General features: G+C 72.0%; 107 protein-coding genes and 2 pseudogenes (1 of these 109 cut by a window edge). 66 read left to right on the top strand and 43 right to left on the bottom strand.

Annotated elements, in window-relative coordinates; genetic code table 11:
• Together DAE25_RS09805 and DAE25_RS09800 are read left to right on the top strand one after the other, a co-directional pair.
• Positions 1-326 carry the 3' end of a beta-ketoacyl-ACP synthase III gene (locus tag DAE25_RS09805; protein WP_107766034.1) on the top strand. It extends 676 nt beyond the left edge of the window, so 326 of the gene's 1002 nt are visible here — the last part of the coding sequence; its start codon lies beyond the left edge, outside the window; it ends in the stop codon at positions 324-326.
• Positions 327-447: 121 nt separating this feature from the next.
• Positions 448-1335: a S1 family peptidase gene (locus DAE25_RS09800; protein ID WP_107766033.1), complete on the top strand. Its 888-nt coding sequence runs from the start codon at positions 448-450 to the stop codon at positions 1333-1335.
• Here the strand turns inward: DAE25_RS09800 and DAE25_RS09795 are convergent.
• The 3 genes from DAE25_RS09795 to DAE25_RS09785 form a co-directional block, all read right to left on the bottom strand.
• Entirely contained in the window at positions 1332-1955 is a 624-nt protein-coding gene (locus DAE25_RS09795; protein WP_159083662.1) for a DUF998 domain-containing protein, read from the bottom strand. The genes DAE25_RS09800 and DAE25_RS09795 overlap by 4 nt on opposite strands.
• Positions 1952-2311: a DUF6907 domain-containing protein gene (locus DAE25_RS09790; protein ID WP_159083661.1), complete on the bottom strand. Its 360-nt coding sequence runs from the start codon at positions 2309-2311 to the stop codon at positions 1952-1954. The genes DAE25_RS09795 and DAE25_RS09790 overlap by 4 nt, the downstream gene beginning before the upstream one ends.
• A gap of 81 nt (positions 2312-2392) precedes the next feature.
• Complete coding sequence (locus DAE25_RS09785) at positions 2393-2986, bottom strand: dihydrofolate reductase family protein (RefSeq protein ID WP_107766030.1); 594 nt, start codon at positions 2984-2986, stop codon at positions 2393-2395.
• 109 nt (positions 2987-3095) lie between these two features.
• Between DAE25_RS09785 and DAE25_RS09780 the strand changes: the two genes are divergently transcribed.
• The 14 genes and pseudogenes from DAE25_RS09780 to DAE25_RS23850 form a co-directional block, all read left to right on the top strand.
• On the top strand, positions 3096-3353 hold the full coding sequence (locus DAE25_RS09780) for a PspC domain-containing protein (RefSeq protein ID WP_107766029.1): 258 nt from the start codon (positions 3096-3098) through the stop codon (positions 3351-3353).
• A gap of 31 nt (positions 3354-3384) precedes the next feature.
• Entirely contained in the window at positions 3385-3804 is a 420-nt protein-coding gene (locus DAE25_RS09775) for a DUF1810 domain-containing protein (protein WP_107766342.1), read from the top strand.
• Between the two features lie 119 nt (positions 3805-3923).
• Positions 3924-4961 carry a polyprenyl synthetase family protein gene (locus DAE25_RS09770; RefSeq protein ID WP_107766028.1) on the top strand — a complete coding sequence of 346 codons (1038 nt, stop codon included), beginning with the start codon at positions 3924-3926 and terminating at the stop codon, positions 4959-4961.
• Complete coding sequence (locus tag DAE25_RS09765) at positions 4958-5836, top strand: phytoene/squalene synthase family protein (RefSeq protein WP_199907518.1); 879 nt, start codon at positions 4958-4960, stop codon at positions 5834-5836. Before DAE25_RS09770 ends, DAE25_RS09765 begins: the two co-directional genes overlap by 4 nt.
• On the top strand, positions 5833-7437 hold the full coding sequence (gene crtI / locus DAE25_RS09760) for a phytoene desaturase family protein (RefSeq protein ID WP_107766027.1): 1605 nt from the start codon (positions 5833-5835) through the stop codon (positions 7435-7437). The genes DAE25_RS09765 and crtI overlap by 4 nt, the downstream gene beginning before the upstream one ends.
• Positions 7434-7799 carry a lycopene cyclase domain-containing protein gene (locus DAE25_RS09755; protein ID WP_199907517.1) on the top strand — a complete coding sequence of 122 codons (366 nt, stop codon included), beginning with the start codon at positions 7434-7436 and terminating at the stop codon, positions 7797-7799. Before crtI ends, DAE25_RS09755 begins: the two co-directional genes overlap by 4 nt.
• Complete coding sequence (locus tag DAE25_RS09750; RefSeq protein WP_107766026.1) at positions 7796-8152, top strand: lycopene cyclase domain-containing protein; 357 nt, start codon at positions 7796-7798, stop codon at positions 8150-8152. The genes DAE25_RS09755 and DAE25_RS09750 overlap by 4 nt, the downstream gene beginning before the upstream one ends.
• A complete protein-coding gene (locus DAE25_RS09745; protein WP_107766025.1) occupies positions 8149-9531 on the top strand; it encodes a cytochrome P450 in 1383 nt (460 codons plus the stop codon). Before DAE25_RS09750 ends, DAE25_RS09745 begins: the two co-directional genes overlap by 4 nt.
• Positions 9524-10705 (top strand): glycosyltransferase family 2 protein, encoded by a 1182-nt coding sequence (locus DAE25_RS09740; protein ID WP_107766024.1) that lies wholly within the window; start codon positions 9524-9526, stop codon positions 10703-10705. The genes DAE25_RS09745 and DAE25_RS09740 overlap by 8 nt, the downstream gene beginning before the upstream one ends.
• Positions 10705-11187 carry a glycosyl-4,4'-diaponeurosporenoate acyltransferase CrtO family protein gene (locus DAE25_RS09735; protein WP_107766023.1) on the top strand — a complete coding sequence of 161 codons (483 nt, stop codon included), beginning with the start codon at positions 10705-10707 and terminating at the stop codon, positions 11185-11187. The genes DAE25_RS09740 and DAE25_RS09735 overlap by 1 nt, the downstream gene beginning before the upstream one ends.
• Positions 11184-12029, top strand: coding sequence for a phosphatase PAP2 family protein (locus DAE25_RS09730; RefSeq protein ID WP_107766022.1), 846 nt, complete (start codon positions 11184-11186; stop codon positions 12027-12029). Before DAE25_RS09735 ends, DAE25_RS09730 begins: the two co-directional genes overlap by 4 nt.
• Positions 12030-12144: 115 nt before the next feature.
• Positions 12145-12942: a hypothetical protein gene (locus tag DAE25_RS23130; protein WP_159083660.1), complete on the top strand. Its 798-nt coding sequence runs from the start codon at positions 12145-12147 to the stop codon at positions 12940-12942.
• Positions 12943-13158: 216 nt separating this feature from the next.
• Entirely contained in the window at positions 13159-13683 is a 525-nt protein-coding gene (locus tag DAE25_RS09720; RefSeq protein ID WP_107766021.1) for a hypothetical protein, read from the top strand.
• Between the two features lie 49 nt (positions 13684-13732).
• A pseudogene (locus DAE25_RS23850) lies at positions 13733-14095 on the top strand (NUDIX hydrolase); the annotation flags it as partial.
• 38 nt (positions 14096-14133) lie between these two features.
• On the opposite strand, the gene DAE25_RS23845 reads toward DAE25_RS23850, so the two are convergent.
• Positions 14134-14592 carry a hypothetical protein gene (locus DAE25_RS23845; protein WP_234411000.1) on the bottom strand — a complete coding sequence of 153 codons (459 nt, stop codon included), beginning with the start codon at positions 14590-14592 and terminating at the stop codon, positions 14134-14136.
• Between the two features lie 166 nt (positions 14593-14758).
• On the opposite strand from DAE25_RS23845, the gene DAE25_RS09710 reads away from it, so the two are divergent.
• The 6 genes from DAE25_RS09710 to DAE25_RS09685 all read left to right on the top strand — a co-directional run bounded on the left by DAE25_RS09710 (position 14759) and on the right by DAE25_RS09685 (position 20071).
• Positions 14759-15202: a ferritin-like domain-containing protein gene (locus DAE25_RS09710; protein ID WP_107766019.1), complete on the top strand. Its 444-nt coding sequence runs from the start codon at positions 14759-14761 to the stop codon at positions 15200-15202.
• Positions 15203-15313: 111 nt separating this feature from the next.
• A complete protein-coding gene (locus DAE25_RS09705; RefSeq protein ID WP_107766018.1) occupies positions 15314-15970 on the top strand; it encodes a VOC family protein in 657 nt (218 codons plus the stop codon).
• Between the two features lie 42 nt (positions 15971-16012).
• Positions 16013-16756, top strand: coding sequence for a DsbA family protein (locus DAE25_RS09700; protein ID WP_107766017.1), 744 nt, complete (start codon positions 16013-16015; stop codon positions 16754-16756).
• Positions 16753-17229, top strand: coding sequence for an SRPBCC family protein (locus DAE25_RS09695; RefSeq protein WP_107766016.1), 477 nt, complete (start codon positions 16753-16755; stop codon positions 17227-17229). Before DAE25_RS09700 ends, DAE25_RS09695 begins: the two co-directional genes overlap by 4 nt.
• 128 nt (positions 17230-17357) lie before the next feature.
• Positions 17358-19070, top strand: coding sequence for a multicopper oxidase family protein (locus DAE25_RS09690; RefSeq protein ID WP_107766015.1), 1713 nt, complete (start codon positions 17358-17360; stop codon positions 19068-19070).
• A gap of 149 nt (positions 19071-19219) precedes the next feature.
• A complete protein-coding gene (locus DAE25_RS09685) occupies positions 19220-20071 on the top strand; it encodes an alpha/beta fold hydrolase (protein ID WP_234410962.1) in 852 nt (283 codons plus the stop codon).
• A 118-nt stretch (positions 20072-20189) separates the two neighbouring features.
• On the opposite strand, the gene DAE25_RS09680 is transcribed toward DAE25_RS09685, so the two are convergent.
• The 5 genes from DAE25_RS09680 to DAE25_RS09660 all read right to left on the bottom strand — a co-directional run bounded on the left by DAE25_RS09680 (position 20190) and on the right by DAE25_RS09660 (position 26071).
• Positions 20190-20708, bottom strand: a complete 519-nt coding sequence (locus DAE25_RS09680; RefSeq protein ID WP_107766014.1) for a winged helix-turn-helix transcriptional regulator — start codon at positions 20706-20708, stop codon at positions 20190-20192.
• Positions 20709-20718: 10 nt separating this feature from the next.
• A complete protein-coding gene (locus DAE25_RS09675) occupies positions 20719-21534 on the bottom strand; it encodes an MBL fold metallo-hydrolase (protein WP_107766013.1) in 816 nt (271 codons plus the stop codon).
• A 30-nt stretch (positions 21535-21564) separates the two neighbouring features.
• The gene (locus DAE25_RS09670) at positions 21565-22398 is read right to left on the bottom strand and encodes an alpha/beta hydrolase (RefSeq protein ID WP_107766012.1); all 834 of its coding nucleotides are present in this window, start codon (positions 22396-22398) and stop codon (positions 21565-21567) included.
• 22 nt (positions 22399-22420) lie between these two features.
• Positions 22421-23245 carry an alpha/beta fold hydrolase gene (locus DAE25_RS09665; RefSeq protein ID WP_107766011.1) on the bottom strand — a complete coding sequence of 275 codons (825 nt, stop codon included), beginning with the start codon at positions 23243-23245 and terminating at the stop codon, positions 22421-22423.
• A 99-nt stretch (positions 23246-23344) separates the two neighbouring features.
• Positions 23345-26071: a helix-turn-helix transcriptional regulator gene (locus DAE25_RS09660; protein WP_107766010.1), complete on the bottom strand. Its 2727-nt coding sequence runs from the start codon at positions 26069-26071 to the stop codon at positions 23345-23347.
• Positions 26072-26369: 298 nt separating this feature from the next.
• On the opposite strand from DAE25_RS09660, the gene DAE25_RS09655 reads away from it, so the two are divergent.
• Both DAE25_RS09655 and DAE25_RS24265 read left to right on the top strand, forming a co-directional pair.
• On the top strand, positions 26370-27902 hold the full coding sequence (locus DAE25_RS09655) for a CocE/NonD family hydrolase (RefSeq protein ID WP_234410961.1): 1533 nt from the start codon (positions 26370-26372) through the stop codon (positions 27900-27902).
• A gap of 395 nt (positions 27903-28297) precedes the next feature.
• Positions 28298-28567, top strand: a pseudogene (locus DAE25_RS24265) (GNAT family N-acetyltransferase); the annotation flags it as partial.
• A gap of 299 nt (positions 28568-28866) precedes the next feature.
• On the opposite strand, the gene DAE25_RS23835 reads toward DAE25_RS24265, so the two are convergent.
• Both DAE25_RS23835 and DAE25_RS09645 read right to left on the bottom strand, forming a co-directional pair.
• Positions 28867-29562: a hypothetical protein gene (locus DAE25_RS23835; protein ID WP_234410959.1), complete on the bottom strand. Its 696-nt coding sequence runs from the start codon at positions 29560-29562 to the stop codon at positions 28867-28869.
• A gap of 217 nt (positions 29563-29779) precedes the next feature.
• Positions 29780-31168 (bottom strand): hypothetical protein, encoded by a 1389-nt coding sequence (locus tag DAE25_RS09645; protein ID WP_199907514.1) that lies wholly within the window; start codon positions 31166-31168, stop codon positions 29780-29782.
• Between the two features lie 363 nt (positions 31169-31531).
• On the opposite strand from DAE25_RS09645, the gene DAE25_RS09640 reads away from it, so the two are divergent.
• From DAE25_RS09640 to DAE25_RS09625, 4 genes are all read left to right on the top strand, one after another.
• A complete protein-coding gene (locus tag DAE25_RS09640; RefSeq protein ID WP_107766007.1) occupies positions 31532-32065 on the top strand; it encodes a sugar dehydrogenase complex small subunit in 534 nt (177 codons plus the stop codon).
• Positions 32062-33711 (top strand): GMC family oxidoreductase, encoded by a 1650-nt coding sequence (locus DAE25_RS09635; protein ID WP_107766006.1) that lies wholly within the window; start codon positions 32062-32064, stop codon positions 33709-33711. The genes DAE25_RS09640 and DAE25_RS09635 overlap by 4 nt, the downstream gene beginning before the upstream one ends.
• 64 nt (positions 33712-33775) lie before the next feature.
• Positions 33776-34234 carry an NfeD family protein gene (locus DAE25_RS09630; RefSeq protein WP_107766005.1) on the top strand — a complete coding sequence of 153 codons (459 nt, stop codon included), beginning with the start codon at positions 33776-33778 and terminating at the stop codon, positions 34232-34234.
• A 5-nt stretch (positions 34235-34239) separates the two neighbouring features.
• Positions 34240-35202 carry an SPFH domain-containing protein gene (locus tag DAE25_RS09625; protein ID WP_107766004.1) on the top strand — a complete coding sequence of 321 codons (963 nt, stop codon included), beginning with the start codon at positions 34240-34242 and terminating at the stop codon, positions 35200-35202.
• A gap of 47 nt (positions 35203-35249) precedes the next feature.
• Here DAE25_RS09625 and DAE25_RS09620 read toward each other — a convergent pair whose 3' ends face one another.
• On the bottom strand, positions 35250-36173 hold the full coding sequence (locus DAE25_RS09620; protein ID WP_107766003.1) for a PAS domain S-box protein: 924 nt from the start codon (positions 36171-36173) through the stop codon (positions 35250-35252).
• 101 nt (positions 36174-36274) lie between these two features.
• On the bottom strand, positions 36275-36676 hold the full coding sequence (locus DAE25_RS09615; protein WP_107766002.1) for an ANTAR domain-containing protein: 402 nt from the start codon (positions 36674-36676) through the stop codon (positions 36275-36277).
• A 340-nt stretch (positions 36677-37016) separates the two neighbouring features.
• Here DAE25_RS09615 and DAE25_RS09610 point away from each other — a divergent pair, with 340 nt between their 5' ends.
• On the top strand, positions 37017-37346 hold the full coding sequence (locus tag DAE25_RS09610; protein ID WP_107766001.1) for a methyltransferase family protein: 330 nt from the start codon (positions 37017-37019) through the stop codon (positions 37344-37346).
• A 24-nt stretch (positions 37347-37370) separates the two neighbouring features.
• Here DAE25_RS09610 and DAE25_RS09605 read toward each other — a convergent pair whose 3' ends face one another.
• Both DAE25_RS09605 and heR read right to left on the bottom strand, forming a co-directional pair.
• A complete protein-coding gene (locus DAE25_RS09605) occupies positions 37371-38036 on the bottom strand; it encodes an AIM24 family protein (RefSeq protein WP_107766000.1) in 666 nt (221 codons plus the stop codon).
• Positions 38037-38100: 64 nt separating this feature from the next.
• Positions 38101-38877, bottom strand: a complete 777-nt coding sequence (gene heR / locus DAE25_RS09600) for a heliorhodopsin HeR (protein WP_107765999.1) — start codon at positions 38875-38877, stop codon at positions 38101-38103.
• A 99-nt stretch (positions 38878-38976) separates the two neighbouring features.
• Between heR and DAE25_RS09595 the strand changes: the two genes are divergently transcribed.
• A complete protein-coding gene (locus DAE25_RS09595; protein WP_107765998.1) occupies positions 38977-39501 on the top strand; it encodes an SOUL family heme-binding protein in 525 nt (174 codons plus the stop codon).
• 39 nt (positions 39502-39540) lie between these two features.
• Here DAE25_RS09595 and DAE25_RS09590 read toward each other — a convergent pair whose 3' ends face one another.
• Genes DAE25_RS09590 through DAE25_RS09580 form a run of 3 tightly spaced genes read right to left on the bottom strand, consistent with a single transcriptional unit; the run spans position 39541 to position 42978 of the window.
• Positions 39541-40320 carry an alpha/beta fold hydrolase gene (locus DAE25_RS09590; protein ID WP_107765997.1) on the bottom strand — a complete coding sequence of 260 codons (780 nt, stop codon included), beginning with the start codon at positions 40318-40320 and terminating at the stop codon, positions 39541-39543.
• A 37-nt stretch (positions 40321-40357) separates the two neighbouring features.
• Complete coding sequence (locus tag DAE25_RS09585; protein WP_107765996.1) at positions 40358-42358, bottom strand: NADPH-dependent 2,4-dienoyl-CoA reductase; 2001 nt, start codon at positions 42356-42358, stop codon at positions 40358-40360.
• Positions 42355-42978, bottom strand: a complete 624-nt coding sequence (locus tag DAE25_RS09580; protein ID WP_107765995.1) for a PadR family transcriptional regulator — start codon at positions 42976-42978, stop codon at positions 42355-42357. The genes DAE25_RS09585 and DAE25_RS09580 overlap by 4 nt, the downstream gene beginning before the upstream one ends.
• A gap of 85 nt (positions 42979-43063) precedes the next feature.
• Between DAE25_RS09580 and DAE25_RS09575 the strand changes: the two genes are divergently transcribed.
• The 3 genes from DAE25_RS09575 to DAE25_RS09565 are packed head-to-tail and all read left to right on the top strand — an operon-like array spanning position 43064 to position 46439.
• Positions 43064-44224, top strand: coding sequence for a CaiB/BaiF CoA transferase family protein (locus DAE25_RS09575; RefSeq protein ID WP_107765994.1), 1161 nt, complete (start codon positions 43064-43066; stop codon positions 44222-44224).
• A gap of 5 nt (positions 44225-44229) precedes the next feature.
• On the top strand, positions 44230-44964 hold the full coding sequence (locus DAE25_RS09570) for a glutamine amidotransferase (protein WP_107765993.1): 735 nt from the start codon (positions 44230-44232) through the stop codon (positions 44962-44964).
• Positions 44965-44993: 29 nt separating this feature from the next.
• Positions 44994-46439 carry a flavin-containing monooxygenase gene (locus DAE25_RS09565; protein ID WP_107765992.1) on the top strand — a complete coding sequence of 482 codons (1446 nt, stop codon included), beginning with the start codon at positions 44994-44996 and terminating at the stop codon, positions 46437-46439.
• A gap of 163 nt (positions 46440-46602) precedes the next feature.
• Here DAE25_RS09565 and DAE25_RS09560 read toward each other — a convergent pair whose 3' ends face one another.
• Complete coding sequence (locus tag DAE25_RS09560; RefSeq protein WP_107765991.1) at positions 46603-47697, bottom strand: ABC transporter ATP-binding protein; 1095 nt, start codon at positions 47695-47697, stop codon at positions 46603-46605.
• A 323-nt stretch (positions 47698-48020) separates the two neighbouring features.
• On the opposite strand from DAE25_RS09560, the gene DAE25_RS09555 reads away from it, so the two are divergent.
• From DAE25_RS09555 to DAE25_RS09525, 7 genes are all read left to right on the top strand, one after another.
• Complete coding sequence (locus DAE25_RS09555) at positions 48021-49235, top strand: ABC transporter substrate-binding protein (protein WP_234410958.1); 1215 nt, start codon at positions 48021-48023, stop codon at positions 49233-49235.
• A 30-nt stretch (positions 49236-49265) separates the two neighbouring features.
• Positions 49266-50264 (top strand): carbohydrate ABC transporter permease, encoded by a 999-nt coding sequence (locus tag DAE25_RS09550; protein ID WP_234410957.1) that lies wholly within the window; start codon positions 49266-49268, stop codon positions 50262-50264.
• Positions 50261-51079, top strand: coding sequence for a carbohydrate ABC transporter permease (locus DAE25_RS09545; protein WP_107765988.1), 819 nt, complete (start codon positions 50261-50263; stop codon positions 51077-51079). The genes DAE25_RS09550 and DAE25_RS09545 overlap by 4 nt, the downstream gene beginning before the upstream one ends.
• Positions 51076-52581 (top strand): GH1 family beta-glucosidase, encoded by a 1506-nt coding sequence (locus tag DAE25_RS09540; RefSeq protein WP_107765987.1) that lies wholly within the window; start codon positions 51076-51078, stop codon positions 52579-52581. The genes DAE25_RS09545 and DAE25_RS09540 overlap by 4 nt, the downstream gene beginning before the upstream one ends.
• Positions 52582-52586: 5 nt before the next feature.
• Entirely contained in the window at positions 52587-53621 is a 1035-nt protein-coding gene (locus tag DAE25_RS09535; RefSeq protein ID WP_107765986.1) for a LacI family DNA-binding transcriptional regulator, read from the top strand.
• A gap of 273 nt (positions 53622-53894) precedes the next feature.
• Complete coding sequence (locus DAE25_RS09530) at positions 53895-55394, top strand: DEAD/DEAH box helicase (protein ID WP_107765985.1); 1500 nt, start codon at positions 53895-53897, stop codon at positions 55392-55394.
• A gap of 35 nt (positions 55395-55429) precedes the next feature.
• Entirely contained in the window at positions 55430-56116 is a 687-nt protein-coding gene (locus tag DAE25_RS09525; RefSeq protein WP_107765984.1) for a CPBP family intramembrane glutamic endopeptidase, read from the top strand.
• A gap of 27 nt (positions 56117-56143) precedes the next feature.
• Here the strand turns inward: DAE25_RS09525 and DAE25_RS09520 are convergent, their stop codons facing one another.
• Positions 56144-57046, bottom strand: a complete 903-nt coding sequence (locus tag DAE25_RS09520; RefSeq protein ID WP_107766338.1) for an NAD(P)H-binding protein — start codon at positions 57044-57046, stop codon at positions 56144-56146.
• A gap of 92 nt (positions 57047-57138) precedes the next feature.
• Here DAE25_RS09520 and DAE25_RS09515 point away from each other — a divergent pair, with 92 nt between their 5' ends.
• Entirely contained in the window at positions 57139-57660 is a 522-nt protein-coding gene (locus DAE25_RS09515) for a VOC family protein (protein ID WP_107765983.1), read from the top strand.
• Positions 57657-58292: an alpha/beta hydrolase gene (locus DAE25_RS09510; protein ID WP_107765982.1), complete on the top strand. Its 636-nt coding sequence runs from the start codon at positions 57657-57659 to the stop codon at positions 58290-58292. Before DAE25_RS09515 ends, DAE25_RS09510 begins: the two co-directional genes overlap by 4 nt.
• Here the strand turns inward: DAE25_RS09510 and DAE25_RS09505 are convergent.
• Together DAE25_RS09505 and DAE25_RS09500 are read right to left on the bottom strand one after the other, a co-directional pair.
• Positions 58285-59601 carry a cation:proton antiporter gene (locus tag DAE25_RS09505; protein WP_107765981.1) on the bottom strand — a complete coding sequence of 439 codons (1317 nt, stop codon included), beginning with the start codon at positions 59599-59601 and terminating at the stop codon, positions 58285-58287. The two genes, DAE25_RS09510 and DAE25_RS09505, sit on opposite strands and share 8 nt — an antisense overlap.
• Positions 59602-59820: 219 nt before the next feature.
• Positions 59821-60447, bottom strand: a complete 627-nt coding sequence (locus DAE25_RS09500) for a helix-turn-helix domain-containing protein (RefSeq protein WP_107765980.1) — start codon at positions 60445-60447, stop codon at positions 59821-59823.
• A 110-nt stretch (positions 60448-60557) separates the two neighbouring features.
• On the opposite strand from DAE25_RS09500, the gene DAE25_RS09495 reads away from it, so the two are divergent.
• Positions 60558-61769: an acetyl-CoA C-acetyltransferase gene (locus DAE25_RS09495; protein ID WP_107765979.1), complete on the top strand. Its 1212-nt coding sequence runs from the start codon at positions 60558-60560 to the stop codon at positions 61767-61769.
• 21 nt (positions 61770-61790) lie between these two features.
• Complete coding sequence (locus DAE25_RS09490) at positions 61791-64013, top strand: 3-hydroxyacyl-CoA dehydrogenase NAD-binding domain-containing protein (RefSeq protein ID WP_107765978.1); 2223 nt, start codon at positions 61791-61793, stop codon at positions 64011-64013.
• 92 nt (positions 64014-64105) lie between these two features.
• Here DAE25_RS09490 and DAE25_RS09485 read toward each other — a convergent pair whose 3' ends face one another.
• The gene (locus tag DAE25_RS09485; RefSeq protein WP_107765977.1) at positions 64106-64948 is read right to left on the bottom strand and encodes a hypothetical protein; all 843 of its coding nucleotides are present in this window, start codon (positions 64946-64948) and stop codon (positions 64106-64108) included.
• Positions 64941-65474, bottom strand: a complete 534-nt coding sequence (locus DAE25_RS09480; RefSeq protein WP_107765976.1) for a SigE family RNA polymerase sigma factor — start codon at positions 65472-65474, stop codon at positions 64941-64943. The genes DAE25_RS09485 and DAE25_RS09480 overlap by 8 nt, the downstream gene beginning before the upstream one ends.
• A 168-nt stretch (positions 65475-65642) precedes the next feature.
• Between DAE25_RS09480 and DAE25_RS09475 the strand changes: the two genes are divergently transcribed.
• Both DAE25_RS09475 and DAE25_RS09470 read left to right on the top strand, forming a co-directional pair.
• Positions 65643-66350 (top strand): ABC transporter ATP-binding protein, encoded by a 708-nt coding sequence (locus DAE25_RS09475; protein WP_234410956.1) that lies wholly within the window; start codon positions 65643-65645, stop codon positions 66348-66350.
• Positions 66325-67845 carry a hypothetical protein gene (locus tag DAE25_RS09470; RefSeq protein WP_159083658.1) on the top strand — a complete coding sequence of 507 codons (1521 nt, stop codon included), beginning with the start codon at positions 66325-66327 and terminating at the stop codon, positions 67843-67845. The genes DAE25_RS09475 and DAE25_RS09470 overlap by 26 nt, the downstream gene beginning before the upstream one ends.
• Positions 67846-67861: 16 nt before the next feature.
• On the opposite strand, the gene DAE25_RS09465 is transcribed toward DAE25_RS09470, so the two are convergent.
• Positions 67862-68416 (bottom strand): hypothetical protein, encoded by a 555-nt coding sequence (locus DAE25_RS09465; RefSeq protein ID WP_107765973.1) that lies wholly within the window; start codon positions 68414-68416, stop codon positions 67862-67864.
• Between the two features lie 73 nt (positions 68417-68489).
• The gene (locus DAE25_RS09460) at positions 68490-69119 is read right to left on the bottom strand and encodes an RDD family protein (RefSeq protein ID WP_159083657.1); all 630 of its coding nucleotides are present in this window, start codon (positions 69117-69119) and stop codon (positions 68490-68492) included.
• Positions 69120-69324: 205 nt separating this feature from the next.
• On the opposite strand from DAE25_RS09460, the gene DAE25_RS09455 reads away from it, so the two are divergent.
• The 13 genes from DAE25_RS09455 (at position 69325) to DAE25_RS09395 (ending at position 87619) form a co-directional block, all read left to right on the top strand.
• On the top strand, positions 69325-69969 hold the full coding sequence (locus DAE25_RS09455) for a PadR family transcriptional regulator (RefSeq protein WP_107765971.1): 645 nt from the start codon (positions 69325-69327) through the stop codon (positions 69967-69969).
• Entirely contained in the window at positions 69966-70691 is a 726-nt protein-coding gene (locus DAE25_RS09450; protein WP_107765970.1) for an ABC transporter ATP-binding protein, read from the top strand. Before DAE25_RS09455 ends, DAE25_RS09450 begins: the two co-directional genes overlap by 4 nt.
• The gene (locus DAE25_RS09445; RefSeq protein WP_107765969.1) at positions 70688-73363 is read left to right on the top strand and encodes an FtsX-like permease family protein; all 2676 of its coding nucleotides are present in this window, start codon (positions 70688-70690) and stop codon (positions 73361-73363) included. The genes DAE25_RS09450 and DAE25_RS09445 overlap by 4 nt, the downstream gene beginning before the upstream one ends.
• Before the next feature lie 306 nt (positions 73364-73669).
• Positions 73670-74209 (top strand): hypothetical protein, encoded by a 540-nt coding sequence (locus tag DAE25_RS09440; protein ID WP_107765968.1) that lies wholly within the window; start codon positions 73670-73672, stop codon positions 74207-74209.
• Positions 74210-74254: 45 nt separating this feature from the next.
• Positions 74255-74869 (top strand): TetR/AcrR family transcriptional regulator, encoded by a 615-nt coding sequence (locus DAE25_RS09435; protein WP_325050368.1) that lies wholly within the window; start codon positions 74255-74257, stop codon positions 74867-74869.
• A gap of 130 nt (positions 74870-74999) precedes the next feature.
• On the top strand, positions 75000-75794 hold the full coding sequence (locus tag DAE25_RS09430; protein ID WP_107765967.1) for a TIGR03084 family metal-binding protein: 795 nt from the start codon (positions 75000-75002) through the stop codon (positions 75792-75794).
• Positions 75791-77509, top strand: coding sequence for an acyclic terpene utilization AtuA family protein (locus DAE25_RS09425; protein WP_199907513.1), 1719 nt, complete (start codon positions 75791-75793; stop codon positions 77507-77509). Before DAE25_RS09430 ends, DAE25_RS09425 begins: the two co-directional genes overlap by 4 nt.
• On the top strand, positions 77506-78759 hold the full coding sequence (locus DAE25_RS09420) for an acyl-CoA dehydrogenase family protein (protein WP_267895252.1): 1254 nt from the start codon (positions 77506-77508) through the stop codon (positions 78757-78759). The genes DAE25_RS09425 and DAE25_RS09420 overlap by 4 nt, the downstream gene beginning before the upstream one ends.
• Positions 78756-79241, top strand: coding sequence for an SRPBCC family protein (locus tag DAE25_RS09415; protein ID WP_199907512.1), 486 nt, complete (start codon positions 78756-78758; stop codon positions 79239-79241). The genes DAE25_RS09420 and DAE25_RS09415 overlap by 4 nt, the downstream gene beginning before the upstream one ends.
• Positions 79238-80905: an acyl-CoA carboxylase subunit beta gene (locus tag DAE25_RS09410; RefSeq protein ID WP_107765964.1), complete on the top strand. Its 1668-nt coding sequence runs from the start codon at positions 79238-79240 to the stop codon at positions 80903-80905. The genes DAE25_RS09415 and DAE25_RS09410 overlap by 4 nt, the downstream gene beginning before the upstream one ends.
• Positions 80902-82896: an ATP-binding protein gene (locus DAE25_RS09405; RefSeq protein WP_107765963.1), complete on the top strand. Its 1995-nt coding sequence runs from the start codon at positions 80902-80904 to the stop codon at positions 82894-82896. The genes DAE25_RS09410 and DAE25_RS09405 overlap by 4 nt, the downstream gene beginning before the upstream one ends.
• Complete coding sequence (locus DAE25_RS09400) at positions 82893-84068, top strand: acyl-CoA dehydrogenase family protein (RefSeq protein WP_199907511.1); 1176 nt, start codon at positions 82893-82895, stop codon at positions 84066-84068. The genes DAE25_RS09405 and DAE25_RS09400 overlap by 4 nt, the downstream gene beginning before the upstream one ends.
• 104 nt (positions 84069-84172) lie before the next feature.
• Entirely contained in the window at positions 84173-87619 is a 3447-nt protein-coding gene (locus DAE25_RS09395) for a M6 family metalloprotease domain-containing protein (protein WP_107765962.1), read from the top strand.
• 11 nt (positions 87620-87630) lie between these two features.
• Here DAE25_RS09395 and DAE25_RS09390 read toward each other — a convergent pair whose 3' ends face one another.
• Positions 87631-89031: an FAD-binding oxidoreductase gene (locus DAE25_RS09390; protein WP_107765961.1), complete on the bottom strand. Its 1401-nt coding sequence runs from the start codon at positions 89029-89031 to the stop codon at positions 87631-87633.
• Positions 89032-89146: 115 nt separating this feature from the next.
• Between DAE25_RS09390 and DAE25_RS09385 the strand changes: the two genes are divergently transcribed.
• From DAE25_RS09385 to DAE25_RS09375, 3 genes are read left to right on the top strand one after another with little or no spacing between them, the layout of a single operon-like run.
• Complete coding sequence (locus DAE25_RS09385) at positions 89147-89833, top strand: winged helix-turn-helix transcriptional regulator (protein WP_107765960.1); 687 nt, start codon at positions 89147-89149, stop codon at positions 89831-89833.
• Between the two features lie 9 nt (positions 89834-89842).
• Positions 89843-90217 carry an MmcQ/YjbR family DNA-binding protein gene (locus DAE25_RS09380; RefSeq protein ID WP_107765959.1) on the top strand — a complete coding sequence of 125 codons (375 nt, stop codon included), beginning with the start codon at positions 89843-89845 and terminating at the stop codon, positions 90215-90217.
• A 42-nt stretch (positions 90218-90259) separates the two neighbouring features.
• Positions 90260-90646 carry a PLD nuclease N-terminal domain-containing protein gene (locus tag DAE25_RS09375; RefSeq protein ID WP_234410955.1) on the top strand — a complete coding sequence of 129 codons (387 nt, stop codon included), beginning with the start codon at positions 90260-90262 and terminating at the stop codon, positions 90644-90646.
• 3 nt (positions 90647-90649) lie between these two features.
• On the opposite strand, the gene DAE25_RS09370 is transcribed toward DAE25_RS09375, so the two are convergent.
• The 15 genes from DAE25_RS09370 to DAE25_RS09300 all read right to left on the bottom strand — a co-directional run bounded on the left by DAE25_RS09370 (position 90650) and on the right by DAE25_RS09300 (position 106121).
• Positions 90650-91108: a VOC family protein gene (locus DAE25_RS09370; RefSeq protein ID WP_107765958.1), complete on the bottom strand. Its 459-nt coding sequence runs from the start codon at positions 91106-91108 to the stop codon at positions 90650-90652.
• A gap of 10 nt (positions 91109-91118) precedes the next feature.
• Positions 91119-91565: a helix-turn-helix domain-containing protein gene (locus DAE25_RS09365; protein WP_234410954.1), complete on the bottom strand. Its 447-nt coding sequence runs from the start codon at positions 91563-91565 to the stop codon at positions 91119-91121.
• A gap of 10 nt (positions 91566-91575) precedes the next feature.
• Positions 91576-92538, bottom strand: a complete 963-nt coding sequence (locus DAE25_RS09360; RefSeq protein ID WP_159083656.1) for a hypothetical protein — start codon at positions 92536-92538, stop codon at positions 91576-91578.
• Complete coding sequence (locus tag DAE25_RS09355) at positions 92535-93455, bottom strand: hypothetical protein (protein ID WP_107765956.1); 921 nt, start codon at positions 93453-93455, stop codon at positions 92535-92537. Before DAE25_RS09355 ends, DAE25_RS09360 begins: the two co-directional genes overlap by 4 nt.
• Positions 93452-94423, bottom strand: coding sequence for a hypothetical protein (locus tag DAE25_RS09350; protein ID WP_159083655.1), 972 nt, complete (start codon positions 94421-94423; stop codon positions 93452-93454). The genes DAE25_RS09355 and DAE25_RS09350 overlap by 4 nt, the downstream gene beginning before the upstream one ends.
• A gap of 176 nt (positions 94424-94599) precedes the next feature.
• The gene (locus DAE25_RS09345; RefSeq protein WP_107765954.1) at positions 94600-95880 is read right to left on the bottom strand and encodes a DUF2254 domain-containing protein; all 1281 of its coding nucleotides are present in this window, start codon (positions 95878-95880) and stop codon (positions 94600-94602) included.
• Between the two features lie 62 nt (positions 95881-95942).
• The gene (locus DAE25_RS09340; protein WP_267895251.1) at positions 95943-96728 is read right to left on the bottom strand and encodes a protein-L-isoaspartate O-methyltransferase family protein; all 786 of its coding nucleotides are present in this window, start codon (positions 96726-96728) and stop codon (positions 95943-95945) included.
• An 83-nt stretch (positions 96729-96811) separates the two neighbouring features.
• On the bottom strand, positions 96812-97576 hold the full coding sequence (locus DAE25_RS09335; protein ID WP_107765952.1) for a DUF1295 domain-containing protein: 765 nt from the start codon (positions 97574-97576) through the stop codon (positions 96812-96814).
• A complete protein-coding gene (locus DAE25_RS09330; RefSeq protein ID WP_107765951.1) occupies positions 97570-98880 on the bottom strand; it encodes an SAM-dependent methyltransferase in 1311 nt (436 codons plus the stop codon). The genes DAE25_RS09335 and DAE25_RS09330 overlap by 7 nt, the downstream gene beginning before the upstream one ends.
• A complete protein-coding gene (locus DAE25_RS09325) occupies positions 98880-100259 on the bottom strand; it encodes a class I SAM-dependent methyltransferase (RefSeq protein WP_107765950.1) in 1380 nt (459 codons plus the stop codon). The genes DAE25_RS09330 and DAE25_RS09325 overlap by 1 nt, the downstream gene beginning before the upstream one ends.
• The gene (locus tag DAE25_RS09320; RefSeq protein ID WP_107765949.1) at positions 100256-102283 is read right to left on the bottom strand and encodes an FAD-dependent oxidoreductase; all 2028 of its coding nucleotides are present in this window, start codon (positions 102281-102283) and stop codon (positions 100256-100258) included. The genes DAE25_RS09325 and DAE25_RS09320 overlap by 4 nt, the downstream gene beginning before the upstream one ends.
• Positions 102280-102984 (bottom strand): anti-sigma factor, encoded by a 705-nt coding sequence (locus DAE25_RS09315; RefSeq protein ID WP_107765948.1) that lies wholly within the window; start codon positions 102982-102984, stop codon positions 102280-102282. The genes DAE25_RS09320 and DAE25_RS09315 overlap by 4 nt, the downstream gene beginning before the upstream one ends.
• Positions 102981-103604 (bottom strand): ECF RNA polymerase sigma factor SigK, encoded by a 624-nt coding sequence (sigK, locus tag DAE25_RS09310; RefSeq protein WP_107765947.1) that lies wholly within the window; start codon positions 103602-103604, stop codon positions 102981-102983. The genes DAE25_RS09315 and sigK overlap by 4 nt, the downstream gene beginning before the upstream one ends.
• A gap of 37 nt (positions 103605-103641) precedes the next feature.
• A complete protein-coding gene (locus tag DAE25_RS09305; RefSeq protein ID WP_107765946.1) occupies positions 103642-104310 on the bottom strand; it encodes a fasciclin domain-containing protein in 669 nt (222 codons plus the stop codon).
• 233 nt (positions 104311-104543) lie between these two features.
• Complete coding sequence (locus DAE25_RS09300; protein WP_234410953.1) at positions 104544-106121, bottom strand: molybdopterin-dependent oxidoreductase; 1578 nt, start codon at positions 106119-106121, stop codon at positions 104544-104546.
• 54 nt (positions 106122-106175) lie between these two features.
• On the opposite strand from DAE25_RS09300, the gene DAE25_RS09295 reads away from it, so the two are divergent.
• The 4 genes from DAE25_RS09295 (at position 106176) to DAE25_RS09280 (ending at position 113080) form a co-directional block, all read left to right on the top strand.
• The gene (locus tag DAE25_RS09295; RefSeq protein ID WP_325050367.1) at positions 106176-106922 is read left to right on the top strand and encodes an enoyl-CoA hydratase-related protein; all 747 of its coding nucleotides are present in this window, start codon (positions 106176-106178) and stop codon (positions 106920-106922) included.
• 108 nt (positions 106923-107030) lie between these two features.
• Positions 107031-109223, top strand: coding sequence for a HelD family protein (locus DAE25_RS09290; RefSeq protein ID WP_107765944.1), 2193 nt, complete (start codon positions 107031-107033; stop codon positions 109221-109223).
• A 44-nt stretch (positions 109224-109267) separates the two neighbouring features.
• Complete coding sequence (locus DAE25_RS09285) at positions 109268-111169, top strand: anthranilate synthase family protein (RefSeq protein ID WP_107765943.1); 1902 nt, start codon at positions 109268-109270, stop codon at positions 111167-111169.
• A 27-nt stretch (positions 111170-111196) separates the two neighbouring features.
• The gene (locus DAE25_RS09280) at positions 111197-113080 is read left to right on the top strand and encodes a sulfatase-like hydrolase/transferase (protein WP_159083654.1); all 1884 of its coding nucleotides are present in this window, start codon (positions 111197-111199) and stop codon (positions 113078-113080) included.
• Positions 113081-113153: 73 nt separating this feature from the next.
• On the opposite strand, the gene DAE25_RS09275 is transcribed toward DAE25_RS09280, so the two are convergent.
• Positions 113154-113710 (bottom strand): IS30 family transposase (locus DAE25_RS09275; protein WP_107765941.1); only part of this gene is annotated, 557 nt, incomplete at its 5' end.

The raw sequence follows: 113710 nt of genomic DNA, 5'->3' as shown, positions 1-113710 counted from the left end.
GGGCACCCTTCGCGATGGCCGACGTGGCCCACGAGGCGCTGCGCGCGGCCGGGATCTCGGTCGACGACCTCGACGCCTTCATCCCGCACCAGGCCAACCTGCGCATCACCCAGACGCTGTCGCGCAACATCAAGCTCCCCGAGTCGGTGGCCGTGGCCACCGACATCGTCGACTCCGGCAACACCTCGGCGGCCTCAGTGCCCCTGGCGATGGAGGCGATGCTGCGCTCGGGTGAGGCGGAGGCCGGGGACGTCGCGCTGCTCATCGCCTTCGGCGCCGGACTGTCCTACGCCGGGCAGGTCGTGACGCTCCCGCCCCACGAGTAGGCGTCACTCGCTACCCCGAGTCTTTGCTTTCGCCTGATCCGGGGCCGCTCCTGTGGCAGGCTCGTCCGCGGTATTCGGATGAGTCGTGTGCAGTGGGCGCCCGGCTCGGGAGGAGCAACGCATGCGCAAGGTCTTGGTTCTGCTGGCAGGCCTGCTGATGGCCATCACCGTCGCCTCACCGCCGGCGGGCGCCATCACCGGCGACTACGTCGAGGACAACGAGCACCCGTTCGTCGGGCTCGTCGCCTTCTACGACGTGGACGGCGTCTACCTCCAGCGCTGCACCGGGTCGCTGCTGTCACCGACCGTCTTCCTCACCGCCGGCCACTGCACGTCGGACGAGACCGGCGCCCACAGCGCCCGCGTCTACTTCCAGCAGGACGCCGGGGCCAACTACGACGAGACCCTCCAGGTGGACCCCACCACCGGCTACCCGGAGTACTGCGCCGAGGGGACCCTCGGCAAGCTCTGCGCCACCTCGGACGAGATCTACAACTACGGCTGGTCGATGTTCGGCAGCCTCCCCGACACCAGCGACGCCGGCCTGGTCATCCTCGACCAGCCGATCAACCTGGACGAGTACGGCGCGCTGGCGGCGGCGGGCACGCTCGACGAGCTGGCCACCCAGCGCGGCAAGCAGGACCTGACCTTCACCGCGAGCGGCTACGGCGTGACGAAGACCAACCCGGTCACCCTCGTGACCTTCCGCGAGCGGCTGATGGCCGAGACGCGGCTGACCAACCTGCGCAGCCACCTCAACGACGGCTTCAACGTGCAGACCAACGGCAACGGCCCCGGTCGCGGCGGCACCTGCTCCGGCGACTCGGGCGGTCCCCTCTTCTACGGGGACTCCACGAGCAACCTGATCGTCGGGGTCACGTCCTTCGGGATGAGCACCTGGTGCCGGGGTGTGGACTTCTCGTTCCGGACCGACCGGCAGGCCGTGCTCGACTGGATCCGCGCCACCGTCGGCGACGTCGCCTGGTCCGAGATCGAGATCGTCGGCTAGACCGACGAGGTGGGCCCGGCCGGTCGACGGCCGGGTCGGAGGGCCCAGGCGGCGCCGGCCAGCCCGAGGAGCACGGGCCAGAGCGCCAGCCGCTCGAGGGCTCCGGCCACCGCGCTGTCGTCCCCGGAGAGCACGAAACCGGCGGCCGCGGCGGCGGTCACGGCTCCCGTCGCGAGGAGGGCCCGACCGAGCCGCGGGCTCTGCTCCCGCAGCCGCAGGCCCAGCAGGACCAGGGCGACGGGTTGCGCGACGAACAGCGGGGTCGCCGCGAGGGCGTGCAGGGTGGCGTCCTGGTCCAGGGGCGCGAGACCGGTGGCGAACGAGCTCGCCCCGGACACCACCAGCAGCCCGGTGACCCACGGCCCCAGGGGGCGGGCGAGCAGCAGTGCGCCGCCGGCCATCAGCACCCCGAACACCATGAAGGACCCGTTCATCACCTCGTGCCGCGGTGAGCAGTAGGCCGGCGAGCAACCGACCTCGCCCAGCTTGCTCACCGAGTCGGCGACGAAGCTGTAGCCGCCCGTGGTCGCTGCGGCGACGACGTACTCGGTGGCGATGTAGGCCGGCCGCACGATCAGCGCGAGGGCCCCGGCGCCGGCGAGGGTGCGGGTGGTGCTCACGCGGGCGGCAATGTCGCGGCGCCGGCCCGGGCCTGCTGCACGGCCCGGAGGAGCGCGTCGCCCAGGGCCTCGGCCTCGCCGACCGCGAGGGACACCGTCTCGCCGAGGTCACCGCGGTACATCTCGATCGTCGTCATCAGCGCGCCGGCGTGGCGGAGCAGGTAGAAGCGCACGACGTCACGCACCCACTCGTCCTCGCCCGCCTCGACGAGCGGCTGGCGGGTGAGCTCGACCTCGACGGTCTCGCCCCGGCACACCTGGTCCTCGGGGAAGACGGCGTCCGTGTGGCCGCTGCCGTCGACGCACCACGGGGCGCAGGCGACGGCGGGCAGGGTGGAGGAGGACGGCGCGGTCATGGTCATGACTGTGCCAACCGTCGGCAAGCCCCGGGAGTTACCCGAGGGCGCGTGTCGCTCACCCCTACGGACGGGACAGTCTCAGGGCCGGCGCCAGGTCAGGTGCGTGACGTGCGGCGTCGTACGGCTCGACACCGGCACCATGGTCAGGTGCGGCACGCCGTCGAAGACCCGCAACCCCTCGCCGACGGTGAAGGGCACGACGTGGAGCCGCAGCTCGTCGACGAGATCGGCCGCGAGGTAGGCGTTGAGCGTGCTCACCCCGCCGGCGATCGAGACGTCGGCGTCGCCGGCCGCCTCGCGGGCCCGCTCGAGGGCGGCATCGATCCCGTCGGTCACGAAGTGGAACGTCGTCCCGCCCTCCATGACCAGCGGCTCGCGGGGTCGCGAGCAGAGCACGAAGACGGGGGCGTGGTACGGCGGCTCCGGACCCCACCAGCCCTGCCACTCCGGGTCCCAGTCGCCCCGGTCCGGCCCGAACATGTGCCGTCCCATCACGTAGGCCCGGGCGTGCAGGATCGCGGCGAGCTCGTCGGCGCTCTCGTCCTCGTGCTCGAACATCCAGGTGTGCAGCCGGTGTCCCACGTGCGGTCCGAAGGGATGCTCCAGCGACTGGTCGCGTCCCGCGCCGACCAGGTCGAGCGAGACAGCCATGTCTGCGGTGACGAGACCCATCACGACAGCCTAGGGACGGCGTCGGGGTAGGACCAGGGCTGATCCCCATGGCGTCGCGCGGCCCGGGGGAGCACGCTTGACCCACCAGCCACCGACCCAGAGGAACACCATGGACTCCATCCGCTCCGCCTTCGCCCGCCAGGGCCTCGTCCGCACCAGCGACGGCCTCCTGGGCGGTGTCTGCTCCGGCGTCGGGCGCCGGTTCGGCATCAAGCCCGGCCTGTCGCGCGTGATCTTCGTGGTGCTGCTGATGGTCCTGCCGGGCAGCCAGCTGCTGGTCTACCCGCTGCTGTGGTTCCTCATGCCGGACGAGGAGAGCATCGCGATCGCCGCGCCGGGTACGCCGAGGGGTGACGCCGGCGCCTGACCGGGCGTCGTACGACCCGAGGGGGACCCGCGTGCCTGACCTGGAACGCTTCGTCCGCGCGCAGGACGAGCACGACACCGTCGACCGGGCGCTGCGCGAGCTGCGCGCCGGCCGCAAGACCAGCCACTGGATGTGGTTCGTCTTCCCGCAGCTCGCGGGCCTCGGGCGCAGTGACATGGCCCGTGCGTACGCCGTGTCCGGGATCGACGAGGCCCGCGCCTACCTCGACCACCCGGTGCTCGGGGCGCGGCTGCGCGAGTGCTGCCGGGCCCTCCTCGACCTCGAGGGCACGACCGCCGTCAAGATCCTCGGCTCCGTGGACGCGATGAAGCTGCGCTCCTCGATGACGCTCTTCGCCCGCGCGGACCCCGACGAGCGGTGCTGTGTCGAGGTCCTGGAGAGGTTCTTCGACGGGGAGCCCGATCCGGCCACGGACGCGCTGCTGCGCTGATCGGAGCCCCCGGCGGGTGCCGTGAGCGGCGCGGACTCGCGGATACCTCCACACAGTGTGTAGATTATTGTGGAGGTAATGCGTAGGTTGGCTCCTGCGCCACGAGTCGGGAGGACCCAGTGAGCTCAGCCAGCACCGATGAGGCCCTGCGGCGGCTGCTCGACCGCGGCCGCTCGCGCGCGGCGGCGGCCGGTCCCGACCACGCCCGTCTCTGGGAAGCGCTGGTCGCGGCGACCGAGGGCGGCAAGCGGTTCCGGCCGGCGCTCGTGGTCGCGACCCACGACGCCTTCGACGGCACCTGCGCGGCCGCCGCGGCCGACGTGGGGGCGGCGGTCGAGCTGCTCCACACGGCCTTCGTGATCCACGACGACGTCATCGACGGTGACGACGTGCGCCGCGGCCGGCCCAACGTGAGCGGCACCTTCCGCGCCCGGGCCCACGACGCCGGGACCACCGACGAGGAGGCCGCGTCGTACGGCCGCACCGCCGGCATCCTGGCCGGCGACCTCGCCCTGACCGCCGCGGTCCGCGCGGTCGCGACCTGCGGCGCACCCACCGACGTCACGCACCGGTTGCTCGACCTCTTCGACGCGGCGCTGCACACGACCGCCGCGGGCGAGCTGGCCGACGTACGCCTCTCGCTCGGCATCGGGAGCGCGTCGCTGCGGGAGAGCCTGGCGATGGAGGAGCAGAAGACCAGCGCCTACTCGTTCGCCCTGCCCCTGCAGGCCGGAGCCGTGCTGGCCGCCGCGGACGACGAGACCGTGGCCCAGCTCGGCGAGGCCGGGCGGGTGCTGGGGATCTCCTTCCAGCTCGTCGACGACCTCCTCGGCGTCTTCGGGGACCCGGCGCGGACCGGCAAGTCCGCGACCAGCGACCTGCGCACCCGCAAGCAGACCCCTCTGCTCGCCCACGCCCGCTCGACGCCGCAGTGGGACCGGATCCGGCCGTACGTCGGTCGCGACCTGTCCGACCACGAGCTGGGCGAGGTCCGGCGCCTGCTCACCGCGTCGGGATCGCGGCTCTTCATCGAGGAGCTGGCCGAGCAGCACTGCACCGCCGCGCGGGAGATCCTCGAGCCGCTGGGCATCTCCACCGACCTGCTCGACACCGTGGGCATGCGCTCCCCGCGGGCTGCCACCGAGGTGGCGGCGTGAGCCTCTTCCTCGTGCCCCGCCGGCGCCCCCGCAGCCTCTACGACTCCGTCTCCGAGGGCAGCGCGGCGGTGGTCATCAGCGCCTACTCGAGCTCCTTCGGGCTGGCGTCGCGACTGCTCGCCGAGCCGGTGCGGACCCACGTCCGCAACGTCTACGCGCTGGTCCGGGTGGCCGACGAGATCGTGGACAACCCCGATCCCGCCCTCGGGACCGGGCCGCGCGCCACGATGCTGGACTGGCTCCAGGAGGACGTGCGCCACGCGCTGCGGACCGGTTACAGCGGCAACCTGGTGGTGCACGCCTTCGCCCGCTCGGCGATCCGCTGCGGCATCGGTGAGGACATCATCGACCCGTTCTTCGCCTCGATGCGGATGGACCTCGAGACCACGGTCCACACGCCCGAGAGCTTCGACCGCTACGTCTACGGCTCCGCCGAGGTGGTCGGCCTGATGTGCCTGCGCGTCTTCCTCGCCGGGACCGACGACGCCGCGGCCGGCTACGACCGGCTCGCGCCCGGTGCACGCCGGCTCGGCGCCGCCTTCCAGAAGCTCAACTTCCTGCGCGACCTCGCCGAGGACCACGACACCCTGGGCCGCCGCTACTTCCCGGGGCTGGCGGTCGACCGCTTCTGCGACGCCGACCGGGACCGCATCCTCGACGACATCGACGCCGACCTCGCGGCGGCCGCCGCCGTCGTGCCGGACCTGCCGACCAGCAGCCGTCGCGCCGTCCGGGTCGCGCACGCCACCTTCGCCGAGCTCGCCGCCCGCCTGCGGGCCACCCCTGCCGCGGAGATCCGACGCAGTCGCGTCCGGGTCCCCGACACCGTCAAGCTCCGGATCGTCGCCGGTGCGATGCGCGGGGGTCGCGCATGACCTCGCTGCTCGACCGCACCGGCCGCTCCTCGGCGGCGGGGGAGGGCCCGCGCCGTGTCGTCGTCATCGGCGGCGGGATCGCCGGCCTGGCCACCGCCGCGCTGCTCGCCGCCCAGGGCCACAGCGTCGACCTGCTCGAGAAGAACGACGAGCTCGGCGGCCGGGTCGGGAGCGTCGAGCGCGACGGCTTCCGCTTCGACACCGGCGCGTCGTGGTACCTCATGCCCGAGGTCTTCGAGCACTTCTTCTCCCTGCTCGGCACGACCGCCGACGCGGAGCTCGACCTCGTCACCCTCGACCCGAGCTACCGCGTGTTCTTCGAGGGTCATCCCGACCCGGTCGACGTCCGACCCGACCGCGCGCACAACCGCGCCCTCTTCGAGTCGCTGGAGCCCGGCGCCGGCGAGCGGTTCGACGCCTACCTGCGGTCGGCCGAGGACACGTACGACGTCGCGCTGCGCCGCTTCCTCTACAGCAACTTCGACTCCACCTCGTCCTTCCTGCGCACCGACGTCATCCGCAGGACCCCGGCGCTGAGCCGGCTGCTGACCCGGTCGCTGGGCAGCCACGTCGCCGCCCACTTCACCGACAACCGGCTCCGCCAGGTGCTCGGCTATCCCGCGGTGTTCCTCGGCTCGTCGCCGAGCCGGGCGCCCAGCCTCTACCACCTGATGAGCCGCCTCGACCTGGGCGACCGGGTGCTCTACCCGCAGGGCGGCTTCACCCGCCTGATCGAGGTCATCGCCGCCCTCGCCGAGCGGCACGGGGCCCGGCTGCACACCGGTGCCGCGGTGACCCGGATTCTCACGGGTGGCACCGGGCGGCGTCCCCACGTGACCGGCGTCGAGCACACCACGGCCGGCGGCGAGCGTCGTACGGTCGAGGCGGACGTGGTCGTCGGCGCCGCCGACCTCCACCACCTCGAGACCGCGCTGCTGTCGCCCGAGCTCCAGACGCACCCGGAGACCTCGTGGAAGCGCCGCTCGCCGGGGCCCGGCGCCGTGCTCGCGATGCTCGGCGTCGCGGGACGACTGCCGGAGCTGGCCCACCACTCGCTGTTCTTCACCGAGGACTGGGACCAGAACTTCGGCGACATCTTCGGGCGACACACCCGCGTCCCCGACCCCGCGTCGGTCTACGTCTGCAAGCCGTCGGAGACCGACCCGAGCGTGGCGCCGGAGGACTGCGAGAACCTCTTCGTCCTGGTGCCCGTGCCCGCCGACGTCACCATCGGTCGGGGCGGCGACGAGGGCGAGGGGTCCGACCTGGTGGAGCGGGCCGCGGACGCCGCGATCGACCAGGTCTCCCGGTGGGCCGGCGTCCCCGACCTGCGCGACCGCATCCTGGTCCGGCACACGGTGGGGCCCGAGGACTTCGAGCTCCAGTACAACGCGTGGCGCGGCGGTGCGCTCGGCCTCGAGCACACGCTGCGGCAGAGCGCGTTCTTCCGCCCCGGCAACGTGTCGTCGAAGGTCGACGGGCTGCTCTACGCCGGCGCCAGTACGGTCCCCGGTGTGGGACTCCCGATGTGCCTGATCAGCGCCGAGCTGGTGCTCAAGCGCCTGACCGGCGACCGGTCGGCCCTGCCGGTGAGCGGATGAGCCTGCCGCACTGGTCGTACGTCGCGATGCTCGTGTTCTGCCTCGCCGGGACGCTCCCGCTCGTCCCGGCCTTCCGCCTGCACGTGCTGCGCCAGCGTCGCCGGCTGGCGCTGACGATCCTGCTGGCCGGCACGCCGTTCGTCGTCTGGGACCTCTACGCCACGCACGCCGGGCACTGGTGGTTCGACGCCGGGCAGACCCTGCCGCCGCGGATCGCCGGGCTGCCGCTGGAGGAGATCGCCTTCTTCGTCGTCATCCCGCTGGTGTCGGTGCTGACCTTCGAGGCGGTCCGCGCGGTCGGTCGCCGGGGTGGCGTCCGGGCAGCGGCCGCCCGCTCCGACGACGAGCGGAGGGTGTCGTGACCTACACCGCCCTCGCGGTCACCGGCGTGCTGGTGGCGATCGCGCTCGACCGCTGGGTCGCCCGCACCCGGCTCACCACCACCCGGACCTGGTGGTCGGCGTACGCGATCATCGTCTTCTTCCAGCTGCTCACCAACGGCTGGCTCACCAGTCGCCGGATCGTGCAGTACGACCCGGACACGATCATCGGCGACGAGCGGGTGTCCTTCCTCGGCGACGGCCGGATCCTCTACGCGCCGGTCGAGGACCTGGCCTTCGGCTTCGCGCTGGTGCTGACGTCGTGCGTGGCCTGGATGTGGCTCGGGCGCCGGAGCGGCGTGGAGCCCGGGCCGGCCCGGGAGGAGGCCGCGTGAGCGTCGCCACCCGGCTGCAGGCGATGCAGCCCACCGACCTCGGCATCCCCGGCCCCACCAGCCTGGACATGGCGCGCGCGTTCCGCTCGGTGCGCGCCGACCCGCTGTCCTTCCTGGTCCGGGTGTCCGAGCAGTACGGCGACCTCGTCGCCTTCCCCGTCCCCGGCGCGCCCGCACTGCTGGTCAACGACCCCGTCGACGCCCGGCACGTGCTCCAGACCTCCGCCCGGCACTGGGGCAAGCAGACCGTGCAGTACGCCGCGCTGGCCCGGGTCACCGGCCCCGGCCTGCTCGCGTCGTCAGAGCCCGACTGGATCGAGCACCGCCGCCTCGCCGCACCCGCCTTCCACCACCAGCGGCTCGAGGCCGTGGGCGACCAGGTGCGCGCCGCCGCGTCGTCGGCGATTGCCACCCGGCTCGCCTCGCTGACCGACGGCGACGTGGTCGACGTCGCCGCGCTCACCCACCGCATCGGGCTGGACGCCGTCGGTCGGGCGCTCTTCTCCGCCGACCTCTCCGGGCACGCGCAGCAGCTGCTCGACGCGACCAGCGACGCCGCCGAGCTGGTCGTCAGGCTGGGCCGGTCGATCCTGCCCACCGCCGCGTGGACGCCCACGCCCACCAACCTGCGGCTGCGCGCCACCCGGCGGCGGCTGGACGAGATCTCGGCCGAGCTCGTCGCCGAGCGTCGGGCTCGGATGCTGTCCTCGCCCGGGTCCCACGGCGACGACCTGCTCGGTTTGCTCCTCGACAGCCGGATGAGCGACGCAGAGATCCGCCACGAGCTGGTCACCATGGTGATCGCCGGCCACGAGACCGTGGCCGGGGCGCTGGCCTGGACCCTGATGCTGCTGGCCGAGGACCAGCCCGCGCAGGACCGGCTGCGGGCCGAGCTCGTGTCGCACGACGGCCCGGTGTCGCTGCTCGGGCACCGGTCGACCCTGCCCTGGACGCGCGCCGTGGTCGACGAGTCGCTGCGCCTCTTCCCGCCGGCCTGGGCACTGTCGCGCCGATCGCACCAGGCCGACGTCATCGGTGGCCGGGAGGTCCCGGCCGGGACGCTGGTGATCATCAGCCCGTGGCTGCTGCACCGCCGCGCGGACTCGTGGTCCGACCCGCTGGCCTTCCTCCCCGGGCGCTTCCTCGGCTCCGGGACGGAGCGCCCGGAGGGCTACCTCCCCTTCGGGCAGGGGCCGCGGCTGTGCATCGGTCGCGAGTTCGCGCTCGGCGAGATGGTGCTGGTGCTGAGCGAGCTGCTGCGCGACCACCACTTGTCGGTGCCGCCGGGCTGGACCCGCCCGGCCGCCCAGGCGCAGGTCGCCGTGCACCCGGCGGGCGGCATGCCGCTCGTCGTGACCCGGGTGTCCCGCCATGGCTGACGTGATGGTCCTTGTCGTCCTGCTGGCTGCGGGCGTCGTCGCGCTCCGGCTCCTTGCCGACCTGCGGACGGTCCCGCGCGGTGCCTGTCGTGACGGGTCTCCCACGGTGTCGGTGGTGATCCCGGCCCGTGACGAGGAGGCCACGCTGCCTGCCCTGCTGGCGTCGCTGCAGCGGCTCGGGGCGCCCGCGATCGAGGTCGTGGTGGTGGACGACGGGTCGCGGGACGCGACGGCCGCGGTCGCCCTGGCCGCCGGCGCCACGGTCCTGCCCGCAACGACCCCGCCGCCCGGCTGGACCGGCAAGGCGTGGGCCTGCCACCTCGGCGCGGAGACCACCAGTGGTGACCTGCTGCTCTTCCTCGACGCCGACACGGTGCTGGAGCCGGACGCCCTCGACGGCCTGCTCCGGCTGCACGAGCGGCACGGGGGACTGGTGTCGGTGCAGCCCTTCCACGCGGTGGTACGCCCCTACGAGCAGCTGTCGTCGTACTTCAACGTGATGGCCTTGCTCGCCAGCGGCGCCTTCACCCGTCGCCCCGCGGCGCGGCCGATGGCCTTCGGGCCGTGCCTGCTGACGTCGCGCGTCGACTATGAGCGCGCCGGCGGGCACGCGGCGGTGCGCGGCGAGATCCTCGACGACGTGCAGCTCGCTGCGGCGTACGACCGGGCCGGGCTGCCGGTGCTCTGCGCCGTCGGCGGCGACGCGATCCGGATGCGCAGCTATCCCGGCGGGCTGCGCCAGCTCGCTGACGGCTGGACCAAGAACTTCGCCTCCGGCGCCTCCGCCGCCGCCCCCGGACCGACGCTCGGTGCGGTGCTGTGGATCAGCGCCCACCACGCCGTCGCCGTCGGCGCCCTCCTCGCGCTGGTCGAGGCCGTGACCGGGTGGGGCGCGTCCCTGATGGTCGGCGACCCGTGGGTGTGGGTGGCCGCGTGGGTGGCGGTCGCGGCGCAGCTGCGGTGGATCCTGCGCCGGACCGGCGCGTTCCGCTGGTGGACCTGGGCGCTCTTCCCCGTGTGCCTGCTGGCCTTCGACGTGATCTTCGGGTGGTCGGCCGTGCACACGGTCGGACGCCGCTCGGTGCGCTGGCGGGGTCGGACCGTGGACCTGCGGGCGTCCTCGTCCTCCGCTGCGTCCTCGGAGTCGGCGGGTCCGTCGGGGGAGGCGGCCTGATGCTCGAGCTGGTCATGCCGCAGACGGTGACCGTGGCCGTCGACGTGGTCGCGTGGGGCTTCTTCCACAGTGCAACGGGCTACGCCGCCCACCGCCTCGACGACCGACGACTGAGCCGGGAGGGGTGGTGGCTGCGGCCGAGGTCGTTCGAGACCGCCGACCGCTACCGCCGCTGGCTGCGGATCAACCGCTGGAAGGACCGGCTCCCCGAGGCCGGTGCCCTCTTCGCCGGCGGGGTCAGCAAGCGCCAGCTGCCGTCGTACGACGTCGCCGGTCTCGAGCTCTTCGTCCGCGAGACCCGCCGTGCGGAGCTCGGGCACTGGTGGGCGATGGCCTGCTCCCCGCTCTTCGTCCTGTGGAACCCGCCGCTCGCGGCCGGGATCCTGGTGACGTACGGCGTGCTGGTCAACGCGCCGTTCATCGTGATCCAGCGCTACAACCGGATCCGGACCACGGCGCTGCTCTCGCGCCTCGCCCGATGACGCAGCAGGACGTCGAGCGCGCCGTCGACACCACCTCTGCTGACCCCGCTCCGTCGACGGAGTCGCGGCACGGACCCATCGCCCAGCTCCTCATCGCGTGGTCGCCGCTGAGCGTGATCCTGGTGGCGTACGCCGTGGCGGGCTGGATCAGCGCCCCGCTCGAGGAGGGCGACGGCGCCGCCACCAACCGGCTCGGCTTCGGCGTCCACGTGACCGGGCCGCCCTCGGCCGACGCGTCCGTCTTCGGTGCGGTCCCGTCCGTGTGGATGCAGGAGCGCCTCGTCGACGGGTCGCCGCACTGGTACGACGCGGTCGCCGCGCTCGTCTACGTCACCCACTTCCTCTCCATCCCGATCGTCACCGCCGTCGCGTGGTTCTGGCTGCGGGACCGCTTCAAGGCCTGGCTGGGGGCGCTGCTCGTCTTCACGGTGCTGGGGGTGAGCGGGTACGTCGTGTATCCCGCCGTCCCGCCGTGGCTGGCCTCCGAGCAGGGCGAGATCGGGACGGTGGACCGCATCTCCAACATCGGCTGGGAGTGGCTGCACCTCGACTGGATCGGCACCCTGACCGCCTCCGGGCAGGAGGGGAGCAACCCGGTCGCGGCGATGCCGTCGCTGCACGCCGGGGCCGCCCTGCTGGTCGCGCTGTTCCTCTGGCCGATCGCCGGCACGCTGTGGCGGGTCGTGCTGGTCGCCTATGCGCTGGCGATGGGGCTCACGCTCGTCTACACCGGTGAGCACTACGTCGTGGACGTGTTCGCCGGGTGGCTGGTGGCTGCTCTTGCCGTCGCGGGTGGGGCGGTGGTCAGGCGGGCGCGTACCCCTTCCCCTCCATCCAGGTGACCACGTCGAAGACGCGCAGTGGGGATGCCGGGATGGGCGGCGGCCCGGGCGGCCCGGGAGAGATCCCCAGCCTCGACCCAATGGCTGTTCACTCGTGGCGACATAGGATCTCGTCATGGAGCTGATCCTGCTGGTGTTGGTCCTGGGGGCGTTGGCCGCCGTTGTCGTGGTGCAGTCGCGTCGCAGCAAGGAGCGCGAGCTGACCCGGCGCGAGGACGAGCTCGCTCCGGTCCGCAAACTTGCCTTCGAGGACATCACCGCCTTCGGCGTGGACCTCCAGGAGCTCGACCTGGAGATGAGCGGTCACGAGCTGGACGCCGGCGCCAACGCCGACTACCAACGTGCGCTCGACGCCTACGAGTCGGCCAAGCTCGCCGGCGACTCCATCACCAAGCCGGAGGACATCCGGCACATCACCGAGATCGTCGAGGACGGCCGCTATGCCGTCGCCTGCGTGCGCGCCCGGGTCGAGGAGAAGCCTCTGCCCACCAGGAGGCCGCCGTGCTTCTTCGACCCGCGCCACGGGCCTTCGGTCGCCGACGTCCCCTACGTGCCGCCGGACGGCGTGGAGCGCGACGTGCCGGCCTGCGCCCTCGACGTCGAGCGCGTCAACGCCGGCGCCGAGCCGGACGTCCGCAAGGTGATGGTCGGGGCCCAGAGGGTTCCCTACTGGCAGGGCGGCCGTGCTTACGAGCCCTACGCCATGGGCTACTTCGGTGCCTTCGGGCCGATGACGTGGATGTTCATGGGCGGGATGATGTTCGGCGACCTCGGTGGCGGTTACGACGGTGGTGGCGACGGGGGCGATGGCGGTGGCGACGGCGGCGGCGATGGCGGTGGTGATGGCGGCGGCGACGGCGGTGGCTTCGACTTCGGCGGGGACGGCGGGGGCTTCGACTTCGGCGGTTTCTGAGGTCGGACCTACCGTCGGCTCGCGACTGCGGGCCGTCGAGCCGACTGGCTGGCGGGGCCGAGGCGCAGAACGCCCTGGACCTCGCTGACATAGCGGAGCGGGACCTCGGCGTCCTCAATCGCCGGCGGTTCGTATCTCGCGGTGGCTCCCGCGTCTCTGTAGGAGGGACCGAGTCGCCCCGCGTGGGGGCGACCGTCCGAGTGGGAGGAGACAGTCATGGAGCTGACGCAGACGATCGGGATCGGGGTCACCGACATCCAACATGCGGCGCTGGAGGAGGCGCGGCGACTGATGCGCGAGGCGAAGGGCGACCGAAGGGTGGCCACGGGCCTGACCTTCGAGCGGCTGCACGACCTGGGATGGGTGTCGGCGGAGGAGCGGGACGTGCTCCACAGGATGCACGAGATCGGGTTCGACGCCACGCAGAAGCAGAAGGACGGCGAACCCAACGCCACGGCCGCCTACCTCGAGGTACGCCGCATGTACAACGGCCTGCTTGCCCAGGGTGACGCCGGACCGGTCGCTCTGGCCCTGGCTGCTGGTGCCGTCGGATCGTACGAGGCGGTCCCGGGTGACGACGGTGCCACCGTGGTCTACGCCAAGAGCAATCGCAGCTATCAGGGGATTCTCGGAGGAGCCGGCGCGATCATCGGCGGCGCCCTCGGCGGTGCACCAGGGGCGGCGATCGGGGGCGCGATCGGTGGAGTCATAGGCACGATCGTCGACGACTGCAAGGACTGACCGACTGGAGCTGCGTACCGCTGTCGGATGCCCGTGCTTTGCTGCGCGAATGCACAGAGTCGTCGTCGGCGCGCTGGTCAGCGAGGACCGGGTCCTCCTTGTCCACCGCAGTCCCCGCAAGCGTGCGTTCCCGGACCAGTGGGACCTGCCCGGTGGGGGCGTCGAGGACGGCGAGTCAGAGATGGGCGCACTCACGCGGGAGCTGCACGAGGAGCTCGGCGTGCAGATCGTGACCAGCTCGACGATGCACCTGTGTCGGCTGACCATCGGACCCGCGGAAGCGCCCGTGCTGGTGAGCGCCTGGTTGGTGCATGAGTGGGAGGGAAGTCCAGCGAACGTCGCTCCCGACGAACACGACGACATCGGGTGGTTCGGCCCGGACGAGCTGCCGCCCCTCGCCCACGAGCCCGTGCGTCGGGCCCTGGTGAGCGCAGTGTGGGGCCGCAGGAGTCAGCGCCCGCAGCGGTCCACGCGCTCCCACGGCCAGTCGGTGGCGAGCCAACGGGCGACGGCGTCCGCGAGTGGTACGTCGAGGTCCGCCCTGTCGGCGCTCACCCACGACTGCGCCGTCACGTCCCACTCCTCGGAGGACGTCGGATACAGGTAGACACATCCGATGATGCGGGTGCTGCCCGGCTCCAGGACGGTGAAGGTGAAGCCGACACCTCGCGTGAAGTCGTCGGCGTGGCGGCGCAGGTCGGCGAGGTTGTCCTCGAGCGTCATGCCGCCGGGTGGCGGCCAGTTGCCGTCCGGATAGCCCGGGGTGGAGCGGATGTGGTCGATGCTCGACATCCAAGCGGCGTGATCCGCCTGGTTGTGCTGCGGCCCCAGCGGCTCCAGGTGGAACTGGTCGTTGTCGAGTGAGGTGGGCGGCTCGAAGCCGACTGGCACGAATCCATCCGAGGTCATGACCAGGAACGTACGTCGCTGGCCGGCGCCTCGGCACGTGAGTTCTTCTCGGCGAGGACCGAAGCCAGGCAGCTGCCACGCGATCAGCTTGACCCTCCCCACGGGTGATCCGGCGAGGTGGCAAGTCGGCGAGGGTGGGACGACCTACCTCACGAAGGAGCACAGCATGTCCGATGACGCTAAGGCGGCCAAGGAACTGGTCGAGACGCTGAAGGACGGCGAGCGCGGCTACGCCGACGCGGCCGAGAAGCTCCGCGACGGGGAGCACCCCGAGTGGGCCACGACCCTCCAGCGCTTCTCCGAGCAGCGCGAAGGATTCTGGCGCGAGATCGTCGACCTCGGCCACGAGTACGGAGATGACGTCGACAAGAGCGGCACGGTCGCTGCGGCCGTGCATCGGGGCTGGATCTCCCTGAAGGACGCCCTGACCGGCGACGACGCCGAGGCCGTGCTCAAGGCGGCCGCGACCGGCGAGGACCACGCGGTCAAGGAGTACGAGGACGCCCTGGAGATGGACCTCAGTGCAGGCTTCCGCGAGGTCGTCGTACGCCAGCGGGCCGCCGTCGTCGCCGCCCGCGATGAGGTCAAGGCACTCCAGAACGCTGGGTAGCGGTCGTGGCCCGGCGTCGCGCGAGCGGCGACGCCGGGCTCGGCTCGTACGCGGCCGAGAGGTGCTACGAGGTCAGTCCTGGGCGCGCCTTCCGAGGACTAGCATGCCCGGATGAGCGAGGACGGGTGGCGGCAGTTCTTGGCCGCCGAGGGGGTCGACGACTGGGTGGTCCTCCATGGCGGTCCGACGGCTGTGTTCCGCGTCGGGAGCCTGCAGGAGGCGGCACGCCTGGCGCCATCCCTGGCGAACGTGAGCGGCTTGGATCCGCGGACCGTGCTGAGCCTCGCGTCCGATCGTGTGACGGTGAAGCTCACCCGCGAGATGTGGGGCACGGAAGCCAAGCATGTCGACGTGGCTCGCGCGATCTCTGCCTTGGCGCGAGAGTCTGGCGCGACTGCCGATCGGCGCGCTGTCCACGAGGTGCAGGTGGCGATCGCGGCCAAGCCGGAGGCGATCGACCTCGGTTTCTGGCGGGCGGTCCTCGGATACGCGAGCCTTCACGACGACAACTGCCTCGATCCCCTCGGACAGGGCTCGACGGTGTGGATGCAGGACCTCGACCCTGACAAGCCGCTGCGGCACGCGATGCACGTGGATGTCTCTGTTGCGCGCGAGGAGGCCGACGCTCGGATCGCGGCAGCCGTCGCGGCCGGTGGGCGGGTGGTGGACGACTCCGACGCCCCCGGCGCGTGGATCCTCGCTGATCCGTCGGGCAACAAGGTGTGTGTCGCCGCTTGGCCAGACGGCGCACCCATGCGCGACTCGTAGTCCCACAGCTCCACTCTGCAGTGCGCGCCATAGTGTCGATCCATGACTTCCGCTGACATCCGCTTCTACTTCGATCCGGTGTGCCCCTTCTGCTGGCTGACCAGCAAGTGGATCCGGATGGTGCAGGCCGAGCGTCACCTGACGGTGGACTGGCGGTTCATCTCGCTGCGGCTGATCAACGAGCACATCGACTACGACGCCCACTTCCCACCCGAGTACGAGGCGGGGCACACCGACGGGCTGCGCCTGTTGCGCACGGTGGCCCGTGCGCGGCAGGAGCACGGCAGCCAGGCCGTGGACTCGCTCCAAGCCGCGCTCGGAGCACACATCTTCGACACGCCTCCCACCGACCCTGCGGACGCAACGGCGGACCGTGGGCGACACGGCACCCGCCAGTTCCTCGAGCCCATCCTGACCGAGGTGGGCCTGCCCACCCAGCTGGCCGACGCCCTCGACGACACCTCGTGGGACGCCGCGATCCGCGCGGACGGCGACGAGGCCCTCGCACTGACCGGAAAGGACGTCGGCACGCCCATCATCCACTTCGAACCCCCGGACGGAGTGGCGTTCTTCGGCCCTGTCATCAGCCGCCTCCCCGAGCCCGACCGTGCCGGGGAGCTGTGGGACCACGTGGTGGGGCTGGCCCGGTTCCCCGGCTTCGCCGAGCTGAAGCGCAGCCTGCGCGAGCAACCGCAGCTGGTCGGCTTCGGCGTCGAGCCCGGCGCCGTCGGCAAGCAGGAGGACTGGCACGGCGGCAGCCGGCGACAGAGGAGTGAGCGCGGATGACGCAGTCGGAGTCGAGGACTCACCAGGAGGCGGTGATCGTCGCGGCCATCCCCGAGGCGGTCTACGACCTCGTCAGTGACATCACGCGGACCGGCGAGTGGAGCCCGGTCTGTACGGCGTGCTGGTGGGACGACGAGGCGGACGCGGGTCGGGTCGGCGCCTGGTTCACCGGCCGCAACGAGCTCCCGGACCGCACCTGGGAGACCCGGTCCCAGGTGGTCGCAGCCGACCGCGGCAAGGAGTTCGCCTGGCTCGTGGGAGGGGCGTTCGTGCGGTGGGGCTTCATCGTCGAGGCGGCGGGAGCGGGGACGCGGCTGACCGAGACCTGGGAGTTCCTCCCCGAGGGGCTGGCGATGTTCGCGGACAAGTACGGCGAGCGCGCTGCCGATGAGATCGAGGACCGCACCCGCCAGGCGCATGCCGGGATCCCCACGACCCTTGCCGCGATCAAGCAGATCGCAGAGACCACCTGATCGCACGGGCAAAAGGCCCGCGCCGGCCGTGGTCCTCGGAGAGATGTCCGACCCAGAATCCCCCAAGGTTTCGTGCCCAGAATCGTCTGTGACGGTCTCGGATCGCAGGAACTGCCGAGGAGGGCCCGATGGCCGACATCGATCGCCGCGACTTCATCATGCTGGCCGGACTGGGTGTGGGCGCCACCGCCGTGGGAATCGCGGTGCCGCTGGGCCAGTCGGCCAGCACAGCCGACTGGATCAGCACCTCGTTGAAGCCAGCCCTCTTCAAGCGGCCGATGCCCGTCCAGCAGGCGATGAGCCCGGTGCGCCTGACCGACCAGTACGGCGAGTACCTGCACTTCGAGCTCACCGAACGGCCCGGGCTGGCGCAGATCCTCGATCCGGGAGCACCGAAGACCCCGATCCTCGGCTATGCCGTGGGTGCCGGTGCTCCCACGGTGCCCGGCCCGCTGATCAAGGTGGACCAGAACACCCGTGTGCGCCTGCGCGTGCACAACGCGCTCCCGACCACCCACCCGACCTTCGGCTACGGAGGCGTCGCGACCTCGGTGCACCTGCACGGCTCGGCGTCGCTCCCGCAGGACGACGGCTTTCCCGATGACCTGACCACCCCCGGCAAGTCCAAGGACTACTGGTACCCGAACAGCCAAGGAGCCAGGACGCTCTGGTACCACGACCACGCCGTGCACCGGACGGCCCAGAACATCTACAGCGGACTGCTCGCGCAGTACCACATCCAGAGCCCGTGGGAGAAGGCGAACCTGCCGCAGGGCCAGTACGACGTCCCGCTCATGATCAGCGACGCCATCTTCGCCAAGAACGGCCAGCTGGCGTACATGGACCGTGACTTCTCCGGCATGTGGGGCGACGTGATCACGGTCAACGGTGTGCCGTGGCCGTTCCACAACGTCGAGCGCCGGTTCTACCGGTTCCGGGTCCTGATGTCGACCCTCTCCCGGTCGATGACGCTGAGCTTCGTCAACACCCGCACCGGAGGTGTGCTCCCGACCTTCGTCGTCGCCACCGACGGAGGCGTCACGCCTCCTCAACAGGTCACCACCTGGCGTCATGCGAGTGCCGAGCGGTACGAGGTCATGGTCGACTTCGGGACGTGCCGCATCGGCGACAAGGTCGAGCTCCGCAACGCCAGCGCCAAGAACAACCGGAACTACCTGCGCACCAACAAGGTGATGCAGCTGCGTGTCACCCGCGAGCGCACGGACACCCGCTGGAACGTCGTGCCGACTCCGCCGGACAGCGAGATCAGCACCGTGATGAGGGCATCCGCGGACGCGGCACGTCGGACGCGTCACATCGACATGAAGCACGACGACGTGACGAACGAGTTCTCGATCAACGACATCTTGTGGAGGGACGTGCGGGCCTCGCAGTGGAACATCTTCGCGGACGACAAGGAGTCCGAGCGGCCCCGGCCCGGTGACTACGAGATCTGGCGGATCGAGAACGACTCCGGCGGATGGTTCCACCCGATGCACTGGCACCTCGCGGACTTCCGGATCCTCAAACGCTCCGGTGGATCCGGAAGGGTCGAGGCGTGGGAGAAGGGGCCCAAGGACACCGTGTACGTCGGTGAGGGGGAGCGTGTGGAGATCCTGGTGCACTACGCGATGCCGCCGACGACCTACCCGGACGGACGGAGCACGGGCCAGGCTGGTGCCAACGGACACCTGGGCGGGCGCTACATGATCCACTGCCACAACGCCACTCACGAGGACCACGACATGATGGCCCAGTTCCTGGTGGCTCCCGCGAGTGGCGAGGTCGACCTGTCCCCCGCGCACCCCAACCACCCCGTCTTCGGGGCGCCACCTGTGTGATCTCCGCCCGGTGACGGTGGGCGGCCTGCGCCACCGTCGTGACGGGCGCGCGCGCGTACGCAGGGGTCGGACTACGAGCGGCACGTGGTCCGGCCACACCCCGGCGGGCCAAGGATCGGTGGGTCACCACCCAATCCGAGGAGTCCCCCATGGCACCGAAGCTCTTGACCCGTCCCGTGACGACCTTCCTGATGGCTCTGAGTCTGCTGGGCGTGATGCTCAGTGCGGCGGGAGCCGCGTCGCCACCGGGAGACACCCGTGCCGCCGTTCAAGCCCCCCAGGCGAGCAAGAAGCACGACGCCAAGCCCACCGTGGTGCTCGTCCATGGCGCGTTCGCAGACTCCAGCGGATGGAGCGCCGTCGCCGGTCGCCTGATGAATGCGGGCTACCCCGTGCTCGCCTTCTCGAACCCCCTCCGCGGCCCGAGCAGCGACGGGGAGTACCTCCGGAGCTTCCTCTCGACGATCGAGGGCCCGATCGTGCTCGTGGGTCACTCGTACGGCGGCGTGGTCATCACCAACGCGGCCACCGGCAACGAGAACGTCCGGTCCCTCGTCTACGTGGCCGCCTACGCGCCCGCGGAGGGCGAGAGTGTCTCGGACGCCAACCACCTCGGCGGTGGGACCTCGGTCGTGACGGACCACCTGGTTGTGCGGCCGTTCCCCGGAGCGAGCAACGGCGACGCGGATGCCTACATCGATCCGGTGTGGTTCCACGAGCTCTTCGCCCAGGACCTGCCCCGGCGGACGACGCGGTTCATGGCGGCGTCGCAGCGCCCCGGAGCGTTCGCCGCACTGGTGACCCCCTCGGGTCCGCCGGCGTGGGCCGAGATCCCGAGCTGGTATCTGGTGGCGAGCCAGGATCGCATCATCCCGCCCGAGGCCGAGCGAGCCATGGCAGAGCGGGCCGGCTCGACCACGGTCGAGATCGACAGCTCGCACGTGGCCATGATGAGCCACCCGGGCGCCGTGACCCGGCTGATCCGCCAAGCGGCCCGGTAACCCGGACCCGGGGCCGGCGGGCGCGTGTCCGCCGGCCCCAGCACGCGTGCCCCGGGCAGCTGGACAGCTCTGGATCACGGCCGCCTGCGGACACCGCGGCGCTTCGTCACGCTGGCTCTCAGGGCCGTTGTGCGGCCCAGTCCTCGAGGGTCACCGGGTCATCGAGCCCGAAGGGGCCGGCCGCCGTGACGGCGATGTCGTCGGCGTTCACTACATGGCCGGACGCACACCGCGCCTCGATGGTCACCGGCTCGCCGCACTCGTCGTGGCGGAGGTCGGGTGGGTAGGGAGGCGGGTCATGGCGGTTGGCCCACTGGAGCAACGCGAACAGCGCCGGCATGAGGTCCTGGCCGGCGGCGGTCAGCACGTACTCGTGACGAATCCGTTGCCCGGGACGCTGGTAGGGCTGCTTGTCCAGGATGCCGGCCCGCACCAGCTCCCGGAGGCGCGCCGATGTGGTGGCGTCGGTGAGGTCGGCACGGGCGGCGAACTCCTCGAACCGTGTCGCGCCGTAGAACGCCTCTCGCAGCACCAGCATCGCGGACCGGGTGCTCAGCACGCCGAGTGTCCGCTCGATCGGGCAGTAGCCACCGACGGGTCGGTTCTCGCGGCGGGCCAGCGCCCCACGGAGTTTCATGGACACCGTTTCACTCTAGGTCTTGGCCCCACGTCGACGTGTCGCCCACCTGGCTGGCGACGCCGAGCTCCAGCCAGGTGAAGAGCTGCCCGATGGCCGGGCGCGCGTGGTCCACGGTGGCGCGCAGCTCGGTGGTGGGCTCGCTGAAGTGCGACCAGCCCTCGTGGTGCACGGGTACGACGACGCGGGGTCGCAGCAGCTCGGCGAGCCGCACCGCGTCCTTGCCGTCCATGGAGTACCGCACCCGACCTGTGGTCGGGAACCGGACCCGGCCGAGATGGACGAGCAGCACGTCGACGTCCAGGCTCTCGGCCAGCTGGCGGACCGGTCGGTGCAGGACGGTATCGCCGGTCATCCACACGGCGACCGTGTCACGGTCCGCCAGCGTCAGGGTGAAGCCGATGACCGGACCGACAAGGGGCGTGCTGAACGGCGGCCCGTGTCGGCACGGGGTGGCCCCGATGGTCAGGGTCTGCTTGCCCGGCGCGCGCAGCGTGTGGGTCTCACCGGGAGCAAGGCCCACCGCGTTTGCCCCGAGGAGCCGGCGCGCCGCCGCCCGGGTGGTGAGCACGGTCCCGGCCTGCGGGAGGACGTCGCGGCCACGCTGGTCCAGGTTGTCTGCATGGTGGTCGTGGCTGAGCAGCACGACGTCGACGGGTGCGACGGCGTCGGGCTCCAGCGCAGGCCCAGCGGTCTTGGTGGACGACGTCCCCCATCCGAATGCGTAGGTGGTGCCGGGTGGGTCGAAGGTGGGGTCGGTGAGGATCCGCCAACCGCCGAGCTCGAGCAGGACGGTGGGTCCGCCGAGATGTGTCATCCGCACCATGTCGGACCCACCGTCCTCGTCACGACCCGATCACGAGCCTGCAGCGGTCTCGGACCCGGTGCGGGCGTGCTCGCGCGCCCACGTGAGCGCGTGGTCGGCAACTGCTTCCCAGCCGGGCGCGGCGCAGGTCCAGTGGTCGCGGCCCTCGAACTCGTAGTACTCGGTCAACGCCGGGGACTTCTTGTAGTGCTTCGCGTTCGACTTGTTGACCGAGGTCGGCATGATGTGGTCCTCCGAACCGCCGATGAAGAGCAGCGGGGCCCTGTCGGCGGAGTAGTCGACCCAGGTGTCCTGGTGTCCGGGCTTGAAGTTGGCGAAGAGCCCGAACTCCCAGATCCAGCTGCCGGGCGCCGGGATCTGGTAGCGGTCCCACGCAGCCTTGGAGTCCTCCGCCGACAAGGTGTTGGTGAAGGCGTAGTGGAACTCCTCGGGAGTGAAGCCGACAGCCTTGTGCCGGTTCGCCGGGTTCTTGAGTGCCGGGAACAGTGACTTGGCCTGGGAGATCGGATTCACCCTGACTCCCTCGGTGGGCGCGGAGTCGATGGCCACGCCGGCGCACCCCAGGCCCCGGGCGAGCAGGAGCTGGGTGAGGGTGCCTCCGAAGGAGTGGCCCATGATGATCGGAGGGCTCTCGAGCGCCTCGATGGTGGCGGCGAGGTGGTCGACGGTGTCGGGGACGGTCAGGTCGGCGATGATCTCGGGGTTGGCCCGCAGGGCCTCGACCTCGATGTCGAAGCCCGGGTAGCCGGGGGTCAGCACGGCGTGGCCCTGTGCCTGGTAGTGGGTGACCCAGTTCTCCCAGCTGCGGGGGGTCATCCACAGGCCGTGCACGAGCACGATGGTCTGGCGGTGGTCGTCGTTCATGGTGGTGTCCTCTTCCGTGTGGTCAGGCGTCGATGAACGCGAGGAGGTCGGCGTGGAGCCGGTCGCGGTCGGTGTCGGGCAGGGCGTGGCCGCTCCCGGGGTAGACGGTGAGGGTCGCACCGTCGATCATCTGGGCAGAGCGCTTGCCGCCGACCTCGAAGGGCACGATCTGGTCGTCGTCGCCATGGATGACCAGCGTCGGGACGTCGACCTTCTCCAGGTCGGGTCGGAAGTCGGTGGCGGAGAACGCAGCGATGCACTCGTAGGCGCCTCGGTGGCCGCACGCCATGCTCTGCAGCCAGAATGCGTCGCGGAACCCCTGGTCGACGTCGTGGTTGCGGTTGTGGCCGAAGAACGGGCCGTCGGCGAGGTCGCGGTACAGCTGTGACCGGTTGGTCGCCTCACCTGCGCGGATCTGGTCGAACACCTCCAGGGGGAGCCCTTCGGGGTTGTCGTCGGTGCGCAGCATGAGCGGCGGGACGGCCGAGACGAGGACCACCTTGGCGACGCGGGCGGTGCCGTGCCGGCCGACGTAGTGCACGACCTCACCACCGCCGGTGGAGTGGCCGACCAGGGTCAGGTCGGTGAGGTCGAGGGCGTCGATCAGGCAGGCCAGGTCGTCGGCGTAGGTGTCCATCTCGTTGCCGTGCCACGTCTGGCTGGAGCGGCCGTGGCCACGGCGGTCATGGGCGATGGCTCGGTGGCCGTGCTCGGCGAGGAACAGCGCCGTCGCCTCCCAGGCGTCGGCGTTGAGCGGCCAGCCGTGGCTGAGCAGGACCGGAGTGCCACCGGCGCCCCAGTCCTTGTAGAAGATGTGGGCTCCGTCGTCGGCGTTCACGAAGGGCATGGAGTGCCTCCTGGATCGAGTGGGATCACCCGAGCCTGCAGCGAGGTGAACGGTCCCGGACCACGTGCGGCTCGTAGTCCGTGCGCCGGCGAGGACACCTCAGGTGAGGGTGCCGACGCGGTCGGCCAGCTGGCGTCGGGAGGAGATCCCCAGCTTCTGGAAGACCTTGCGCAGGTGGTAGTCGACCGTGTGTGCGCTGAGGAACATGGTGGCCCCGATCTCGGCGTTGGTGTGACCCGCTGCGGCGAGGCGCGCGACGGTCAGCTGCTGGACAGTGAGGTCCAGGGTGTCCGGCGTCCCGGAGGACGTGGAGCGGTCGCCGATCGCCTGCAGCTCGATACGGGCGCGGCGGGCGAACGCCGGAGCCTGGCCGCGCTCGAAGAGCTGGAGGGCCCGGTGCAGGTGCTCGCGAGCGTCCCGGCGTCGGCGGGCGCGCCGCAACCACTCGCCGTACAGGAGGTGAGCACGGGCGAGCTCGATGTCGAGGTCAGTGCGTTCCAGGGTCGAGATCCCACCCAGGTAGTGGGGTTCGGCATCGTGCTCGACGAGCGCACGGGAACGCTGGGCGACACCACTGGTCCATGGCGACCCGTTGACGGACGCCAAGGCCTCGAGGTGCGCCACGTGTACGACGGCCTCGTCGGCATGCTGGCTGCGGCACGCCGCCTCGATGAAGTCGGGCAGCTCGAGCGGGGTGACCTGGAGGAAGGGGTCGTCCACCAGTGGCTTGAGCCGGTGGTAGGCATCCTCGTAGCTGGCCTCGGCGAGGTCCCGCACGGCGAGGGCGGCCTGCCCGGCGGCCGCGACGCCGCCGAATCCCATCGAGGCCGCGCCCTCGCTGATCATCTCGACCTGTGGGCGAGGGGCGTCGGACCAGGCCAGCAGGGCGACGTTGATGACGTGCTCAGCGTCGTAGCCGATGGCGCGCCGCAGCTCGCGCACCTGCTCGATGTACTCGTGTGCCCGGCGGGGGGTTCCGCCGCTCAGCTCGGCCAGCGACATGATCCACAGCGCGGTGTCCAGCAGCTGCAGGGACCCCGCGTCGCGCGCCGCCGCAGCGGTGCGTTCGAGGCACTCGCGTCGGGCCGGGGCGTCCCACAAGGCTGTCGTGAGAGCGACACTGATGGCGCCGTACGTGAGGAGGTCCGGCGGATCCAGCGCCAGGATCGTGTCCACGGCGGCCCGCATGCTGGGTACGGCGTGCTCATAGGGGAGCAGGACGTGGGCGCTGAGTCCACGGAGGATGGTGCCTGCCGTGCCCTCGTCCAGCTCTGCGCCCTTGCGCATCCGGGCGCCGAGCTCGGACAGCGTGGCGCCCTGGGCCAGTCGTTCCGCAGGCAACGTGTACTCGAACGCCTTGATCAGGGCCCCCTGCTCGCGGTTGACGTCGTGGCCATGGAACGACTCGGCCGCCGACAACATGTTGGCTCCGGCCTCCATGAGTGCCGGGTCCGCGGTGAACATCGCGATGCTGGCCCGGGTCCAGATCAGGCGCCCCCGCGAGACCGGGTCCAGCACCTCCTCGTCCACGTCATCCAGGTAGGTCTTGGCCAGCTGGGCCGCACCTGACGCCAGCGCCGCCTCCGCTGCCGCGACGAGACGTGCGAACCTCAGCTCGCCGACGGGGGTCAGCGCGGACGACTGGGCCAGGAGTCGAGCCCGTGACGAGAGACCGCCGCGCCGTCCAGCCGCAGCGGCGACCCGCTCCAGCCGGTCAGCCACGTCCGGGTCGGTGCCGAGGGTGCCCTTGGCCGAGTGCCACGCCTCGACCTCGGCCAGGCCCAGCTGATCGGCGGCGGCCGCCAGCGCTCGGTGGGCCCGCCGCCGCTGCGCGCCCTGGGCGGCGTTGTAGGCAGCCGAGCGGACCAGTGGGTGCCGGAACCGGATCGCGTCCTCCAGCACGACCAGCCCGGCCGCCTCGGCCTCGTCGACCGGATCCTCCGGCAGGCCCCACGACTGGCCAGCCGCCCGGATGAGGTCGATGTTGCCGGTGGAGTCCGCCGCAGCGATCAGCAGCCACACCTGGAGGTCCGGTGACAGGTGGCGGATCCGGCGCAGGTACAGGGCTTCGAGGTGGTGGCCGATCGGCAGGGGCTCGTCCGCCAGGCTGGTCTCGGTCAGGCGGCGCACGCTCAGCTCCCCGGCGAGGTCGACCAGCGCCAGCGGGTTGCCACCGGTCGCAGCAACGATCTGCGCGGCTGCCACCGGATCGATCGCCTCGGGCAGGGACGCATTCAGCAGCCGCATCGCCCACTCTGGCTCCAGACCGGCGAGGTGCAGCACCGGCACTCCGGCGACGTGGGTCTCGAGGTGCGGGGTGTCCCGGGCAGCCATGACGACGGCTACGGCCTCGGCTCCGAGTCGGCGTGACACCAAACCCAGGACGTCCAGCGACTCGGGGTCGAGCAGGTGTGCGTCGTCGACCACACACACGATGGGCTCGACCTGTGCGGCGGCGGCCAGCAGTCCGAGGACTCCCAGGCCGACCAGGAAGCGATCCGGCGGCGGCCCGTCGGTGACGCCGGCGGCGACCTGGATCGCTTGTTGGTGCAGCTCTGGCAGAGCAGCCACGTACTCACGCAGCGGAATGAAGAGTCGCTGCACTCCTGCGAAGGGAATGGTGGACTCGGCCTCGAAACCGTCGGCCGTCAACAGACGCATGCCGGCCGGTTCGGACGTGGTGGCCTCCAAGAGCGTCGTCTTGCCGATCCCGGGCTCACCGGTCAGGAACAAGGCGCCTCCGCGACCGTTGCGGGCATGCCCCAGAAGGGTCCCCACGCGCTGCTTCTCCGCCTCCCGACCGAGTAGCGGTTGGCTGCGCCCCATGGCCTGACTCTATTGAGATGAAGTCAGGACGCGCCACCCCTCGGACTGACTAGTCCTGAGCCGGCGCAGGCACAACTGCCGGGCCTGTGCTGACCGGCCGGAGTACGCTGTCTCTGAGCCCTTCTGTCACCGGAGTTGTCATGGACGCGCTGTTGTCCGTCACTCGAGCCACGCGCTCAGGCAGCCGCTAGACGGTATGAAGTCCCGGCTGCGCCATCCGCTCGGAACCACACTGGCTCGGGTTCTACGGATGCCGCTTGGCCACTACGACTACACCGTCGGCCGAACGCGTGTCCCCATGCGTGACGGCGCGGAGCTCCTGACCGACGTGTACGTGCCGGCCACCAGGTCGTTGGGCACGGTTCTCATCCGCACCCCCTACGGTCTGGGCGGGGTGATCGCCCAGCTCACCGCCGGCTTCTTCGCCAGCCACGGCTACCGGGTCGTGAACCAGGGTTGCCGCGGGACGTCCGGTTCCGGAGGGGACCTCGACCCGTTCAGTCAGGAGAAGGCCGACGGCGCCGACGCGGTCGTCTGGCTTCGTCGACAACCCTGGTTCGACGGTCGCTTCGCCCTCTGGGGAGCGTCCTACCTGGGGCACGCGGCATGGGCGGTGATGGCGGACCCTCCCTCGGAGCTCGTGGCGGCGGTGGTCGCCATCTCCGGGCACGACGCCCACTGGGGGGCGCACGGTGCCGGGGCCTTCTCCCTCGAGGAGGTCGTGGGCCTCATGGACGCCCTGGGGCATCTCGAGGTCGGAGCCATCAGGCAAGTCGCGCGCGCGGCGACGTCGAGCCGCCGCTTGAGGCCGGCGTACGAGGACCTCCCTCTCGTCAAGGCGCAGGACACCCTCTTCGCCGGTAGTCCCATGCCGTACGCCGACTGGCTCCTGGCGTCGGACCCCGAGCATCCCGTCTGGCGCCACATGCGCCTGGGCCAGGCTCTCGACCGGGTCACCGTGCCCGTGCTGCTGCAAGCGGGTTGGCAGGACCGGTTCCCCGCCCAGATGATCGAACAGCACGACCGACTGCAGCAGCGGGGCGTCGAGGTGGGACTCACCATCGGACCGTGGACCCACATCGAGGCAGCCACCACGGGCGCCGCAGCCGTCATGACGGAGGCACTGGACTGGTTGGCCGAACACCTCGCCGGAGTCGGCGGCCAGCAGCGGCCGGGTCGGGTACGGATCTTCGTGACAGGCGCCCGGGAGTGGCGCAACCTGGAGGCGTGGCCGCCGCCGACCAGCGAGCGGGTGTTCCACCTCCAGTCCGGCGGTGGTCTCGACGACACCCCGCCGCCGTCCGGCACCGGTCCCACGACGTTCACGTACGACCCTTCCGATCCCACCCCAGCCGTCGGTGGCCGCGTGATCAACCCGGCGATCGGTGGTCATCGCGACAACCGGAGGCTCGAGGATCGCGCAGACGTCGTGACGTTCACCAGCCCACCGCTGACCGACCCTCTGGACGTGCTCGGGAACCCGGTGGTCGAAGTCGTCCACGAGACCGACAACCCATACGCCGACCTCTTCGTACGGGTATGCGAAGTGAGGAGGAGTGGGCGGTCCATCAACGTCAGCGACGGATTCGTGCGCCTGGGACCGGGGAATGCGAACGGGACCATCACGCTCCAGCTCGACGCCCTGGCGCACCGCTTCACCACCGGCAACCGCCTTCGCCTGCAGATCTCTGGAGGAGCGCACCCTCGTTACGCCAGGAACCTGGGCACCGACCGTGCACCAGCGACGAGTACCGACCTTGCTCCATCAGCTCGGAAGATCTTCCACGGCGACGGCGGCTCCTCCCGACTCCGCCTGCCCTGCTCGTACTAGCGCAGGATTCAGGTGAGTCCCTTGTCCGGCGGCGGGCCGGTCCGTGCGGCTAGGCACAGTGGCGGCGGTTCACGTGAACAGTCAAAGAGTGTCGCGACGGCGAATGCGGAACCAGTGACGGCGGCGGTGACAGCGAAGCCGCGCGCCCAGGTCACGGCGAGGTGATGCATCGTCGTCGCCGCTGGATCGGACCCGTGGCCCCTCCTAGCCTGTCGGTCGAGACGGAAGGGTGGATGCCGAGCGTGAGGATCCGGTCAGCGGTGCGGGGCGACGCGGCAGCGCTGGGGCGCGTCATGGTGGCGTCTTGGCTGTCGGGTCATAGGGGGCAGATGCCGGACGAGGCGTGGCGGAGGCGAGTGGCCGAACGGACGCCAGAGGTGTCAGAGCAGGGTTAGGTGCGTGTCCTCGTCGACCAGGCCAACGGCGACGCCCCGCGGGACGTGCTGCTGGTGGCAGACGACCACGCGGGGGAACTCGTGGGTCTTGTGTACGGGCGTCCTGCGGATGGTGATGCAGTACTGACTGCCGAGGTGGTTGCGCTGTACGTCGATCCGACTCGGCACCGCCAGGGCATCGGAGCCGCGCTGCTGCATGCGGCCGCGCTGGACTTCAGCCAGCTCGGGTTCTCGACCGTCCGGCTCGAGGTCTTGTCAGCGAACCTCCCGGCTCGCGCGTTCTACAAGCACATGGGAGGACACGAGGTCGGCCAGGGGACGTTCGACGAGGATGGCTACCTGCTTCCCGTGACGATCTACGAATGGAAGATTGGCAAGCTGGGGCCAAACGAGCTCCGTAGCTACGCCTACAGGCGGCGGGAAGACGCACCCGATCGCATTCGGGGACTGCCGCGAAAAGCCACCACTTCCGCGCTGTACCAGCAGGACCGCGGCACCCGCCCTGCTGCCCCATCGGCGGTGGCCATGGGCGGCGAGTGGGGCCGACCCGCACGGTTGTTGTCGTTGAATTACCTCGGCGTTGCCGCTTCTTGGTCGGTGTCACGCCCGGCCATGATGTGTGTTCGGGGACGCCGCAGTCCCAGCAGGGTCGCGTCCGCGAGCAGAAGAACGCCTGCCGTTGCTGTGAGCGTCCCGCGGATTGCCTCCCACCAGGGGCGGGCGTCGTAGGGACCGATTCCGTAGGTGGCCGCGGCGACGAACGGCGACGACAGCACCAACGCAATACCGGCTCCCCCCGCCAATCCGCGAGAGTTGAGGCTGAACCAGATCAACAGGGGAGCCGGTATGAAGAACCACGCGAACAAGGCAAGGTCGCCACCCACCGGGTGCACCACGATGCTGGTGAGACCGGACGTGAGCGTGGCGACGCCGACACTCACCAACGCGGCCACTCCGATCAGCCACACGACGCCAACCATGACCCCTGGGCGACGTCCGGTCAGCGCCCACGGCAGAAGCACGTAGGCGAGGGCGAGGACGAGCAGTGACGCGCCGGCCAGTTGCGCTGCCGTACCGATGGGTTCCCACGGAGCTTCGGGTGCGATGAAGTCGTACCGGTGATCTTGACGCATGTCGCACAGCGGGGACTCGCTGTCACCCCACGCGCACGCACCGGCCCAGCGTTGCCATGACGCGGTGTACATCAACGCCCCTGAGACCCCCAGAAGCAACCCCACTCCGGCTTTCAGGAACCGCAGCACCATCGTCCTCCTGCTCTGTTCGGTTCCCAGTGTGAGGCCCGTACAGACGCGGTGAAAGGCCCGCCGGGTGCCGGTTGTGGAGCGGAGGTGGCATCGACCGCTCCAATCGGCAAAGACACGCGACGACGTTTGCGGGCAACTCGCGGCGGTTCGACCCACCTTCAGAGGGCAAGAAGACGCGGTCCCGCGCCGGGGAGAGCGCGGGACCGCGACGCCCGTCTCAGCGGGCGCGCACCTTGTTCGACATCGTCGACCAAGAGCTGGCACCGGCGGCATTGAGGGCCCGGATCTTGAATCGGTAGGTGCCACGCTTCAGCACCATCGTGCGGGAGCGGGCGGAGCCGCTCAGCTTGTCCGAGGTGACGGCCTTGCCCCGAGCTCCGAGGCGCACCGCGCGGACCTGGTAGGCGGCGGCACCGGCGACGGACTGCCACCGAGCGGTGGCGGTGGCCCGGCCACCCGCTCGACCGGCCACGGCCTTCCTCACCTGCGGCGTCGACGGGCGCACCTGCGAGGGTGCGGGCGGCGTACCGGTCGAGGTGGACCCGGGCAGGGACGGGGGAGCGGGGAGGGCCCCTGCGGCGGTGGCGGGCGTGAGCCGGCTGCCGGCGGGCACCGGGAAGGGGAAGCCCAGCACGGCGAGGCGACCGCGGACCTGGTTCTGCGCCTGGCAGTCCTCGACGCAGTCAGTGGGCGGGTTGGCCACCTCGACGGCGTCCTCCCCGGTCACGAAGCCCATCCGGCCGCCGCTGGCGACGTCCCAGATCGACTGGCTGCCGCAGTGCTCGACGCTCGGGTTCAAGGGAGTGGCGGTGTTGCACTGGGGCTGGTCGACACGCTCGGCGACCTGCGCGCTGTCGCGGGCGACGAAGGCGGAGGAGACGTCGTTGCCGATGTTGGTGCGGGTGTTGACCTGCACGCAGAACTGGCTGGGCGGCCCGGTGACCACGCTGGTGCAGTCAGCACCGAGGAACTGGCCGACGCGCTCACGGAAGTTGGTGTTGTCGAAGAAGAAGGGCGTCATCCCGGGCTGGGACGACTGGGCGAGCGTGTGCACGATCCGCGTGGTCTGCCCGTCCCCGCGCTCCGGCTCCATCTGGAAGATGCCGCCCTGTGCGCAGTCCTTGGCCTGGATCTTCATCGACACCGCGGACCCGGTGCGCATGATGACCAGGTCCTCCTCGTCGAGGCTGACCTCCACGCCGCTGCTGAGCGTCGCGCCCCGGTGGTCCGGCACCTTGCTGGCCCACACCGGGGTGAACCGGCCGCCGGTCATGTCCTCCTCGTTGGCGGCACCCGTGAAGGCGTAGTCCAGGACGGCGAAGTCGGACGCACGCACGTCGAACTGGTTGTAGAGGCCCCGCACGCCGAAGCGCTCTCCGAGGGCTGCGGCCGAGACGGTGCCCTCGGTCGGGCTCGAGGCCACGGTGGCACCCGTCGTCAGGTTGACCAGCCGGAAGCCTCCACCCGCACAGGCGTCGGAGCTCGCGGCGGTGGCGGGGACGGCGAGCACGCCGGCGGTCATCGTCGCGGCGCCGAGCGCGACGACCATCGGCGCGACCAGGCGGCGTACCCAACCTCTGTGGTGGTGCAGTCCTGCTGTGCTCATCGCGACGCTCCGCTCTGCGGCGTGTGGGGTCCGCCGTCCAGGCCCCCGAGCGTGTCCCTGACGAGGAACGGGTCGCCATTGGACGTTGGTCCTAGTACCCCCGACGAGCCTTGACCACCGCTCCACGCACTGCCTACGTTGAGGAGCGATCGACAAGGAGTGCGACGGAGTCCTCGAGGGACACCGGCGCACCGAGTCACCCACGACCGTTGTGGCCAGACGCGTCGCAGGACCAGAGTCCTGGACCCGCTGTCGCCCACGCTCGGACCGGTCCCTGCCCCCTGCTCCCTGTGGCGCGACGCCTGCGCCGCACTGTCGGCCTGCCCCACCGGCGGCCGTCAGACCTCCACGTCCGGGACCCTCATGACGAACCCACGATCCGACGTGCGCGCCCTCGAGGCCGCACTGCCCCTCGCCAGTCGCCGAGAGCTCCTCGTCGGCCTCGCCAGCGGCACGCTGGTCATGGCCGGGGCCGACCTCCTCAGCCCCGCGTCCGCCGGTGCCGCCACCCGCACCGGGCCGGTCACGCTCGACGAGTTCATGGAGCTGTCGGAGATCCTCACCGATGACGAGTTCAGCCTCGACGACGAGCCCGGAGCCCTCTACCTCGCCTCCCTGGTCCGCGACCCGGCGTACAACGATCCCCTGCGCCAGCTCGTCCAGGACACCGTCCGTGCCGATCGCGTGCCCCGGACCTTCAACGCGGTCGTACGACGGGGCGCCCTCCGCAGCGAGGCCGCAGCGCGGACGGCCCAGCAGGTCCTGGTGCTCTGGTACTCGGGCCTCGTCGACGGCCGTACCGCCGACTACCTGGAGGCGCTGGCCTGGCAGTCGCTCCCGTTCGCCGAACCGCCGAGCACCAAGATCGGCTTCTCGAAGTGGGATGAAGCCCCATGAGCATCGTGGCAACCGCCGACGTCGTCATCGTCGGCTCGGGTGTGGCCGGAGCCCTCGTCGCGGACCGGCTGGTCCGCCGGGGCGTGAGCGTGGTGGTCCTCGAGGCGGGACCGCCGGTCGACCGGGACCGGGCGGTGGAGATCTTCCGGCAGGCACCCGCCAAGGTGCCCGAGTCGCCCTACCCGTCCACGGCGCACGCACCCCGGCCGACGGTTCTGGACATCGGCGTACCCGGCACCGGCTACTTCGTCCAGGAAGGACCCGAGCCGTTCGGCTCGACGTACGAGCGCGTGGTCGGCGGCACCACCTGGCACTGGCTCGGCAGCACGCCGCGGCTGCTGCCGAGCGACTTCGAGATGAGGACCCGCTTCGGCGTCGGCCGGGACTGGCCGCTGACGTACGCCGACCTCGAGCCCTACTACGTCCAGGCCGAGAAGGAGATGGGAGTCGCCGGCGACGGTCGCCAGGACCAGGGCTCGCCCCGCAGCGCCGGATTCCCGATGCCGGCCGTGCCCATCTCGTTCCTCGACAAGGTGGTGAGAGGCGCCGCCCGCACCATCGGGCTGGACGTGCTGTCGACCCCGCAGGCCCGCAACACCGAGACCTACAACGACCGCCACCACTGCGTCGGCAACAGCAACTGCATCCCCATCTGTCCGATCGGTGCGAAGTACGACGCGGTCATCCACCTCGACCGCGCCGTCGAGAAGGGCGCCAAGCTGATCTCGGACGCGGTGGTGCGCGAGGTGCTGCTCCGCGAGGACGGTACGGCGCGCGGCGTCCGGTTCCGGCGGCCGGACGGCACGGACGACGAGGTGCTCGGCCGGGCGGTCGTGATGGCCGCCCACGCCATCGAGACCCCCAAGATCCTGCTCATGTCCAACGGCGGCGACGGGATCGCCAACAGCTCCGGACAGGTCGGCCAGAACCTGATGGACCACCCCATCGCCCTGTCCTACGCGCTGTCGGCCCCCGACCAGCCGGTCTACCCGCAGCGCGGTCCCCTGTCGACCGCCGGGATCGAGTCGCCCCGGCAGTCCCCCGACCGCGGGCTGCGATCGGCGTTCAGGGTGGAGATCGGCAACGACGGGTGGCGGTTCCCGATCGGTGACCCGACCTTCGAGTTCACCCAGGGGCCGTTCCCCGCGCTGAGGGAGGGCGGCGCCGCGCTGGCCGCCCGCTGGGAGGACCACGTCTCCCACGAGCTCCGGTTCGCCTCGCTCACCGAGCAGCTGCCGGACCGCGCCAACACGATCACGCCGGCGTTCGACCTGCTCGACGACATCGGCATCCCGCGGCCGCGGATCACCTTCTCGATCGACGCCTACACCCAGGGCGGGCTCGACGACGCGCAGGCTCTGCACGAGCGGCTCTTCGGCGCACTGCGTGCGCGGGAGCGCACGCACGTCCCGTTCGCGTTCGGCGCCGGCCACATCATGGGCACCACGATCATGGGTACCGACCCGCGGGACTCGGTGGCCGACGGATTCGGGCGCAGCCACGACGTCCCCAACATGTGGATCGTCGGCAGCAGCCTCTTCCCGACCTGCGGCACGGCCAACCCGACCCTGACCCTGGCTGCCCTCGCGCTGCGGACGGAGGTGGCCCTGCGCGCCGCACTGCCGTCCCTCCCGGCGGCGGTCTGACCGGGACGATCTTCGTCTGGGGGCAGTACGCTGGGAGCACATCCTCCCCGGATGGAACCGTCACATGTGGCCGTACGCCTGGCTGGCAATCGCCTTTCTCCTCGGCGTGGTGGAGTTCCTCACGCTGACGCTGGCGTTCGGCCTCTTGGCGGGCGCGGCCCTCGTCGCGGCGGTCGCCGCCGGCCTGGGAGCGCCGGTCGTCGTACAGCTGTTGGCCTTCGCCGTCACGGGCGGCATCGCCCTCGTGGCGATCCGGCCCATCGCCAAGCGGCACCTGGCGCTCCCGCCGCTGTCCCGGGACGGCAGCGACGCCCTGGTCGGCCGGTCGGCGCTGGTCACCCGCGAGGTCAGCGCGACCGGCGGTCTCGTGCACCTCTCGGGCGAGGACTGGTCGGCCCGGTCGTACGACGAGAGCCTCGTGATCCCGGCCGGCATCCGGGTCGACGTCTACGAGATCGACGGGGCCACCGCCCTGGTGCACCCGAGCGAGCCGCTGCCCGAAACCCGACCGAGAGAAGCGTGAGACTGATGGAGCTGTGGATCCCGATCGCCATCCTGGCGGCGCTGGTCGCCTTCGTGGTGGCCTCCGCCATCCGGATCGTGCCGCAGGCGCGGCGCTACAACATCGAGCGGTTCGGTCGCTACCAGCGGACCCTGCAGCCCGGGCTCAACCTGATCATCCCGCTGGTCGACCGGGTCAACACCAAGCTCGACGTCCGGGAGACCGTCTACACCTCCCAGCCCAAGCCGGTGATCACCGAGGACAACCTGGTAGTCGCCATCGACACCGTCCTCTACTACCAGATCACCGACCCGCGGGCGGCCGCGTACGGGGTGACCAACTACCTCCAGGCCATCGACCAGCTCACCGTCACCACCCTGCGCAACCTCATCGGGTCGATGGACCTCGAGAGCACGCTGACCTCCCGGGAGACGATCAACCTCCGACTGCGCGAGGTGCTCGACGAGGCCACCGGCAAGTGGGGCATCCGGGTCAACCGGGTGGAGATCAAGGCCATCGACCCGCCGCGAAGCATCCAGGAGGCGATGGAGAAGCAGATGCGCGCCGAGCGGGACAAGCGCGCGGTGATCCTCCAGGCAGAGGGGCACCGCCAGTCGCTGATCCTCACCGCGGAGGGCACGCGCAACAAGCTGATCCTCGAGGCGGAGGGCCGCCAGCAGGCGAAGATCCTCGAGGCCGATGGGGAGGCGAAGGCACTGGAGCGGGTCTTCCAGGCGGTCCACGACAACGACGCCGACCCGCAGGTGCTGGCCTACAAGTACCTCGAGATGCTCCCGCGCCTCGCCGAGCACGGCAACGGTTACTTCGTCATCCCCGGAGAGCTCAGCGAGGCGATGCGCACCGTGACGTCGGCCTTCACCGCCGAGCAGAAGCAGGCGCGTCCGGCCGACGAGTCCGGGATCGAGGAGGCTCGGCCCGAGCCGATCCTCGAGCCCGAGCAGGTGAGGCCCCACACCCTGGGGGCCTGACCGAGGTCACGGGGCGGGTCGGCTCCGGCCTCAGGGCATCCTGCGCGTCACCCGGTCGGCGGTGCGATGAGCGGCTCGCCGTCCACGACGCTCCGGCACACGTCGTGCACGGTGAGGTGGTGGGACCGCGCGTAGGAGCGCAGCGACGCGAAGGCCTCGTCCGGGGTCACCCCGTCGCGGCCGACGAGGTACCCCTTGGCGAGCTCGATCACGAGCCGCGACTGCAGGGCGGTCTCGAGCTGTCTGGCTCGCAGCTCGGCCACTTCCTGAGCCACCCGCGCCGGGCTGGGGCGCAGGTTGCACACGACGCCCCGCACCGTCGGGTCGTCGAGCAGGTTGGTGAAGGCGGCCTCCGCCCACCTCCAGTCGTGCCACGCCTGCACCCGCACCTCGACGGGCGTGTGCACGCCCGGGTGGGCGACGACGTCCTCCAGCAGCGCCGCCAGAGCGGCGCGGTCCTCCTCGTGCAGCAGCGGGACGATGGAGGTGCCCATGAGCGCGTCCTGCTCCCAACCGAACAGCAGCTCCACGGCGGGGCTCGCGTAGGTGATCACGGCGTCACTGCGCAGCACCAGTGCCGCGTCGGTGGAGCGTTCGAGGAGGGGGCGCAGGGCGGTCCCGAGGTTGATGGAGACGCCGATGATTCCGACGAGGTTCCCGTCCCGGTAGATGCCGGAGTCGGTCACCAGGGCAGGGAACAGGGTGCCGTCCTTGCGGCGCACGGGGAACCCGCCGGACCACGGGACCCCGTCCCGGAGGGCGGCCATGATCTCGGCGGCGACGTCCTGCCCCACCTCGGGCACGCTGAGCTCGGCGATGTTGCGGCCGATCGCCTCCCGCGCCGTCCAGCCGTAGAGCTCCTCGGCCGCGGGGTTCCAGAAGAGGACCACCCCGGCGGGGTCGGTCGTGATCACTGCCTGCCCGAGGGCCTCGAGCTGCTCCGTGGAGCTGATCCGCTGGTTGCTGGCCATGGCTTCATGGTGTCGACCCGCGACCGGTGACGTCAGGGTCGAAAGGCCGTGGCCGTCCGGGACGTCTTGCTCGGGGGCGGTTCCGTCTGGCCGCGGGCCGGCTAGGCGCGGCCCAGGGAACGGGCCGCGTGCACGGCCGAGGTGTAGCGCCACTGCGTGGGGGCGGCAGCCGGTGATCGATCCGCCCCCGCGGGTGCGCGCCGCTCGGTCAGGTTGCGACGCGGCGTCACCTCCGGGACCGGGTCGGGCGCCGCTGCGATGTCGGCGCGGAGGCGCTGCTCGAGCCAGCGCACGATCCCCTGGGTCTCTGGGGTGACGCGCCCCTGGCAGATGCCCTTGACCAGGGCGCGAGCCACGTCCTCGACGGGGGTGTCTGCCTCGCGCGCCCACCGGATCATGGCCGCCAGCGACTCGTAGGAGCCGACGCCGTAGCGGAGCATGATCGCTCCCTTGGCCTGCTCCACGAGGGCGCGGTCCGAGTCGATGTCGACGATGTCAGTCATGTGCCAGGGCCTCCAGGAGTGGGTTGTCGGATGTCCTGGTCACCCCGTGGTCGACCAGGACGGCGCGCTCGGGCGACGCGTCGAGCGCGCGTCCGGAGCAGGCATGATGAGGCATCGTCCAGCCAGGTACCGAGCGGGCTGCAGGCGTCCGGCGGGTCAGGAGCACGGCCACCCCTCCAGGTCGTAGATGACGAGCCACCGGAGGTCTGGGGTGGGGTTCCCGAGTGATCGGGAACACGATGCTGGGGTGGAACGTACCAGCGGCCCCGGGGGGCGGCAAGGCTCGCAGGGGCGGCCCGAGGGCGTCGACGACCGGCAACGAAAGTGTCAGGGTGAGCGGGTGAAGCGTCTGCCTCCGCCGCTCCTGGCCCTGGCCGCGGGGTTCGCGCAGCGGGCACTGACGCCCGACGCGTCTCCGCCGTCCGCCGTCAACGCCGTCACCCGCAACCCCATGTACGTGGGCATGGCCGGGTTGCTGGTCGCCAACGCCGTACGCCGCGGGGCATGGGCCGGCCTGCTCCCGGTCGCTGCCTTCGTGCTGGTGATCGACCGCCTGCAGATCACCGCGGAGGAGTCCGCCCTGCTCGCCAACTTCGGCGCCGACTACGACGCGTACCTGGCGTCCGTGCCCCGGTGGCTCGATCGCCGGTCGCTGGCGATCGGGCACTAGGCGCCCCTCGGGGCGGCAGGTCGCTCAGTGGGTGTGCGGCGGCGCGACGCGGCCCTCGCTGGCCTGGACGACGACGAAGCCCTGGCCGGCGAAGACGAGCTGGAACGCCTCGCCGGATCCGCGGCCGATGAGTGCGCTCGCTCCCGCCGTACGCCGCACGCTCGTGGTGAGCGACGTCGACCAGGCGACGGCCGCCTGGATGTCGGCGTACGTGGGCGCGTCGACGTTGAGGACCACGGGCGTGCCGTGCGAGGTGATCGCGACCGTCCCGGTGCCGGTGAACGTGGTGTTGAAGACACCGCCGGCCATCATCGACGCTCCCTCGACCCGCTTGATGTCCCACGTGAGCGAGGAGTCGAAGGCGAGGACGTTGCTGCCGTTGACCGTCAGTGCGTCGCCGTCGAGGTTGACCAGGTGGATCTCCATGGCGTCGTCGGCGAGGAAGACGTCACCGCGACCGGTGACCTTCATCAGCGACATGCCCTCGCCGGTGAACGCCTTCTTGAACAGCTTCCCCATGCCGCCCGAGCCCTGGTAGGCGAAGTCGACCTCGCCCTGGTAGGCGACCATCGACCCCTGCCGCGCCATCACCTCCCCGTCGAGTGCGACCCGCACCATGCGGGAGTTCTGCAACGTGAAGCGGTCGGTGGTGCCCGACTCGAGGTTCTCGCCGAACAGGTCGCTGCGCATGGGACTCCTCGGGATGAGTGGGTGGCGGTCCTGGGCCACAGCCTATGGCCGCGTCGCGACGACGTCAGGACGCAAGCGAGCCGCCGAAGATCTGCCAGGCGAGGGCGGACTTCGCGACGAGGCTGAGCACCAGGTAGGCCCGCTCGCCGAACGCGTAGCTGCGCCACGGCCCGACCCGTCGGTACTGCAACCACTGGTTGAGCGCGAAGCTGTTGAAGAAGACGAACAGCGACACGAATATGCCGACCACGAAGCCGGGGACCTCCTCGGCAGCGACGAGGTTGTAGCCGATCGCCACCCACGGTGCGGCGCCCGCGACGCAGCCGAACCAGAACGGCTTCATCGTCACCGTCGGGCTGCCCGGTGGGTTGGCGGACTCCTGGAGCCAGCCGAAGAGGATCATCGCCACGTTGGCGCCGATGATCCCGATGAGTGCGGAGATCCCGTCGATGCCCGAGTAGAGGGCGATCAGGACGACCATGATCGTCGCGCTGAACGAGTACTCCACCCATCGGAACCGGTTGATCCCGCCGAGGAGGTCGCGCTCGTACGTACGCCGCATGACCGTCGCCGTCAGCAGGTGGTCGAGCCCGGCGAGCACGAGGAACGCCCCGATCGCGACACCGATCGGGAGGTCGAAGAGCGCTTCCGGCGACGCGGTCGGCGTGCCCGGAGGTCCGGTCGGCAGCGACCGGGTGACGGTGATCGCGAAGTCGGTCGCCAGCACCACCACCGCGACCGCCTGGGCCAGGTGGAGCACCGCGAGGCCGAGGTTCCATCCCCTCAGGGACCGCAGGGCCCGGTCGTCGACGCCGGCCGCGGTCACCTCGGGAGTGGTCATGCGGCCATCATGCCGCGTCGGAGTGGAGCCGGGAGCGGCCGAAGGCCCCGGGACCTCCGGCACTTCCGGCGTGGTCGCCCGAGGCGCGAGATTGGGTCCGTGACCGAGGAGCAGCCGTACGACGTCGTGCAGGAGCATCCCGGCTTCGAGCTGCGCCGGTATCCAGGGCACGGGGTCGCCGAGACGCGGGTGACGGGCTCCTTCGAGAGCGCCGGCAACACGTCGTTCCGGCGGCTGGTCGGCTACATCGGCGGGCGCAACACCCAGTCCCGCAAGGTGGCCATGACGGCCCCCGTCCTCCAGGAGGCGGACACCGAGGTCGGGCACTACGTGGTCAGCTTCGTGATGCCGGGCTCCTTCGAGCTCGACGCGGCCCCGGCGCCGACCGACGGCACGGTCCGGCTGCGCGCGATCCCCGCCCAGACCGCCGCCGCGCTGCGGTTCTCCGGACGCTGGTCGCAGAGCAGGTACGACGAGCACGCCCGGCGCCTCCTCGCGGCCGTCGCGGAGGCCGGGCTCGAGGTCGACGGGGCGATGCGCTTCGCACGTTTCGACCCGCCGTGGACGCCGTGGTTCCTGCGGCACAACGAGGTCGTCGTGCCGGTCGTGGCTCCCGCCGAGTGAGCCCCGACGGTCCCGCCGGGCGGTCGGGACCTCGGCGGGTCAGGCCGCGTCGCGGGCGAGCCGGTCGGCGACGATCGCCCAGACATCCGGGTCGACGCCCATGCCGATGTGGGTCGAGGACACCTCGACGTGCTCCACGCCCGGAGTGGAGCGGTCGATGCACGCCTGCCAGGAGACGATCCCGTCCCGCTGGGAGAAGACGGCGGTGAGCGGCACCCGGATCGGTGCGGCGGCGTCGAGTCGTCGGGTGACCCGACCGGCGCCGGAGCCGCCGCCCTGGGCGCGGGCGATGGTGGTGTGGATCGGTCCGCCGATCACCGGCGTGCCGTAGGTGACGACCCGTCGTACGGCGTCGGGATGGCGGCGAGCCACCTCGCGGGCGATGACCCCGCCGAGGCTCCACCCGACCAGTGACGCGGGGGAGCCTGCCTGGTCGACCAGCTCGAGCACGCGTCCCGCCAGCCGGTCGACGTCACGTCGCGGGTCGCCCATGTTGGTGCCGAAGCCCCAGCCCCGGGCGTCGTAGCCCAGTGCGCGCAGGTAGCCGCGCAGCGGTGCACCGGTGATCTCGGGAGCCCGCCACCCCGGGATGTCCACCACGAGGTGGCCGTCGCCGCGGGGAGCCGTGGCCAGGCGGGGCACGGCCCCCACCAGGCGGACCGCGTCGAGGGCGGCGCCGAGCTCGCCGAGTGCCGTCCGGGTCGAGGGCGGGCCGGTCGGCGACCCCAGGGTCGAGGTGTCCTCGTGCTGGCTGGCGCGGGAGCGGACGCCCGAGGCGGCGAGCAGCGGTCGAGCCGAGTGCTGGAGGGAGCGCCACATGGGCACGACGCTACGTCGGTCCGGGGAGCCGCTCACCTCAGAGCGCCGCGACGACCTCGGTGCCCTGCTTGATCGCCCGCTTGGCGTCGAGCTCGGCGGCCACGTCCGCGCCACCGATGAGGTGGACGCTGCGGTGGTCGAGGACGTCGTACAGGTCGCGCACGGACTCCTGCCCGGCGCAGATGACGACGTGGTCGACGTCGAGCACCCGCGGGGTGCCGTCGACGGTGATGTGCAGGCCGGCGTCGTCGATGCGGTCGTAGGTCGCGCCGATGACCTGGGTGACGCCCGACTGCTTGAGCACGGCTCGGTGCGCCCAGCCCGACGTCTTGCCCAGGCCGATGCCGATGGGCGTGGCCTTGCGCTGGACGAGCGTGACGTCGCGCGCCGGCGTACGCGGCTTGGCCTCGGTCAACCCGCCCGGGTTGAGGGTCGGGTCGCCGACGCCCCAGTGGGCGTACCAGTCCTCGACGGTCTCGCCCGGGTCGTGGGCGAGGAAGTGGCTCACGTCGACGCCGATCCCGCCGGCGCCGATCACCGCCACCCGCTTGCCGACCGTCACCGAGCCGTCGAGCACCGCGGCGTACGACACGGCCTTGGGGTGGTCGATGCCCTCGATGACGGGGATGCGCGGGACGACGCCGCTGGCCACGACGATGTGGTCGTACGCCGCGAGGTCGGCCGCCGAGGCCTCCGTCGAGGTCCGCACGTCCACGCCGAGCACCTCGAGGCGACGGGTGAAGTAGCGCAGCGTGTCGGCGAAGTCCTCCTTGCCGGGCACCTGCATGGCCAGCCGGAACTGGCCACCCAGCTCGGCGTGCTTCTCGAAGAGGGTGGTCGTGAAGCCGCGCTCGGCGGCGTTGACCGCGGCGGCCAGGCCGGCTGGGCCGGCACCCACGACGGCGACCGTGGCCGGACGCAGGGTCGGCATCAGCACCAGCTCGGTCTCGTGGCAGGCGCGGGGGTTGACCAGGCACGATGCGCGCCGGTTGCTGAAGGTGTGGTCGAGGCAGGCCTGGTTGCAGGCGATGCAGGTGTTGATCTCGTCGGCGCGGTCGTCGAGCGCCTTGGCGACGAACGCCGGGTCGGCCAGGAAGGGCCGCGCCATCGAGACCATGTCGGCCTGCCCGGAGGCGATGATCTCCTCGGCCAGCTCCGGGGTGTTGATCCGGTTGGACGCGCACACCGGCACGTCGACGACCTCGGTCAGCCGCGCGGTGACGCTGGCCCACGCGGCCCGCGGGACCTGCGTGATGATCGTGGGCACGCGTGCCTCGTGCCAGCCGATGCCGGTGTTGAAGACGGTGACGCCGGCCTCCTCGAGCTCGCCCGCCAGCTCGACGACCTCGTCCCACGTCTGGCCGCCCTCGACCAGGTCGAGCAGCGAGATCCGGTACATGATCGGGAAGCCCTCGCCGACCGCCTCGCGCGTGCGCCGCACGATCTCGACGGGGAAGCGCATCCGGTTGCGCGCGCTGCCGCCCCACCGGTCGGTGCGGTCGTTGGTGCGGGTGGCGAGGAACTGGTTGATCAGGTAGCCCTCGGAGCCCATGATCTCGACGCCGTCGTAGCCCGCCTTCTGCGCCAGGCGCGCGGCGTTGGCGAAGTCGGAGGCGGTCTTGTCGACCGCCCTGGTCGACAGCGCGCTCGGGCTGAAGGGAGTGATCGGCGACTTGATCGACGAGGCCCCGACCGAGAACGGGTGGTAGCCGTAGCGGCCCGCGTGCAGGATCTGCAGGGCGATCGCACCGCCCGCCTCGTGCACCGCGCCGGTCACCCGCTGGTGCCGGATGGCCTGCAGCCGGGTGGTCATCTCGGAGGCGAAGGGCTTGAGCCAGCCGCGCTTGTTGGGCGCGTAACCGCCGGTCACGATCAGCCCGGCGCCGCCGCGGGCGCGCTCGGCGAAGTAGGCCCCCAGCTTGTCGATGTCCCACGGGTAGTCCTCGAGGCCGGTGTGCATCGAGCCCATGACCACGCGGTTGCGCAGGGTCAGGTCGCCGAGGGTGATCGGCTCGAGGAGGTGCGGGTAGGACGTCATCTGAGTGCCTCTTCTTCGGTGGTTGAGGTGCGAGCGGCGTTGGTTGAGGTGCGAGCGGAGCGAGCCTCGAAACCGCGAGCCTCGAAACCATCGGCCTCGAAGCCGTGCGCGTCGAGGTAGTCGGTGAGCCAGGTGATCCAGAACTGCTCCAGCCCGATCCCGCCGCGCAGGACGAGCAGCTGGTCGAGCTCGAGCCCGGTCGCGTGGCTCGGCATGGCGGCCTCCAGCTGGCGGTAGTGCGCCAGCCGGGTCTCGTGGTCGGCCCGCGCGTCGGCGACGTGCCGCAGCAGCGTCGCGCGATCGCCGTACGACGCCCCGCGCAGCTTGACGGCCAGCTCGCTGCGGAACGTCTCCGAGCCCATCGGCTCGGCCAGCCAGTCGGCGAGGACCTGCCTGCCGGCGGCCGAGACGGCGTACACCTTCTTGTCCGGGCGGCCGGTCTGGCCGACGGTCTCGACGGTGACCCAGCCGTCGCCCTCCATGCGGGCGAGGACGCGGTAGATCTGCTGGTGGGTGGCGTGCCAGAAGAAGCCGATCGACTTCTCGAAGCGCCGCGCGAGGTCGAGGCCGGCCGCGGGCTGCTCGCGCAGGGCGACGAGGAGCGCGTGTTCGAGGGCCACCGGAGGATCGTGGCAGACCTATGCAACGAGTTGCAAGGGCGTGTGACCCGCACGACGCTGACACCAGTTCTGTCATGATCGGCGCATGAGCGAGCCACTCGGGCAGGGGACGGGTCCGCTGCGGGGCGTCAAGGTCGTTGAGATCGCCGGCATCGGCCCCGGGCCGCATGCGTGCATGATCCTGGCCGACCTCGGCGCCGACGTGATCCGGATCGACCGCAAGGGCGGCGACATGCTCGGCGCCGGGCGCCACGACGTGCTCACCCGCGGCCGCCCGAGCGTCGCGCTCGACCTCAAACACCCCGACGCCGTGGCCACCGTCCTTGACCTGGTCGAGCAGGCAGACGTGCTCGTCGAGGGGATGCGCCCCGGCGCCATCGAGCGCCTCGGCCTCGGGCCCGACGAGTGCCTCGCGCGCAACCCGCGGCTGGTCTACGGCCGGATGACCGGCTGGGGCCAGGACGGTCCGTGGGCCCGCACCGCCGGCCACGACATGAACTACGTCGCCATCACCGGCGCCCTCCACGGCCTCGGCCAGGACCCGGCGCGCCCGCACTTCCCGACCAACCTGGTCGGCGACTTCGGTGGCGGTTCGACCTACCTCGTCATCGGCATCCTCGCCGCGCTCCTCGAGGCGAAGGTGAGTGGCCAGGGCCAGGTCGTGGACGCCGCGATCGTCGACGGCACCGCCCACCTCAACGCGATGGCCAGCACCTTCGCCGCGCTCGGCCTCGACACCGGTCGCCGCGCGTCCGGCCTGCTCGACGGCGGCACGCCCTACTACGACCTCTACGAGACGGCCGACGGCCGGCACATGAGCGTCGGCCCGCTGGAGCCGCAGTTCTACGCCGAGCTGGTCCGCCTCCTCGAGCTCGACCTGCCCGACCGCGACGATCCCGGCAACTTCCCGGCGATCCGGGAGGCGCTCACCGCGAGGTTCAAGGAGCGCACCCAGGCGGAGTGGAGCGCGCTCTTCGACGGCACGGAGGCCTGCGTCGCGCCCGTCGTACCTCTCGCCGACGCCCCGCACCACCCGCACCTGGCCGCCCGCGGCACCTTCGTCGAGCGGGACGGGATCACCCAGCCCGCCCCCGCGCCGCGCTTCTCCCGCACCCCTGCAACGCTCGGCACCGCGCCCGGGGGACCCGGCGCCCACACCCGCGAGGCGCTCACCGCCTGGGGCATCGACGACGTCGACGCGCTCCTGGCCAGCGGCGCCGCGACCCAGGCCCCGCACGAGGACTGAGCACGATGAAACCCTTCCTCTTCCTCGGCACCCGCGCCGAGGACGACGTCGCCCAGCAGGAGTACGACGCCGTCCTCGCCGGCACCGGGCTGCGCCCCGACGAGCTCGTGCGCATCCGGCTCGAGGCCTCGCCCCTGGGCTGGATCGAGCTCGAGGACCTGTCCGGGATCATCCTCGGCGGCGGCCCCTTCAACGTCTCCGACCCCGACGACGCGAAGTCGCCCGTGCAGCGCCGCGTCGAGGCCGAGCTCAACGACCTGGCGATCCGCGTGGTCGAGCTCGACTTCCCCTTCCTCGGCGCCTGCTACGGCATCGGCGTGCTCGGCACCCTCGACGGCGGCACCGTGGACCGGACGTACGGCGAGCCCATCGGCGCGCTGCCCGTCCGGCTGAGCGCCGAGGGCGCCGAGGACCCGCTGTTCGGCGCACTGCCCGAGGTGTTCGACGCCTACCTCGGCCACAAGGAGGCGGTGTCCCGCCTGCCCGGGAGCGCGGTGCTCCTCGCCTCCACCGACACCTGCCCGGTGCACGCCTTCCGGATCGGCCGCAACGTCTACGCCACCCAGTTCCACCCCGAGCTGGACGCCGTCGCGATCTGCGACCGGATCGACGCCTACAGCGCGCACGGCTACTACGAGCCGCACGAGCAGGAGTCCCTCAAGGCGGCCGCCCGCGAGGCCATGGTCACCGAGCCGGTCCGGCTGCTGGCCCGCTTCGTCGAGCTGCACGCCCGCCCCTAGACCCGGCACCACCCGCGAGAAGGAGAGCCATGTCCGACCACGTCGACGTACTCATCATCGGAGCCGGCCTGTCCGGCATCGGGGCCGCGGCCCAGCTCACCCGCGAGCACCCCGGCCGGTCGTACGCCGTCCTCGAGCGGCGTGCGGCCAGCGGCGGCACGTGGGACCTCTTCCGCTACCCCGGGATCCGCTCCGACTCCGACATGTTCACCCTCGGCTACCGCTTCAAGCCGTGGCGCGGCGACAAGGCCCTCGCCGACGGGCCGTCGATCCTCGCCTACGTGCGCGAGACCGCGCGGGAGTACGGCATCGACGAGCACATCCGCTACGGGTACGACGCCCGCGCGGCGTCGTGGGACAGCGACACCGCGACGTGGACGGTCACCATCGAGCACAGCGACGGCGAGTCCAGCGAGATGACCTGCCACTTCCTGTGGGCGACCACCGGCTACTACGACTACGAGCAGGGCTACCGGCCGGACTTCCCCGGGGAGGACTCCTTCGACGGGCAGGTCATCCACCCGCAGCACTGGCCCGAGGACCTCGACCACACCGGCAAGAAGATCGTCGTGATCGGCTCCGGTGCCACGGCGGTGACGCTGGTCCCGGCGCTGGCCGAGTCGGGGGCCGGTCACGTGACCATGCTGCAGCGCTCCCCGACGTACATCCTCTCGCTCCCCGCCGAGGACAAGGTCGCGCAGCGACTCAAGAAGGTGCTGCCCGAGAAGCTCGCCTACGCCGCGACCCGGTGGAAGAACGTCGGCGTCTCGACCGGGCTCTTCCAGCTGAGCCGGCGTCGGCCGGGGACGATGCGTGGCTTCATCCGCAAGGAGAACGCCAAGCGGCTGCCCGAGGGGTACGACGTCGACACCCACTTCAGGCCGACGTACGACCCGTGGGACCAGCGGCTCTGCCTGGTGCCCGACGGCGACCTCTTCCGCGTGATCAAGGACGGTCGTGCCGAGGTCGTCACCGACACGATCGAGACCTTCACGCCCACCGGTCTGCGGCTGGCGTCGGGGCGCGAGCTCGAGGCCGACATCGTGGTGACCGCGACCGGGCTGCAGCTCAAGGCCTTCGGCGGGATGACCTTCGACGTCGACGGCCGGCGCGTCGAGCTGCCCGAGACGATGGCCTACAAGGCGCTGATGCTCAGCGGGATCCCCAACCTCGCCTACACGATCGGATACACCAACGCGTCCTGGACGCTCAAGGCCGACCTGGTGGGGGAGTACGTCTGCCGGCTGCTCTCGCACCTGGACGCGCACGGGCTCCGCTCTGCCGTGCCGGTGCCGGACGCATCGATCGGCGAGCAGCCGTTCATGGACTTCGCGGCGGGCTACGTGCTGCGGGTCATCGACACCCTGCCCAAGCAGGGCGACGTCGAGCCGTGGAAGCTCAAGCAGAACTACTTCCACGACATGCGCACCATCCGGCGCGGCGCCATCGACGACGGGGCGCTGGCCTTCCGCTGAGTCCGGACGTCATGGAACTGGTCGCCACGCCGTCAGCACGACGCGGGCACGAACGAGGCAGTTCGTGGCCGGTCGGGCGGTGCTGAGCGTGCCGGCCGGGTATCGGCGATCGAACTGCCTTCGTTGTGCTCGCCCTCACCGGCCCTGGACGACCCGGCGGGCCTCAGGCCGAGAGCCGCGTCCCGGACTCGGTGTCGAAGACGTGGACGGCGCCCGGGTCGATGACGAGGCGCACCTGCTCACCCTTGGCGAGCTGGGGCCGACCCTCGAGGCGTACGACGGCCTGGCTGATGTCGCCGGCCAGCGACGGGTCGTCGGGGACGGCGTAGAGGAAGGCGTCGGCGCCGAGCTCCTCGACGACGGTGACGGTCACGGCGAAGCCCTGGTCGGAGGCGGTGGAGCCCAGGTGCCAGGCGTGGGGCCGCACCCCGAGCGTCACGTCACCGGTGGCCCGGGCCGCGACCTCGCGCTCGAGCGGCACCCGGAGGTCGCCCACCCAGGCGTCGCCGTCGGAGACCTTGGCGGGCAGGAGGTTCATCGCGGGGGAGCCGATGAAGCCGGCGACGAAGAGGTTGGCCGGACGGTCGTAGAGCGCGAGGGGCGTGTCGACCTGCTGGAGCAGGCCGTCCTTCATCACCGCGACCCGGTCGCCCATCGTCATCGCCTCGACCTGGTCGTGGGTGACGTAGACGGTGGTGACGCCGAGCCGCTGCTGGAGGGCGGCGATCTGGGTGCGGGTGGAGACCCGCAGCTTGGCGTCGAGGTTGGACAGCGGCTCGTCCATCAGGAAGACCTCGGGCTGGCGCACGATCGCCCGGCCCATCGCGACCCGCTGGCGCTGCCCGCCGGAGAGGGCCTTCGGCTTGCGGTCGAGGTAGTCCTCGAGGCCGAGCAGCCGGGCCGCCTCCTGCACCCGCTGGTCGCGCTCCTCCTTGCCGACGCGGGCGACCTTGAGGGCGAAGCCCATGTTGTCGGCGACCGACATGTGCGGGTAGAGCGCGTAGTTCTGGAAGACCATCGCGATGTCGCGGTCCTTGGGCACGTCGTCGGTGACGTCGCGGTCGCCGATCATGATCGAGCCCGCCGTGCACTCCTCCAGGCCGGCCAGCATCCGCAGCGAGGTCGACTTGCCGCAGCCCGAGGGCCCGACGAGCACCATGAACTCGCCGTCCTCGATCTCGAGGTCGAGCGCGTCGACCGCGGGGCGCTCCGCGCCGGGGTAGCGCCGACTGGCTCCAACGAATCGCACCGATGCCATGGGGGTCCCTCCGTCCAACCTCCCGACGCACGGGCGGCCGGGGTTGGCCATCACCGTACGACGCCTCGGCGTACGCGTCTAGTGGAAGCGCTCTCACACTTTGCCGAACCGTGATCTAGCGGCCCGTTGACAGACGGTGTGACCGATGTCATGGTGATCCGCAGGCCGGTGTGGAAGCGCTCTCACACTTTCACCCCGAACCGACGACCCAGCCGGACACCCGTCCGGCGTCCCCGCAGGACGGCAGGAGAGCAGTGGTGCACACACCGAACACTCGACGAGCACGGCTCGTCACGGGCGCCCTGATGGCGCTCACTCTCACGATGACGGCTGCCGCTTGCGGCGGCGACTCCGAAGGAGCGTCCGAGGACGGCAAGATCAAGCTGACCGTCGCGACCTTCAACGAGTTCGGTTACGAGGAGCTCATCGAGGAGTACAACGCGATGCAGGACGAGGTGGTGGTGGAGCAGAAGAAGGCCGGTACGGCCAACGAGCACCAGGACAACCTCTACACCAAGCTGGCGGCCGGCTCGGGCCTCTCCGACATCGAGGCCATCGAGGTCGACTGGCTGGCCGCGCTCATGGAGGAGTCCGACGCGTTCGTCGACCTCTCCGACCCCGAGGTCGAGGGCCGCTGGCTCGACTGGAAGACCGAGGCCGCCACCACCGAGGACGGTGCGCTGATCGGCTACGGCACCGACATCGGCCCGGAGGGCATCTGCTACCGCGCCGATCTCTTCGAGAAGGCCGGGATGCCGACCGACCGCGAGGAGGTGGCCAAGCTCTTCACGAGCTGGGACGACTACTTCCAGGCCGGCCGCGACTTCGTCAAGAAGGTCCCGGACGTCGCGTGGTACGACGCCTCGGGCGCCACCGCGCAGGCGATGATCAATCAGGTGGAGTACTCCTTCGAGGACCAGGACAACACCGTCATCGCGGCCGACAACCCCGAGGTCAAGGAGGTCTTCGACACCGTGACCTCGCTGGCCGACGAGGGGCTGTCCACCAGGCTCGTGCAGTGGAGCGAGGACTGGACCGCGACCTTCCAGAACGACGGCTTCGCCACGATGGCGTGCCCCGGCTGGATGCTCGGCGTGATCGAGGGCAACGCCGAGGGCGTCGAGGGCTGGGACATCGCCAACGCCTTCCCCGGTGGCGCCGGACTCTGGGGCGGCTCCTACCTCACCGTCCCGGTGCAGGGTGAGCACCCGGAGGAGGCCCAGGCCCTGGCCGAGTGGCTGACCGCTCCGGAGCAGCAGATCAAGGCGTTCGAGGCGAAGGGCACCTTCCCGAGCCAGAACGACGCGCTCGCCGACCCGGTGCTGCTCGAGAGCACCAACGCGTTCTTCAACGACGCACCGACCGGGCAGATCCTGGCCGAGCGCGCCGAGGCGATCGAGTTCATCCCCCACAAGGGTCCGAAGTTCGCCGACATCAACACCGCGTTCCAGCAGGCCATCCAGCGCGTGGACGAGGGCAAGGAGTCGGCCGACGAGGCCTGGCAGTCCTTCCTGGCCGACGTCGAGCGGTTGGGCTGACCCTCCACCATGACGCTGGACTCTCCTGCCGTGAAGCCCGTCGGGGACGGCGGTGACCCTGTCGGGGCCACCACGTCCCCGGCGGGGGCCAGGCCCTCGCTCCGGAGGCGCCGCCCGTCCCCGTGGCGGCGCCGGCTCTCCCGGTGGGACACCCGGCTGTCGCCGTACCTCTACATCTCGCCGTTCTTCGTGCTCTTCCTGCTGGTGGGCATGTTCCCGCTCGGCTACACCGCCTGGGTATCCGTGCACCAGTGGGGACTGCTCAGCGGCCAGGGCGACTTCATCGGGCTCGACAACTACGCCCGGGTGATCGAGGACCGCTACTTCTGGAACGCCCTGCGCAACACCGTCAGCATCTTCGTGCTGTCCTCGGTGCCGCAGGTGGTCATCGCCCTGGTCCTCGCGGCGCTGCTGGACACCCAGCTGCGCGGTCGGACCCTGTGGCGGATGAGCGTGCTCATCCCCTTCGTGGTCGCCCCGGCCGCGGTGGCGCTGATCTTCGGCAACGTCTTCGGTGACCGCTACGGCCTGGTCAACGAGGGGCTGCAGGCCATCGGGCTCGACCCCATCCGGTGGCACGTCGACACCCTGGCCAGCCACGTCGCCATCGCCTCGATGGTCAACTGGCGCTGGACCGGCTACAACGCGCTCATCTTCCTGGCGGCCATGCAGGCGGTGCCGCGCGAGCTCTACGAGTCGGCGTGCCTCGACGGGGCCGGCCGGGTGCGGCAGTTCCTCTCCATCACGCTGCCGATGATCCGGCCCACGCTGCTCTTCGTGATCATCACGTCGACGATCGGCGGGCTGCAGATCTTCGCCGAGCCGCGGCTCTTCGACACCCAGGGCCTCGGCGGCTCGGACCGGCAGTACCAGACCCTGACGATGTACCTCTGGGAGCTCGGCTGGCGGGTCCGCGACCTGGGCATGGCCTCGGCCGTGGCCTGGCTGCTCTTCCTCATCATCATCGTCTTCGCACTCGTCAACCTGGTGGTCAGCCGCCGGGTCGGGGCCCTGGGAGGCCGTCGATGAACCGTCGTCCAGGCTTCCTCGTCTACGGGCTGCTCACCGCCTTCGTGCTGGGCTCGTGCCTCCCCCTCTACTGGTCGTTCCTCGTCGGCTCGCACAGCCGTGACGTGCTGACCGAGCGGGTCCCCCCGCTGCTGCCCGGCGGCCACTTCTTCGAGAACGCGCAGCGCGCCTTCGAGGCCGTGCCGTTCTGGAAGGCGCTGGGCAACAGCCTGCTCGTCTCCACGACGGTCGCCACGTCGGTGGTGTTCTTCTCCACGCTGGCCGGCTTCGCGTTCGCCAAGCTCGCCTTCAAGGGACGCACAGCGCTGCTCGTGTTCGTCGTCGCCACCCTGGCGGTGCCCACCCAGCTCGGCGTGATCCCGCTCTTCATCGTGATGGCCGAGCTCGGCTGGGTCGGCTCGATGTGGGCGCTGATCGTGCCGGGCATGGTCACCGCCTTCGGCGTCTTCTTCATGCGGCAGTACCTCATCGACGCCGTGCCCGACGAGCTCATCGAGGCCGCCCGGGTGGACGGGTGCTCGATGCTCCGCACCTTCTGGAACGTCGCGCTGCCGGCGGCCCGCCCGGCCGCGGCCATCCTCTGGCTCTTCACCTTCATGGCCACCTGGACCGACTTCTTCTGGCCGCTGATCGTGCTGCCGGCCAGCAACCCGACGGTCCAGATCGCCCTCCAGCAGCTGCAGAGCGGCTACTACGTCGACTACAGCCTCGTCCTCGCCGGCGCCGCGATCTCCACGATCCCGCTGCTGGTCCTCTTCGTCCTCACCGGCCGGCAGCTCGTCGCCGGCATCATGCAAGGAGCAGTCAAGGGATGACCGTCCAACGCACTCTCACCCCGGCCGGGAGCACGGTCACCGCTCCCGACCTGTCCGCCCGCTTCCCCGACGGCTTCGTCTGGGGCGTCGCGACCGCGTCGTACCAGATCGAGGGCGCGGTGGCCGAGGACGGTCGCACCCCGTCGATCTGGGACACGTTCTCCCACACCCCCGGTGCGGTGATGAACGCCGACACCGGCGACGTGGCCTGCGACCACTACCACCGGATGCCCGACGACGTCGCGCTGCTGCGCGAGCTCGAGGTGGCGTCGTACCGCTTCTCCGTCGCCTGGCCCCGGGTGCGCCCGGACGGCGGGCCGGTCAACCGCGCCGGCCTCGCGTTCTACGACCGGCTCGTCGACGAGCTGCTCGCGCAGGGTGTCGCGCCCTGGCTGACGCTCTACCACTGGGACCTCCCGCAGGCCCTCGAGGACGCGGGCGGCTGGACCAACCGCGACACGTCGTTCCGCTTCCGCGACTACGCGATGAGCGTGTACGACGTCCTCGGCGACCGGGTGCCCACCTGGACGACGCTCAACGAGCCGTTCTGCTCCTCCCTCCTCGGCTACGCCGCAGGACACCATGCCCCCGGGCGGCAGGAGGGCGTCGCTGGCTTGGTCTCCGCGCACCACCTGCTGCTCGGGCACGGCCTCGTCGTCGACGAGCTGCGACGGCGCGCCGACCGCGATGGCGACGACATCCGGCTGGGGGTCAGCCTCAACCTCACCGTCCCCGACCCCTTCGACCCGGCCGACCCGGCCGACGTGGACGCCGCCCGCCGGATCGACGCGCTGCACAACCGGCTCTTCCTGGACCCGATCTTCCGCGGCACCTACCCCGAGGACCTGCTCACCGACACCGCTCACCTCGACTGGCGGGGCGGGCACTGGCAGGACGTCGTGCAGGACGGCGACCTCGCGGTGATCTCGTCGCCGATCGACGTGCTGGGCGTGAACTACTACCACGGCAACGCCGTCTCGGGGCACCCGCACGAGGCGGTCGTCGGGATCGGCAGCGACCAGCCCGACCGGGTCGCGAAGTCGCCGTTCGTGGGCTCCGAGCACGTCACCTTCCCGAGCCGCGGGCTGCCGCTGACCGACATGGGCTGGGAGGTCCAGCCCGAGGGGCTGCACCGCCTGCTGCGGCGCCTGCACGACGACTACCCGCGGCTGCCGATCTTCCTCACCGAGACCGGGGCGGCCTACCCCGACGTCCCCGGTCCCGACGGCCAGGTCCACGACCTCGACCGCATCGGCTTCCTCGACTCCTACCTGCACGCCGTGCACCGCGCGATCGAGGAGGGCGTCGACGTGCGTGGCTTCTTCCAGTGGTCCTTCATGGACAACTTCGAGTGGGCCTTCGGCTACGCCAAGCGCTTCGGCCTCGTCCACGTCGACTACGCGACGCAGCAGCGCACGCCCAAGGCGAGCGCCCGCTGGTACGCCGAGGTGGCACGGTCGGGAGGGCTGCCCGCGGCGGGATCACCGGGACCACTAGCGTGAGCAGGATGAACGGGACGAGGCGCGACACGACGTCCACCTCGCCCACCCTCGACGAGGTGGCCCGGGTCGCCGGCGTCTCCCGTGCCACCGCCTCCCGCGCCATCAACGGCGGTCAGCGGGTCAGCCCCCGCGCGCAGTCGTCGGTCGACGCGGCCGTGCGCTCGCTGGGCTACGTCCCCAACCCGGCCGCGCGCAGCCTGGTGACGCGGCGTACGGACTCGATCGCCGTCGTCGTGCCCGAGCCCGACGACCGGGTCTTCTCCGACCCGTTCTTCGCCGGCACCCTCCGCGGCGTCACGCGGGTGCTCAGCGACAGCGACATGCAGCTCGTGCTGCTCCTCGCCCGGCCCGGTGCCTCGACCGCGCGCACCCTGCGCTACCTCACCAACCGCCACGTCGACGGCGCCCTGGTCGTCTCCCACCACCGCGACGACGGGCTGGCCGACCAGCTGGCCCGCCTCGACCTGCCGTGCGTCTTCGGCGGCCGGCCGTGGTCGGCGGGGGACCGAGTGGCGTACGTCGACGTCGACAACACCGCCGGCGAGCGGATGGCCACCGAGGTGCTCGTCGAGCGCGGCTGCCGCCGCATCGGCACCATCGCCGGGCCGACCGACATGACCGCCGCCGAGGACCGGCTCGACGGCTGGCGGCAGGCGATGTCCGCCGCGGGCCTGGCCGACGACGCCGTCGTGCACGGCGACTTCACCGAGGCCGGCGGGCAGCGCGCGGCCGAGGAGCTCTTCGCCCGGCACCCCGACCTCGACGGCATCGTGGTCGCCTCCGACCTGATGGCCTCCGGCGCGCTCAAGGTCCTCTCCGCGCTCGGTCGCCGGGTGCCCGACGACGTCGCCGTGGTCGGCTACGACGACCTCGGCGTCGCCGAGCGCACCACCCCGCCGCTCACCACCGTGCGCCAGCCGGTCGAGGAGATGGCCGAGCGGGCCACCCGGCTGCTGCTCGAGCAGGTCGACGGCCGGACCGGGGGCCACGCGATGCGGGTGATCATCCCGCCGCTGCTCGTGCGTCGGGACTCCGCCTGACGCTCTCGTCGTACGCCGTCCTCCCGGGTCCGCGACGGAGCGGGGACTCTGACAACACCCCCGCGTGACCCGCGACACCCCTCTGGTCCCACGATTCACAGGAACATCGGCCCCACCGATACCGTTGTGCCCACGCAGCCCGTCAAGTCTTGCAACGGGCGCACGGATCGTGACTCACGCAGTCGGTCGATCCGCCCCTCACTCTGAGGACGTATGCCGCCCGATACTGGGCCGGCCCACGATTGGCGAGACGCCAACCGAAAGACTTTCCCCATGAACTTTGCCGACCTCGGCGTGCCCGCCTCGTTGATCAAGATCCTCGAGAAGCAGGGCATCACCACCCCCACTCCCATCCAGGCCGCGACGCTGCCCGACAGCCTCGCCGGTCGCGACGTCCTGGGCCGTGGCCGCACCGGCTCCGGCAAGACGTACGCGTTCGTGCTGCCGCTGATCGCGCGCCTCGACGCCTCCAAGATGCCGGCGATGCCGCGCAAGCCGCGCGCGCTGATCCTGGCCCCCACCCGCGAGCTGGTCGGCCAGATCCACGCCGCGCTCAAGCCGATGGCGGACGCCGCCGGCCTGTCGACCGTCGTGATCTACGGCGGCGTGGGCCAGGGCCCGCAGACCACCGCGCTCAAGAAGGGCGTCGACATCGTCATCGCCTGCCCCGGCCGCCTCGAGGACCTCATGGGCCAGGGGTACGCCGACCTGTCCGCCATCGAGACCACCATCCTCGACGAGGCCGACCACATGGCCGACCTCGGCTTCCTGCCCGGCGTGCGCCGGATCATGGACAAGACGCCGCGCACCGGACAGCGCCTGCTGTTCTCCGCGACGCTCGACAAGGCGATCGACGTGCTGGTCAAGCGCTTCCTCACCAACCCGGTCACCCACGAGGCCGACTCGGCCCAGTCGCCGGTCTCGACGATGTCGCACCACGTGCTGCACGTCTCCCGCGACCAGCGCGTGCCGGTCCTCGTCGACCTGACCAGCGCCCCCGGCCGCACGGTCGTCTTCACCCGCACCAAGCACGGCGCCAAGGCGCTGGCCCGCCAGCTCAACAAGTCGGGCATCCCGTCGGTCGACCTGCACGGCAACCTCAGCCAGAACGCGCGCACGCGCAACATGGAGATGTTCCACTCCGGCAAGGCCACGACCCTGGTCGCGACCGACATCGCCGCGCGCGGCATCCACGTCGACGACGTGGCGCTCGTGATCCACGCCGACCCGCCGACCGAGCACAAGGCCTACCTGCACCGCTCGGGCCGTACGGCGCGTGCCGGCGCCGAGGGCACCGTCATCACGCTGATGACCGACGACCAGGTCCGCGACGTGCGCGACCTGACCCGTCTCGCGGGCATCAAGCCCACGACCACCAAGGTCCACGGCTCCGACCACCCGATGCTGGTCCAGCTCGCCCCCGGTGAGCGCAGCACGCCCGGCGGCCTCGTCGTCGAGGTGCCCACCTCGGGTGGCGGTGGCGGCCGGTCCAACGGCGCCAACGCCCAGCGCAAGCGGGCCCGCAGCACCGGCCAGACCAACGGCCAGTCGCGTCGGGGCAACCCGGCCGGTGGCTCCTCCGAGGGTCGTTCCTCGGGCGGCCAGGGTGGCAACGGTGGCGGCAACGGCGGCCAGCGTCGTCGCTCCGGCGGCGGTGGCCAGGGTGGCGGCCAGGGCGGTGGCCCGCGCGGCCAGCGCCGCGGCGGCTCCGGCTCCTCGGGCGGCGGCAGCACTCGCGTGCACAGCTCGTCGTCCTTCAGCGCCGGGCGCTGACCGAGGGCTTTCGACCGCTCTCTAGGCTCGGGACCGTGTACGACTGGTTGCGACGCTCCCTGTGGGACGTGGTGCCGCGCGACCAGCGCGACACCCCGTCCGCACTGCGTCGACGCCAGGTCGTCACGGTCGCCGTCGTCCTCATCGGCGCCGGCGTCCTCGGCTACTCGCTGCGGATCGAGCCGGGCAGTCCCACGTTCTACGTCTCGACCATGGTGCTGGCCGGGGTCTGGGTGGTCGGCGCCTTCGCGTCGGGCCGCCTGCACCTCGGCCGCATCACTCGCGGCGAGGCGCACCTGCGACCGGTGGTCGCGCCGCTCATCCTCGGGCTGGCTCTGGTGGCGCTCTTCGTCGTCGGCTCGCTCGTGGTGCGCCAGATCGAGCCGCTGGCCGACTACGTCAGCTCGGTGCTGGCCTACGCCGACGAGGGCTCGGTCCCGGTCCTCGTGGTGATCACACTCATCAACGGCGTCGCCGAGGAGCTCTTCTTCCGCGGTGCCGCGTACGCCGCGATCCCGCGCAACCCGGTCGCCTGGACCACGCTCGCCTACTTCGTTGCGACGCTGGCCACCGGCAACGTGATGCTGGCCTTCGCGGCGATCCTCATCGGGCTCGTCTGCGGCCTCCAGCGCCGCGCGAGCGGCGGGGTGCTGGCGCCGATCATCACGCACTGCACCTGGTCGCTGTCGATGCTGCTGGTGCTCCCGCTGTTCTTCCGCTGACGCGGGCCTGACGCCCGACGCGGTCGCCTACGCGGACTCGGCGGCCGCCGCACGCTCCGCGAGCGCGCGGCGTACGGACTCCGCATAGCTCAGCGGCTCGCCCGGCACCACGTCGCGGATCGACGTGTCGGTCACGACGACCTCGGTCGACATCGAGTCGATGAGGTTGCGGCCCGTCGTGGCGTCCACGTCGGTGACCAGCGCGAGCCAGTACGACGAGAGCCGCGGCGTCAGCACGGGGACGGGGACGACGGGGATCTTGCGGCCGTTGATGAGCTCCGCGGCGACCGTCATCATCTCGAGGTAGGTCAGCTGCTCGGTGCCGCCGATCTCGAAGACGCGGTCGAGCGCCTCCTCCTTGTCGACGACGCCCGCGAGGTAGCGGATCACGTCGTCGAGCGCGATCGGCTGGGTGCGGGTGCCGACCCACTTGGGGACGATCATCGCCGGGAGGTTCTTGACCAGCTGGCGGGTGATCTCCCACGAGATCCCGCCGTGCCCGACGACGATGGCGGCCCGCAGGACCGTGACGGGTACGCCGTCCTGGCCGAGGAGGCCCTCGACCTCGCGGCGGGAGCGCAGGTGGGCCGACAGGTCGCCGTCGTCGGCGCCGAGCCCGCCCATGTAGATGATCTGGCGCACGCCGGCGGTGGCGGCCGCCTTGCTGAAGTTGCGGGCCGCGTCCGCGTCCTTGCGCTCGAAGTCGGGGTCGTCGAGGGAGTGCACCAGGTAGACCGCGACGTCGACGCCGTCGAGCGCCGCGACCAGCGACCCGGGGTCCATGACGTCGGCTCCGACCGGCTCGCCCGGGCCGTCGTACTCCTCGGGGCGGCGCGTCATCGCGCGGACGGTGTGCCCGTCGTCGACGAGGGCAGGGACGAGGCGGCGACCGATGAAGCCGGTGGCCCCGGTGACCAGGACGGTGGACATGGACACAGCCTCGCACGTGGGTGGGGAATGGATGGATCGCGACATTAGTTCAACCGTCAACTATAGTGTGACCCAACGAGAGGGAGCACCCCATGACGACCCACACGCCCATCCCCGCAGTCCGGCTCAACCACGCCGTCCTCTTCGTCGCCGACCTCGAGCGGTCGATCGACTTCTACACGTCCGTCTTCGGGATGGAGGTCGCCGCGCGCGAGCCCCGCGCCGGCGCGGCCTTCCTGCGCCTGACGCACGGCGCCAACCACCACGACCTGGGCCTCTTCGGCATCGGCGCCGACCAGGTCAAGCGGCCCGGCATCGGGCTCTACCACCTCGCCTGGCAGGTCGACACGATCGAGGAGCTCGAGCAGGCCCGGACCACGCTGGCCAACGCCGACGCCTACACCGGGGAGTCCAGCCACGGCGCCACCAAGAGCGTCTACGGCAAGGACCCGGACGGCAACGAGTTCGAGGTGATGTGGATGCTGCCCCGCGCCGAGTGGGGCCGCTACGAGCACGAGGCGCCGGTCGAGCGCCTCGACCTGGTCGCCGAGGTCGACAGCTGGGCCGGCGTCCGCACGGCCGGCCGGGTAGTCGTCGAGGGGGACGTCGGGTGACCACCCTGTTCGCCGACCCGGTCGTCGCCTGGGCCGCCGGCTCCGACGACCCCGGCCGCCCGCTCGTCGTGCTGCTGCACGGCCGCGGCTCGCACGAGCAGGACATCCTCGGGCTCGCCTCGCACCTGCCATCTGGCCCGTCGTACGCCGCGGTGCGCGCGCCGATCGCCGAGGGCGGCGGCTACGCGTGGTTCGCCAACCGCGGGATCGGCCGGCCGCTCGCCGACAGCCTGACCGCGACCACCGCGTGGTTCCGCTCGTGGCTCGACGAGGTGGCCCCGGGTGGTCGACCCGTCGTGCTGGTCGGCTTCAGCGGGGGAGCGGCGTTCGCCGGCGGGCTCGTGCTCGGCGACCCCGGGCGCTACGCCGGCACGGCGGTCCTCCACGGCACGCTGCCCTTCGAGGACGCGGGCGTCGACGTGGGGGAGGGACGGCTCTCCGGCCGCCCGGTCCTGATGGTCCACGGCGAGCTCGACACCGTCATCCCGGCCGAGCTGCAGACCCGCACCTGGTCGTGGCTGCACGACGGGTCGGGCGCGCTCGTGACGTCGCGTCGCGATCCCGGCGGCCACGCGCTGAGCGCCGGCACGGTCGCCGTGCTCGGCAACTGGATCACCGGGCTGGTCAGCTGACGCCGGTCCCGCGCCGCTCGTCGAGCCGCGCCATCGCCGGGGTCGCGGTGACCCCGTGGAGCAGGACCGACACGATGACCGTGAAGGCCACCGTCGACCACAGCCACGGCTCGTCCGGCACGTGCTCGTGGCTGGTCGCGTAGGCGAGGTAGAACAGCGAGCCGACGCCGCGGACGCCGAAGAAGGCCACGGCCATCCGCTCGCCGCGGTCGAGACCACCGTCGCGGTCCTCGTCGCGCGCCAGCACCGACAGGGCGGCGTACCCCGCGAGCGGCCGCACCACCAGCACGAGCGCGAGCGCGACGGCGACCCCGCGCCAGTCGAGGTGGTCGAGCAGTCCCCGCGTCATCGCCATGCCGAGCACCAGCAGGACCATGAGGGTCATCAGCTGCTCGAGGCGCTCGACGACGCCGTGCATCGCGCGCTGGTAGGAGTGCCCGCGCTCGGACGCCCGCAGCCGCATCGCACAAGCGAAGACCGCCAGGAAGCCGTAGCCGCCGACCAGCTCGGCGGCGCCGTACGCCGCGAGCAGGGCCGCGAGGGCCAGCAGCGGCTCGCCGTGGTCGGCCAGGCGCAGCTTGTCGCTGCGTGAGTGGAAGGCCTGGCGGCCGAGCAGCCAGCCCGTCGCGATGCCCACGGCGACGCCGAGCGCGATCTTGCCCACGACGTACCAGCCGATCCACGTGCCGACGTCGAGGACGGTGAAGCCGCCGGCCAGCAGGAGCAGGGCGAGGTGCACGAAGGGGAACGCGAGGCCGTCGTTGAGCCCCGCCTCGGCAGTGAGGGAGAAGCGGATGTCGTCGTCCTCGGTGGGCTCGTCGCGGTCCTCGCGCTCGTCGATGTCCTCGGTGATCGGCTCGCCCACCTGGACGTCGGAGGCGAGCACCGGGTCGGTCGGGGCGAGGACGGCGCCGAGCAGCAGTGCGACCGCGGGCGCGAGGCCGGCGACCCACCAGCCGAGCACGGCGACGCCGAGGATGGTGAGCGGCATCGTCACTGCGAGCAGCCGCCAGACCGGGGACCAGGTGCGCCACGACCGCCAGGACCGCAGGTCCAGGGTGCGCTCGATGGCCAGGCCGACGCCCATCAGCGAGACGAGCACGGTGAACTCGGTGACGTGGGTGACCAGCTCCCGATGGTCCTGCGGGTCGAGGCTGACGAACCCGACCGGCGGCCACAGGCCGATCAGCATGCCGACCGCGACGAGCACCATCGGCGGCGACAGCGCGATCCGCCGGGTGACCTGCGGGAGGACGATCGCGAGGAGCAGGGACAGGCCGAGGAGGAGGTAGACCGCCGCCCCGGTCATCGGGCCCGCGGACCGGGGTTCGTCAGGTGGTTGAGCACGGGACCAGTCTCTCAGCCGACCCCTCGCCCTGTCGCTTCGTCGTCACCCCGTCGGGCGGTCGGGGGCCGCCATGGGCCCGCGAACTGGTCCGCACGCCGGGGTAGTACCGGACGTTCGGGTGGCTTCCATCGGCGTGTCGCCACCCAAAGGTCCGGTACTACCCCACGTGGCGCGGTCGCATCAGTGCGGGCGCCTGCCGTCGTACGCCGCGGCGCTGTCGTCCATCGCCTGTTCGTAGGCCGCGACCAGTCCGGCCACGGTCAGCGGCTTGAGCCGGTGGACCATCTCGCGCAGCTGCTCGGCGGTCCCGCCGGCCTCGCGGAAAGGCGGCCAGACGAGGGTCCGGACGATCTCGGACAGCTCCGCGGCCACCTGGCGGCCGTGCTCGGCGTAGACCTCGGCGACGGCCGCGGCCGCCTCGGGCGGCACGCCCAGCGAGGCCAGCCCCTCGGCGACGTCGACGTGCCGCTCCCCGGTGACGGGGGCGAGCAGGGAGAGGTGGAGCGCGATGTCGGAGGGGGTGGCGTCGGCGGGGATGCGCTCGACGTACTTCTCGATCGCGGCCAGCGTGAAGCCGTGGCCCTGGAGCTCGCGCACCAGCTCCAGCCGGGCGACGTGGTCGGCGGAGTAGTAGCCCGACCGCCCCCGGCGGATCGGCGGCGGGACGAGGCCGCGGGAGGTGTAGAAGCGGACGTTGCGCACGGTGGTCCCGACCCGGTCGGTCAGCTCGTCGAGGGTGAGGAGGGTGCCGTCGGCCGCGTCATCGTACGACTCGCCGGGCACGTCGTCGGGCACTGCGTCGGTCATCCTCGTCCTCCTCCTGCGTGAAGCGGGCCACACACCTTGACCACGATGACAGTAATGGTGTCACAATCGAGCCACGGGCTCCCACGCCCTCTCGACACCGAAGGACGGTCATGGCAGAGGCATTCATCTACGACCACATCCGCACTCCGCGCGGCAAGGGCAAGGCGGCCGGTTCGCTGCACGAGGTCAAGCCGGTCGACCTCGTCGTCGGCCTGCTCGACGAGGTGCGCACCCGCAACCCCGGCCTCGACCCGGCCCGCGTGGACGACGTCGTGCTCGGCGTCGTGTCGCCGATCGGCGACCAGGGCGGCGACATCGCCAAGACCGCGGCCCTCGCGGCGGGCTACCCCGAGACGGTGGCCGGCGTGCAGCTCAACCGCTTCTGCGCCTCCGGGCTCGAGGCGGTCAACCAGGCCGCGTCGCGGGTCCGCGGTGGCTTCGAGGACCTGATCCTCGCCGGCGGCGTCGAGTCGATGAGCCGCGTCGCAATGGGCTCCGACGGGGGCGCCTGGGCGATGGACCCGGCGACCGCGCTCACCACCGGCTTCGTCCCGCAGGGCATCGGGGCCGACCTGATCGCCACCATCGAGGGCTGGAACCGTGACGACGTCGACGCGTTCGCCGCCGAGTCGCACCACCGGGCCGCCAAGGCGTGGGCCAACGGCTACTTCGCCGACGCCGTCATCCCGGTGACCGACCTCAACGGCCTCACCGTGCTCGACCGCGACGAGCTGATCCGCCCCGACACCAGTCCCGAGAGCCTCGCCGGCCTCAAGCCGTCCTTCGCCGGGATCGGCCGCGACGCGGGCTTCGACGACGTGGCGCTGGAGAAGTACCACTGGGTCGAGCGGATCGACCACGTCCACCACGCCGGCAACAGCTCCGGCATCGTCGACGGCGCCGCGATCATGGCCATCGGCAGCGAGCAGGTCGGCACGGACCTGGGCCTCACCCCGCGCGCCCGGGTCATCGCCACCGCGGTCTCCGGCGCCGACCCGACGATCATGCTGACCGGCCCCGCACCCGCGGCCCGCAAGGCGCTGGCCAAGGCCGGTCTCGAGGTCGAGGACATCGACCTCTTCGAGATCAACGAGGCCTTCGCCGCCGTCGCGATGCGCTTCATGCGCGACCTCGGCATCAGCCACGACATCACCAACGTCAACGGCGGCGCCATCGCCATGGGCCACCCGCTCGGCGCCACCGGCGCGATGATCCTGGGCACGCTCGTCGACGAGCTCGCCCGCCGCGACCAGAAGCGCGGCCTCGCCACGCTCTGCGTCGGCGGAGGCATGGGCATCGCCACCATCGTCGAGCTCGTCTGACCACGAAGGACTTCCCACACCATGACTGACACCACCACCGAGACGGCCGTGCGCTACGAGCGCGACGCCGACGGCATCGTCACCCTCACCCTCGACGACCCCACGTCGAAGGCCAACACCATGACCGAGCTGTACCAGCGGTCCATGGACGCGGCCGTCGACCGGCTGTACGACGAGCAGGACGACGTCGTCGGCGTCGTCGTCGCCAGCGCCAAGAAGACCTTCTTCGCCGGCGGCAACCTCTCGCTGATGTCGCAGGCGACCGCCGACGACGCGCAGCGGATCTTCGCCTCCGGCGAGGCGATCAAGGCGGGCCTCCGCCGCCTCGAGCGCTTTCCCCGTCCCGTCGTCGCCGCCATCAACGGTGCCGCCCTCGGCGGCGGCCTCGAGATCGCGCTGGCGGCCAATCACCGGATCGCGGTCGACGACCGCTCGGTCAAGATCGGCCTGCCCGAGTCCACCCTCGGCCTGCTCCCCGGCGGCGGCGGCGTGACGCGCGTCGTACGCATGCTCGGCCTGCAGTCCGCCCTCATGGACGTGCTCATGCCCGGCACCCAGTTCGACCCGCAGGGCGCGCTGGCCAAGGGCCTCGTCGACGAGCTGCTGCCGACCCGCGAGGAGCTCGTGCCCGCCGCGAAGGCGTGGATCCTCGAGCACCGCGACGACGAGGAGGCGGCCACCAAGCCGTGGGACCGCGCGGGCTACCGGATGCCCGGCGGCACCCCCAAGACCCCCGCCCTGGCGGCGTTCCTGCCGGCCTTCCCGGCGCTGCTGCGCAAGCAGACCAAGGGCGCCGTCTACCCCGCCCCGCGCGCGATCCTCAGCGCCGCGGTCGAGGGGGCGCAGGTCGACTTCGACACCGCGTCGCGGATCGAGTCGCGCTACCTCACCAGCCTGATCGTCAACCAGGGCTCCAAGAACATGATCCAGGCGTTCTTCTTCGACCTCCAGGCGATCAACTCCGGGTCGCTGCGTCCCGAGGGCATCGAGCGCTGGAAGGCCACCAAGGTCGGGGTCCTCGGCGCCGGGATGATGGGCGCCGGCATCGCCTACTCGTGCGCCCGCGCCGGCATCGAGGTCGTGCTCAAGGACGTCTCGGCCGACAACGCCGATAAGGGCAAGGCCTACACCGCCACCCTCAACGCCAAGGGTGTCGAGCGCGGCAAGATCACGCAGGACAAGGCCGACGAGCTGCTGGGCCGGATCACCGCGACCGCCGACCCGGCCGACCTCGCCGGCTGCGACCTGGTCATCGAGGCGGTCTTCGAGGACCCGGCGCTCAAGGCCACGGTCTTCGCCGAGGTCGCGCCGTACGTGAACGACGACGCACTCCTCTGCTCCAACACGTCGACGCTGCCGATCACCGAGCTCGCCGAGGGCATCGACCGTCCCGCCGACTTCATCGGGCTGCACTTCTTCAGCCCCGTCGACAAGATGCCGCTCGTCGAGATCATCCGCGGCAAGGAGACCTCGGACCTCGCGCTGGCCAAGGCGTACGACGTCGTCCAGCAGATCCGCAAGACCCCGATCGTGGTCAACGACTCGCGCGGCTTCTACACCTCGCGGGTCATCGGCACCCAGATCAACGAGGGGCTGCGGATGCTCGCCGAGGGCGTGCACCCGGTCTCGCTCGAGCGGGCCGCGACCCAGGCCGGCTTCCCGGTCGGCCCGCTGCAGATCAGCGACGAGCTCAACATGGAGCTGATGCTCAAGATCCGCAAGGCCACCGCCGAGGCCGCCGCGCGCGACGGCGTCGAGCTGCCCGACGACCCGTCCGGGTCCGTGGTGCAGACGATGGTCGACCTCGGCCGCCCCTCGCGGCTCAAGGGCGCCGGCTTCTACGAGTACGGCGACGACGGCCGGCGGACCCGCATCTGGCCCCGCCTCGCCGAGACCTTCCCGGTCTCGGACGAGCAGGTGCCCTTCGGCGACGTGAAGGACCGGATGCTCTTCATCGAGGCGATCGAGACCGCGAAATGCTTCGAGGAGGGGGTCATCACCTCCGCCGCCGCGGCCAACATCGGCTCGATCATGGGCATCGGCTTCCCGGCCAGCACGGGTGGTGCCGCGCAGTTCATGACCGGTTACCAGGCGCTCGACGAACGCGGGCGTCCCGTCGGCGAGATCGGGCTCGGCGCGTTCCTCGCCCGGGCCGACGAGCTCGCGGACGCGTACGGCGACCGGTTCCGGCCGACGGCGTACCTCCGGGAGCTGCACGAGAAGGGCGAGTCCTTCCCCGCCTGAACGACCGGGTGGTGTGGCCGCGCCCAGGCAAGCCGACCTCCCCCTTCCTGCCCTCGCCGGGCGGGAAGGGGGAGGTCGCCCCCGTTTGCCCCTCAGTCGCCGATCTCGACGCTGTCGACCATCGCGAGGAGGTCGTCCACGTCCCGCTGGGGTGTCGACCTGCTCCACTCGGCCCACACCAGGACCGGGCTCACGCCCGTGTCGATCACCCACACGTCGTAGAGGGTGTCGGCCTCTCCGCCCCCGATCGGGCCGTGTGAGCTGTGGAGCACGACGCCACCCGTGCATCTCGGCAGGGTCCCGAGACCCCGGAGCCGCAGGTGCAGTGCGGGAAGCCCGTCGACGGTCGCACTCGTCGGTCCCGTGTCGACCCCGAAGCCGGGCAGCCGGACGAGGGTCTGCGCGAGTGCTGCAGCGTCGTCGTCCGCGGTGTCGGCAAAGCTGCAGCCGCGCTGGGCGACCCACTGGACGTCCAGGACCAGGAGGCCGGCGTACCAACGCGGGTGCTCCTCGATCACACCCTCGTTGACGTCGGCGTCGTCGGTGACGCTCCGGTCCAGGCCCTCGAACCGGTTCGGCCCCTCCCAGGCGTTCCACCCCGGCGGGAGGGTGACCAGCACGGGCGGGCTGCCGGGGGCGATCGAGGGCCGGAACTCGTAGGTGCCCTCCTTCATCGTGGTCATCGTGGGACCGGGCCACGGTGTGGCCAGCGAGCGGGGGGCGGGGTCCTCCGCGGGCCGCGGGTCCGGGGTGTCGCCGGTCGTGGTGACCACGACCCCGGTGGTGGCGAGCAGGCACGCGGCCACCACCCCGCCGATCGTGTGCCTGCGCCGGCGTCGAGCCCGTCCGGCCGCCTCGATCAGCTCGAAGGCCGGCAGCCTGGTCAGGCGCTCCGCGTCCTCGCGGAACGACTCGAGCAGCAGTCGCTCAGACATGGTCGACACCTTCCTGGGAGTGGTCGAGCCGGACGGCCAGCGCGTCGCGTCCCCGGCTCAGCCGGGACTTGACGGTCCCGGTCGGGACGCCGAGGGCCGCAGCGATCTCCTCGACCGGGAGGTCGGCCAGGTAGTGCAGGGCGATCACGGTGCGCTGCGCCTCGGGCAGCGTCCGGAGGGCCGTCATGATCTCGACGTGCTGCTCCAGGCCGTCCGGTTCCCGGGGCGGGGGCACCAGCTCCCGGGCCCGGCGGCCGTTGCGGGCCTTGCGCCACCGGCTGCGGTGGGCGTTGATCGCGGTCGTGCGCAGCCAGGCCTCGGGGTTGTCCACCGCGCTGAAGCGTCCCCGCTTCCCCGCTGCCCGGACGAACGCCTCCTGGACCAGGTCCTCGGCCTCCTCGAAGCTGCCGGTCACGCCGTAGAGCTGCACCACGAGCCTGCGGTAGCTCGCGTCGAACACGTCGCGGAGGGTGGGCCCGTCGTGGCGGTCGGACACCCTGCCGAAGCTGATGGAATCCTCATCCATGAGCGCCTCCTGGGGATGACCACGACGACTCCCGACGGCGGACCCGGGTTCCGTCGGCAGGCCGACTTCTTCGATGGTGCGCCTCGCGTGGCCCGATGCCACTGCCCCGTCCGGGCCAGTTCCGCGCATTCGCCGGTCAGGTGGACCGCTGTCGGGGACCATGAGCGGGTGAACGCCCCCGTCATCGACGTCCGCGGCCTGCACGTGCGCTTCGGCGAGGTGGAGGCCGTCGCCGGCATCGACCTCCAGGCCGACGCCGGTCACGCCACCGCGCTGCTCGGGCGCAACGGCGCGGGCAAGTCGACCACCATGCGGGTGCTCGCCGGGGTCGTCCCGCCCACCGCGGGGACGGTCCTCGTCGACGGCGTCGACGTGGCCCTCGACCCGGTCGCGGTCAAGCGGCTGGTCGGCTACTGCCCCGACGTCGGCGGGCTGGTCCCGCGCGCCACCCCGTGGGAGCACCTCCAGCTCGCCGCCCGCCTGCGCCGCCTCGACGACTGGGAGGCCCGGGCCCGCGACCTGCTGGAGCGCTTCGAGCTCGGCGACGTCGCGCACCGCGTCACCAGCGGCTTCAGCCACGGCATGGGGCGCCGGCTGTCCGTCGTCCTCGCCGCCCTGCACGAGCCCGACGTCCTGCTGCTCGACGAGCCCTTCGACGGCGTCGACCCGCTCGGCGTCGAGGCCACCCTCGCCGTCATCGAGGACGCCCGGGCCCGCGGCGCCTGCGTGCTCGTCTCCACCCACCTCCGCGACCTCGCCATGCAGGCCTGCAGCACCGCGGTGGTCCTGCGCGGTGGCGCCCAGGTCGCCGCGATGGACGCCGACGAGCTGAGCGGGGAGGCGGGCGCCGATGCCTACCGCGCGCTCCTCGACTGAGCCGGGTCCCACCGGCTGGGTGGACGCCGTCGCCGACCTGCGGCACCTGCTGCGCTTCCGCGCCGCGACCGTACGCCGCCCGCGCGCCGCGGGCGTCGCCCTCCTGGTCCTGCTCGGGGTCACCCTCGTCGCGGCCGTGGGACCGCTGCTCGTCGACGGGTCCGGCCGGGCCACCTTCCTGGACGACCACCTCGGCGCGATGCTGGCCGGCTTCCTGGCCCTGGCGGTCGCGTCGTCGATGGCCTCGGGCGGCGGGCGCGAGCTGATCCCGCGCGAGCAGGCCGCCATCCACCCGATCAGCCACCGCACCGAGCACCTCGGGGCGCTCGCCCTGGCCCCCCTCAACTTCGCGTGGCTCCTCCAGGCCTGGCTGCTGCTCGGCATCACCGCGCGGGTCACCGGCCCCGACGGCTGGGTGGGCGGCCAGGTGGTCGTCGCCGCGTGGATCGTGTGCGCCACCGCCCTCGCCCAGGTGCTCGGCTGGGTCGTCGAGACCGTCCGCCGCACGCCCCACGGCGTCGCCGTCGTGCGCGGCCTCGCGGTCGTCCTGGTCACGATCGGTGTCGGCCTGCAGGCGACCGACCGGCTGCTCCCGCTGCTGGACGCCTCGCCCACCCGGGTCCTCGCCGACACGGTCACCGCCCGGGACGGTGCGCTGCCCGTCGTGCTGGTGCTGGTCGCCCTGACCGCGGTCGCGGTCGTGGTCGGTGCGTTGCCCGCCGGCGTCGCGCTGCGGCGTACGCCTCGCGAGGAGCTCAAGGTGGAGTCGGGGAGCCACCCGGCCCGTCCGCTGCCCGCCAGCGACCTCGCGGTGCTGCGTCGCATCGACCGGGCGTCGGTGTGGCGCGCGGTGCCGATGCGCCGGGGGCTCGTGGTACTCGCGGTCGGCCCCGGCCTCGTCGCGCTGGGCGGCGGCATGGACTGGACGCAGGTGCTGGTCCTGCCGGCCCTCGTCATCAGCGGCGGCGCGTTGCTCTTCGGCGTCAACGCCTGGTGCCTCGACGGGCGCGGCGCGCTGTGGCGCGAGAGCCTGCCGGTCGGTCCGGAGACCGTCTTCGCGGCGCGGGCGCTCACCCTCGCCGAGTGGCTCGGGGCCGCTGCGCTGGTGACCGTCGCGCTGGCCGCCCTGCGGGCCGGGGTGCCGAGCGCCACCGAGGTGACGGCCCTGGTGGCCACCCTGGTCGTGGTCCTGCTCCAGGTGGTGGCGGTGTCGATGTCGTGGTCGGGCCGCCGCCCGTTCCCGGTGCAGCTGGCCTCGGCTCGGGCGACCCCCGCGCCGCCGATCGTGATGGTCGGCTACTCGGCCCGCCTGGCGGTGAGCACGACGCTCACCGCGATGCTCTTCTCCTCCGCGGCCCAGGCCCCGGCCTGGTGGCTGGTGCCGGCCCTGGCGGTGCCGTTCCTCGTGTGGTCGGCGGTCCGGCTGCGACGCGCGCGGCGACGCTGGCTGGACGCGCCGCAGCGGGCCCGCGTGGTGGTGGCCGTCGCCGCCTGAGCGGTGCCGGGCAGGGTCAGCGGCGCGCGACCGACAGCACGGAGCACTCGGACTGGGCGACGCTGAGCTCGCCGACGGCCGGGTCGTCGAGCCGGGCCATCAGGGTGGCGGTCGTGGCCTCGCGGATGGTCTTCTCGTCGAGTCGACCGTCCAGGCATGTCTCGTAGGCCCCGGCGTCGAGGCGGCCCTTGGTCAGGACCTCCTGTGCCTGGGTCGACTGCTCGACGAAGTCGGAGCACGCCATCTGCGCCTCGGTCCACGCCTCGGCGACCGGACGGTCCAGGGCGGTCTTCTCGGCCCGCGGCGCGAAGGTCTCGTCGAGCACCCCGCCGTCGCGCAGCTCCTCGGGGGTGACCCGCTCGAGGAGGTCGTCGGCGAAGCACTCGGCGTCCCGGGGGTCGTCGCCGGCGGCGCGGCCCCCGGCGTACAGGTCGACGAGTGCCTCGCGCACCGCCGGTGCGGAGACCACCTCGGCCTCGGCCTCGCCCGCGCAGGCGGCGAGGCCGGGCAGGGTCGTCGCGGCGATCAGGACGATCGCGGACAGGCGTCCGGGCCGCGTGTGGACGCGCATGCGTGGTCTCCCTCGGGTGGTGACCGCCCCGCGGCCGTCGGGCTTCAGCCTAGTGACGACCGCGGGGAGCGGCTCACCCCTTGGGCTGCTCGATGACGACGGTGCTCATGATCTTGTCGGCGAAGGTCTGGCGCTTGGAGTCCCACAGCGGCCACAGGTAGCCGAGGTAGCAGGGGATCGCGTCGACGATGTGCGCGAGCTGGCGCACGAAGGACAGGCCGGCGCCCATCGGCTGGCCGGTGTCCATCTTGATCAGCTTGATCCCCAGGATGCCCTTGCCGATGGTGTAACCGGTGCGGCCCTGCTTGATGCAGTAGTTCCACACGTAGTAGGCGATGGAGAGCGCGCCGCCGAGGAACATCAGCAGCAGCGCGAGGCCGCTGGCGCCGTCGCCCGTGGTGGTGACGACGCCGGTGGTGGGATCGGTGGTCGTCTCCACCGAGCCGAGCGTCATCACGAGGCCGATGTAGTAGGGGACCAGCGCCACCAGGCCGATGAGCTGGTCGATGAGGAAGGCGCCGACGCGCTGGAACCACGACGCGTACGCCGCCGGGGCGCCGTACGCGGGCTGGCCGTAGCCCTGCTGCTGGCCGTAGGGGTCCTGGCCGTACGTCTGCTGCGGCTGCTGGCCGTAGGGGTCCTGGCCCTGGCCGGACGCGCCCTGGCCGTACGGGTCGGACGGCGGGTTGCCGTAGTTGGACATGGTTCTTCCCCCTGCTGGTCTGGGCCCGCGGTCGGTCGCCGCGGGTCGGTTGGGCGACACCCTAGGGAGGAGTCGCCCCCGTGTCCTGCCCATCGACCCCGAGTCGAAACACCGGTCCGTACCGATCGACGAGCCGTGCATACGTGGTATACATACCCAGTATCCATCGGTCATGGGGGCCGGTGGCGCACCGCGAGGAGACGCGATGTCGATCAGGCAGGCGATGCTGGCCCTGCTGGAGGACGGGCCGATGTACGGCTACCAGCTGCGCGCCGAGTTCGAGCAACGGACCGGCTCGACCTGGCCGCTCAACGTCGGGCAGGTCTACACGACCCTCTCCCGGCTCGAGCGCGACGGCCTCGTCGAGCAGGTGGACGGCGAGGGGGCCGACCACGCTGCCGACGAGGGCGGACACGTGATCTACCGCGTCACCCAGGCGGGACGGGTCGAGGTGTCGGAGTGGTTCACCACCCCGGTGCCTCGCACCCAGCCCCCACGCGACGAGCTGGCCATCAAGCTCGCGCTCGCCGTGACGGTCAGCGGCGTCGACGTCGGCACCCTCATCCAGCGCCAGCGCAGCGCCACCATGGCCGCCCTCCAGGACTACACCCGGCTCAAGCGCTCGGGCCGGGCCGCCCAGCCCGACCAGCCCGAGGACCTCGCCTGGAGCCTGGTCCTCGACGCGCTCGTCTTCGACGCCGAGGCGGAGATCCGGTGGCTCGACCACTGCGAGGCCCGGCTGCGGCGCGCCGCGGTCGACGGGAGCGGCGTACGACGCGGGACGGCGGCGCCCGACGTCGCCGCCGGATCGACGACGACCCCGACCACCACTCCGGGGAGCGCCCGATGAGCGCGCCCGTGCTGCACCTCGACGGCGTGACCCGCATCCACGGCGAGGGCGACACCGAGGTGCACGCCTTGCGCTGTGTCTCCTTCCGCGCCCACGCCGGCGAGCTGGTGGCCGTGATGGGCCCGTCCGGCTCGGGCAAGTCCACCCTGCTCACCCTCGCCGGAGGTCTGGACCAGCCGACCCGCGGCACCGTGCGGATCGAGGGCGAGGACGTCGGCGCCCTCGGCAACGCGGGTCGGGCCCGGATGCGGCGTACGTCGGTGGGCTACGTCTTCCAGGCCTTCAACCTGATCCCGGCGCTCACCGCGGTCGAGAACGTCGCGCTGCCCCGCGAGCTCGACGGCGAGAAGTCCCGCGCCGCCCGGCGGCTCGCGATGGCTGCCCTCGAGGAGGTCGGCATCGTCGACCTCGCGGACCGCTTCCCCGACACCATGTCCGGCGGCCAGCAGCAGCGGGTCGCCATCGCGCGCGCCGTCGTGGGCGAGCGGCGGCTGATCCTCGCCGACGAGCCGACCGGCGCCCTCGACACCGACACCGGCGAGGAGATCCTGCGGCTGCTGCGGGCGCGCTGCGACGCCGGTGCCGCGGGGGTGCTGGTCACCCACGAGGCCCGGCACGCGGCGTGGGCTGACCGGGTGGTCTTCCTGCGCGACGGCGTCGTGGTCGACGAGTCGGGCGCCGACCCGGTCGACGACCTGCTCGCGCCGGAAGTCGCCCGGTGAGCCGGTCGGGGGGCTGGCTCGCCGGCTGGCGGCCGGCGCTGAAGCTGGCCCGGCGCGACGCGCTCCGGGCCCGCGGTCGCAGCCTGCTGGTGCTGCTGATGATCGCATTGCCGGTGCTCGCCGTGAGCGCGGCCGCGGTCGTGCAGGCCACCGCAGACGTCAGTGGCATCGAGGGCGCTGACCGGCGGATGGGTGCCGCCGAGGCGAGGGTCCGCCCGGTCGGCGGTGCGGTCTTCCAGTCGCCCGACCCCGAGGACTACGGCGCCGGCGGGTGGGGCACCGAGGGCGAGAGCGCCGGCCCGGTGCCGTCGTACGACGCCGTCACCGCTGTCCTCGGCGACGTCCGGGCCATCACGCTGCGCGAGGGCTGGACGGAGATCCCGCTGGGGGAGCGGAGGGTGAGCGTCAACGCCCGGGAGGTCGACCTGCGGGACCCGCTCGCCGCCGGGCTCTTCACGATCACCGCCGGACGGGCCGCGGCGGCGGCCGACGAGGCCGTGGTCAACGACGTGCTCGTCGAGCGTGGGGTCGCGCTGGGCGACACCGTGACGGTCGGGGACCGTGAGCTCGAGGTGGTCGGATCCGGGGTCCACGCGACGATCCGCGACACCGCCACGGTGGACGTGCTGCCGGATGCCCTCGGGCCCGCCTTCGCCGACTACACCCCCGACGTCGACTGGCTCGTCGGTGGCGACGCGGTGATGTGGTCAGACGTGCTCGCGTTGAACCGGTCCGGCCTGCTCGTGACCTCGCGGGCGGTCCTGGCCGACCCGCCGCCCGTGCACGAGATGGCCGAGCAGATGGGCTACGACACCGGCTACGGCGACGCACTCGCGATCATCGCCCTGGTCGTCACCATGGCACTGCTCGAGGTGGTGCTGCTGGCCGGACCGGCGTTCGCCGTCAGTGCCCGGCGCCAGGCCCGCTCCCTGGCCCTGATGGCCGCCACCGGCGGCACGCCGCGGCAGGCCCGGAGGGTGGTGCTCGCGTCCGGGATCGTGCTGGGCTCGCTGGCCGCCCTCGCGGGCGCCGTGCTCGGCGTGGTGGTCGGGTGGGCCCTGCTGCCCCTCGCTCAGCGCTGGTCGGGGGAGTGGTTCGGCCCGCTCGACGTCGACTGGCGGATCGTCGCGGTGGTCGCGGCGTTCGGGTTGTTGTCGGCGCTGCTGGCCGCCGTGGTGCCGGCGCACATCGCGTCGCGGCAGGACGTCGTCGCGGTGCTGGCCGGCCGTCGTGGCGACCGGCCGCCGTCCGCCCGGACGCCGGTGCTCGGCGTGCTGCTCCTGGTCGCCGGCGTCGCCCTGTCGGCGTACGGCGTCAGCGCCTCCACAAGCGGCCACTGGTTCATCGCGATCGCCGCGATCGTGTCGGTGCTCGGGATGATCCTCGTGGTGCCGGTCGTGGTCGCGCTGGTCGCGCGGCTCGCCCGCCGGCTCCCGCTCGCGCTGCGGTACGCCGCCCGCGACGCCGCCCGGCACCGCACCCGGACCGTCCCGGCGGTCGCCGCCGTGGCCGCGACCGTCGCCGGGGTCGTGACCCTGGGGATCGCCGTGAGCTCCGACGAGGCGCAGAGCGAGGCGTCGTACTCCCCGTCGCTGCCCCTCGGCGCGGCGATGGTCAACGTCTTCCCGAGCGCACCGATGAACGGGTCGCCCGAGCCCGTGTCCGCCGCGACCTGGGACGAGGTGGGGGCGGCCGTGCGGGCGCGGGTGGACGACGTCGAGGTGGTCCGGGGGGTGCAGCAGCAGGCCAGCGACGGGTCGTACCTCAGCGTGGACTTCCGCGAGCCCGGCGACCGGACCCCCCTCCTGGAGTACTGGGGCGGCCGCCTCGACGGCAGCCTGGTCGTCGCCGACACCGTGCCCGGCGTCGCCGGCCTGGAGGGGGAAGCACTGGACGCCGCGGAGTCGGCTCTCGCTGCGGGGTCGGCCGTCGTCTTCGCGCAGCGGCCCGCGGACGCGGACACCGTGCGCGTCCGGCTGGACTCGTACGACGAGACAGGTGACGGCGGGAGCACGGTCCGCCGGCTCGCGTGGCCGGCGACCTACGTCGACGTCGGTGGCGACACTCCGGTCGTCCAGGCCCTCGTGCCGACTGACCTGGCCGCCGAGCTCGACCATCCCGTCGGGACCGCCGGCATCTACCTGCCGGACCCCGGGCTGGACGAGGACGCCCAGACCGACCTCGACGAGGCGCTCGGCGGAATCACCGCGGACGCATCGCTCTACGTCGAGCGCGGCTACCAGGCGCCCGACGAGGTCGTGGTGGTCCAGCTGGTCCTGGCTGCGCTGGGTGGGGTGCTGATGCTCGGGGGCACCCTGACCGCGACGTTCCTGGCGCTGTCCGACGCCCGGCCCGACCTGGCCACCCTGGCGGCGGTGGGGGCCGCGCCCCGGACGCGGCGGGGGATCGCAGCGTCGTACGCCCTGGTCGTCGGCTTCGTGGGCGCGCTGCTCGGCGCGGTCGTGGGTTTCATCCCGGGGATAGCGATCACCTGGCCGTTGACCTACATCCCGGCCGACCAGCTCGGCTCGTCCGGTGAGGCCACTGGGCCGTACCTCGACGTGCCCTGGCTGCTCGTCCTCGGGCTGGTGGTCGCGCTGCCGCTCGTCACCGCCGCCGTCGTGGGGCTCACCGCGCGCTCCCGGCTGCCGCTGGTCACCCGCCTCGACTGAGGTGAACGGGCGCTTCCTGGTCGCTGGACGGTGGCGACCGGGCACCTCCGTGACGCCGAGGGGGTGCCGATCGGGCACGTGCGTGCGCTGGATCGAGCCCCAGCGAGGGCGTGCCGGAAGCAGCCTGGTCGCGCGCGGGTCCGGTCTAGACAGGCGGCCCCGTCGTGGGGGTCCGGGTATCAGGGCACGTGTGTCGGCCTTCCGAGTTGTCATGGGCGGAAGCCCCGTCTCGACACCGTTGTGACGGGTCTTGACGCAGGAGACCTGGCGCAGATCCCAGGGAAGGATCGGAGCTCCGGAGGGGCCATGCCGCACGCACGCAAAGCAGGGGACGCCGAGACCATGGACGTCGGAGGCTCCGGAGCCGGGGTGTGGACCACGGCCGCGGTGGTCCTGGTCGTCGCCGCTGCGGTCGCGGGTGGCGCTCTCGGCGTCGGCGGCGACCCGGATGTCCGGCGGCCGGCGTCCGCACCGACGTGGGACGTCCCCGCGCCGCCCCCTCTCGGCCCGTCCACCCGGTCGCGCTCGGCCGCCGCCGCACACGAGGCTCGCCAGCTGGTGGTACGCCCGTCCGAGGCCGCGCTGGGGAGCGCCGCGCTGGTCGTGCGGGCCACTCAGCGACCGGCCGCGGTCCGCCTCGTGGTGCGCGGACCGGCCGAACGCAGCGTCGTTCGCAGCGTGGTGGTCCGGAGCCAGGGCGGCCGCCGCCTGGTGCTGGACGGACTCGAGCCGGGCGCCTATCGATGGTCGGTCACATCGCCGACCGCCCTGCCGGTGAGCGGACGGATGAGGGTGGCCGATGAGTCGCCCGTGCCGGACCCCGGACTCGTCCCCATCCGCGAATAAAAAGTCAGGCTTGACTGTTTGTTCGTGAGCCTCCACGATGGGCAGGTGACCCCCCCGTCCACGCCCGTCGCCCGCGTGCCCCAGCAGGAGCGCACCCGGGCGATGCGGCTGCGACTGCTGGAGGCGACGGTCGAGTGCCTCGTCGAGCGCGGCTTCGCCGGGACGTCGACCACGCTCGTCTCCGAGCGGGCCGGTGTGAGCCGCGGGGCGCAGCTGCACCACTTCCCGACCAAGAACGACCTCGTCGTCGCCGCCGTCGAGCACCTCACCGAGATCCGCGGCGCCGAGCTGGCAGCCGCCGTCGCGGCCCTGCCGGGTGGGCGGCGGCGTACGCGTGCGGTCCTCGCCGTCCTGGGCGACCACTTCAGCTCGCCCGTCTTCGCCGCCGCGCTCGAGCTCTGGGTGGCGGCGAGGACCGACGAGGCGTTGTACGCCGCGGTCGCGCCGCTCGAGCTGCGCGTCGGCCGCGAGACGCACCGGCTCACCGTCGAGGCGCTCGGCGCCGACGAGTCACGCCCCGGGGTGCGCGAGCTCGTCCAGGCCACCCTCGACCTCGTGCGCGGCCTCGGGCTCGCCAACACCATCTCCGACGACGCCCGCCGGCGCCGTCGCATCCTCGACCACTGGGCCGACGTGCTCGACCGGGAGCTGGAGCCATGAGCGCCGACATGGGTTTCGAGGCTCGCTCCGCTCGCACCTCAACCAACGAAGGGTCATTGGATCCACCCCACGACGTTCCCGGCCTCCCCCGCTCCGCTCCTCCGTCCGACAACGCCGCAGGGACCCCGACATGACCGACGTGCTCCGCACCGTCCTCGCCGACCTCGACGCCGAGGGGGACCGGCTCGACGCGCTCGTCACCGACCTCGACGACGCGGGCTGGCACACGCCGACCCCGGCGGCCGGGTGGGACGTCGCCGCCCAGGTCGCCCACCTGACCTGGACCGACGAGGTCGCGACGCTGGCCGCGCGGGCCGGTACGCCGGAGGGCAAGGCCGCGTGGGACGACGTCGTGCTCGCCGCCATCGCGGACCCGGACGGCTTCGTCGACGCGAGCGCCCTGGAGATCGCCCGCGACCCCGACCTGCTGGAGCGCTGGCGACGAGGACGCAAGGAGCTGGCCGCCGCACTCACCGAGGTCCCGCACGGTGAGAAGCTGCCGTGGTTCGGCCCGCCGATGTCGCCCACCTCGATGGCGACCGCGCGCTTCATGGAGACGTGGGCCCACAGCCTCGACGTGCACGAGGCGCTCGGGGTCGCGCCGGAGGAGTCGACGCGGATCCGCCACGTCGCGCACCTCGGCGTACGCACCCGCAACTTCGCCTTCGCCACCCACGGGCTGGACAAGCCGGCCGAGGAGTTCCGCATCGACCTGGCCGCTCCCGACGGCGACGTCTGGACGTGGGGACCCGAGGACGCCGCGCAGACGGTGACCGGGTCGGCCGTCGACTTCTGCCGGCTGGTCACCCAGCGGGTGCACCGGGCCGACACGGACCTGGTCGCCAGCGGGTCCGACGCCGACCGCTGGCTCGACATCGCCCAGGCCTTCGCCGGTCCGCCCGGCGAGGGGAGGGCGGCGCGATGACCGGCGTGTTGCGGATCGGCAACTGCTCCGGCTTCTACGGCGACCGGCTGACCGCGATGCGCGAGATGCTCGAGGGCGGACCGCTCGACGTCCTCACCGGCGACTACCTCGCCGAGCTGACGATGCTCATCCTCGGTCGCGACGCCATGAAGGACCCTTCGCTCGGCTACGCCCGCACCTTCGTCCGCCAGGCCGAGGACTGCCTCGGGCTCGCCCTCGAGCGCGGCGTGCGGATCGTCGCCAACGCCGGCGGCCTCAACCCCGCCGGCCTCGCCGACCGCCTCCGCGAGGTCGCCCGCGGCCTCGGCCTCGACCCCGCGATCGCCCACGTCGAGGGCGACGACCTGCGCCCCCTCGCCCTCTGGGACGGCGCGCTGACGGCCAACGCCTACCTCGGCGGCCTCGGCATCGCCGCCGCCCTGCGCGCCGGCGCAGACGTGGTCGTCACCGGCCGGGTCACCGACGCCTCGCTGGTCGTCGGACCCGCGGTCGCGCACCACGGCTGGACGCCCGAGCAGTACGACGAGCTCGCGGGCGCCGTCGTCGCCGGCCACGTCCTCGAGTGCGGGACGCAGGCGACCGGCGGCAACTTCAGCGGCTTCCTGGGCCTGCCCGACCGGGACCGGCCCCTCGGGTTCCCGCTGGCCGAGATCGCCGCCGACGGGTCGAGCGTCATCACCAAGCACGACGGCACCGGGGGCGCGGTCACCGTCGACACGGTCACTGCCCAGCTCGTCTACGAGATCCAGTCCACCCGCTACCTCGGCCCCGACGTCACCACCCACCTCGACTCGGTCCGGCTCAGCCAGCAGGGACCCGACCGGGTGGCCATCACCGGCGTCCGCGGTGAGGCTCCGCCCGCGCAGCTCAAGGTGTGCGTCAACGAGCTCGGGGGCTTCCGCAACTCCGTCGAGCTGGTGCTCACCGGTCTCGACGTCGACGCCAAGGCCGCCTGGGTGCGCGAGCAGCTCACGGCGGCGCTCGCCGCGCGGCCTCCGCAGGAGACGACCTGGTCCGAGCTCGTCCTCCCGGCCGCCGACGCCGACACCGAGCAGGGCGCCTCGACCCTGCTGCGCTGCACCGTCAAGGACACCGACGCCGGTCCGGTCGGCAAGCCCTTCACGGCCGCCGCGGTCGAGCTCGCGCTCGCGTCGTACCCCGGCTTCACCCTCACCGCGCCGCCGTCACCGCCCACGCCGTACGGCGTCTACCGCGCGCGGTACGTCGACCGGTCGCAGGTCGAGCACACGGTCGTCCACGCCGACGGCACCCGGGAGATCGTCCCGGACCCGCCGGTGAGCACCGCGGACCACGAGCCCGACATCGGCATCCGCCCCTCGCCGTACCCCGCGACCGCCGACGTCCTCACCCGCCGGCTGCCGCTGGGGACCTTCGTCCACGCGCGGTCGGGCGACAAGGGCGGCGACGCCAACCTCGGTCTGTGGGTCGCGCACGACGGCTCGGAGCACCGCGAGGCGCGGGTCGAGTGGCTGAGCAAGCTGATCACCCCGCGGCGGATCCGCGAGCTGGTGCCGGAGGCGGTCGGCCTTGAGGTCGACTGCTACCTGCTGCCCAACCTGGGCGGCGTCAACGTCGTGATCCACGGCCTGCTCGGTGACGGGGTGGCCGCGTCGACGCGGTTCGACCCGCAGGCCAAGGGGCTGGGCGAATGGGTCCGGTCGCGACACGTGTCGATCGAGGACGGCTTGCTGTGAACGAGCAGGAGAGCCCGAGGAACGAGGGCGAAGCGTCGCGAGGGCAGATTGAGCAAGACCCGCGACCGAGGGACGAGGTCGCGACGGGCGCGTCGAAATCCGGTGAGACGGCCGCTGGCGGCGACCACCGTGAACCCCTGCGCGCGACCGCGGCGGAGTTCGTCCGCCGCGAGGTCGTGCCCCACCTCCAGGAGTGGGAGGACGCCGGCGAGGTGCCGCGGGCCCTGCACGCCACGGCCGGCGAGCTGGGGCTGCTCGGCGTGGCCTTCCCCGAGGAGGTCGGTGGCTCGGGCGGCGACCTGGCCGACAGCGTGGCCATGCAGGAGGCGATGTTCGCCGCGGGTGCGTCCAGCGGCCTGATGGCGGCCCTCTTCACGGCCGGCATCGCGCTGCCCCACATCTCCGCGTCCCGCGATCCCGCCCTGGTGGACCGCTACGTGCGGCCGACGCTGGCCGGTCAGCTCATCGGCTCGCTCGCGGTCACCGAGCCGGGCGGCGGCTCCGACGTCGCCGGCATCATGACGCGCGGCGTGGTCGACGGCGACGAACTCGTCATCAACGGCGCCAAGACCTTCATCACCAGCGGCGTGCGCGCCGACTTCGTGACGACCGCGGTCCGCACCGGCGGCCCCGGCCACACCGGCATCTCGCTGGTCGTCGTCGACAAGGGCACGCCCGGCTTCACCGTCGACCGCGCGCTCAGCAAGATGGGCTGGCACTGCAGCGACACCGCCGAGCTGTCGTATGTCGACGTGCGGGTGCCGCTGTCGAACGTGGTCGGCGAGCTCGACTCGGGCTTCTACCAGATCGCCGAGCAGTTCGTCGTCGAGCGGATCGCGCTGGCGGTGCACGCCTACGGCATCGCCGCCCGCAGCCTCGAGCTGACGGCGGCGTACTGCAAGGAGCGGACCACCTTCGGCAAACCGCTGATCGCCAACCAGGTCGTGCGGCACCGGCTGGTGGAGATGCACCGGCAGGTCGACGTCGCGCGCACCTACACCCACCACGTCGTCGCGCGCCACCTCGACGGCGACAACGTGATCGCCGAGGCCGCGCTGGCCAAGCAGACGGCCGTTGAGTGCGCGACGCACGTCTGCCACGAAGCGGTGCAGCTGCACGGCGGCACCGGATACATGCACGGGTCCGAGGTAGAGCGGCACTACCGCGACGCCCGGATCCTGCCCATCGGAGGAGGAGCGACCGACGTGCTCACGGATCTTGCGGCCCGACTGCTGGGGTACTCGACATGAGGGGCCCTTTCAGCCCCCTCGGGGCCGAGGTCACCGTCTGGATGGACGCCCCGCCCGCGACGGTCTGGGACCTCGTCAGCGACGTGACGCGGATCGGGGAGTTCAGCCCCGAGACCTTCGAGGCGAAGTGGACCCGCGGCTCGACCGGCCCCGAGGTCGGCGCCTTCTTCGCCGGGCACGTCAAGCGCAACGGCGTCGGCCCGACGTACTGGTCTCCCTGCCGGGTCACGGCCTGCGAGCCCGAGGAGGTCTTCGAGTTCTCGGTCGGGACGGACGCGGTGACGGTCAACAACTGGGGCTACCGCCTCGCGGCGCGCGACGGCGGGACCGACGTGACGGAGTACTTCCGGCTCCAGCCCTCGCTGCCGATGCGGCTCTACTGGCTGGTCCTCGGCCCGCTGCGGTCGCGCACCAACGTCAGCGGCATGCGCACGACGCTGGAGCGGATGAAGGCCGTCGTGGAGACGGAGGTGGACGCATGAGCGACGTGTCGATCGAGCGCCGCGAGGCGATGCTGGACAAGATCGCCGACCTCGACGCCCAGCACGCCGTCGCCGTGGCCGGAGGTGGCGAGCGGTACGTCGAGCGCCACCACGCCCGGGGCAAGCTGCTGGCCCGCGAGCGCATCGAGCTCCTCGTCGACCCGGGCAGCGCGTTCCTCGAGCTGTCTCCGCTGGCCGGCTGGGGGTCCGACTTCACCGTCGGCGCCTCGGTCGTCACCGGCATCGGGGTCATCGAGGGCGTCGAGTGCATGATCACCGCCAACGACCCGACCGTGAAGGGCGGCGCCAGCAACCCCTGGACCGTCCGCAAGATCTTCCGCGCCTCGCAGATCGCCGAGGAGAACGGGCTGCCGACCGTCGCGCTCGTCGAGTCCGGCGGCGCGGACCTGCCGACGCAGAAGGAGATCTTCATCCCCGGCGGCAAGCTCTTCCGCGACATCACCCGCTCGTCGGCGGCCAAGGTGCCCACGGTGGCGCTGGTCTTCGGCAACTCGACCGCAGGGGGGGCCTACGTCCCCGGCATGTCCGACTACACCGTGATGGTGCGCGAGCAGGCCAAGGTGTTCCTCGGCGGCCCGCCGCTGGTCAAGATGGCGACCGGCGAGGAGTCGGACGACGAGTCGCTCGGCGGCGCCGAGATGCACGCGAGGACGAGCGGGCTGGCCGACTACCTCGCCGAGGACGAGCACGACGCCATCCGGATCGGGCGGCGGATCGTGGCCCGGCTCAACTGGCGCAAGGCCGGAGTGTCCGGGGGTTTCGAGGCTCGCTCCGCTCGCACCTCAACCACCGATCCGTTGGTTGAGGTGCGAGGAGCGTCAGCGACGAGCCTCGAAACCAGGCCCTACGCCGAGCCCGAGGCCGACCCCGAGGGCCTGCTCGACCTCATCCCCACCGACCTCAAGGAGCCGTTCGACCCCCGCGAGGTCATCGCCCGGATCGCCGACGGTCGCAGCGAGACCAACGGCGCGGTCTTCGACGAGTTCAAGCCGCTCTACGGCGCGAGCCTGGTCACCGGCTGGGCGCAGATCCACGGCCACCCGGTCGGCATCCTGGCCAATGCGCAGGGGGTGCTGTTCTCCGAGGAGGCGCAGAAGGCGACGCAGTTCATCCAGCTCGCCAACCAGGTCGACACGCCCCTGCTGTTCCTCCACAACACCACCGGCTACATGGTCGGCAAGGAGTACGAGCAGGGCGGCATCATCAAGCACGGCGCCCAGATGATCAACGCGGTCAGCAACAGCACGGTCCCGCACATCAGCGTCCTGATGGGGGCGTCGTACGGCGCAGGCAACTACGGCATGAACGGTCGCGCCTTCGACCCGCGCTTCCTCTTCACCTGGCCGAGCGCCAAGTCCGCGGTGATGGGACCGGCGCAGCTCGCCGGCGTGCTCAGCATCGTCGCCCGCGCCGCCGCCGGGGCCAAGGGTCGCGACTACGACGAGGAGGGCGACGCCGGCATGCGCGCGATGGTGGAGCAGATGATCGAGGAGCAGAGCCTGCCCTACGCGCTCTCCGGGATGTTGTACGACGACGGCGTCATCGACCCGCGCGACACCCGCACCGTGCTGGGCATCTGCCTGTCGGTGATCGCCAACAGACCCGTCGTCGGCACCGACCGGTTCGGGGTGTTCCGGACATGAGCCAGATCAACCGACTGCTCGTCGCCAACCGCGGCGAGATCGCCCGCCGGGTCTTCGCCACCTGCCGCCGCCTCGGCATCGAGACCGTCGCCGTGCACTCCGACGCGGATGCCGGCCTGCCGTACGTCGCCGAGGCCGACGTCGCCGTCCGGCTCCCCGGCAACGCCCCCGCGGACACCTACCTGCGCGCCGACCTCGTCCTCGACGCGGCCCGGCGGACCGGTGCCGACGCGATCCACCCCGGCTACGGCTTCCTGTCGGAGAACGCCGACTTCGCCCGTGCCGTCATCGCGGCGGGCCTGACCTGGGTCGGTCCGCCGCCCGAGACGATCGACGCGATGGGCTCGAAGGTCGGCGCCAAGGAGATCGCCCGCGCGGCCGGAGTGCCCACCCTGGAGGCGCCCGAGCACCCGACCGAGGCGGACCTGCCGCTACTGGTCAAGGCGTCCGCGGGCGGCGGTGGCCGCGGGATGCGCGTCGTACGACGTCTCCAGGACCTCGCCACCGAGGTCGCGGCAGCCCAGGCCGAGGCGGCGTCCGCCTTCGGCGACGGCACCGTCTTCGTCGAGCCGTACGTCGAGCAGGGACGCCACGTCGAGGTGCAGGTGGTCTGTGACGAGCTCGAGGACGGCGAGACGGGCGTGCTCGTGCTCGGCTGCCGTGACTGCACCGTGCAGCGCAGGCACCAGAAGGTGGTCGAGGAGACGCCCGCCCCCGGGTTGCCGGTCATCACCCGCGCCGACATGGAGGAGGCGGCGAGCCGGCTCGCCCAGCAGATCGGCTACCGCGGTGCGGGCACCGTCGAGTTCCTCTACGACGCGGCGGCCGACCGGTACTTCTTCCTCGAGATGAACACCCGGCTCCAGGTGGAGCACCCGGTCACCGAGCTCGTCTGGGGCGTCGACCTGGTCGAGCTGCAGGTGGCCGTGGCCGAGGGGCGAGGAATCGGGGGGCACCGCGGTCCGAGCGCCGGTCCGGAGGTCGTCTTCCAGGGCGCGGGCCACGCCGTCGAGGTCCGGCTCTACGCCGAGGACGCGACGTACACACCGCAGAGCGGGCGGCTCCTGGCGCTGGACGTCGAGCACGACGTGGCCTTCGGCCCAGCGACCGCCGAGCGCGGCATCCGTGTCGACTCGGGCTTCGCCTCGGGCGACGAGGTCGGCACCCACTACGACGCGATGCTGGCCAAGGTCGTCTCCTGGGCGCCGAACCGTGAGCAGGCGGTGCGCCAGCTGGTGAGCGCCCTGCGCGGTGCCCGGATCCACGGCATCACCACCAACCGCGACCAGCTCGTCTCGATCCTCACCGACGAGGTGTTCACCTCCGCCCGGATGACGACGACCTGGCTGGAGACCCGACCGACGGACGCCGTCGAGGTCGACCGGGCGACGGTGGTGGCGGGGGCCCTGATGCTGGCCGCCGACGACGCGGCGCGGCGTACGGTCCAGCAGGGCATCCCCGCGGCCTGGCGCAACGTCGTCAGCCAGCCCCAGCGCACCACCTTCGACGGACACGACCCGGTCGAGTGGTGGGGGACCCGCGACGGGTTCGCGGTCGACGGGATGACCGTGCTCGAGGTGTCACCCACCCACGTCCGGCTCGAGGTCAACGGCGTCGCCGTGCCGACCGACGGACTGATCGCCCCCGGCGCGGCCGCCGGCACGCGGGAGATCTGGGTCGACGGGCCCGGTGGGTCCGTCGGCCTGCGCGAGGTCCCGCGCTTCACCGACCCCGCCGACGCCGTGGCGAGCGGCAGCCTGCTCGCGCCCATGCCGGGCACGGTCGTCAAGGTCGCCGTCGCCGACGGCCAGGACGTCGGAGCGGGCGACGTCGTCCTCGTCCTCGAGGCCATGAAGATGCAGCACTCCGTCACCGCCCCGTCCGCGGGCACCGTCACCGTCAACGTCACCACCGGCCAGCAGGTCGCCGCGGGCGAGGTCCTCGCCGTCGTGGAACCACCCGTGGAATACCCCGAAGGAGCCAACGCATGAGCACGTCCACCGAGATCCCGTTCACCGAGTCCGAGGAGCGCCGCGAGCTGCGCACCCAGGTCGCCAGGCTGGCCGGCAAGTACGGCCGCGACTGGTTCACCGAGAAGGCCCGTGCCGGCGAGAAGACCACCGAGCTGTGGCTCGAGATCGGCAAGGCGGGCTACCTCGGCATCAACATCCCCGAGGAGTACGGCGGTGGGGGCGGCGGCATCGGCGACATCGCGGCCGTCTGCGAGGAGCTCGCGGCCCAGGGCTGCCCGCTCCTGCTCATGGTCGTCAGTCCGGCCATCTGCGGCACCATCATCACGCGCTACGGCACCGAGGAGCAGAAGCAGCGCTGGCTGCCCGGCATCTGCGACGGCACCGGCACGATGGCCTTCGCGATCACCGAGCCGGACGCCGGCACCAACTCGCACAACATCACCACCACCGCCCGCCGCGACGGCGACGGCTGGGTGCTCAACGGCCGCAAGATCTGGATCTCCGGCATCGACGAGGCCGGCAACGTGCTGGTCGTCGCGCGCACGGAGGACGCCCGCACCGGCAAGCTCAAGCCCTGCCTCTTCGTCGTCCCGACCGACGCCGACGGGTTCGAGGCGCACCCGATCCCGATGGAGATCGTCTCCCCGGAGAAGCAGTTCCAGGTGTTCATCGACGACGTCCGGCTGCCCGCGGACGCGCTCGTCGGCGACGAGGACGGTGGACTCGTCCAGCTCTTCGCCGGCCTCAACCCCGAGCGCATCATGGCGGCGGCGTTCTCGACCGGGCTGGCGCGCTTCGCGCTCGGCAAGGCCGCGGCGTACGCCAAGGAGCGGGTGGTCTTCCAGGCCCCTATCGGCTCCCACCAGGCGATCGCCCACCCGCTCGCCCAGTCGCACATCGAGATCGAGCTGGCCCGGCTGATGAACCAGAAGGCCGCCGCCCTCTACGACGCCGGCGACGACATGGGGGCCGGCGAGGCCGCCAACATGGCCAAGTACGCCGCCGCCGAGGCCGCCTGCGACGCCGCCGACCGCGCCGTGCAGACGCACGGGGGCAACGGGATCAGCCAGGAGTACGGCATGGCCGGCCTGCTCGTCGCGACGCGTGCCGGCCGGATCGCGCCGGTCAGCCGGGAGATGATCCTCAACTTCGTGGCGATGCACAGCCTGGGGCTGCCGAAGTCCTACTGAGGGCCCTGATTTCGGGTAACCCTCGTTGCCGCGCCGCACCGTGGACCGCCGAGGGTGGACATTCGCCATCACCGCGCGTGCGGTGCTGGACGAAGTGAGCGCACATGTCCGAGACCCTGGATCCTGACCCCCGGTGGCTGGCTCCCACCCGACGAATCGCGCTGGCAGTGCTCGCCGCGGTCGCGGCGGCGGTGGCCCTCGTCCTGCTGGGGGCCGCCTCGGCCGACGCCGGCCGGGCCGCCCCGGGCGCCTTCCCGGTCGAGCAGCCCGACGGCGACCCGATCATCGTCCGGCAGTGGGGCGACGAGTGGTACAGCGGCCTCGAAAGTGCCTCGGGCCACACGCTCCTGCAGCGTGCCGACGGGTTCTGGGTCTACGCCCGGCAGCGCGCCGACGGCTCGCTCGCCCCGAGCCCGCAGGTGGCAGGTCGGGACGACCCGACCGGCGCACGGCACCTGCGCGACGAGGTGGCGACCGAGCAGGCGCTGGTGCAGCGGAAGTCAGGGCGCACCGGGCCGAGCCTCGACGACACGCGGCTGATGGCCCCCACCTTCGTGAGCCTTCGGGAGCCGGACGGCTCCACGGGCACCGCCGCCCGCAGCCGTGGCGCGGCGTCTGCCTCGGACAGCATGCCGGCCGCGGCCACGGGTGCCCCGCCGTCACTGGTGATCCTGGCCGAGTTCACCGACCGTCCCTCCCTGGGCACGACGCCGGCGCAGTGGCACGACCGCTTCTTCGGGCAGGGCAAGAGCGTCCGGGACTACTTCGAGAAGGCGTCGTACGGCGCGTTCACCCTGACTCCTGCCGCCGAGACCAGCGGCACCCCCGGCGACGGCGTCGTCGGCTGGGTGAGCATGGACATGGCCAACCCCGGATGGGTCGGAGACAGGTCCGGGAACGACCAACTGACCCGGCGCGCGATCATCGCCGCCGACCCATTCGTCGACTACGCGTCGTACGACACCGACGGCAACGGGGTCGTGCGCAACGACGAGCTCCACATCACGGTGGTCGCGGCCGGCTACGACGCGAGCTACGGGAGCACGGACCCTCAGCGCAACGTGTGGGCGCATCACAGCTACCTGGTGGGCGAGGACATCCCGCGGCTGGACGGCAGGTGGGTCGGGGGTTGGGGGTACACCCAGCTCGGAGAGATGCACGCACGGCCCGCCGATCCGACGCACCAGACGCACCAGGCGACGGTCGGCATCATCGTGCACGAGCTGGGCCACGACCTGGAGCTGCCTGACCTCTACGACTACGACTACGACTCGGAAGCGGTCGGCGACTGGAGCCTGATGGCCGCCGGTGAGTGGACCAAGATCGCTTCCGACACGTGGTTCGGTCAGACGCCCGTGCTCCCCGACGCCTGGTCCCGCGCCACGCTCGGGTGGATCACGCCAACGCGAGTCGTGGGTTCCTCGACCCGCACGATCGCCGCGGCGTCGAGCGGAACCAGCTCCACCGCGGCCGTCCAGCTGGGGCAGAACCCGTTCGGCTTCGACTGGTCCGGGTTCGATCCCGGCGGCGGCGAATACTTCCTTGTCGAGAACCGCCAGCGCACCCCGGGCTCGTACGACGAGGCGCTGCCGGGTGATGGGCTCCTCGTCCTGCACGTCGACGAGGGCAACAACGACAACCGGACCACCGGGTCGCGGCTCGTGGACGTGGTGGAGGCGGACGGGCTCGACCAGCTGGACGGCCTGGGCAACGAGGGCGACGCCGGAGACCTCTTTCCGGGGGCCAGCACCACCCGAGAGGTCGGCCCGGTGACGGTGCCCAACACCGCCTGGAACGACGGCACGGCCAGCGGCGCTGCGATCACGGGCATCAGCGACTCCGGGCCGTCGATGACGGCCTTGTTCACGGGACCGGCCAACAGTGCGCCACGCAACGACCAGCTCGCGGGCGCCCTCACCGTGAAGCCGGGCTCGTGGGGCCATCGGACCGACATCACGCTGGCCACCGTCCAGGCCGGGGAGACGACCCAGAACGGGTGCCCGATGGGCCGGACGGTCTGGTACCGGTTCACGCCGCCGCGGGACATGATGTTGTCGGCGCACACCTTCGGAAGCCGCGTCGACACGGTGCTGAACCTGTGGAGTGGCACCGCCCTGGGCTCCCTGACGGCGCTGGGCTGCAACGACGAGTACGAGCAGGACAGCGGGTACTCCTACCTGCGGGACCGGCTGGTGCAGGGCGGACAGACCTACTGGTTCCAGGTGGGCGGCTACTACGACGGCTCGACGGTCGCCGCGGGCGAGCTCTCGTTCAGCGTCGACACCTGGCCGCTGAACGACTACTTCCCCGACGCCGTCCCGCTGGGCGGTGCATCGGGGACGGTGGCCGGCAACGACGAGTACTCGACGCAGGAGGGCGGCGAGCCCCGACACACGGGCAGGCAGTTCACGGGGTCGGTCTGGCACCGCTGGACGGCCCCGACCTCGGGCCAGGTCTCCTTCGACACCTTGGACCAGGGAGGTGACACGGTCCTCGCGGTCTACACCGGGACGAACGTCTCCGCCCTGGCACCGGTGGTGAGCAACAACGACGTCGTGTCCGGGGTGAACCTGCGGAGCCGGGTCCAGTTCCAGGCGGTCGCCGGCACGGAGTATCGGATCGCTGTCGGGCACGTGCACGAGGGCAGTGAGCGCGGCGGACCCTTCACGTTGCGCTGGCGCCAGCCGACGCTGCGGCCCGCGACCGACGTGGCGGGCGCGCCCGGCAACCAGTCGGCGACGGTCTCGTGGCAGCCTCCGGCCCCGGTCGAAGGGGTCGACGTCACCGGCTTCCGTGTGTCCGCCTCCGACGGCCTGAGCGGGTGCACAACGACCGGCTCCCTGTCGTGCGTGGTCACGGGCCTGACCAATGGCCAGTCCTACACCTTCACCGTCACCGCCCTGACGACCTACGGCGACGGGCCGGTCTCGGCCGCCAGTGCTACGGTCTCGCCCGCGGCCCCGAGCTCGGCGCCGCCGGTCCTGACGGCGGCGCCGACCGTGGGCCCGTCCGTCACTGGCGACGCGCGGTTCGGCACCCGGCTCGTCGTGGCGGCGGGCACCTGGCCCGGAGTCACCTCGCACGCCTACGCGTGGCACCGGAGCGGGGTCCCGATCTCGGGCGCCACAGCAGCCGCATACACGCCAAGCCGCGCCGACATCGGCCACCCGATTACCGTGACGGTCACGGGCAGCGGTCCGGGGCTCGCCCCCGGCGCCGCGACGTCCGCGGCTGGCGTCGTTCGGAAGGCTCTGCCGTCGTACTCGGAGTCGCGTGCCAACGTCAAGAAGCGGACGCGGGGTGTGCGGCTGGGTCGCTCGATCCTGTTGACCTTCAGGATCGGCCCGTGGGCCGACGGCGGCCGCGTGACCGCCTTCCTGGCGGGCAAGCGCCGCGGCTCCGCGACCGTCGCGTCGGGCGTGGTGGTGGTTCGGGTGTCGAGCAAGGGAGTCGCCGTCGGACGCCGCCCTCTGATCCTCCGGTATGCCGGCACGGGCGTGGCTGAGCCGGCCAAGCGGACCGTGAGGCTGCGTGTCCGCCCCGCCGCCTGAGACGGGGCACGTCAGGCGGGCGGGATGTTGGCGTTGCGGTCGAAGAAGTTGGTCGGGTCCCAGACCGTCTTGGTCGCGCGCAAGCGGTCCCACTGCGTCGGGCTGTACGCCTCGCGCACCCGGGACTGCGCGTCGTCGGAGGTGAAGTTGACGTAGACGCCGCGCGAGTGGGGAGCGAGGGCGTCGAAGAAGCCGCGGACCCACGCCCGGTGCCGGTCCGCCTCGCCCGCCTGCTCGGGCAGCCACGAGGCCACGATGTTGATGTCGTGCGCGGCGTCGCGGTGCGGGAAGGCGGTGGCGTCCTCGGGCACCCTCGCCATCGCCCCGCCGAAGCAGAAGATCGGCACCGAGCTCATCGGTGAGGTGATGCTCCCCAGGTGGGTGCAGATGACGTCGATGACCTCCCCGGTGAGCGGGCCGAGCCGGTGCGACTTCCAGTAGTAGTGCCGCCCGTGCGGCACCGCGGCGTCCAGCATCTTCTGGTGGGCGGTGTAGGCCTTGGTGGTGATCGCGTCCGCGACCGGGGTGCCGAAGGAACGCAGCGGCCGGAGGAAGCGCTCACCGGCCTCGATGTCACCCGACCACGTCACGACCAGCGCGATGATCGGCGTGCCCTGCACCTCCGGCGGGAAGAGCGGCAGCGGCGGCGCCAGCCGCAGGTTGGCCATCAGGCCCAGCTCGTCGGGGGCGTCAGCCACGAAGTCGCGCATGAAGGCGAGCACGGCATCCGCCTGGGCGGCCGGCCAGGCCACCAACCCGGCGAGCACCTGCGGGCCGAGCGGCTGCAGGTCCATCGTCAGGCTGGTGACCACGCCGAAGTTGCCGCCACCGCCGCGCAGGGCCCAGAACAGGTCGGGGTTCTCCTCCGCGCTGGCCCGGACGAAGGCCCCGTCGGCGGTGACCACGTCGGCCCCGCGCACCGCGTCGACGGCCAGGCCGAGCCGGCGCATCAGGTGGCCGATCCCGCCGCCGAGGGTGAGCCCGACGGCACCCGTGTGGCTCACGAAGCCTCCGGTGGCAGCCAGCCCGAAGGCCTGGGTCTCCCGGTCGAGGTGGGCGTTGAGGGCGCCGCCCTCGAGCTGGACGGTGCGCGCCACCGGGTCGACCCGCGCGCCGGTCATCCCGGACAGGTCGATGACCAGCCCGTCGTCGAGCACGGCATGCCCCGCGACGGCGTGACCTCCACCGCGGACGGACGCCGACAGGTCGTGGTCGCGGGCGTGGCGGACGGCGGCCATCACGTCGGCCACCCCCCGGCACCGGGCGATGGCGGCCGGGCGACGGTCGACCTCGCCGTTCCAGACGCGTCGCGCGGCGTCGTACTCGAGCGACTCCGGGACGACGACGTCGCCCGTCAGGGAGGCGTCGAGCGCCTCGAAGGCACTGGTGTCGGGTGCGGTGATGGTGGTCATGGCGGGGTTCCCCTCGGTCGTGGTCTGGTGTGTCCACCGTCCGTCCCGGCGCCGCCGACCCTCCAGTACTGATCCAGTACTGGTACAGAACCCATACCGGTCCTAGCGTCGGTGCATGACGACGTACGGGCAGTTCTGCCCGGTGGCCATGGCCTCCGAGGTGCTGACCGAGCGGTGGACCCCGCTCGTGGTGCGCGAGCTGCTCTGCGGCAGCACGCGCTTCAACGACCTGCGACGCGGCGTGCCGCTGATGTCGCCGGCCCTGCTGTCCAAGCGGCTCAAGACCCTCGAGCGGGTGGGCGTCGTGGAGAAGCACGGCGCGTCCTACCACCTCACGCCCGCCGGGGAGGAGCTGCGGACGGTCATCGAGTCGATGGGCGTCTGGGGTCAGCGCTGGGCGCGCGGCGACGTGGAGACGAAGCGCTTCGACGCCTCGCTGCTGATGTGGGACGTGCACCGCAACGTCGTCGTGGAGGCCCTGCCGCAGGAGCGGGTGGTCGTGCACTTCCACCTGCGCGGCTCGGCGGACAAGAAGAGCCACTTCTGGCTGGTGCTGGACCCACCGGCCGTCGACCTGTGCCTCACCGACCCGGGCCACGACATCGACGTCGAGGTCGCCGGTCACGTGGAGACGATGGTCGACTACTGGATGGGACGCGTGGACCTGCTGGGCGCGGTCCGCGCCGGTGACCTGGTGGTCGCCGGTCCCCGGGCGCTGGTGGCCGGGCTGCCGACCTGGTTCGGCCGCAGCACCTTCGCCCGGGTGCCGTTGCCGCCGACCCCTGTCGGTGCCGCGTCCTAGCCTGTCCCCGTGGCCCTCGTCGACCGACCGCTCGTCCCCGAGGAGTGGGTGCTGCGCATCGACGCGATCCTGGGGCGGTTGCCGCGCTGCCGACAGGAGTCCGCGTGGACCGGCACCCGGTGGCGCGTGGGCAGCGCGACCGTCGCCCACGTGTTCGGCGGGGAGGACCAGGTCTTCCGGATCACGTTCCGCGGGGAGCCCGACGAGGTGGCGGCCTTCGAGCACCTCGGCGATCCCTACTTCCGCTCCGGGTGGGGCGACAACGCGATCGGCCTGGTCCTCGACGACGACACCGACTGGGAGGAGCTCGCCGAGCTGCTCACCGACTCCTACTGCGTGCAGGCGCCCGCGCGCCTCGCCGAGCAGGTGGCGCGACCGGGGTGATTCTGCGGACACGGGACTGTCCGTGACTGCATGCTGTGCCGCGTGCTGAAGCTCTATGCGCTGATGTCCGTGGTGGGACTCGTCCTGATGGTGTGGTCCCTCGTCGAGGCGATCGGTACCGACGAGTCCCGGATCCGACACCTGCCGAAGATCGCGTGGATCCTGCTGGTCCTGTTCTTCCCGCTCGCCGGGTCGATCGCCTGGATCGCGGCCGGGCGTCCGAGGGCGGCCGGCCGTCGTGCGGGTGCCTCACCGGCGTTCCCCGAGTACGACCGACCGGGCCGCGCCGCCGCCACCGACCCGGCCAAGGACGAGGACTTCCTGCGGAAGGTCCGTGAGCGGGCGGAGGAGCAGCGCCGCCGGTACGACGCGCAGCGCCGTGAGCAGCAGCGCCGCGATGCCGAGGGGCCCGAGCCCACCGCGGACTGATCATCAGGCCCTCGCGGCGTCGTACCGCTCCTGGATGACCTCGTTGGGCGCCTCGTTGGGCTGGCTGATCCGCACGTGGTTGCCGAACGGGTCGCGGATGCCGAAGTCGGTGCCGTAGGGCTGGTCGACCGGCTCCTCGCTGATCTCGACGCCGGCGTCGCGGAGCGCGGCGAACGTCGCGTGGACGTCGTCGCTGACGAGGAACAGGCCGCCCAGCGCGCCCTTGGTGACGAGCTCGCGGACCTGCGCGGCGGTCGACTCGTCGTGCTGCGGGCCGCCGACGAGCTCGAGCAGCAGCTGCTCGCCGCCGGGGAGCGCCACGGTGAGCCAGCGCATGAAGCCGAGGTCGATGTCGTCGCGGACCTCGAAGCCGAGGTGCGTGGAGTAGAAGTCGAGGGCCTCGTCCTGGTCGAGGACGGGGATGGCCTTGATGCGGACGGAGGTGATGTGGTTGGTGGTCATGACGAGGACGCTAGCCAGCGCCGGGGGTGTTCCGCTTCTCCGAAACCGCTGTCCCTGCGGCGCCCTCGCGCGGGCGGGTCCACGCGGCGATGAAGCACGACGGCACGTGCACCGGCTCGTGCCGCGCGCGGAACTCCGAGGGCGAGCAGCCGACCACCGTGGAGAAGGTCCGGCTGAGGGTGCCCAGGCTGGCGAAGCCGACGTCCCACGCGACGTCGGTCACCGGCCGGTCGGTCTGGCGCAGCAGGGTCATCGCCCGTTCGACGCGGCGCCGCTGGAGGTAGCGGTGCGGCGTCTCGCCGTACGTCTCCTTGAAGACCCGGCCGAACTGGGACGCCGACAGGTGCGCGACCGCCGCGAGCGTGGGGATGTCGAGGGGCTCGGCGTAGCGGCGGTCCATCTCGTCACGCGCCCGCAGCATACGGCGGTTGAGGTCCTCGCGGGGGCTGAGCTCCACGGGGAAGAACCTACTCGTCGCGGGAGTCGATGACGGGTCCGTAGCGCTGGCGGTCGATCGCCGCGGCGAGGCCCGGGTCGAGGTACGTCGGGTCGGACGCGGGCTCCTGTCCGGCGAGGTGGAGTCCCTCCCCGACGGGTGCCTGTACGCCGCCGCACCCGTCGATGACGTAGGTGTGGCGGTCTCCCCAGACGGAGTAGCCCTCGACCGTCGTCCACTGTGCGCCGACGCACCTGCGGGGTCGCTGGGTCGGACCGGCGAGGAGCTCGTCGTTGATGCGGGCGAGCAGCGTCGCGGTGACGTCCGCCTGTCGGTAGCGGTAGGCGCCCGCAGGGCGGCACAGCACTGCGGTCGCGAGCTCGACCGGGCGTCCCGGCAGGGGTGACGGGGAGGTCGTGCCGAAGAAGGCTCCGCACGTGGCTGGGGTGCGTACGTCGGGCGGGGTGGACGCTCGTCGCTGGCTCGTGAGCGCCTCGACGAAGGTGGTGGCCAGGTCGGTGCCGCCGAGGCGCACCCTCCCGGTGCCGACCATGAGCTGGTGGCACCCGTAGGCACCGAGCCGGACCGCCCGCCAGTCGCCGTCCGGGTATCCGAACCAGTAGGTCATGTCCGGCCCGCCGTCGAAGGTGCACTCGACGTCCTCGGTGAGGTCCTCCTCGTCATCGACCGCGGCGACGAGCACGCCGACGTCGGTCGTGAGGAGCTCGGGGACCGCCTGGATGCCGGGCTCCAGCTGATCACCCTGACCATCGAGCTGTGGCGGACCGGGACACAGCCTGACCTTCGTCGCCCCCGTCGGCAGGTCCCCCTCGGGGAAGCGCAGCTCCGTCGTCGGATCCGGACAACCACTGTCCAGCCCGGCGGGCACCGGCGCGGGCTCGACGACCCGCTCCGGTGGAGCGGAGGATCCCGACCCTGAGGGACTGCAGCCGGCCAGGAGGCCGGCGACCAGCAGCGCTGTCACCCGCCTCATCCCAGCTGCTCCGACGGTCCGAGCGGCAGCGCGGCGAAGGCGGCGTCGAGATCGGGCGAGAGGTACTGGCGCTCGTAGGGCAGCACCGACGCCCCGTGCAGCGGGTAGAGCAGGCCGCAGGCGTCTATCCCCCAGGCGACCCGGTCGCCCCACGGCGTCACACCCTCGATCCACTGACTGCCACCCGTGGTGCAGGGCCACCGGCTGCGCTCGCTGACGCCCGGCCAGAGCCCGGCGTCGACCCGTTCCAGCAGCTCGGGGGGCAGGGGGGCGCTCCGGACGGTGTCGGGTCGAGGGGACACGCACAAGCTGGCGGAGGCCAGGTCGAGGTCCGCACTCGCGAGGGCCGACCGCGGGGTCTCGTACGGCGCGAGGCAGCGCGCCGCGGGCACGCCGACCGGTGGCTCCGCGGACGGGCGCTGGGCCAGGAGCGCCTCGGTGAAGGCGAGCGAGAGCTCCACCCCGCCGAGCCTGCGGGCACGCGCTCCGACGCGGACCACGTCGCAGCCGTAGGAGCCGTGCTGGACGGCGCGCCAGTCACCCCCGGGATAGCCGAACCAGTAGACGAGCTCCGGGCCGGCGTCGGAGTTGCACAGCAGCTCGCCGTCGAGGTCGGCCTGCTCGTTGACGAGTGCCACCAGCTCGTCGACGTCGGCCGTGAGCATGTCCACGGGGCCCTGGATGTCCGGCGCGACGGGGGAGCCGTGGTTGTCGACCAACGACGGACCGGGGCACAACCGGACGCGGGTGGCACCCCTCGGCAGGTCACCCCCGGGGAGCCGGAGCTCCGTGCTGGGGTCCGGGCAACCGGCCTCCAGGCCTGCGGGCAGCCGGGCCGACGGCACGGACTCGGCGCCGCCGGAGCCGCACCCGGCGAGCAGCAGAGCCACGGCCAGGCCCAGTGCCGCGCGTCTCATCGCTGCTCCACCGGGGGTCCGAGCGGCAGCGACGACAGGTCGTCGGCCAGGTCGGAGGAGAGGGTCCAGGACACCGGCTCGGGGGACCGGGGAGAGCCCGCCATCGTGCACTCGGCCCCCAGCTGCAGCTCGACGGGGTCACCCCACGTGCTCCGGCCGACGACCTTGCCGGCGAACGGGACGGTGCACCCGGCTGCGTCGGTCGAGGTGACGGCGTACTCGTCCGACAACCGTGCCACCAGGTCGGGCGGGACCACCGCGCGTCGCCATCGCTCGCCGTCCAGGACGCACAGGGCTGCCGTGGCCAGCTCGAGGTCCGCGGTCGGCACGGTGGTGACGTCCCGGGTGTTGGGCACGCACCGCGGAGCGGCCGGCCCCCCGTGCGGTTGCTGCCCGCCACTGCGCTGGGCGAGGAGGCCGTCGGCGACGGCCTCCATGAAGGGCGCGGCGTCCTGCTTCGCGACCGTCCCGGCGGTGGGGAAGGGGGCCGGCGCCTCCAGCTCGAGTAGGTGGCACCCGCCGTACCCGTAGGTCACCGACCGGGTGCTGCCGTCCGGGTAGCCGAGCACGTAGTGGATGCGAGGGCGCCCCTCCGAGCTGCAGTAGGTGTTCTCGGGCAACCCCTCCCAGTCCGGCAGGTCGTTGAGCAGCGTGACGAGGTCGTCGACGCCACTGGTCAGTGCGTCCCGCGGTGCGGCGATCGCCGCCGTGAAGCGGGGAGCCTGCACCGTCTCCTCGCCCGGGCAGACCCGGATGCTGGTCGCGCCCGCGGGCATCGCACCGGCCGGGTAGCTCGGGTCCGCGTCCCAGCGCGGGCAGGGCGGTACGTCGTCCGGGTCCACGGTGTCGGTCGGGGCGGTGCTGGTCGATGCGGGGGGTGCCGCCGTGCCGACCGGGACGGCATCGCCCGAGCAGCCGGCGAGCAGCAGCGCCGTGGCTGCTGCGGCGACGAGCGACCGGACCCCCATGGCTGCATGCTGGGCGCGCCAGCGGTCGACGACCATAGGTCCGCGCGCTCTGGCGCCGAATCGTGACACCGTCCGGGCAGTTCGTGACCGCAGCGAGACACGACAGGCCTGATGGGGCGCCTTGGCGCCGCGAGCTGCCCGCGGCGTGCGCGGTCAGCGCGGGCCCGCTCGCGGGGTCAGTGCGACTCGACCAGGGCCAGTGCCCGGACCTCGCGGAGGGCGGCATGGTGGGTGGGAAGCGCGACCTGGTCGAGGTCGTCGAGCAGCGCCTCGAGGCGGCGCGGGACCTGCAGCGAGTCCTGGCCGTAGTGGGCGATCTCCTCCACGGCCAGTCGCAGCAGGTCGGCCACCCGCTGCGGACGGTGCACCAGCAGGACCGTCCGGTCACCGACCACGCGGGGCAGGTCGTGGCGCGTGACCAGCTCCCTCAGGACGCGGTGCAGCTGGTCGAGGACCTGGACGGCGGTCGTGGGGTCGTTGATCCCCGGCGAGAGGGCACGCTCGGCGACATCGACGAGCTGGCGGACACCGAAGGCGGCGTCCTGCTCGAGGGTCCGGGACCGGTCGATGCGCACCAGCGGGCCTGCCGCCCCGGCCAGGGCGTCGAGGTCGACGTCCATCGCCGTCCCGGCCGTGCGGTGGATCGTGAGGAGCGGCTGACCCTCGACCACGAAGTCGCCGACGGAGACGAGCGACTCCATGACCACGTCGTGGTCGTCGGCCACGGCGGCGAGTCGGTGGTGGTCGAGGGACGTGACGTGGCCGGCCCGGTCGCCGCTGTCGACCCGGCGCAACGCCCAGCCGGCCCGTGCCTCCCACGCGGAGCCGTGGTCGGACGTCGGCCGCTCGGGGAAGAGCCGCCGCACCAGCAGGACGGTTTCGTTGCCGAGGTCTCCCACGACGTGCGTCACCTGGATGGATCGGGTGATGTGGTGGATGAACGCGATGAACATCGCCACGCTGGCGGCCACCAGGACGAACGCGACCGTGACCGACAGCTGCGGTACGAACGCCCCTCCGCCCTCGAAGTCGCCGCGCACCGAACGCAACACCGTCAGTGCGTAGACGAACGACGCGGTGAAGACGCCCAGGGTGACCTGGGTCGTCCGGCTCTGCAGGAAGGTGCCCAGGATGCGTGGGGTGAACTGGCTGCTGGCCAGCTGCAGCACGACCATCGTGATCGAGAAGACGAGACCGGTCACCGAGATCATGGCGCTGGCGATGGTGCTCAGCAGGCTGCGGGCGCCGTCGGGTCCTCCCTCGAAGACGAACGGCACGAGCTCGGCGAGCGCAGAGTCCAGCGCCGGCAGGACGAGGCCCAGGACGAAGGCCGAGACGACGATGGCCGTCGGGACCGCCCAGAACGGCTGCCAGAGGCGTGTCCACGTGGTGTCCCGCGGAAGGTCGGGGATGTCGGTCAGCGTGCCCGGACGTGACGCGCTGCCGGCGGACCCCATCGGCCCATCTTGGCACGCATGCCGCTCCCCCTTTGCGGCGGTGTCGCCCTCGTCGTACGCAGTCAGCGCAGCGGCACGAACCGGTAGGCGCCGTGCTCGCTCACCACCGGTCCGGGCATCTCGACGAGCGTCATCCAGCCGGCCACCGGGATCACCATCCGACCGGCGGGGCCGAGCTGCTCCACCAGCTGCTTGGGCAGCGAGCGGGGCTCGGCCGAGACCAGGATCCGGTCGTACGGCGCGTGGTCCGGGTCCCCGAGCACCCCCGGGGCCGACTGCTCGATCCGCGCCCACGGCTGGTGGGTGGACGCCAGGTTGGCGGTCCCGAAGGTGACCAGCTCCGGCTCCAGCTCGACCCCGATCACCTCGCCGGTCGGGCCGACCAGGTGGGCGAGCAGGGCCGTGGTCCACCCCGATCCGGACCCGACGTCGAGCACGCGTTGGCCCGGTCGCACCTCGAGCAGGCGCAGCATGGCGTCGACGGTGCGGGGTTGGGAGTTGGTCTGGTGCGCGGCGATCCGCAGCGGGCCGTCGAACGCCGCGCGTCGTCGTACGGACGCCGGCAGGAAACCCGCCCGCGGGCAGGCGTCGAAGGCAGCCTCGACGGCGTCCATGTCACTGAGTCTGGCCCTGATGGCACGAGACGGCCACCCCTCGGGGGAAGGGGTGGCCGCCTCGGCTTTTTTGGGGGGAGGAGAAAGGTCTCTCGGGCATGCCTGGTTCCACCGAGGGGTGGAGGCCAGGCGTCGGCGAAGTTCTACCCGATCGGCGGTGGGCCTCCGGGCAGGTTGACCAGATCTTGCCGATCCGTGCCGCGGGCGCCGCCGCCGACTGGCGGCGGGCGACATCCGGATCCGCGGGTCGAGCTGTTGTTCGCCGCCAGTCTCTGCGGGGACCGGTCCATCGATCAGCCGCGGGGCGGCTCCATCGATCAGCCGCGAGGCGGCAGCGGCACGAACATCGACGTCCGCGCGGCGTACTCGGGGTAGCCGGGCCGCTTCATCATGGTGCGCTCGAGCAGCCGGGCCCCGGTGGCGAAGGCGAGGAAGTAGGTCATCGCGATCGGCGCGACGACGGTGAGGAGCCCCGGCAGCCAGCCGGTCGCGAGGGCGCCGGCCAGCCAGATGCCCCACCAGACGCACGCGTCGCCGAAGTAGTTGGGGTGGCGCGTGTAGCGCCACAGGCCGCGGTCCATGACCGGCGGCTTGGTGTCCTTGGGCAGTGCCTTGTACGCCGCCAGCTGCGCGTCGCCGACCGACTCGAAGACCAGCCCGACCAGCCACACGACCGCGCCGAGGGCCACGAGCCACGCCCAGCGGACGTCGTACGCACCGGCGACCATGATCGGCAGCGAGATCACGAACGCGGCGAACCCCTGGACGAGGAACACCTTGCGGACGGCGAGCGAGAAGCCGCCGTCACCGAGGAGCTCCGCGTAGCGCGGGTCCTCGCCGTGGCCGCGCGAGCGCTTGAAGATGTGCCACGCCAACCGGCCGCCCCAGACGGTGACGAGGCCGGCGAGCAGCCACGAGTGCCAGTCGGGGGACCAGATCGCGACGGCGATCGCGACGCCCACGAACATGAGCCCCCAAGCGACGTCCACGACCGCGACCCGACCGACCCTGAGGCTGACGACCATCGTGACCCCCATCACCACTGCGATGGTCGTCAGCCCGATCAGGGTCGCTGTCACCATGTGCGTACGGGTGACAACGTGTGTGCGGCGCCGGGGCGGACGGCGAGGATCTGGTCCACGCCCATCCGGCCGTCGCGGAAGGCCATGGCACCGCCGACGAGGTAGAGCCGCCAGACGCGCACGACCTCCTCGCCCACCAGCTCGGTGAGCCGCGGCAGGTTGGCCTCGAAGCGCTCGATCCACCCGGCGACGGTGAGCACGTAGTGCTCGCGCATCGCGTGCACGTCGCGGACCTCGAGCCCACCGGCCTCGATCATGCCGACCGTCTCGCCGACCGGGCGCATGTGCATGTCGGGGGCGATGAAGGACTCGATGAACGGCCCGCCGCCGGGGTGCTTGCCGCCGTTGCGGCCCTGGCGCGACATCTGCTGGACGAGCACCCGCCCGCCCGGCCGGACCGACCGGTGCAGCACCGAGACGTACGTCGGGTAGTTGGCCTGCCCGACGTGCTCGCCCATCTCGAGGGAGCCGACGGCGTCGAAGTGGTCGCGCTCGGGCACCTCGCGGTAGTCCTGGAGGCGGATCTCGACCCGGTCCTGCAGGCCACGCTCGGCGATCCGGGCGTCGATGAACTTCTTCTGCTCGGCGGCGATCGTCACGCCGGTCACCTGCGCCCCGAAGTGCTCGGCGGCGTGCAGCGACAGCGATCCCCAGCCGCAACCGACGTCGAGCATGCGCATGCCCGGCTCGAGGCCGAGCTTGGTGCAGACGAGGTCGAGCTTGGCGCGCTGCGCCTCCTCGAGCGGGGTGTCCGGGGTGGCGTGGTAGCCGCAGCTGTAGGCCATCTGCGGCTCGAGGATCAACGAGTAGAACTCGTTGGAGAGGTCGTAGTGGTGGCTGATCGCCGACCGGTCGCGGCCCAGCGTGTGCAGCCGGCCCTTGATCCGGGCCTGGGAGGCAGGCGGCGCCGGCGGGCGGCTCAGCACGCCGAGCCCAGAGGCGGTGCGCAGCGCGTCGACGAGCGCGCGGGGCGAGAGGCGCGGGCCGGACAGGCCGCGCTCGGCGCCCACGGCGAAGGCGTGGGTGAGGGCGGAGTCGAGGTCCCAGCCGTCCTGCTCGGGGACGTCGAGCTCGCCGGTGACGTAGGCCTGCGCGGCCCCGAGCTCACCCGGGTGCCACAGCAGTCGTCGCAGCGCGTCGGGCGAGCGGAGCACCACCAGCGGGGCGTCCTCGGGGCCGGCGACGGATCCGTCCCAGACCTGGAGGCGCACCGGCAGGTCGCCGGCGAGGAAGGGGCGCGCGGCCTCGGCGAGGCGCTGCGCGATCCCGGTCGTCGTCTGCGTGGGGGTGGCCGTCGTGGTCATCAGGCCTCCCGACCGAAGGTCAGCTGCTGGACGTCGATGTAGCCGCTGGCGAAGCCGGCGCGGGAGTAGGCGAGGTAGAAGTGCCAGATCCGCATGAAGAGGTCGTCGAAGCCCAGGTCGAGCACGTCCTCGCGCCGGGCGAGGAACGTCTCGTCCCACCGGCGCAGCGTCTCGGCGTAGTGGCTGCCCATCGAGAGCCGGCCGGTGAGGCGCAGCCCGGTCTCGTCGCGGGTGATCTGGTCGATGACCTCGGTGCTCGGCAGGAAGCCGCCGGGGAAGATGTACTTGTTGATCCACGTCTGCGTCCCGCGGGTGGCCAGCATGCGGTCGTGGGGCATGGTGATGGCCTGGATGGCCACCCGGCCGCCCGGTGCCAGCACCCGGTCGATGGTCTGGAAGTAGGTCCCCCAGAACTCGTGCCCGACCGCCTCGATCATCTCGACAGAGACCACGGCGTCGTACGTCGCACCGTCCTCGCCGAGGGCGCGGTAGTCGAGCAGCTCGATCCGCACCCGGTCGGCGAAGCCGGCCTCGGCGACGCGCTGCTCGGCGAGCTCGAGCTGCTCCACCGACAGGGTGATCGAGTGGACGGTCGCGCCCCGGCGGGCCGCGCGGATGGCCAGCTCGCCCCAGCCGGTGCCGATCTCGAGGACCCGGGAGCCGTCGGTGACGCCGGCCTCATCGAGGAGGCGCTCGATCTTGCGGCCCTGCGCCTCGGCGAAGTCGGCCGTGTGGTGTCGGGGGTCGCCGACCTCGGCGCCCTCCGGCGGGGCAGCGACCAGGAATTGGTCGGTGTCGGCGTCGGTGTCGCGCGTCTCCACCAGCGAGGTGTCGAAGAGTGCCGACGAGTAGCTGAGCGTCTCGTCGAGGAAGAGGGAGAAGAGGTCGTTGGACAGGTCGTAGTGGTGCGAGATGTTGGCCTGGCTGTTGTCCTCGGTGCCCACCTGGTGGCTCGGCGTGCGGTGGGTGACCAGCGCGCGCAGCTTCTGCAGGGAGCCGGGGACCAGCGTGGCGATGCGGGCCGCGGGCACGGTGAGGAAACCGGCGACGTCGTCGGCGTCCCAGGCGCCGGTCAGGTAGGACTCACCGAAACCGATGAGGCCGTCGCGGCCGAGCCGGGCGTAGAACTCGTCGGGCCGGTGCACCCGCATGACCGGGCCGCCCTGGCCGAAGGTCAGCCCGGTGGGCTCCTCGACCACGGTGACCGCGAGGCGGCGTACGGCGGCACGGAAGAGCTTGCGGGCGACCGCGGCCGACACGGCGGTGCGGGGCCCCGAGCGCAGCGGCTCGAGGTCGGGGAGACGGTCGGCGACGGCGCGGGCCTGCTCGGCGTCGGTGGGCCTGGATGTCCCGGTGGCGGGCGAGTTGTCGAGCGTCATCGGACACCTTCCTGGTGGTGGGTCGGACGGGGGCGGACGGGCAGGCGGCGGGCCCACAGCCAGATGCCGTGGGCGCGGATGAGCGCGCTGCCGCGCAAGGCCGCACCGAGGGTGCGGCGGATCGGGACGTCGGAGCGGGTGCCGGTGAGCGAGGCGCTGAAGGCCGCGGCCGTGGAGGTCCCGCTGTCGTCGTGGTCGCGCAGGGTGACGGCGATGTGCAGCCGGTCGGTCGGCACCGGCACGGCGACGTCGTACCAGCCGTCGACGCCGTGGAAGGGCGAGACGTACATCGCCTTGTCGGTGCGTGCCCGACCCTGCTCGTCGGGGTGGACGAGGTAGGCGTGCCGGTCGCCGTAGGTGTTGTGCACCTCGACCACGACGGCCGCCTGGGCGCCCGTCTGGTCGAAGCACCAGAACACGCTGATCGGGTTGAAGCAGTGGCCCAGCGACCGGGGGTGGGCGGCCATCAGGATCCGACCGGAGCCGGCTCCGGGACCGAGCGAGACGCCGTTGTCGGCGAGGAACGACTCGACGTTGCCGCGCAGCGTCCCACCCGCGTCACCGAGGTGGTCGCGCGCCTCGAAGCGGGCGAGCATGCCGTGGTCGGGCAGGTCGTCGAGGTCGACGACCCAGAAGGTCGAGCGGTGCTCGAAGCTGCGCGTGAACGGCGTACGACGCGTGTGCCGGATCGTGGTCTCGAAGCGGCCCGGCCGCACGGGTGCGGCCTGTGCGGGGCGCACCCACGGCAGCCCGAGCCGGGTGGCCGCGGCCAGCCCGGAGCGCGCGCCGTCCTCGTGGAAGCCCCAGCCGTGGTAGGCCCCGGCGAAGGCGATCCGGTCGGTGTCGATCTCCGGCAGCCGCCCCTGGGCGGCGACGGACTCGGGGGTGTAGAGCGGGTGCTCGTACTCCATCCGGTCGATCACGGTGGCCGGGTCGACGAGGTGCTCGCCGCCGAGGGTGACGAGGTAGTGCGTGTCGGTGGGCAGCCGCTGCAGGCGGGTGAGGTCGTAGGTCACGGTCACCGCACCGGTCTCGTCGACCGGGCGCTGGAAGTTCCACGACGAGCGCGCGGCCCTCGCACCCGGCAGCAGGGAGGTGTCGGTGTGCAGCAGGGCGGTGTTGGGCGAGTAGGGGATCGCGCCGAGGACCTCGCGCTGGAGCGCGGTGGGGGACTCGAGCATGCTCAGCGCCTGCGACGGGTGCGTGGCGATCACGACGGCGTCGTACGACGAGGTGACGCCGTTGCCGTCCGTCACGTCGACGCCGTGGGTCGTCTCGACCACGGAGGTGACCTTGGTGCCGAGCCGGATCTCCGGGAGCTGCTCGGCGACCGCCGCGACGTAGGTGCCCGAGCCACCGGTGACGGTGCGCCACTCGGGCGAGCCGAAGATGCCGAGCATGCCGTGGTGCTCGAGGAACGTGAACAGGTAGCGGGCCGGGTAGTCGAGGGACGTCGCCGGGTCGCAGGACCAGACGGCCGCCACCAAGGGCTCCATGAAGTGGCGCACGAAGTGGGCGCTGAAGCCGCCCTCGTCGAGGAAGGCGCGCAGGGTCTGGTCGCGGGCGACGTCGTAGGTGTCTCCGGCCGTCGACGAGGCGGTCAGCACGGCCTTCGCACGGCGGTGGAAGCGCGGGATCTCGGCCAGCATCCGCCAGTGCGTGGGGGAGGTGACGGCCGCGCGCGTCGGGAAGAGGCCGCGGGCGCCGAGCGCCCCGGCGTACTCGACCCCGGTGCCCTGGTCGGAGACCGAGAGCGACATCTCCGACGGCTGGGTCGCGATGTCGAGCTCGGCGAAGAGCCGCAGCAGCGTCGGGTAGGTGCGCCGGTTGTGGACGATGAAGCCGGTGTCGATGCGCAGGTCGCCGCCGGGCGTCGGCACCACGTGGGTGTCCGCGTGCCCGCCGAGGCGGTCGTCCGCCTCGAACAGGGTGACGTGCGCGGTCCGGGACGCGACGTAGGCCGCCGTCAGCCCGGCGACGCCGGAGCCGACGACGGCGATGCGTCGCGGAGCGGTGGAGCTCATACGGCCTGCGAGAAGTCGAAGAGCGCGATCGGCTCCGTCGTCGGCTGGTCGGACCCGCCCTCGGGCTCGACGGTGATCCCCACGGCCGTGGCCGTGGTGGCGTCACCCTCCAGCACCATCTGGGTGTCCTCGCCCGGCGGCATCAGGCCGGCGGGGACCATCTCGCCGTCCACCTGGAGCCAGAGCTCGAAGACCTTGCCGGAGGGGGCGGGAGCCATGTCGTCGGTCGTGATGACGGCCTTGCCCAGGGACTCCGAGCGGGTCACCGTGGCGCTGCCGGAGTCACCGAGGTCGACGGCGACCGAGCGGGCGTCGCCGGCCTCGAGGACCTGCTCGGCCGCAGTCAGCGAGGAGTCCTGCGAGGGGGCCCAGGGCTGCCAGAGGGCCGCACCGACACCGAGGATCGCCACCACCGCAGCGGCGACGAGGAGTGGAAACCACCGGCGCTGCACCACCGGCGTCCGGTGGACGATGGGCGGCAGGGGGCGGACCTGGGCGATGCCGGCCAGCACCGACTCGCGCAGGGCGGGCGGCGGGGTGACCGCGGTGGTCTCGGAGAGGAGTCCGGCGGCCTCGCGGAGCGAGGCGACCTCCAGGCGGCAGTCCTCGCACTCGGCGAGGTGCTGCTCGAAGCGTGCCCGCTCGATGTCGTCGACCGCGTCCAGCGCGTAGGCGCCGGTCAGGTGGTGGATGTCGCTCATGACCCAACTCCCATCGCATCGCGCAGCCGGATGAGTCCATCCCGGATGCGGGTCTTGGCCGTGCCGACCGGTACGTCGAGCATGGTGGCCACTTCTGTGTGTGTGTACCCGCCGAAGAAGGCGAGCTCGACCGCTTCGCGTTGCACGGCGGTCAGGGTGGCGACGGCACCGCGCACCCGCTGGGCCTCCAGGGAGGCGTGGGCGCTCTCGGCCGTCTGGTCGTGCTCGACCTGCTGGGTCTCACGGTGGTAGACCGCGTCCCGCTGGGTCGCGGCCTCCGCCGAACGGACCCGGTCCACGGCCTTGCGGTGGACGATCGTCAGGAGCCAGCCCAGGGCACTGCCGCGGGTGGGCTCGTAACGGCTGCTGCTGCGCCAGGCGTCGAGGTAGGCCTCCTGGACGACCTCTTCGGCCTGCGCCGGGTTGCGTACGACGCGGAGTGCGAGCCCGTAGGCACGCGACGAGGTCGCGTCGTACACCTGCGCGAATGCTGCCTCGTCCCCGCGGCTGCTGCGCTGGAGGAGCTCGGCGAGCTCGGCGGCGCTGGTGTCAGCGGGGACGGCCCCCGACGGGGCGCCCGGTGAGGGCGCCCCGTCAGGTACGGCTCTGATGTGGTCCACGTGAGTGATCCTTGCCTAGCCGTCGTTTATCCGACAATCACATCTGGGGCATCATGACGGTGTCGATGACGTACACCGTCGCGTTGGCGGTCTGGATGCCACCACAGATGATCTTGGCCTGCTCCTCGGCGTCGGCGGTGAACATCTCGCCCTCGCCCTCGACGACGAGCTCGTCGCCGTTCAGGGTCTCGAACGTGCCGGCCAGGTTGTCCTGGGTCAGGGTCTCGCCCACGACGTGGTGGGTCAGGATCGCCGTCAGCTGCTCCTTGTCGGCGAGGACCGCATCGAGGGTCTTCTTCGGGAGCTTGGCGAACGCGTCGTCGGTCGGCGCGAAGACCGTGATGTTCTCGGCCGAGTTGAGGGTGTCGACCAGGCCGGCCTCGCCGACAGCGGTGACCAGCGTCTTGAGGAGCGGGTTGGCGGACGCGGCGGTGGCGACCGGCTCGGTGGCCATGCCGTCGAAGGAGCCGGCACCGTCCGCGGGGATGGCGGCGCAGCCCTCGCCGAAGGTGCCGTCAGCGGCACCCATGGCGTCGGAGGACTCCTCCTCCATGGGGGTCTCCTCCTCGGACATGGTCTCCGAGGGGCTGCTGGTGGTCTCGTCGGAGGCGGTGTCGGCCTCGTCAGAACCACCGCAGGCGGCCATGCCGAGGGACATCGTCAGGGCGAGGGCGGCGAGACCGGACTTGCGAGCAATGCGGTTCATGAGGGAACTGCCTTTCGTGAGGGTGACTCCGGGGCTGTGAGCCGCCCCGGCAGGGTTTCCGGGAGTGGTTCGGCACCGTGGTCGGGCCGGATTGGTCCTGATTGCGGAATCAACGAAGAAATTGGGTATGTCCTGAAATCAGTGCTGGGACCTGGGCTCCCCTGAGGCCCAGGTCCCAGACGAGACCGCGGAGTACGACGCCGGCGCGCAGGCGCGGCGTCGTCGCGCCGGTGTCAGCCGACGTTGACCGCGATCTCCTGGATGCCGCTCGAGCCCTCCGGGAAGGGCCGTGCGCGGACGGCTGTCTGGACGTCCCCGTCCTTGTTGGTGGCGCGGCTGGCGATGAAGTGCTGGCCGGGCTCGGCGTCCCACTCGTAGAACCACTGGCGCCAGTAGTCGTCACCGGCGTCGGGACCGAGCTCGGCGGGCTGCCACGGACCGCCGTCGATGCGGACCTCGACGCCCTTGATGCCGGAGCCCTGGGCCCAGGCGACGCCGCCGATGAAGGTCTTGCCCGTGTCGCCGTTGGAGAGCGGCTCGGGGGTGTCGATGCGGCTGGAGAGCTTGATGGGCGCGTCGATGGCCCAGTCGCGCTCGGTCCAGTAGGCCTCCTGGTCGTCGTACGTCGTGAGCGTCATCTTCACCATCCACTTGCAGGCGCTGACGAAACCGTAGAGACCGGGGACGACCATCCGCACCGGGAAGCCGCGCTCGCGGGACAGGGCCTCGCCGTTCATGCCGATCGCGAGGAGCGCGTCGCGCCCGTCGAGGGCCACCTTGAGCGGCACCGAGATGGTCATCCCGTCGACGTCGGTGCACAGGATCTGGTCGGCGCCGGTCGAGTCGATGCCGGCCTGGTCGAGGACGTCCTGGAGGGGTACGCCGAGCCAGCGGCCGGCGCCCACGTAGGGTCCGCCGACGTCGTTGGAGACGCAGGTGAGGGTGATGTCGCGCTCGACGAGGCGCATCTTGCTCAGGTCGTCGAAGGACAGCTCGACCTCCTGGTCGACGTCGCCGTCGATGGTCAGCGACCACGAGTCGACGTCGATCACGGGCACGGTGAGCGCGGTGTCGACGCGGTAGAAGTCGGCGTCGGGCGTGCGGAAGGCCGAGATGCCCGGGATGCGCTCCTCGAGGCCGGTGGGCAGGGCGGGGGCCTTGTCGGCGGCGGCGGGCAGGGCGATGTCGGTGCCGCGCAGGCGGATCTCGCTCACCCAGCGGCCGGCACCGGCGATGGCGGCCGCGGCCAGGGCGGCGCCACCGGTGGCGATCAGGACCGTACGCCGCGACGCGGACGTCGTCGTCGGCTCGCCGTGGTCGCCGGCGTGGTCACCCTCGGTCCGCGCGGCCATGGCGTCGGACGGGCCGACCTCGGGCGCGGGTGCCGGGTCCGCGTACCGGTACAGGCCGGCCAGCGTGAGGGCGCCGACGAGGGCGGCCACCGCGCTCGGGACCAGGTCGAGGACCCCGGCGGTGGGCCGCAGGAGGGCGAGGACCCCCGCGATCGCGGCGAGGCCGACGATCATGGTGATGCCGAGGGTGAGCCGACGTGCGGCCACGATCCCGGCGATGCCGGCCAGGATGAGCACGACGACGAGCACCGAGCCGATCAGGATCGGCTTGTCGGCGGTGCCGAACGTGCGGATCGCCCACTCCTTGACCGGGGTCGGGGTGAGGTCGATGACCGTGGACCCCGTGGCCAGCACCGGGGAGGCGGCCGGCACGGTGAGGGCGGCCACGAGGTGGGCGGCGGCCATCCCCACGAGGGTCGCGAGGATGCCGTACAGGGCGTGGAGCAGTCGGATGAGCACGATCGGTGTTCGGTGCGGGGGCCCCCTTGGATGGGTTGCGGCAGGATGGCGGCCATGACCGAGCTAGTCCACTACGCCGTCACCGACGCCGTCGCGACCCTCACCCTCGACTCGCCCCACAACCGCAACGCCCTCAGCCGGCAGCTCGTGACCGAGCTGTTCGCGCACCTCGAGCGCGCAGGGGCCGACGACGAGGTCAGGGTCGTCCTGGTCGAGAGCTCGGGCAAGGTCTTCTGCTCGGGCGCCGACCTGGGCGAGGCCACCACCGAGGGGATGGAGGTGGGCGCCCGCCGGATCGTCGACCTCCAGCGCCTCGTCGTGACGCTGGACAAGCCGGTGGTGACCAAGAACCTCGGCGCGGTCCGGGCTGGCGGCATCGGCATCATCGCCGCCGCCGACATCGCGATCAGCGCCGACGAGGCGACCTTCGCGCTCACCGAGGTCAAGCTCGGGCTGGCCGCCGCGATCATCAGCCTCACCGTCCACCACCGGATGAATCCGCGCGCCGCGGCCCTCACCACGCTCGGCGGTGAGGTCTTCACCGGCGCCGAGGCGGCGGCGTACGGGCTGGTGACGCAGAGCGTCCCTGCGGCCGACCTCGACGCGCGCGTCGCGGAGGTCTGCGCGAGCCTGGCGACCGGTGCCGCGCAGGGGCTGCGTGAGTCCAAGCGGATCCTCAACGCCGACCTCGTCCGCCGCATCGACGAGCGCGGGGCCGAGATGGCCGCCCTCAGTGCGCGGCTCTTCGCCAGCGACGAGGCCCGCGAGGCGATGACGGCGTTCCTCAGCCGGGGGAAGTGACGTCCCTCGTCACTTCTTCGTCTCGGGCACCGGGCTAGTAGTCTTGAAGGTCTGTCGTCCCCCGGACGGCAGGTGGGGACGGACGCACGTGCACAGGGGGAAGCCGGAGTGAGCGAAGATCTCGAGGGACGTGAGATCGCCACCGAGCAGGAGTACGTCGACCGCGTCTACGTCCAGCTCGAGGCGAGCGCCCGCAGCGCCCAGCAGCTGGCCGCCGAGGGGCACGGACGCGGCAGGCTGGGGCACGAGGGCGGGCTCGTCGAGCGCGACGCGATGGTCTTCCAGGCCGCCAAGCGGATCGCCCAGCTCGACGCCGCCCACGAGGGGCTGGTCTTCGGCCGGCTCGACCTCGACGCCTCCATCGACACGGTGCCCCGCTACATCGGGCGCATCGGCCTGCGCGACGCCGAGCGCGACACCCTGCTGATCGACTGGCGCGCCCCCGCGGCCGCCGTGTTCTACCAGGCCACCGCCGCCGAGCCGCAGGGCGTGATCCGCCGCCGGGTGCTCCGGGCGGACCACCGCACGGTCGTCGGGGTCGAGGACGAGCTCCTCGACGCCGAGGCGCTCGAGTCATCGGAGGTCGACCTGCCGATCATCGGCGAGGGCGCGCTGATGGCCCAGCTCAGCCGGGCCCGCGACCGGAGCATGCACTCCATCGTCGCCACCATCCAGGCCGAGCAGGACAAGGCGATCCGCGCCCCCGGCAAGGGCGTCGTGTCGATATCCGGCGGCCCCGGCACCGGCAAGACGGTCGTCGCGCTGCACCGCGCGGCGTACCTCCTCTACTCCGACCGCCGTCGCTACGAGACCGGCGGGGTGCTCGTCGTCGGCCCCAGCGGCGTGTTCATGCGCTACATCGAGCGGGTGCTGCCCAGCCTCGGCGAGACGGCCGTGGCGCTGCGCAGCCTCGGCGAGGTCGTCGACGGCGTCCGCGCGACCCGCCACGACGAGCCGGCGGTCGCCGACGTCAAGGGCGCCGCCCGGATGGCCGAGCTGATGCGCCGCGTCGCGCGCCAGCAGGCTCCCGGCAGCCCGACGGACTTCAGCGTGTTCTGGCGCGACGACCGGATCGTGCTGGACCGGGGCGTCCTGGGACGCGTCCGCCGCACCCTCATGTCGCAGGGCCGTCGCAACCGGCAGCTGCCGCGCGTCGCCCACGCCCTCCTCGACGCCATGTGGCGCCAGGTGCGCGGCGAGCGCGGTCGCGAGCGGGGCCGGGAGGCCTTCAACGACGACATGCTGTCCAACCCGGCGTTCGTCGAGTTCGCCGCCTCGTGGTGGCCGCCGCTCGACGCACCCACCGTGCTCGGCTGGCTGGCCGACCCCGAGGTGCTGGCCCGGGTCGGCGAGAACGTCGTGACGGCCGAGGAGCAGCGCCTGCTCAGCAAGTCGTGGACCGGGGGCGGGCTCTCGGTCGAGGACGTCGCACTGCTCGACGAGCTGCGCTACCTGCTCGGCGACGTGCCGCTGCGCACCGACGCCGACCACGACCGCGACGACACGGTCACCGCCACCGAGGGCGGGGTCGACCTCCAGGAGCTCACCACCGCCTCCGAGCGCGAGTACGCCCCCACCGGCCGGGCCTGGGCCCCGCCGACCCACCGCATCGAGGACGACGGCTTCGCGCACGTGCTCATCGACGAGGCGCAGGACCTCACCCCGATGCAGTGGCGGATGGTCGGCCGCCGTGGCCGCACCGCCAGCTGGACCATCGTCGGCGACCCGGCGCAGTCCTCGTGGCCGGTGCCCGCCGAGAGCGCCGAGGCCCGCGCCGAGGCCCTCCAGGGCAAGCAGCAGCACGAGTTCCACCTCTCGACCAACTACCGCAACTCGGCGGAGATCTACGAGTTCGCTGCGGCGTACGCCGGTCGTGTCGGCCTCGACGCCGACCTGCCCGACGCCGTACGCCGCACCGGCGAGGCGCCGCGCGAGCTGCCCGACACCCCCGACCTCGAGGCCGCCACCCGCGCGGCCGTCACCGAGATCGCCGCCAGCGTCGCGGGCACCGTCGGTGTCGTCGTGCCGGTGGCCCGGCGCTCGGAGGTCAACGCCTGGCTGGCCTCGTGGCCCGAGCTGGCCGACGACGCCCGCGGCGCCCGCGCCGCCGTGGACTCGTCGGTGGCGCCCAGCGGCGAGGACCGGGTGGTCGTGCTCACCGGGCTCGACACCAAGGGGCTGGAGTTCGACGGCATCGTGGTCGTGCGCCCGCAGGAGATCGAGGACGAGTCGGCGACCGGCCGCGCGACGCTGTACGTCGTGCTCACCCGCGCCACCCAGCTCCTCACGACGGTCGGCTGAGACACCCCGGATCCACGCGGACCCCGGACCGTAGGGTTTCGGCCATGACCGACGCCCCCGCCGTACGCGCCCTCCTGGACGACATCCAGGGGCACGAGGCGTGGGCGGTGATCCGACGCAAGGCCGAGCGGACCGCCGGGCTGGTGGCCGGGCGGCGTACGGAGGTCGAGTCCATCCTCGACATCCCCCTCGAGACCGGCGTCCCCGAGCACGGCAAGGTCGCCGACCGGCTGGTCGCCGTCCCGTTCCGGCAGGTCCGCGAGCGCGGCTTCGACGTCATCGACGACGGCACCCCGCTGGTGGTCGTCGACATCGACGTCGAGCACGAGGTGACCGTCGGCGACCTGCTCGCGGCACTGCCGGCGCTGGAGATCGAGATCGCCGACCGCGGTGGCTTCGAGACGTCCGACGACGACTACGCGACAGTCGTCGAGTCGATCATCCGCGACGAGATCGGCCAGGGCGAGGGCGCCAACCTCGTCATCGGCCGGCACTACCGCGCGGTGGTCGCCGACTGGAGCGCCGAGCGGGCGCTCAGCGTCTTCCGCCGCCTGCTCGAGCGCGAGCGCGGGGCGTACTGGACGTTCTGCTTCTTCACCGGTGACCGCTTCCTCATCGGCGCCTCCCCGGAGCGGCACGTCAGCGTCCGCGACCAGGACGTCCGGATGAACCCGATCTCCGGCACCTTCCGCGTCGGCGGCGACCTCGAGACCCTCAAACCGCGCCTCCTCGACTTCCTCGCCGACGAGAAGGAGGTCTTCGAGCTCTTCATGGTGGTCGACGAGGAGCTCAAGATGATGTGCGACATCTGCCACGAGGGCGGGCAGGTGTTGGGACCGTTCCTCAAGCCGATGACCCACCTCGTGCACACCGAGTACCTCCTCGCCGGCCGCAGCGAGCGCGACCCGCGCGAGATCCTGCGGGACACGATGTACGCCGCCACGGTCACCGGCGCGCCCGTCGAGAACGCCTGCCGACTGATCGCCGAGTACGAGTCCGAGGGACGCGGCTACTACGCCGCCGCGCTCGCGCTCTTCGGCCGCGACGCCGCGGGCCACCACACCATGGACAGCCCGATCCTCATCCGCACCGCCGACGTCGCCCCCGACGGCCGCCTCAAGGTCACGGCCGGCGCCACCCTCGTGCGCGACTCCGACGCGGCGTACGAGGTGGCGGAGACGCATGCCAAGGCCGCCGGCATCCTCGGCGTCTTCGGCCTCGTCCCGCAGGCGACGGCGCCCGCGGAGGAGATCGCCGCGCTGACCCGCGACGAGGACGTCCTGCTCGCGCTCGGCACCCGCAACCAACGGCTCAGCCGCTTCTGGCTCACCGACCAGGAGGGCGCGCCGCCGGACCCGTCGCTGGCCGGCCAGACGGCGGTGATCCTGCACGGCGAGGACGACTTCGTGAACATGCTGCGCCACGTGCTCGGCGTCTTCGGGATGACGTCGACCGTGGTGCGCCACGAGGACTACGCGACCGGGGCCTTCGACGGCGCGGACCTCGTCGTCATCGGGCCCGGACCCGGCGACCCCCGCGACGGCGACCATCCCAAGATCGCGGCGTTCCGGCGCGCCGTCGACGACGTGCTGGCCTCGGGCGAGTCCTTCCTCGCGGTGTGCCTGGGCCACCAGACCCTGTGCGACCGGCTCGGCATCCCGCTGGACTTCAAGGACATCGTCTTCCAGGGCACGCAGTCGCCGATCCAGCTGGCCGGGCGCACCGAGCGGGTCGGCTTCTACAACACCTTCGTGGGGCGGGTGCAGGACGGCGACGCGCTGCCGGAGGGCGTCACGGTCGAGCGCGACGAGGCGACCGGCGACGTGCACCAGGTCACCGGGCCGCACTTCCGCGGCATCCAGTTCCACGCGGAGTCGATCCTCACCGAGAACGGCTACGACCTCATCCACGAGCTCGTGCGCGACCTCCTCGCCGATAGTCGATAACTCTGGTAGACATTGCATCTCTCGGGCGTGGCAGGCAACCGATCCACCCCCGCACGCGTCACCATCAGTGACCATCAACGGACGGGGGAGTCCAAGTTGTTCGTACGACGTCGCCTTGCTGCGGCCGTGAGCCTGGCCGCGGTCGCGGCACTGACCGCCGGTGGGGCCGCCAGCGGCATCACCGGTGCCATCAACAGGGGCGCGGCACCGGCGCCGCGGCTGTCCGTGCCGGCCGTGCAGGGCGCCGACCTGGCGACCGCCGACCGGGTCACCGCCCAGCGGAGCACTGCGCAGGCGGGATCGGCCCAACGTGGCTCCGCCCAGCGGGGCTCGGCCCAGCGGGGGTCGGCCCAGCGGGCCGACCGGCCCAACATCGTGATGGTCCTGATGGACGACTTCTCGATGGACCTGGTGCAGACGATGCGCTCGATGAGGCAGATGAAGCGCGCCGGGGCGTCGTACTCGCACGCCTTCGTCGTCGACTCGCTGTGCTGCGTCTCGCGCTCGAGCCTCTTCACCGGGCAGTACCCCCACCAGACCGGCGTCCGCACCAACACCTCCGGTGCGCGTGACGCGATGCCGCTGGGCGGCTACGCCGCGTTCGCGGGCTACGGCAACCGGGAGCGGGCCTTCAACGTCACCCTGCAGGGCTCGGGCTACACGACCGGCTTCGTCGGCAAGTACCTCAACGAGTACGAGTACGTGAAGGGCCGCACCCTCCCGCCCGCGCCGCCGGGCTGGTCGCAGTTCAACGTCGTCTTCGGCTCGGCGTACGACGGGTGGGACTTCGACAGCACCTACGTCCGGCAGGGCCGGTTGCGCACCCGGCACCACGCCGCGCCGCCGCTCTCGGCCCCGCAGAAGGAGCGCGACAAGGCCTACGCCGGCAGCGTCATCGACCGCTACGCCACGAAGTTCATCAAGGCCCACCGTGACGGCGACGCGCCGTACTTCCTCGAGGTGGCGCCGTACGCCCCGCACAACCGCACCCAGCCGCAGCCCTACTACCCGGGCGATCCCGTCTTCCCGCCGGCGTTCCGCGACCGTCCGGCGGCCGGGCGCAAGGGCAACTGCGGGCCGGTGGCCTGCACCTCGTTGACCACCCGCGACCTGCCCGGCTTCGGCGACGACCGCCGCGACAACCGGCCGCGCAAGGCCAACGGCAAGCGCGCCCGGGCGTGGAACACCCGGGCCAACCCGTTCCGCCCGGCGCAGCACGTCGCCGACCTGCGCAACCGCGCGATGATGGCGCAGTCGGTGGACCGCACCGTGCGCAAGATCCTGCGTCTCGTCGACGACAACACCTACGTCGTGCTCACCTCGGACAACGGCTTCCACCTCGGGCAGAACGGCCTCGGCCGCGGCAAGGGGACGGCCTACGACACCGACGTGCACGTCCCGCTGTACGTCGTGGGGCCGGGTGTCGTGCCCGGCAAGCGGGCCGAGCTGACGTCCAACATCGACCTCGGGTCGACCTTCGAGGACCTCGCCGGCGTCACGTCGCCGGCGTACCGCTCGGGCCAGTCGCTGGTGCCGACCTTCGGTGACCCCGCCCTGGTGCGGCGCAACCACGTGTTCTTCGAGCACACCGCCCAGGCGCTGACGAAGCTCGACCCCGACTCGGCGCTCAACGGCGACGAGCTCGACCGGATCCCGTCGTACGTCGCCGTCCGCAGCCGCACCGGGCTGCTGATCCGCTACGACATGGACACCGACGTGCGCCGCAACGCGTGGGCCTACGAGTTCTACAGCTACAAGAACCGGGTCTGGGAGAAGAGGAACGCCTTCGCCCAGCCGCGCCACGCCCCCGAGGTGCAGGCGCTGATGGCCAAGCTCGCGCAGTGGGACCAGTGCGCCGGTGCCACCGGGGGCCAGGGCGTGCCGCCGGGGTGTCGCTCGCTGACCCAGTGATTGTGCGGGCGAGTGTCTTTTCGGGGTAGTCCGTGACGAACGGACCCCTGGTCGGCGGGCGGAATCTAGGCAGTCACGCAACACCGTCTTCGTGTGTGTCTTTGGACAGTAGTTGGTCCAGGACTTCGGCCGGGGTCTGGAAGCCGTGGCGTTTGCGTGGTCGGGCGTTGAGCTCGGCGGCGATGTTGTCGAGCAGTCCGGGTCCGTAGAAGCCCAGGTCGGTGCCCTTGGGCAGGTACTGGCGCAGCAGTCCGTTGGTGTTCTCGTTCGACCCCCGCTGCCAGGGTGAGTGGGGGTCACAGAAGTAGATGTCCAGGCCCGTGGCGTCGGCGATCTGGACGTGGTTGGCCATCTCTTTGCCCTGGTCCCAGGTCAACGACAACCGCAGCTGATTGGGCAGGGTCGCCATCTTGGCCACCAGCGCTTCCTGGACGGCGAGGGCGCCGTGGTTCTCGGGCAGGTGCAGCAACATCACGAACCCGGTGGTGCGTTCGACCAAGGTGCCGACCGCGGATCCCGACTCCGTGGACCCGAGGATCAGGTCGCCCTCCCAGTGTCCGGGAACGGCGCGGTCCTCGACCTCGGGTGGACGCTCGCTGATCATCACCATGTGGGGGATCCGGCCGCGTC

This window comes from Nocardioides terrigena (genome assembly GCF_003047265.1).
GTDB classification, from domain to species: domain Bacteria; phylum Actinomycetota; class Actinomycetes; order Propionibacteriales; family Nocardioidaceae; genus Nocardioides; species Nocardioides terrigena.
The sequence above is the reverse complement of the archived record's forward strand: the minus strand, read 5'-3'. Positions and strand labels throughout refer to the sequence as shown.

Bases quoted from the DNA above. Each gene is read 5' to 3' on its own strand.
- DAE25_RS09560 (WP_107765991.1), bottom strand. From the start codon at position 47,697: ATGGCATCGGTGCGATTCGTTGGAGCCAGTCGGCGCTACCCCGGCGCG.
- DAE25_RS09665 (WP_107766011.1), bottom strand. From the start codon at position 23,245: ATGCCCTTCGTGAACGCCGACGACGGAGCCCACATCTTCTACAAGGAC.
- DAE25_RS09485 (WP_107765977.1), bottom strand. From the start codon at position 64,948: ATGTCTGAGCGACTGCTGCTCGAGTCGTTCCGCGAGGACGCGGAGCGC.
- DAE25_RS23845 (WP_234411000.1), bottom strand. From the start codon at position 14,592: ATGACCTCGGATGGATTCGTGCCAGTCGGCTTCGAGCCGCCCACCTCA.
- DAE25_RS23130 (WP_159083660.1), top strand. From the start codon at position 12,145: ATGGAGCTGATCCTGCTGGTGTTGGTCCTGGGGGCGTTGGCCGCCGTT.
- DAE25_RS09585 (WP_107765996.1), bottom strand. From the start codon at position 42,358: ATGACGTCCTACCCGCACCTCCTCGAGCCGATCACCCTCGGCGACCTG.
- DAE25_RS09565 (WP_107765992.1), top strand. From the start codon at position 44,994: ATGTCCGACCACGTCGACGTACTCATCATCGGAGCCGGCCTGTCCGGC.
- DAE25_RS09630 (WP_107766005.1), top strand. From the start codon at position 33,776: ATGTGGCCGTACGCCTGGCTGGCAATCGCCTTTCTCCTCGGCGTGGTG.
- DAE25_RS09570 (WP_107765993.1), top strand. From the start codon at position 44,230: ATGAAACCCTTCCTCTTCCTCGGCACCCGCGCCGAGGACGACGTCGCC.
- DAE25_RS09305 (WP_107765946.1), bottom strand. From the start codon at position 104,310: ATGAACCGCATTGCTCGCAAGTCCGGTCTCGCCGCCCTCGCCCTGACG.
- DAE25_RS09315 (WP_107765948.1), bottom strand. From the start codon at position 102,984: ATGAGCGACATCCACCACCTGACCGGCGCCTACGCGCTGGACGCGGTC.
- DAE25_RS09645 (WP_199907514.1), bottom strand. From the start codon at position 31,168: ATGAGCACAGCAGGACTGCACCACCACAGAGGTTGGGTACGCCGCCTG.
- DAE25_RS09590 (WP_107765997.1), bottom strand. From the start codon at position 40,320: ATGTGGCGCTCCCTCCAGCACTCGGCTCGACCGCTGCTCGCCGCCTCG.
- DAE25_RS09325 (WP_107765950.1), bottom strand. From the start codon at position 100,259: ATGACGCTCGACAACTCGCCCGCCACCGGGACATCCAGGCCCACCGAC.
- DAE25_RS09575 (WP_107765994.1), top strand. From the start codon at position 43,064: ATGAGCGAGCCACTCGGGCAGGGGACGGGTCCGCTGCGGGGCGTCAAG.
- DAE25_RS09470 (WP_159083658.1), top strand. From the start codon at position 66,325: ATGCCTACCGCGCGCTCCTCGACTGAGCCGGGTCCCACCGGCTGGGTG.
- DAE25_RS09465 (WP_107765973.1), bottom strand. From the start codon at position 68,416: ATGCGCGTCCACACGCGGCCCGGACGCCTGTCCGCGATCGTCCTGATC.
- DAE25_RS09790 (WP_159083661.1), bottom strand. From the start codon at position 2,311: ATGACCGCGCCGTCCTCCTCCACCCTGCCCGCCGTCGCCTGCGCCCCG.
- DAE25_RS09705 (WP_107766018.1), top strand. From the start codon at position 15,314: ATGAGCGAGGACGGGTGGCGGCAGTTCTTGGCCGCCGAGGGGGTCGAC.
- DAE25_RS09730 (WP_107766022.1), top strand. From the start codon at position 11,184: ATGACGCAGCAGGACGTCGAGCGCGCCGTCGACACCACCTCTGCTGAC.
- DAE25_RS09335 (WP_107765952.1), bottom strand. From the start codon at position 97,576: ATGGTGACAGCGACCCTGATCGGGCTGACGACCATCGCAGTGGTGATG.
- DAE25_RS09330 (WP_107765951.1), bottom strand. From the start codon at position 98,880: ATGACCACGACGGCCACCCCCACGCAGACGACGACCGGGATCGCGCAG.
- DAE25_RS09685 (WP_234410962.1), top strand. From the start codon at position 19,220: ATGGCACCGAAGCTCTTGACCCGTCCCGTGACGACCTTCCTGATGGCT.
- DAE25_RS09460 (WP_159083657.1), bottom strand. From the start codon at position 69,119: ATGTCCAACTACGGCAACCCGCCGTCCGACCCGTACGGCCAGGGCGCG.
- DAE25_RS09785 (WP_107766030.1), bottom strand. From the start codon at position 2,986: ATGGGTCTCGTCACCGCAGACATGGCTGTCTCGCTCGACCTGGTCGGC.
- DAE25_RS09540 (WP_107765987.1), top strand. From the start codon at position 51,076: ATGACCGTCCAACGCACTCTCACCCCGGCCGGGAGCACGGTCACCGCT.
- DAE25_RS09495 (WP_107765979.1), top strand. From the start codon at position 60,558: ATGGCAGAGGCATTCATCTACGACCACATCCGCACTCCGCGCGGCAAG.
- DAE25_RS09620 (WP_107766003.1), bottom strand. From the start codon at position 36,173: ATGGCCAGCAACCAGCGGATCAGCTCCACGGAGCAGCTCGAGGCCCTC.
- DAE25_RS09755 (WP_199907517.1), top strand. From the start codon at position 7,434: ATGAGCCTGCCGCACTGGTCGTACGTCGCGATGCTCGTGTTCTGCCTC.
- DAE25_RS09625 (WP_107766004.1), top strand. From the start codon at position 34,240: ATGGAGCTGTGGATCCCGATCGCCATCCTGGCGGCGCTGGTCGCCTTC.
- DAE25_RS09340 (WP_267895251.1), bottom strand. From the start codon at position 96,728: ATGTCGCCCGCCGCCAGTCGGCGGCGGCGCCCGCGGCACGGATCGGCA.
- DAE25_RS09360 (WP_159083656.1), bottom strand. From the start codon at position 92,538: ATGAGGCGGGTGACAGCGCTGCTGGTCGCCGGCCTCCTGGCCGGCTGC.
- DAE25_RS09690 (WP_107766015.1), top strand. From the start codon at position 17,358: ATGGCCGACATCGATCGCCGCGACTTCATCATGCTGGCCGGACTGGGT.
- DAE25_RS09660 (WP_107766010.1), bottom strand. From the start codon at position 26,071: ATGGGGCGCAGCCAACCGCTACTCGGTCGGGAGGCGGAGAAGCAGCGC.
- DAE25_RS09710 (WP_107766019.1), top strand. From the start codon at position 14,759: ATGTCCGATGACGCTAAGGCGGCCAAGGAACTGGTCGAGACGCTGAAG.
- heR (WP_107765999.1), bottom strand. From the start codon at position 38,877: ATGACCACTCCCGAGGTGACCGCGGCCGGCGTCGACGACCGGGCCCTG.
- DAE25_RS09450 (WP_107765970.1), top strand. From the start codon at position 69,966: ATGAGCGCGCCCGTGCTGCACCTCGACGGCGTGACCCGCATCCACGGC.
- DAE25_RS09720 (WP_107766021.1), top strand. From the start codon at position 13,159: ATGGAGCTGACGCAGACGATCGGGATCGGGGTCACCGACATCCAACAT.
- DAE25_RS09390 (WP_107765961.1), bottom strand. From the start codon at position 89,031: ATGACCACCATCACCGCACCCGACACCAGTGCCTTCGAGGCGCTCGAC.
- DAE25_RS09455 (WP_107765971.1), top strand. From the start codon at position 69,325: ATGTCGATCAGGCAGGCGATGCTGGCCCTGCTGGAGGACGGGCCGATG.
- DAE25_RS09655 (WP_234410961.1), top strand. From the start codon at position 26,370: ATGCGTGACGGCGCGGAGCTCCTGACCGACGTGTACGTGCCGGCCACC.
- DAE25_RS09285 (WP_107765943.1), top strand. From the start codon at position 109,268: ATGACCGACGCCCCCGCCGTACGCGCCCTCCTGGACGACATCCAGGGG.
- DAE25_RS09640 (WP_107766007.1), top strand. From the start codon at position 31,532: ATGACGAACCCACGATCCGACGTGCGCGCCCTCGAGGCCGCACTGCCC.
- crtI (WP_107766027.1), top strand. From the start codon at position 5,833: ATGACCTCGCTGCTCGACCGCACCGGCCGCTCCTCGGCGGCGGGGGAG.
- DAE25_RS09740 (WP_107766024.1), top strand. From the start codon at position 9,524: ATGGCTGACGTGATGGTCCTTGTCGTCCTGCTGGCTGCGGGCGTCGTC.
- DAE25_RS09700 (WP_107766017.1), top strand. From the start codon at position 16,013: ATGACTTCCGCTGACATCCGCTTCTACTTCGATCCGGTGTGCCCCTTC.
- DAE25_RS09800 (WP_107766033.1), top strand. From the start codon at position 448: ATGCGCAAGGTCTTGGTTCTGCTGGCAGGCCTGCTGATGGCCATCACC.
- DAE25_RS09345 (WP_107765954.1), bottom strand. From the start codon at position 95,880: ATGGGGTCCGCCGGCAGCGCGTCACGTCCGGGCACGCTGACCGACATC.
- DAE25_RS09490 (WP_107765978.1), top strand. From the start codon at position 61,791: ATGACTGACACCACCACCGAGACGGCCGTGCGCTACGAGCGCGACGCC.
- DAE25_RS09505 (WP_107765981.1), bottom strand. From the start codon at position 59,601: ATGACCGGGGCGGCGGTCTACCTCCTCCTCGGCCTGTCCCTGCTCCTC.
- DAE25_RS09415 (WP_199907512.1), top strand. From the start codon at position 78,756: ATGAGGGGCCCTTTCAGCCCCCTCGGGGCCGAGGTCACCGTCTGGATG.
- DAE25_RS09675 (WP_107766013.1), bottom strand. From the start codon at position 21,534: ATGGTGCGGATGACACATCTCGGCGGACCCACCGTCCTGCTCGAGCTC.
- DAE25_RS09670 (WP_107766012.1), bottom strand. From the start codon at position 22,398: ATGAACGACGACCACCGCCAGACCATCGTGCTCGTGCACGGCCTGTGG.
- DAE25_RS09370 (WP_107765958.1), bottom strand. From the start codon at position 91,108: ATGACCACCAACCACATCACCTCCGTCCGCATCAAGGCCATCCCCGTC.
- DAE25_RS09545 (WP_107765988.1), top strand. From the start codon at position 50,261: ATGAACCGTCGTCCAGGCTTCCTCGTCTACGGGCTGCTCACCGCCTTC.
- DAE25_RS09400 (WP_199907511.1), top strand. From the start codon at position 82,893: ATGAGCACGTCCACCGAGATCCCGTTCACCGAGTCCGAGGAGCGCCGC.
- DAE25_RS09695 (WP_107766016.1), top strand. From the start codon at position 16,753: ATGACGCAGTCGGAGTCGAGGACTCACCAGGAGGCGGTGATCGTCGCG.
- DAE25_RS09535 (WP_107765986.1), top strand. From the start codon at position 52,587: ATGAACGGGACGAGGCGCGACACGACGTCCACCTCGCCCACCCTCGAC.
- DAE25_RS09385 (WP_107765960.1), top strand. From the start codon at position 89,147: ATGACGACGTACGGGCAGTTCTGCCCGGTGGCCATGGCCTCCGAGGTG.
- DAE25_RS09500 (WP_107765980.1), bottom strand. From the start codon at position 60,447: ATGACCGACGCAGTGCCCGACGACGTGCCCGGCGAGTCGTACGATGAC.
- DAE25_RS09425 (WP_199907513.1), top strand. From the start codon at position 75,791: ATGACCGGCGTGTTGCGGATCGGCAACTGCTCCGGCTTCTACGGCGAC.
- DAE25_RS09605 (WP_107766000.1), bottom strand. From the start codon at position 38,036: ATGCGCAGCGACCTGTTCGGCGAGAACCTCGAGTCGGGCACCACCGAC.
- DAE25_RS09355 (WP_107765956.1), bottom strand. From the start codon at position 93,455: ATGAGACGCGCGGCACTGGGCCTGGCCGTGGCTCTGCTGCTCGCCGGG.
- DAE25_RS09405 (WP_107765963.1), top strand. From the start codon at position 80,902: ATGAGCCAGATCAACCGACTGCTCGTCGCCAACCGCGGCGAGATCGCC.
- DAE25_RS09635 (WP_107766006.1), top strand. From the start codon at position 32,062: ATGAGCATCGTGGCAACCGCCGACGTCGTCATCGTCGGCTCGGGTGTG.
- DAE25_RS09430 (WP_107765967.1), top strand. From the start codon at position 75,000: ATGACCGACGTGCTCCGCACCGTCCTCGCCGACCTCGACGCCGAGGGG.
- DAE25_RS23835 (WP_234410959.1), bottom strand. From the start codon at position 29,562: ATGGTGCTGCGGTTCCTGAAAGCCGGAGTGGGGTTGCTTCTGGGGGTC.
- DAE25_RS09680 (WP_107766014.1), bottom strand. From the start codon at position 20,708: ATGAAACTCCGTGGGGCGCTGGCCCGCCGCGAGAACCGACCCGTCGGT.
- DAE25_RS09615 (WP_107766002.1), bottom strand. From the start codon at position 36,676: ATGACTGACATCGTCGACATCGACTCGGACCGCGCCCTCGTGGAGCAG.
- DAE25_RS09555 (WP_234410958.1), top strand. From the start codon at position 48,021: ATGACGGCTGCCGCTTGCGGCGGCGACTCCGAAGGAGCGTCCGAGGAC.
- DAE25_RS09295 (WP_325050367.1), top strand. From the start codon at position 106,176: ATGACCGAGCTAGTCCACTACGCCGTCACCGACGCCGTCGCGACCCTC.
- DAE25_RS09530 (WP_107765985.1), top strand. From the start codon at position 53,895: ATGAACTTTGCCGACCTCGGCGTGCCCGCCTCGTTGATCAAGATCCTC.
- DAE25_RS09515 (WP_107765983.1), top strand. From the start codon at position 57,139: ATGACGACCCACACGCCCATCCCCGCAGTCCGGCTCAACCACGCCGTC.
- DAE25_RS09440 (WP_107765968.1), top strand. From the start codon at position 73,670: ATGCCGCACGCACGCAAAGCAGGGGACGCCGAGACCATGGACGTCGGA.
- DAE25_RS09480 (WP_107765976.1), bottom strand. From the start codon at position 65,474: ATGGATGAGGATTCCATCAGCTTCGGCAGGGTGTCCGACCGCCACGAC.
- DAE25_RS09735 (WP_107766023.1), top strand. From the start codon at position 10,705: ATGCTCGAGCTGGTCATGCCGCAGACGGTGACCGTGGCCGTCGACGTG.
- DAE25_RS09395 (WP_107765962.1), top strand. From the start codon at position 84,173: ATGTCCGAGACCCTGGATCCTGACCCCCGGTGGCTGGCTCCCACCCGA.
- DAE25_RS09410 (WP_107765964.1), top strand. From the start codon at position 79,238: ATGAGCGACGTGTCGATCGAGCGCCGCGAGGCGATGCTGGACAAGATC.
- DAE25_RS09780 (WP_107766029.1), top strand. From the start codon at position 3,096: ATGGACTCCATCCGCTCCGCCTTCGCCCGCCAGGGCCTCGTCCGCACC.
- DAE25_RS09320 (WP_107765949.1), bottom strand. From the start codon at position 102,283: ATGAGCTCCACCGCTCCGCGACGCATCGCCGTCGTCGGCTCCGGCGTC.
- DAE25_RS09520 (WP_107766338.1), bottom strand. From the start codon at position 57,046: ATGTCCACCGTCCTGGTCACCGGGGCCACCGGCTTCATCGGTCGCCGC.
- DAE25_RS09350 (WP_159083655.1), bottom strand. From the start codon at position 94,423: ATGGGGGTCCGGTCGCTCGTCGCCGCAGCAGCCACGGCGCTGCTGCTC.